The 112500-nt window shown below is 69.9% G+C and carries 106 protein-coding genes (1 of these 106 running past the window's edge); 50 read left to right on the forward strand and 56 right to left on the reverse strand.

The window, feature by feature from the left end; translation table 11 throughout:
* Positions 1–21 precede the first annotated feature (21 nt).
* From AB0B61_RS12210 to AB0B61_RS12225, 4 genes are all read left to right on the forward strand, one after another.
* Positions 22–2121, forward strand: a complete 2100-nt coding sequence (locus AB0B61_RS12210; protein ID WP_358431198.1) for a (Fe-S)-binding protein — start codon at positions 22–24, stop codon at positions 2119–2121.
* A 148-nt stretch (positions 2122–2269) separates the two neighbouring features.
* Entirely contained in the window at positions 2270–3067 is a 798-nt protein-coding gene (locus AB0B61_RS12215; RefSeq protein ID WP_358431200.1) for a hypothetical protein, read from the forward strand.
* Positions 3064–4134, forward strand: coding sequence for a glycosyltransferase (locus tag AB0B61_RS12220; RefSeq protein WP_358431203.1), 1071 nt, complete (start codon positions 3064–3066; stop codon positions 4132–4134). The genes AB0B61_RS12215 and AB0B61_RS12220 overlap by 4 nt, the downstream gene beginning before the upstream one ends.
* 29 nt (positions 4135–4163) lie before the next feature.
* Complete coding sequence (locus tag AB0B61_RS12225; protein ID WP_080044376.1) at positions 4164–4445, forward strand: metal-sensitive transcriptional regulator; 282 nt, start codon at positions 4164–4166, stop codon at positions 4443–4445.
* 108 nt (positions 4446–4553) lie between these two features.
* Here the strand turns inward: AB0B61_RS12225 and AB0B61_RS12230 are convergent, their stop codons facing one another.
* Entirely contained in the window at positions 4554–4715 is a 162-nt protein-coding gene (locus AB0B61_RS12230) for a hypothetical protein (RefSeq protein ID WP_175589978.1), read from the reverse strand.
* 214 nt (positions 4716–4929) lie between these two features.
* Complete coding sequence (locus tag AB0B61_RS12235) at positions 4930–6558, reverse strand: hypothetical protein (RefSeq protein WP_358431206.1); 1629 nt, start codon at positions 6556–6558, stop codon at positions 4930–4932.
* A gap of 62 nt (positions 6559–6620) precedes the next feature.
* Between AB0B61_RS12235 and AB0B61_RS12240 the strand changes: the two genes are divergently transcribed.
* Positions 6621–7523, forward strand: coding sequence for a hypothetical protein (locus tag AB0B61_RS12240; protein WP_358431209.1), 903 nt, complete (start codon positions 6621–6623; stop codon positions 7521–7523).
* Here AB0B61_RS12240 and AB0B61_RS12245 read toward each other — a convergent pair.
* Positions 7495–8016, reverse strand: coding sequence for a gamma carbonic anhydrase family protein (locus AB0B61_RS12245; protein ID WP_357653961.1), 522 nt, complete (start codon positions 8014–8016; stop codon positions 7495–7497). The genes AB0B61_RS12240 and AB0B61_RS12245 overlap by 29 nt on opposite strands.
* Before the next feature lie 147 nt (positions 8017–8163).
* On the opposite strand from AB0B61_RS12245, the gene AB0B61_RS12250 reads away from it, so the two are divergent.
* Entirely contained in the window at positions 8164–9240 is a 1077-nt protein-coding gene (locus AB0B61_RS12250; RefSeq protein WP_358431212.1) for an ATP synthase F0 subunit B, read from the forward strand.
* A 245-nt stretch (positions 9241–9485) separates the two neighbouring features.
* Here the strand turns inward: AB0B61_RS12250 and AB0B61_RS12255 are convergent, their stop codons facing one another.
* From AB0B61_RS12255 to AB0B61_RS12270, 4 genes are all read right to left on the reverse strand, one after another.
* A complete protein-coding gene (locus tag AB0B61_RS12255) occupies positions 9486–9725 on the reverse strand; it encodes a hypothetical protein (protein ID WP_358431213.1) in 240 nt (79 codons plus the stop codon).
* Positions 9726–9843: 118 nt separating this feature from the next.
* Complete coding sequence (locus tag AB0B61_RS12260; protein ID WP_225293238.1) at positions 9844–10596, reverse strand: GntR family transcriptional regulator; 753 nt, start codon at positions 10594–10596, stop codon at positions 9844–9846.
* Positions 10597–10746: 150 nt separating this feature from the next.
* Positions 10747–11211: a VanZ family protein gene (locus AB0B61_RS12265; RefSeq protein WP_358431215.1), complete on the reverse strand. Its 465-nt coding sequence runs from the start codon at positions 11209–11211 to the stop codon at positions 10747–10749.
* Between the two features lie 134 nt (positions 11212–11345).
* The gene (locus AB0B61_RS12270; RefSeq protein ID WP_358431217.1) at positions 11346–12053 is read right to left on the reverse strand and encodes a dienelactone hydrolase family protein; all 708 of its coding nucleotides are present in this window, start codon (positions 12051–12053) and stop codon (positions 11346–11348) included.
* Between the two features lie 144 nt (positions 12054–12197).
* On the opposite strand from AB0B61_RS12270, the gene AB0B61_RS12275 reads away from it, so the two are divergent.
* The 4 genes from AB0B61_RS12275 (at position 12198) to AB0B61_RS12290 (ending at position 16703) form a co-directional block, all read left to right on the forward strand.
* Positions 12198–12995, forward strand: coding sequence for a fumarylacetoacetate hydrolase family protein (locus AB0B61_RS12275; protein WP_358431219.1), 798 nt, complete (start codon positions 12198–12200; stop codon positions 12993–12995).
* Between the two features lie 76 nt (positions 12996–13071).
* Complete coding sequence (locus AB0B61_RS12280; RefSeq protein ID WP_358431221.1) at positions 13072–14181, forward strand: ABC transporter substrate-binding protein; 1110 nt, start codon at positions 13072–13074, stop codon at positions 14179–14181.
* Positions 14135–15382 carry a kynureninase gene (gene kynU / locus AB0B61_RS12285; protein ID WP_358431223.1) on the forward strand — a complete coding sequence of 416 codons (1248 nt, stop codon included), beginning with the start codon at positions 14135–14137 and terminating at the stop codon, positions 15380–15382. Before AB0B61_RS12280 ends, kynU begins: the two co-directional genes overlap by 47 nt.
* A gap of 142 nt (positions 15383–15524) precedes the next feature.
* A complete protein-coding gene (locus AB0B61_RS12290; protein ID WP_358431225.1) occupies positions 15525–16703 on the forward strand; it encodes a serine hydrolase domain-containing protein in 1179 nt (392 codons plus the stop codon).
* Positions 16704–16727: 24 nt separating this feature from the next.
* On the opposite strand, the gene AB0B61_RS12295 is transcribed toward AB0B61_RS12290, so the two are convergent.
* Both AB0B61_RS12295 and AB0B61_RS12300 read right to left on the reverse strand, forming a co-directional pair.
* Entirely contained in the window at positions 16728–17102 is a 375-nt protein-coding gene (locus AB0B61_RS12295; RefSeq protein ID WP_358431227.1) for an MmcQ/YjbR family DNA-binding protein, read from the reverse strand.
* Between the two features lie 11 nt (positions 17103–17113).
* The gene (locus tag AB0B61_RS12300) at positions 17114–18157 is read right to left on the reverse strand and encodes a DUF2293 domain-containing protein (protein WP_358431229.1); all 1044 of its coding nucleotides are present in this window, start codon (positions 18155–18157) and stop codon (positions 17114–17116) included.
* A gap of 90 nt (positions 18158–18247) precedes the next feature.
* On the opposite strand from AB0B61_RS12300, the gene AB0B61_RS12305 reads away from it, so the two are divergent.
* Positions 18248–19051, forward strand: a complete 804-nt coding sequence (locus tag AB0B61_RS12305) for an FKBP-type peptidyl-prolyl cis-trans isomerase (RefSeq protein ID WP_358431231.1) — start codon at positions 18248–18250, stop codon at positions 19049–19051.
* A 69-nt stretch (positions 19052–19120) separates the two neighbouring features.
* On the opposite strand, the gene AB0B61_RS12310 is transcribed toward AB0B61_RS12305, so the two are convergent.
* On the reverse strand, positions 19121–20545 hold the full coding sequence (locus AB0B61_RS12310; RefSeq protein WP_358431233.1) for an N-acetylmuramoyl-L-alanine amidase: 1425 nt from the start codon (positions 20543–20545) through the stop codon (positions 19121–19123).
* A gap of 266 nt (positions 20546–20811) precedes the next feature.
* Between AB0B61_RS12310 and AB0B61_RS12315 the strand changes: the two genes are divergently transcribed.
* Positions 20812–23451, forward strand: a complete 2640-nt coding sequence (locus AB0B61_RS12315; protein ID WP_358431235.1) for a BTAD domain-containing putative transcriptional regulator — start codon at positions 20812–20814, stop codon at positions 23449–23451.
* On the opposite strand, the gene AB0B61_RS12320 is transcribed toward AB0B61_RS12315, so the two are convergent.
* Positions 23448–23966: a GNAT family protein gene (locus tag AB0B61_RS12320; RefSeq protein WP_358431237.1), complete on the reverse strand. Its 519-nt coding sequence runs from the start codon at positions 23964–23966 to the stop codon at positions 23448–23450. The genes AB0B61_RS12315 and AB0B61_RS12320 overlap by 4 nt on opposite strands.
* A complete protein-coding gene (locus AB0B61_RS12325; RefSeq protein WP_358431239.1) occupies positions 23963–25303 on the reverse strand; it encodes an NERD domain-containing protein kinase family protein in 1341 nt (446 codons plus the stop codon). The genes AB0B61_RS12320 and AB0B61_RS12325 overlap by 4 nt, the downstream gene beginning before the upstream one ends.
* 100 nt (positions 25304–25403) lie before the next feature.
* Between AB0B61_RS12325 and AB0B61_RS12330 the strand changes: the two genes are divergently transcribed.
* Positions 25404–25856 carry a MarR family transcriptional regulator gene (locus AB0B61_RS12330; RefSeq protein WP_358431242.1) on the forward strand — a complete coding sequence of 151 codons (453 nt, stop codon included), beginning with the start codon at positions 25404–25406 and terminating at the stop codon, positions 25854–25856.
* Between the two features lie 88 nt (positions 25857–25944).
* On the opposite strand, the gene AB0B61_RS12335 is transcribed toward AB0B61_RS12330, so the two are convergent.
* Genes AB0B61_RS12335 through AB0B61_RS12345 form a run of 3 tightly spaced genes read right to left on the reverse strand, consistent with a single transcriptional unit; the run spans position 25945 to position 26941 of the window.
* Positions 25945–26202, reverse strand: a complete 258-nt coding sequence (locus AB0B61_RS12335; RefSeq protein WP_358431244.1) for a hypothetical protein — start codon at positions 26200–26202, stop codon at positions 25945–25947.
* Entirely contained in the window at positions 26178–26375 is a 198-nt protein-coding gene (locus AB0B61_RS12340) for a hypothetical protein (RefSeq protein WP_358431245.1), read from the reverse strand. The genes AB0B61_RS12335 and AB0B61_RS12340 overlap by 25 nt, the downstream gene beginning before the upstream one ends.
* A 44-nt stretch (positions 26376–26419) precedes the next feature.
* Positions 26420–26941 carry a hypothetical protein gene (locus tag AB0B61_RS12345; protein ID WP_358431247.1) on the reverse strand — a complete coding sequence of 174 codons (522 nt, stop codon included), beginning with the start codon at positions 26939–26941 and terminating at the stop codon, positions 26420–26422.
* A gap of 513 nt (positions 26942–27454) precedes the next feature.
* On the opposite strand from AB0B61_RS12345, the gene AB0B61_RS12350 reads away from it, so the two are divergent.
* Positions 27455–27580 carry a hypothetical protein gene (locus tag AB0B61_RS12350; protein ID WP_358431250.1) on the forward strand — a complete coding sequence of 42 codons (126 nt, stop codon included), beginning with the start codon at positions 27455–27457 and terminating at the stop codon, positions 27578–27580.
* A 219-nt stretch (positions 27581–27799) separates the two neighbouring features.
* On the opposite strand, the gene AB0B61_RS12355 is transcribed toward AB0B61_RS12350, so the two are convergent.
* The gene (locus AB0B61_RS12355) at positions 27800–28660 is read right to left on the reverse strand and encodes an NlpC/P60 family protein (RefSeq protein ID WP_358431252.1); all 861 of its coding nucleotides are present in this window, start codon (positions 28658–28660) and stop codon (positions 27800–27802) included.
* 565 nt (positions 28661–29225) lie between these two features.
* On the opposite strand from AB0B61_RS12355, the gene AB0B61_RS12360 reads away from it, so the two are divergent.
* A complete protein-coding gene (locus tag AB0B61_RS12360; RefSeq protein ID WP_358431255.1) occupies positions 29226–29561 on the forward strand; it encodes an STAS domain-containing protein in 336 nt (111 codons plus the stop codon).
* 8 nt (positions 29562–29569) lie between these two features.
* Here the strand turns inward: AB0B61_RS12360 and AB0B61_RS12365 are convergent, their stop codons facing one another.
* The 5 genes from AB0B61_RS12365 to AB0B61_RS12385 are packed head-to-tail and all read right to left on the reverse strand — an operon-like array spanning position 29570 to position 36619.
* The gene (locus AB0B61_RS12365) at positions 29570–31756 is read right to left on the reverse strand and encodes a terpene synthase family protein (protein WP_358431258.1); all 2187 of its coding nucleotides are present in this window, start codon (positions 31754–31756) and stop codon (positions 29570–29572) included.
* Positions 31756–33138, reverse strand: coding sequence for a family 2B encapsulin nanocompartment shell protein (locus AB0B61_RS12370; RefSeq protein ID WP_358431261.1), 1383 nt, complete (start codon positions 33136–33138; stop codon positions 31756–31758). The genes AB0B61_RS12365 and AB0B61_RS12370 overlap by 1 nt, the downstream gene beginning before the upstream one ends.
* Before the next feature lie 43 nt (positions 33139–33181).
* A complete protein-coding gene (locus AB0B61_RS12375) occupies positions 33182–34588 on the reverse strand; it encodes a family 2B encapsulin nanocompartment shell protein (protein ID WP_358431263.1) in 1407 nt (468 codons plus the stop codon).
* 28 nt (positions 34589–34616) lie between these two features.
* Positions 34617–35558: a 4-hydroxy-3-methylbut-2-enyl diphosphate reductase gene (locus tag AB0B61_RS12380; RefSeq protein WP_358431265.1), complete on the reverse strand. Its 942-nt coding sequence runs from the start codon at positions 35556–35558 to the stop codon at positions 34617–34619.
* 11 nt (positions 35559–35569) lie between these two features.
* A complete protein-coding gene (locus AB0B61_RS12385; protein ID WP_358431268.1) occupies positions 35570–36619 on the reverse strand; it encodes a polyprenyl synthetase family protein in 1050 nt (349 codons plus the stop codon).
* Between the two features lie 341 nt (positions 36620–36960).
* Between AB0B61_RS12385 and AB0B61_RS12390 the strand changes: the two genes are divergently transcribed.
* Positions 36961–37443 (forward strand): ATP-binding protein, encoded by a 483-nt coding sequence (locus AB0B61_RS12390; RefSeq protein ID WP_358431271.1) that lies wholly within the window; start codon positions 36961–36963, stop codon positions 37441–37443.
* A 144-nt stretch (positions 37444–37587) separates the two neighbouring features.
* Positions 37588–38412, forward strand: coding sequence for a hypothetical protein (locus AB0B61_RS12395; protein ID WP_358431274.1), 825 nt, complete (start codon positions 37588–37590; stop codon positions 38410–38412).
* 4 nt (positions 38413–38416) lie between these two features.
* Here AB0B61_RS12395 and AB0B61_RS12400 read toward each other — a convergent pair whose 3' ends face one another.
* Complete coding sequence (locus AB0B61_RS12400; protein ID WP_358431277.1) at positions 38417–38821, reverse strand: STAS domain-containing protein; 405 nt, start codon at positions 38819–38821, stop codon at positions 38417–38419.
* A 305-nt stretch (positions 38822–39126) separates the two neighbouring features.
* On the opposite strand from AB0B61_RS12400, the gene AB0B61_RS12405 reads away from it, so the two are divergent.
* A complete protein-coding gene (locus AB0B61_RS12405) occupies positions 39127–39768 on the forward strand; it encodes a PRC-barrel domain-containing protein (RefSeq protein WP_358431388.1) in 642 nt (213 codons plus the stop codon).
* A 158-nt stretch (positions 39769–39926) separates the two neighbouring features.
* On the opposite strand, the gene AB0B61_RS12410 is transcribed toward AB0B61_RS12405, so the two are convergent.
* A complete protein-coding gene (locus AB0B61_RS12410; protein ID WP_358431279.1) occupies positions 39927–42275 on the reverse strand; it encodes a glycoside hydrolase family 6 protein in 2349 nt (782 codons plus the stop codon).
* Between the two features lie 285 nt (positions 42276–42560).
* On the opposite strand from AB0B61_RS12410, the gene AB0B61_RS12415 reads away from it, so the two are divergent.
* Both AB0B61_RS12415 and AB0B61_RS12420 read left to right on the forward strand, forming a co-directional pair.
* Entirely contained in the window at positions 42561–45476 is a 2916-nt protein-coding gene (locus AB0B61_RS12415) for a glycoside hydrolase family 48 protein (RefSeq protein ID WP_358431389.1), read from the forward strand.
* Positions 45477–45551: 75 nt separating this feature from the next.
* Positions 45552–47147, forward strand: coding sequence for a cellulase family glycosylhydrolase (locus AB0B61_RS12420; protein WP_358431281.1), 1596 nt, complete (start codon positions 45552–45554; stop codon positions 47145–47147).
* Between the two features lie 263 nt (positions 47148–47410).
* Here the strand turns inward: AB0B61_RS12420 and AB0B61_RS12425 are convergent, their stop codons facing one another.
* Complete coding sequence (locus AB0B61_RS12425) at positions 47411–47935, reverse strand: hypothetical protein (RefSeq protein WP_358431282.1); 525 nt, start codon at positions 47933–47935, stop codon at positions 47411–47413.
* Between the two features lie 21 nt (positions 47936–47956).
* On the reverse strand, positions 47957–49018 hold the full coding sequence (locus tag AB0B61_RS12430) for a lytic polysaccharide monooxygenase (protein ID WP_358431283.1): 1062 nt from the start codon (positions 49016–49018) through the stop codon (positions 47957–47959).
* A gap of 259 nt (positions 49019–49277) precedes the next feature.
* On the opposite strand from AB0B61_RS12430, the gene AB0B61_RS12435 reads away from it, so the two are divergent.
* Positions 49278–50663 carry a cellulose binding domain-containing protein gene (locus AB0B61_RS12435; protein WP_358431284.1) on the forward strand — a complete coding sequence of 462 codons (1386 nt, stop codon included), beginning with the start codon at positions 49278–49280 and terminating at the stop codon, positions 50661–50663.
* A gap of 106 nt (positions 50664–50769) precedes the next feature.
* On the opposite strand, the gene solA is transcribed toward AB0B61_RS12435, so the two are convergent.
* From solA to AB0B61_RS12465, 6 genes are read right to left on the reverse strand one after another with little or no spacing between them, the layout of a single operon-like run.
* Positions 50770–51960 carry an N-methyl-L-tryptophan oxidase gene (gene solA / locus AB0B61_RS12440; RefSeq protein ID WP_358431285.1) on the reverse strand — a complete coding sequence of 397 codons (1191 nt, stop codon included), beginning with the start codon at positions 51958–51960 and terminating at the stop codon, positions 50770–50772.
* Positions 51957–53510, reverse strand: coding sequence for an NAD-dependent succinate-semialdehyde dehydrogenase (locus AB0B61_RS12445; RefSeq protein ID WP_358431286.1), 1554 nt, complete (start codon positions 53508–53510; stop codon positions 51957–51959). Before AB0B61_RS12445 ends, solA begins: the two co-directional genes overlap by 4 nt.
* On the reverse strand, positions 53452–54714 hold the full coding sequence (locus AB0B61_RS12450) for an aspartate aminotransferase family protein (protein ID WP_358431287.1): 1263 nt from the start codon (positions 54712–54714) through the stop codon (positions 53452–53454). Before AB0B61_RS12450 ends, AB0B61_RS12445 begins: the two co-directional genes overlap by 59 nt.
* 58 nt (positions 54715–54772) lie before the next feature.
* The gene (locus tag AB0B61_RS12455) at positions 54773–55186 is read right to left on the reverse strand and encodes a hypothetical protein (RefSeq protein WP_358431288.1); all 414 of its coding nucleotides are present in this window, start codon (positions 55184–55186) and stop codon (positions 54773–54775) included.
* Positions 55187–55240: 54 nt separating this feature from the next.
* Positions 55241–55792: a GNAT family N-acetyltransferase gene (locus AB0B61_RS12460; protein WP_358431290.1), complete on the reverse strand. Its 552-nt coding sequence runs from the start codon at positions 55790–55792 to the stop codon at positions 55241–55243.
* Complete coding sequence (locus AB0B61_RS12465; protein ID WP_358431293.1) at positions 55789–57087, reverse strand: cation diffusion facilitator family transporter; 1299 nt, start codon at positions 57085–57087, stop codon at positions 55789–55791. The genes AB0B61_RS12460 and AB0B61_RS12465 overlap by 4 nt, the downstream gene beginning before the upstream one ends.
* A 475-nt stretch (positions 57088–57562) precedes the next feature.
* On the opposite strand from AB0B61_RS12465, the gene AB0B61_RS12470 reads away from it, so the two are divergent.
* The 11 genes from AB0B61_RS12470 (at position 57563) to AB0B61_RS12520 (ending at position 69984) form a co-directional block, all read left to right on the forward strand.
* The gene (locus AB0B61_RS12470; protein ID WP_358431296.1) at positions 57563–58237 is read left to right on the forward strand and encodes a haloacid dehalogenase type II; all 675 of its coding nucleotides are present in this window, start codon (positions 57563–57565) and stop codon (positions 58235–58237) included.
* 71 nt (positions 58238–58308) lie between these two features.
* Positions 58309–59583, forward strand: a complete 1275-nt coding sequence (locus AB0B61_RS12475; RefSeq protein ID WP_358431299.1) for an FAD-binding oxidoreductase — start codon at positions 58309–58311, stop codon at positions 59581–59583.
* 38 nt (positions 59584–59621) lie between these two features.
* A complete protein-coding gene (locus AB0B61_RS12480; protein ID WP_358431301.1) occupies positions 59622–60566 on the forward strand; it encodes an ABC transporter permease in 945 nt (314 codons plus the stop codon).
* Positions 60553–61473: an ABC transporter permease gene (locus AB0B61_RS12485; protein WP_358431303.1), complete on the forward strand. Its 921-nt coding sequence runs from the start codon at positions 60553–60555 to the stop codon at positions 61471–61473. Before AB0B61_RS12480 ends, AB0B61_RS12485 begins: the two co-directional genes overlap by 14 nt.
* A 113-nt stretch (positions 61474–61586) precedes the next feature.
* Positions 61587–62402, forward strand: coding sequence for a GntR family transcriptional regulator (locus AB0B61_RS12490; protein ID WP_358431304.1), 816 nt, complete (start codon positions 61587–61589; stop codon positions 62400–62402).
* Positions 62399–63403 (forward strand): ABC transporter ATP-binding protein, encoded by a 1005-nt coding sequence (locus AB0B61_RS12495; protein ID WP_358431306.1) that lies wholly within the window; start codon positions 62399–62401, stop codon positions 63401–63403. The genes AB0B61_RS12490 and AB0B61_RS12495 overlap by 4 nt, the downstream gene beginning before the upstream one ends.
* Positions 63400–64416 carry an ABC transporter ATP-binding protein gene (locus AB0B61_RS12500; protein ID WP_358431307.1) on the forward strand — a complete coding sequence of 339 codons (1017 nt, stop codon included), beginning with the start codon at positions 63400–63402 and terminating at the stop codon, positions 64414–64416. The genes AB0B61_RS12495 and AB0B61_RS12500 overlap by 4 nt, the downstream gene beginning before the upstream one ends.
* Positions 64413–65900, forward strand: a complete 1488-nt coding sequence (locus AB0B61_RS12505) for an aldehyde dehydrogenase family protein (protein WP_358431308.1) — start codon at positions 64413–64415, stop codon at positions 65898–65900. The genes AB0B61_RS12500 and AB0B61_RS12505 overlap by 4 nt, the downstream gene beginning before the upstream one ends.
* A 130-nt stretch (positions 65901–66030) precedes the next feature.
* Positions 66031–67560 carry an ABC transporter substrate-binding protein gene (locus tag AB0B61_RS12510; RefSeq protein ID WP_358431309.1) on the forward strand — a complete coding sequence of 510 codons (1530 nt, stop codon included), beginning with the start codon at positions 66031–66033 and terminating at the stop codon, positions 67558–67560.
* The gene (locus AB0B61_RS12515; protein WP_358431310.1) at positions 67557–68654 is read left to right on the forward strand and encodes a tartrate dehydrogenase; all 1098 of its coding nucleotides are present in this window, start codon (positions 67557–67559) and stop codon (positions 68652–68654) included. The genes AB0B61_RS12510 and AB0B61_RS12515 overlap by 4 nt, the downstream gene beginning before the upstream one ends.
* 28 nt (positions 68655–68682) lie before the next feature.
* On the forward strand, positions 68683–69984 hold the full coding sequence (locus AB0B61_RS12520; RefSeq protein WP_358431311.1) for an amidohydrolase: 1302 nt from the start codon (positions 68683–68685) through the stop codon (positions 69982–69984).
* A gap of 61 nt (positions 69985–70045) precedes the next feature.
* Here AB0B61_RS12520 and AB0B61_RS12525 read toward each other — a convergent pair whose 3' ends face one another.
* The 4 genes from AB0B61_RS12525 to AB0B61_RS12540 form a co-directional block, all read right to left on the reverse strand.
* Positions 70046–71002, reverse strand: coding sequence for a Dyp-type peroxidase (locus tag AB0B61_RS12525; protein ID WP_358431313.1), 957 nt, complete (start codon positions 71000–71002; stop codon positions 70046–70048).
* Positions 71003–71161: 159 nt separating this feature from the next.
* On the reverse strand, positions 71162–72562 hold the full coding sequence (locus AB0B61_RS12530) for a protein kinase (RefSeq protein ID WP_358431315.1): 1401 nt from the start codon (positions 72560–72562) through the stop codon (positions 71162–71164).
* Positions 72549–73520, reverse strand: a complete 972-nt coding sequence (locus tag AB0B61_RS12535) for a LacI family DNA-binding transcriptional regulator (protein ID WP_358431316.1) — start codon at positions 73518–73520, stop codon at positions 72549–72551. The genes AB0B61_RS12530 and AB0B61_RS12535 overlap by 14 nt, the downstream gene beginning before the upstream one ends.
* A gap of 140 nt (positions 73521–73660) precedes the next feature.
* Positions 73661–75805 (reverse strand): transglycosylase domain-containing protein, encoded by a 2145-nt coding sequence (locus AB0B61_RS12540; protein ID WP_358431317.1) that lies wholly within the window; start codon positions 75803–75805, stop codon positions 73661–73663.
* A 61-nt stretch (positions 75806–75866) separates the two neighbouring features.
* Between AB0B61_RS12540 and AB0B61_RS12545 the strand changes: the two genes are divergently transcribed.
* From AB0B61_RS12545 to AB0B61_RS12565, 5 genes are all read left to right on the forward strand, one after another.
* Positions 75867–76547, forward strand: a complete 681-nt coding sequence (locus AB0B61_RS12545) for a WHG domain-containing protein (protein ID WP_358431319.1) — start codon at positions 75867–75869, stop codon at positions 76545–76547.
* Between the two features lie 278 nt (positions 76548–76825).
* A complete protein-coding gene (gene tnpA, locus AB0B61_RS12550; protein WP_358431320.1) occupies positions 76826–77224 on the forward strand; it encodes an IS200/IS605 family transposase in 399 nt (132 codons plus the stop codon).
* A 6-nt stretch (positions 77225–77230) separates the two neighbouring features.
* Complete coding sequence (locus tag AB0B61_RS12555; protein ID WP_358431322.1) at positions 77231–78520, forward strand: transposase; 1290 nt, start codon at positions 77231–77233, stop codon at positions 78518–78520.
* Positions 78521–78640: 120 nt separating this feature from the next.
* Positions 78641–79522, forward strand: coding sequence for a dihydropteroate synthase (gene folP, locus AB0B61_RS12560; RefSeq protein ID WP_358431323.1), 882 nt, complete (start codon positions 78641–78643; stop codon positions 79520–79522).
* A 15-nt stretch (positions 79523–79537) separates the two neighbouring features.
* Entirely contained in the window at positions 79538–79942 is a 405-nt protein-coding gene (locus AB0B61_RS12565; RefSeq protein WP_358431324.1) for a DUF1992 domain-containing protein, read from the forward strand.
* On the opposite strand, the gene AB0B61_RS12570 is transcribed toward AB0B61_RS12565, so the two are convergent.
* Positions 79939–81111 (reverse strand): glycosyltransferase family 4 protein, encoded by a 1173-nt coding sequence (locus AB0B61_RS12570; protein WP_358431326.1) that lies wholly within the window; start codon positions 81109–81111, stop codon positions 79939–79941. The genes AB0B61_RS12565 and AB0B61_RS12570 overlap by 4 nt on opposite strands.
* A complete protein-coding gene (locus AB0B61_RS12575) occupies positions 81108–81938 on the reverse strand; it encodes a sulfotransferase (RefSeq protein ID WP_358431327.1) in 831 nt (276 codons plus the stop codon). Before AB0B61_RS12575 ends, AB0B61_RS12570 begins: the two co-directional genes overlap by 4 nt.
* Positions 81939–82125: 187 nt before the next feature.
* On the opposite strand from AB0B61_RS12575, the gene AB0B61_RS12580 reads away from it, so the two are divergent.
* A complete protein-coding gene (locus AB0B61_RS12580; RefSeq protein ID WP_358431329.1) occupies positions 82126–83223 on the forward strand; it encodes a sialidase family protein in 1098 nt (365 codons plus the stop codon).
* On the opposite strand, the gene AB0B61_RS12585 is transcribed toward AB0B61_RS12580, so the two are convergent.
* Complete coding sequence (locus AB0B61_RS12585; protein WP_358431331.1) at positions 83216–84073, reverse strand: alpha/beta hydrolase; 858 nt, start codon at positions 84071–84073, stop codon at positions 83216–83218. The two genes, AB0B61_RS12580 and AB0B61_RS12585, sit on opposite strands and share 8 nt — an antisense overlap.
* 142 nt (positions 84074–84215) lie before the next feature.
* Between AB0B61_RS12585 and AB0B61_RS12590 the strand changes: the two genes are divergently transcribed.
* Together AB0B61_RS12590 and AB0B61_RS12595 are read left to right on the forward strand one after the other, a co-directional pair.
* Positions 84216–84974: an IclR family transcriptional regulator gene (locus tag AB0B61_RS12590; protein ID WP_358431332.1), complete on the forward strand. Its 759-nt coding sequence runs from the start codon at positions 84216–84218 to the stop codon at positions 84972–84974.
* 84 nt (positions 84975–85058) lie between these two features.
* Positions 85059–85886 carry an SMP-30/gluconolactonase/LRE family protein gene (locus AB0B61_RS12595; RefSeq protein ID WP_358431333.1) on the forward strand — a complete coding sequence of 276 codons (828 nt, stop codon included), beginning with the start codon at positions 85059–85061 and terminating at the stop codon, positions 85884–85886.
* Between the two features lie 78 nt (positions 85887–85964).
* Here the strand turns inward: AB0B61_RS12595 and AB0B61_RS12600 are convergent, their stop codons facing one another.
* Genes AB0B61_RS12600 through AB0B61_RS12615 form a run of 4 tightly spaced genes read right to left on the reverse strand, consistent with a single transcriptional unit; the run spans position 85965 to position 90347 of the window.
* On the reverse strand, positions 85965–86783 hold the full coding sequence (locus AB0B61_RS12600; RefSeq protein ID WP_358431334.1) for a carbohydrate ABC transporter permease: 819 nt from the start codon (positions 86781–86783) through the stop codon (positions 85965–85967).
* 26 nt (positions 86784–86809) lie between these two features.
* Positions 86810–87742, reverse strand: a complete 933-nt coding sequence (locus tag AB0B61_RS12605) for a sugar ABC transporter permease (RefSeq protein ID WP_358431335.1) — start codon at positions 87740–87742, stop codon at positions 86810–86812.
* On the reverse strand, positions 87739–89025 hold the full coding sequence (locus AB0B61_RS12610) for an ABC transporter substrate-binding protein (protein ID WP_358431336.1): 1287 nt from the start codon (positions 89023–89025) through the stop codon (positions 87739–87741). The genes AB0B61_RS12605 and AB0B61_RS12610 overlap by 4 nt, the downstream gene beginning before the upstream one ends.
* Positions 89026–89057: 32 nt before the next feature.
* Positions 89058–90347 (reverse strand): alpha-glucosidase/alpha-galactosidase, encoded by a 1290-nt coding sequence (locus AB0B61_RS12615; RefSeq protein ID WP_358431337.1) that lies wholly within the window; start codon positions 90345–90347, stop codon positions 89058–89060.
* 246 nt (positions 90348–90593) lie between these two features.
* On the opposite strand from AB0B61_RS12615, the gene AB0B61_RS12620 reads away from it, so the two are divergent.
* The 4 genes from AB0B61_RS12620 to AB0B61_RS12635 all read left to right on the forward strand — a co-directional run bounded on the left by AB0B61_RS12620 (position 90594) and on the right by AB0B61_RS12635 (position 94531).
* Complete coding sequence (locus AB0B61_RS12620; RefSeq protein WP_358431338.1) at positions 90594–91571, forward strand: endo alpha-1,4 polygalactosaminidase; 978 nt, start codon at positions 90594–90596, stop codon at positions 91569–91571.
* Between the two features lie 192 nt (positions 91572–91763).
* Positions 91764–92528 (forward strand): SDR family oxidoreductase, encoded by a 765-nt coding sequence (locus tag AB0B61_RS12625; RefSeq protein WP_358431339.1) that lies wholly within the window; start codon positions 91764–91766, stop codon positions 92526–92528.
* Between the two features lie 109 nt (positions 92529–92637).
* A complete protein-coding gene (locus AB0B61_RS12630) occupies positions 92638–93783 on the forward strand; it encodes an esterase-like activity of phytase family protein (protein ID WP_358431340.1) in 1146 nt (381 codons plus the stop codon).
* A 64-nt stretch (positions 93784–93847) separates the two neighbouring features.
* Positions 93848–94531, forward strand: coding sequence for a hypothetical protein (locus AB0B61_RS12635; RefSeq protein WP_358431341.1), 684 nt, complete (start codon positions 93848–93850; stop codon positions 94529–94531).
* A gap of 23 nt (positions 94532–94554) precedes the next feature.
* Here the strand turns inward: AB0B61_RS12635 and AB0B61_RS12640 are convergent, their stop codons facing one another.
* The 7 genes from AB0B61_RS12640 to AB0B61_RS12670 form a co-directional block, all read right to left on the reverse strand.
* A complete protein-coding gene (locus AB0B61_RS12640; protein ID WP_358431342.1) occupies positions 94555–95373 on the reverse strand; it encodes an ABC transporter permease in 819 nt (272 codons plus the stop codon).
* On the reverse strand, positions 95370–96317 hold the full coding sequence (locus AB0B61_RS12645) for an ABC transporter ATP-binding protein (protein ID WP_358431344.1): 948 nt from the start codon (positions 96315–96317) through the stop codon (positions 95370–95372). Before AB0B61_RS12645 ends, AB0B61_RS12640 begins: the two co-directional genes overlap by 4 nt.
* Positions 96314–96739, reverse strand: coding sequence for a lasso peptide biosynthesis B2 protein (locus tag AB0B61_RS12650; RefSeq protein WP_358431345.1), 426 nt, complete (start codon positions 96737–96739; stop codon positions 96314–96316). Before AB0B61_RS12650 ends, AB0B61_RS12645 begins: the two co-directional genes overlap by 4 nt.
* On the reverse strand, positions 96736–96996 hold the full coding sequence (locus AB0B61_RS12655; protein WP_358431346.1) for a lasso peptide biosynthesis PqqD family chaperone: 261 nt from the start codon (positions 96994–96996) through the stop codon (positions 96736–96738). The genes AB0B61_RS12650 and AB0B61_RS12655 overlap by 4 nt, the downstream gene beginning before the upstream one ends.
* The gene (locus AB0B61_RS12660) at positions 96996–98828 is read right to left on the reverse strand and encodes an asparagine synthase-related protein (protein ID WP_358431347.1); all 1833 of its coding nucleotides are present in this window, start codon (positions 98826–98828) and stop codon (positions 96996–96998) included. Before AB0B61_RS12660 ends, AB0B61_RS12655 begins: the two co-directional genes overlap by 1 nt.
* A 15-nt stretch (positions 98829–98843) precedes the next feature.
* Positions 98844–98975, reverse strand: a complete 132-nt coding sequence (locus AB0B61_RS12665) for a lasso RiPP family leader peptide-containing protein (protein ID WP_358431348.1) — start codon at positions 98973–98975, stop codon at positions 98844–98846.
* A 189-nt stretch (positions 98976–99164) separates the two neighbouring features.
* On the reverse strand, positions 99165–100916 hold the full coding sequence (locus AB0B61_RS12670; protein WP_358431350.1) for an IucA/IucC family protein: 1752 nt from the start codon (positions 100914–100916) through the stop codon (positions 99165–99167).
* Positions 100917–100969: 53 nt separating this feature from the next.
* Here AB0B61_RS12670 and AB0B61_RS12675 point away from each other — a divergent pair, with 53 nt between their 5' ends.
* Positions 100970–102601: an IucA/IucC family protein gene (locus AB0B61_RS12675; protein WP_358431351.1), complete on the forward strand. Its 1632-nt coding sequence runs from the start codon at positions 100970–100972 to the stop codon at positions 102599–102601.
* A gap of 103 nt (positions 102602–102704) precedes the next feature.
* Here AB0B61_RS12675 and AB0B61_RS12680 read toward each other — a convergent pair whose 3' ends face one another.
* Positions 102705–103745 (reverse strand): Gfo/Idh/MocA family oxidoreductase, encoded by a 1041-nt coding sequence (locus tag AB0B61_RS12680; protein WP_358431352.1) that lies wholly within the window; start codon positions 103743–103745, stop codon positions 102705–102707.
* A gap of 7 nt (positions 103746–103752) precedes the next feature.
* On the reverse strand, positions 103753–104478 hold the full coding sequence (locus AB0B61_RS12685) for a ThuA domain-containing protein (RefSeq protein ID WP_358431353.1): 726 nt from the start codon (positions 104476–104478) through the stop codon (positions 103753–103755).
* Positions 104479–104743: 265 nt separating this feature from the next.
* On the opposite strand from AB0B61_RS12685, the gene AB0B61_RS12690 reads away from it, so the two are divergent.
* Positions 104744–105397, forward strand: a complete 654-nt coding sequence (locus tag AB0B61_RS12690; RefSeq protein WP_358431355.1) for a hypothetical protein — start codon at positions 104744–104746, stop codon at positions 105395–105397.
* Between the two features lie 3 nt (positions 105398–105400).
* On the opposite strand, the gene AB0B61_RS12695 is transcribed toward AB0B61_RS12690, so the two are convergent.
* Positions 105401–106363, reverse strand: a complete 963-nt coding sequence (locus AB0B61_RS12695; protein ID WP_358431356.1) for a GlxA family transcriptional regulator — start codon at positions 106361–106363, stop codon at positions 105401–105403.
* A gap of 98 nt (positions 106364–106461) precedes the next feature.
* On the opposite strand from AB0B61_RS12695, the gene AB0B61_RS12700 reads away from it, so the two are divergent.
* Together AB0B61_RS12700 and AB0B61_RS12705 are read left to right on the forward strand one after the other, a co-directional pair.
* On the forward strand, positions 106462–106848 hold the full coding sequence (locus tag AB0B61_RS12700; RefSeq protein WP_358431357.1) for a hypothetical protein: 387 nt from the start codon (positions 106462–106464) through the stop codon (positions 106846–106848).
* A 41-nt stretch (positions 106849–106889) separates the two neighbouring features.
* On the forward strand, positions 106890–107321 hold the full coding sequence (locus tag AB0B61_RS12705; RefSeq protein ID WP_358431358.1) for a nuclear transport factor 2 family protein: 432 nt from the start codon (positions 106890–106892) through the stop codon (positions 107319–107321).
* 1 nt (position 107322) lies between these two features.
* Here the strand turns inward: AB0B61_RS12705 and AB0B61_RS12710 are convergent, their stop codons facing one another.
* Entirely contained in the window at positions 107323–108342 is a 1020-nt protein-coding gene (locus AB0B61_RS12710; RefSeq protein ID WP_358431359.1) for a LacI family DNA-binding transcriptional regulator, read from the reverse strand.
* Positions 108343–108518: 176 nt separating this feature from the next.
* Between AB0B61_RS12710 and AB0B61_RS12715 the strand changes: the two genes are divergently transcribed.
* A complete protein-coding gene (locus tag AB0B61_RS12715) occupies positions 108519–109028 on the forward strand; it encodes a SigE family RNA polymerase sigma factor (protein WP_358431360.1) in 510 nt (169 codons plus the stop codon).
* Positions 109025–110218, forward strand: a complete 1194-nt coding sequence (locus AB0B61_RS12720) for a hypothetical protein (protein WP_358431361.1) — start codon at positions 109025–109027, stop codon at positions 110216–110218. Before AB0B61_RS12715 ends, AB0B61_RS12720 begins: the two co-directional genes overlap by 4 nt.
* 15 nt (positions 110219–110233) lie before the next feature.
* Here AB0B61_RS12720 and AB0B61_RS12725 read toward each other — a convergent pair whose 3' ends face one another.
* The 3 genes in view from AB0B61_RS12725 to AB0B61_RS12735 are tightly spaced (at most 14 nt apart) and all read right to left on the reverse strand, a layout consistent with a single transcriptional unit that may run on beyond the window.
* The gene (locus AB0B61_RS12725) at positions 110234–111187 is read right to left on the reverse strand and encodes a substrate-binding domain-containing protein (RefSeq protein WP_358431362.1); all 954 of its coding nucleotides are present in this window, start codon (positions 111185–111187) and stop codon (positions 110234–110236) included.
* 14 nt (positions 111188–111201) lie between these two features.
* Positions 111202–112152, reverse strand: coding sequence for an ABC transporter permease (locus AB0B61_RS12730; protein WP_358431363.1), 951 nt, complete (start codon positions 112150–112152; stop codon positions 111202–111204).
* On the reverse strand, positions 112142–112500 hold the 3' end of the coding sequence (locus AB0B61_RS12735; protein ID WP_358431364.1) for a sugar ABC transporter ATP-binding protein. 1138 nt of this gene lie beyond the right edge of the window; the window shows 359 of its 1497 coding nt (coding positions 1139–1497); the start codon falls outside the window, past its right edge; it ends in the stop codon at positions 112142–112144. Before AB0B61_RS12735 ends, AB0B61_RS12730 begins: the two co-directional genes overlap by 11 nt.

Here is a 112500-nt window from a genome sequence, read left to right on the forward strand (position 1 = left end):
ACGTCGTCAGTGGGAGGTCCCGTGCTCTGGGTGGCCATCATCGGGCTCGTCATGACCGTCCTGGCGGTCGCCGTGGCGGGCCGCAGGACATTGTTCCTGTACAAACTCGCCACGGTGGGCCCGCCCGCGCCCGAACGGATCGAGTACGCGAAGACGCACGCGGGCGATGAGCTGAAGGCTCAGCTGGTGGAGGTGTTCGGGCAGAAGAAGCTGCTCAAGTGGACGCCGTCCGGTGTGGCGCACTTCTTCGTGATGTGGGCGTTCTTCATCCTGCTGACCGTCTACATCGAGGCGTACGGCGCCATCATCCAGGGCGCGATCACCGGCGAGCCCGACTTCCACATCCCGCTCATCGGCACCTGGGCGGTGCTCGGCTTCCTGCAGGACTTCATCGCGGTGGCCTGCCTGCTCGGCCTGATCACCTTCGCGGCCATCCGGATCAAGAACTCACCCAAGACGCTCGGCCGCAAGTCCCGCTTCTCCGGCTCCCACCTCGGGGGCGCCTGGCTCGTCCTGTTCATGATCTTCAACATCATCTGGACGCTGTTCCTGGCCCGTGGCGCGGCGGCGGCCAACGGCAACTTCCCCTACTCCACGGGCGCCTTCGCGTCGCTGGGCCTGGGCAAGATCCTGCCGGCCAGTTCGGTGCTGGAGGAGATCGCGCTGCTCCTGCACATCGGCTTCATGCTGGTGTTCCTGGTCATCGTGGTGCACAGCAAGCACCTGCACATCTTCACGGCGCCGCTGAACGTGCTGTTCTCCCGCCGCCCCGACGGCCTGGGCGCCGCGCCCGAGTTGCGCGTCGACGGCAAGCCAGTGGACTTCGAGGACGAGGACCTGGACCCCGAGCGGCTCGGCCGGGGCAAGATCGGCGACACCACCTGGAAGGGCTTCCTCGACTTCTACAGCTGCACCGAGTGCGGCCGTTGCCAGTCGCAGTGCCCCGCGTGGAACACCGACAAGCCGCTGTCGCCGAAGATGCTCATCCTCGACCAGCGCGACCACGCCTTCAAGGTGGCCCCCTACCTGATGGCCGCCTCCACCGAGCACGCCGACACCGACGTGCTGGCGCTGCTGAACAAGCCGCTGGTCGGTGAGGAGGGTGTGATTCACCCCGACGTCCTGTGGTCCTGTACGAACTGCGGCGCCTGCGTCGAGCAGTGCCCGGTCGACATCGAGCACATCGACCACATCCTCGACATGCGCCGCTACCAGGTGATGGTGGAGTCGTCGTTCCCGTCGGAGGCGGGGGTGATGGTCAAGAACCTGGAGAACAAGGGCAACCCCTGGGGCATGTCCGAGATGAAGCGGGCCGACTGGATCTCCGAGCTGGACTTCGAGGTCGAGCTGGTCGAGGACAAGATGCCCGAGGACGCCGAATACCTGTTCTGGGTCGGCTGCGCGGGCGCGCTCGAAGACCGGGCCAAGAAGACCACCAAGGCCGTCGCCGAGCTGCTGCACATCGCGGGCGTGAAGTTCGCCGTGCTCGGCCCGATGGAGGCGTGCACCGGTGACCCGGCCCGCCGACTGGGCATGGAATACCTGTTCAACATGCTCGCCCAGCAGAACATCGAGACCCTCAACGAGGCGGGCGTCAAGAAGATCGTCGCCACCTGCCCCCACTGCTTCAACACCCTGGCCAACGAATATCCGCAGCTCGGCGGCACCTACGAGGTCGTACACCACACGCAGTTGCTGGCCAAGCTGGTCGACGAGGGACTGCTCACCCCGATCACGCCGATCGAGGAGAAGATCACCTACCACGACCCGTGCTTCCTCGGCCGCCACAACAAGGTCTACTCCCAGCCCCGCGACATCATGTCGAAGGTGCCCGGCGTACAGACGCAGGAGATGCACCGGCACAAGGACCGCGGTTTCTGCTGCGGCGCCGGCGGCGCCCGGATGTGGATGGAAGAGCGCATCGGCAAGCGCATCAACACCGAGCGGGTCGACGAGGCGCTGACCACCAATCCTGACACCGTCTCCACCGCCTGCCCGTTCTGCATGGTGATGCTCGGCGACGCCATCAACGAGAAGAAGAACACCGGCGAGGCGAAGGAGTCCCTCGAGGTCGTGGACGTGGCCCAGCTCCTGATCAAATCGGTTAAAAGCAGCTCCTGACGGGGGAATGTCGGACTCCTCTACAGCGCTTGTAGAGGAGTTCCGCACGTCAGGGGGCCCAAGTGCGGCAAAACTGCCATCCACATAACGGGAAAATCACGGTAACCTCAACGTCGCATGGCTTCATTCGACGGGGAGGGGGCTCGTGATGCGCGTCGTCGTCACAGACGCGGAAGTCACGCTCGCCGACGTGCTCTCCCTGCGACTCGCGATCGAGGAGCCGCTGAGGGAAGGCACAGAGCTCGTGCTCAGGCACCGGACGACGGGGGTCGAGCGGGACGTGTTGCTCGGCACGCCGGGGGCCAGGACGCGGGAGGCCAGCCTGGCGGTGTCGCTGGCGCCGCTGATGCTCAGCCCCGGCCGCTGGGACGCCTACCTGCGCCGCGAGGGCAAACGCGCGCGGCTGCGCAGCATCGACCCGGGTTTCTCGCTCGACCACCTCGACGCCTACGCCCTGTGCAAGCGGACCCTCGCCTATCGCTCCTATCGCACCCGCAACGGGTTCCTGGCGCTGAAGATAGCCGACGCGGAGCCCGCGGCGGAGGTGCGCTCCATCTGGTTCAGGGAGGGCCGGTTCGAGGTGATGGGCCTGCTCGCCTACACCGGCCTGGAGGACGACGACTCGCGCCACGAGGCCAGACTGGCGCTCCAGCGCGAGCAGGCCGCCGGGACGACCATCCGCACGGTGGCCACGGTGCAGGGGGTGCGCTTCCACGCCGCGTTCTCCCTGGTCGACGTCGTCGAGGCCGATCCGGAGTCCTCGGGCGTCTGGGAACCGTCGCTGGAGGTCGAAGGGGTGCCGACGCCCATGGCCCTGGGCGCCCGGCTCGACGACATCGACGGCAAGCGCCGCCGCCTGCACTACCCGTCCGCCAGGGTCGACGGGGTGGCCGTCCGGCCCGCCTACACCGCCGAGGACGAACTGCGGATCGAGGTGGGCCGGTGAAGGTCAGCATCGTCGTCTCGTCCGCGTACTCCATGCGCGGCGAGGTGCGCTCCACCCTCAACCTCGCCACCGCCCTGGCCGACCGCCGGCACGACGTCGAGGTGATCAGCCTCAGACGGCACAAGGACAAGCCGTTCTTCCCCGTCAGCCCGAAGGTGGCTCTGCGCGCCGTGGTGGACGTCCGGCCCGGCGTCAGGCACCTGTTGCCGAGAGGGCAGGTACGCACCGAGGTGGCGCTGTGGCGGGTGCTACGCGGCCTCAAGACCGACGTCCTCATCACCACCAGGCCGGGGTTGAGCGTCCAGGCGGCCAGGCACGCGCCACGGGAGACGCTCAAGCTGGCCAGGGAGTGGACGAACCCGGCGATACCCGGGCCCGTCAAACGCTTCTATCCGCGCCTCGACGCGGTCGTCACGGCCACGGAGAGCGCGCAGGAGGAGTGGGGCAGCCTGCTGGGCGGCGGGACGCCCGTACACGCCGTGCCGGACGCGCTGCCCGACGGCCCGTGGCCGCGCTCACGGATGGACAACCGCATCGTCGCGGCGGGCGGCAGCTGGGAGCCCGTCAAGGCGTACGACAGGCTTATCCGGGCGTTCGCCACCATCGCCGACAAGCGGCCGGACTGGCAGCTGCGGCTGTACGGCGGCGGCCCCGAGGAGCGGCGGCTGCGCGCTCTCGTCCGGGAGCTCGACCTGCACAACCACGTCTACTTCATGGGCGTCACACCGGACCTGGCGGGCGAGTTCGCCAAGGCGTCGATCGTGGCCAACACCTCGAGCACCGCCGATCTCGGCATGACCGTGCTGGAGGCCATGGGCTGCGGGGTGCCGGTGGTGGCCTTCGACGGCGCCAGGGGTCCGAACGAGTTCGTGGCCACCGGCTACAACGGGGTGCTGGTGCCGGCGGCCGACGGCGGGCTGGAGATGTTCGCGGCCGCGTTGCTCGCGCTGATCGACGACGAGCGCCGGCGCCGCTCGCTCGCGGCGGGCGCGTTGGAGACGGCCATCAGGCACGAGGCGACTGGAGTGGGCGAGCAGTGGGAGAAACTGATCAGCGACCTCCGCTGAGCGATTCCGCTTCCGGGTACCTTAGGAGCATGCATGGGTACAGCGGAGACAAGCAGGCATATCTGACGCGGCTCAGGCGCATCGAGGGGCAGATCAGGGGCCTGCAGCGGATGGTCGACGATGACGCCTACTGCATCGATGTGCTGACCCAGGTGTCCGCGGCGACACGGGCGCTGCAGGCGGTGGCTCTCGGGCTGCTGGAGGAGCACATCTCGCACTGTGTGGCCGACGCCATCAACACCGGCGGGCCCGAGGCGGAGGCGAAGGTCAAAGAGGCGTCAGCGGCGATCGCGCGTCTCGTCCGTTCGTAGGAGACGGCGGGCTCAACTGACTAGTCATGTTGTGCCGTGGCGAACCATCCCGGAAAACGACCGTCCCGGACCCAACAGGATCCGGGACTAGGTCATTAGTGATGGTCTTCAGCGGCTCGCCGAAGTCCGCAATCCGAGCGCGTCGTCGAGCTCGTCCAAGGTCAACCGCCGCTCGCTGATAGCGACGGCGGTGAGCACCTCGGCGTAGAGCGCAATCTCGTCCAACGCGACACGGTCGTGGACCCGAGAGTCCAGGTCGTCGTGCCCCACCGCGTCGTCCTTCCTTCCGCAGCCCACACCCTCTACGAGGTTACGGCGGGGGCCCTTCCGGCGACATGGCCCATCGGAGTCATTCCTTTGAACGCCACCTGGGCCCCACGGGGATCATTTCCCCAATCCGAGATCACAATTCAGCTAATGGTGCGTTGCCTCAAGTCTTAGAACGATATAGGCGGAGATAGGGTGAAATAGCGGTATTAGTGGTTTAGAACGGCAAGTCATCGCGTTCGGGGATCAAGCGGTGGACGAGCGCCGCCGCTCCCGCGAACCCGCGCTCCGGAACCCGCGCACCCGTGACCCGGCCCCACGCCAGCCCGACGGCGTACGCGGCCCCCAGCACGGCCGCCGCGGCCGCCCGATCGGGCGGCTCGACCCCGGATCCTGACGCCCGCGCCTCCCCCCGCACAGGCGCCGACCGCCGCTCCGCCTCAGACGCCCGCGACCCCTCCCGCACGGGCGCCGACGGCCGCTCCACCTCAGACGCCCGCGACACACCGAAGCCCGGCGCGCCCGTTCCGGGAAGAGCGTGCGCCCCTGTCTCGGGCATGGCGTGTGCGCCTGTTCCGGGGAGAGCGTGGGCTCCCGCTTCGGGTATGGCGTGTGCGCCCGTTCCCGGCAGGGCGTGGGCCCCTGTCTCAGGTACGGCCTGCGCGCCCGTCCTCGGTACAGCCGCGTAGGCGCCCGTCTCCGGCGGCCCGGCGCGCCACGGATAGGGCAACGGCGCCTGCGTGGGGAAGCCCTCGGGCTGGGTGGTCTCCGCCGCCGAGGTGCTCGTCAGCCCCGCCTGGGCGAGCTCCTCGTACGCCCGCCGCAACCGATGGTCCAGGAACCCGGGCAGCAGCCCCCGCGAGTCGGAGAGGTCCGCCAGGAAGGCCGCCGCCGCCCGGGACGGCTCGGTGGTGAAGTCCAGCGCCTCCAGCAGGTCGTAGACGGTGTGCCGGAAGTGCGTCTCGGGGTCGGTCTCCACCAGTGCCGCCCGGCCCAGCCGCTCCGGCAGCCGGTCGAGCCACGCCTGGCGTACCGTGTGGTCGTCGCGCAGGGCCGCGCGGTCGTCGAGGTGCGGCTGCCGGAGCGTGGGCTCCACCATCGTGAGCAGCGCCAGCGCGCGCGGCCTGAAGCGGGGGTCGGACAGCAGGATCTGGGCCGTGTCGGCCATCGTGGCGGCCAGCCGGAGCGCGGCGCGGGAGTGACCGGCGCGCAGCCGCTCGGAGACGAGCGTGACGAGGTCGAGCAGCGGCGGCGCGGGCAGCCAGCGCACCCACTCGTCACCGGGCAGCGGCCGCCGCAGGTATTCGCCGAAGGCCGTGATGAGCCGCTCGTTGCCGTCGAAGGCGGGCGCGTACGCGCACCACATGATCGTCCCCCAGATCGCGGCGACCGTGCTCGGCACGTCTCTGGCGAAGATCGCGTCGAAGGCGCTCAACGGATAGTCGCGCTCCGACCGGCGTTCCTCGGCCCGCAGTAGCAGCCGGATCTGGTCGGTGAGCCCGGTGGGCACGTCGGGGCCGACGAATGCCTGGGTGGAACCAGGCTCGGCGGCGAAGTCCGGCCCGCGGGGGATCACCCGGACGGGCAGCACCGCGGCGGGGTGCCGGGCGTCACGCGTACGAGCGTCCCTGGGCGGCGGCGACAGATGCCAGCGGCCGTCGGCGGGGTCGTGCAGATACCAGCGCGCGTGCGCCCCGAACAGCCACCGGTCCCCTTCGGGCGTCACCAGGGCTCTGGCCGCTATCACCTGGGCGCGATCGGGCACGGGAAGTCCCGGCCAGCGCGGGTCCGCGACCATCGCGCGGACCGCCGCCTCGACGGCGGTGAACGCATTCCAGGAGCGCACGGCGGCCATCGTACTGGTCCGATCTGAATCAACAACGGGCTTTACCCGGCAGAATGTCCGCTATGAGGGCAACGCTGGTGGGGGTTCTGTCGGTCATGGGTGTGCTCGCCGGGTGCGGTACGGCCACCTCGGTGCAGCCGTCCCCCACCGGTCCCGGCGTCCTGACCCTGAAGGAGGCCTTACCTCCCAAGCCCGGCGGAGAGGTGGGCTCGGCGTCGGACGAGTTCGACGTCGCCAAGAATCTGGCGGTCTGGAGCAAGCTGAGCGACACCGAAAAGGACCTCGATCGGATCGCCAAACTCGATGTCAGCACGACCGCCAAGGGCTCGCTGTACTTGGAGCCCAAGGTTTCCGCCTGGTTCGACGGCTTCCGTGGCCCGTTCGTCTACCAGGAGCTCGCCGGGAACATCGTCATGCACGCGCGGCTCAAGGTCGAGGGCAAGAAGGGCGCCAAGCCCACGCAGAAGTTCTCGCTCGGCGGCCTGATGGCCAGGGTGCCCAATTCATCCGGTAACGCGAACTGGATGTCGGTGACCACCGGCACGGCCGACACGAGCGGCCAGCTGGAGATGACCTACACCCAGAACGGCAGTTCCGCGCCGAAGGAGGTCAAGGTCAAGGCCGGCTGGGTGGAGTTCGTCCTGGCCAGGATCGGGACCGCCGCGGTGGCCCTGTACAAGGAGGACGGCGGCGCCTGGAAGGTCGGCCAGCGATGGCCGGCGAACCTTCCCGAGGTGCTGCAGTGGGGCATGACCGCCTACACCGACTGGAACAGCTACAACACCCTCAAGAAGGACGCCGCCAAGGGCAACGCCCAGCAGGTCAAGGGCACGCCCGATCTCAAGATGACCGTCGACTTCGTCCGGTTCCTCCGGCCTGAGCTGCCCGACTACGCGGACGCGCTCAACACCGCCTCGGTGCCGGACGACGTCCTGATCAAAGTGGTGACGCCGTCCGGTGCCTGAGCGCCTTGGCCTGGTAGTTGTCCGGTGTGCGGGCGAAGCTCGCCCGGTCGTCGTCGGTGAGCTCGCGCACGATCTTCCCGGGCACCCCGGCGACCAGTACCCCGGCCGGGATCTTCTTGCCCGGACCGACCAGGGCGCCGGCGGCGACCAAGGTGCCCGCGCCGACGCGGGCGCCGCCGAGCACGATCGCGCCGATGCCGATCAGCGCACCGGCTTCGACATGGGCGCCGTGCACCATGGCCTTGTGGCCGAGACTGACCCGGTGCTCCAGGACCGCCGGCTCGCCTGGGTCAGAATGGAGGCAACACAGATCCTGTACGTTGCACTCCTCGCCGATCTCTATCCGCTCGTCGTCACCCCGGAGAACGGAGCCGTACCAGATGCTGGACGCCCGGCCCACCCGAACCCTGCCCACCACGACGGCGCCTGGCGCGATGTACGCCTCGGGATGAATGTCCGGGACTGCTCCGTTGTCCAACGCTGCGATGTACACCCGTCACATCGTAATTCCCACCCCAGGTCTGGTGTTCCGGTTGCGGACGTGGGCAGATGGCAGGAAAGTCGATTCCTGACGTCTCGCCGCCAGACCCTTACAAGCCGCCGGTTTCCCCCGCCTCACGCAAACCCTTAGGTAACCCCCATGACAAACCAGCACGAGAGCATTCCCGATCTGATGCAAGAGGACACCTTCGAAGTCGTGATGCGCGGCTACAACCGCCGTCAGGTGCACGACTACATGATCCGTACCCGTAACCAGGTCCGAGATCTGGAAGAGCGGCTGGCGCGGGCGATCGACCAGGCCGAACAGGGCCGTGTCGAGCTGGCGGAGGCCAGGCGGCGCATGGTGGAGGCGCCGCAGAGCTACGAGGACCTCAGCCCCAGGCTGGCGCAGATCCTCCGGCTGGGCGAGGAGGAGGCCGCCGCCAAGAAGGAGGACGCGGAGGCCGAGGCCGTCAGCGTGCGCGACGCCGCCAAGTCGGAGGCCGACCGGCTGGTCACCTCGGCCCGTGAGACGTCGGACAACATGCTCACCTCCGCCCAGTCGGAGGCCGAGCGGCGCGTGGGCGAGGCGACGGCGGCCGCCGAGCGCATGCTGGCTCAGGCGGGTGCCGACGCCGAGGAGAAGCTGACCAGCGCCCGCACCGAAGCCGAGGACACCCTGCGCGAGGCGCGGGCCGAGGCCGACAACGTGCTCACCTCCGCCAAGCAGGAGGCCGAGCAGCTCGTCGGGTCCGCGAACGCGGAGGCGGAGCGGACGCTCGCCGACGCTCGCGCCGAGGCCGAGTCGACACTGGCGGCTGCGCAGCAGCGGGCCGACTCGCTCGACGAGAACGCGGGGCGTCGCGTCGAATACCTGAGCAACACGCACACGGAGGTCGTACGGAGGCTGACCGAGATCAGCTCCGTGCTCGGCGACCTCATGCAGACCGAGGGCAAGGCGGGGCCGCTCGTCATCGAGCCGGCCACCGCGCCCGAGGCCGCCGCTCTGGAGGCCGCCCCGCAGGAGGACCCTGAGGCGACCCACCAGATCGACCAGGTCGACCAGGTGCGGGAGTTCCAGGAGGTCCAGGAGCCGGAGCACGTGCCGACGCCGCAGGACGACGTGCGGGTCATCGTCGAGGACAACCCGGCCGAGCGGACGGCGGAGGTCGAGCGGCCCGTCTCCGACGACACGGACGTGGACATCATCGGCCGCCTCTCGGACGTCCGCCGCTAACCGACGGGTGCCCCCTAAGGGGGAGCGGAAGAACGGATGCCCGGCGCACTCGAAGGGCCCCGCCATGTGGCGGGGCCCTCTTCACGTCCCACGGGCGGAAGCCTCCGCCCCCGATCGGGTCGGAGGCTTCCGCGATCGTGGCCCCTATGGGGGCCCGGTGCCGGAGCCGCCGAGTCGCTGGACCCGGCACCGGGCTGCTCGCGAGCGTCCGCGGCGCACCGCCGGAGCGGTCCGTCGCGACGCTGTCACGGAGGCGCTTGACCGGCTCGCGGCTCGTGCTCGCCGGCCCTGCTCTCCTGATCCCGGAGTTGCTCGCGCAGGCCCTCCGGGTCGTCGGCGTCGATGGTCATCGCACACCCGGCCTCGCGCTGCGCGGCGCTGAGCGGGTGATGTCGCGTGGCCCACCAACGGCCGGCGTCGCTCCGCCAGATGGTCCACAGTGCGAACTCCCGGGCGATGTCGGCTAGATGCCGATCAAAGGACATCTGATCATCCCTCCGGGACCCGCGCAGGTTCCATCTCCTTGAAGCGTGCGTCACATCTCTAGAGAAGGCAATGATCGCAAGGGACAGGTCAACCTATCGCTTGACATTTCTGCTTGACCTAGGCGTCGAAGTCGTACTGAAGTACGTACGCCGCCGAGTCCAGCACCATCTCGTTGAGCTCGACGGGCTGGCCGTTCGCGGTGTAGGCGGTCCGGGTGATCACGATCACCGGCGTGCCGCCGGGCAGGTCGAGCAGCCCGGTCTCGCGCGGTCCCGGCATCCTGGCGCGCACTTCCTCGGTGAAGTGGGCGGGTGGCAGGCCGAGATCGCGCAGCCGCGCGTACACGCCGCCCGGTCCCGTGTCGGGGGCGGTGATGGCGCTGCCCTCGACCAGGCCGGCGGGGAAGTACGAGGTGGCCAGCTGCACCGGCCGGGCGTCGACCGAGTAGCGGCGCCGCCGTACCCACACCTCGCCGCTTTCGAGGACGCCCGCGACCTCCTCGCGCGCCCGCTCGCGCGCCACCTCCACCTCGTCCACGGTGAAGGGCCGGCCACGGGTGTCGGCGTCCCAGATGGTGCGGCCCTGACCCCATTGCTCACGGGAGAGCCGGCGTGAGCCGTGCCGGCGTATCGGTTTGAACAGTCGCACGTAGACCCCCGAGCCTCGCTTCGGTACCGCCAGCCCCTCGTTGATCAGTACGGCGAGCGCCTGCCTGGCGGTGGCGCGGGCGATCCCGTAGTCGGCCATGAGCGTGTTCTCGCCCGGTAGCCGATCCCCGTCGCGCAGTTCGCCGGACAGGATCCGGGAGCGGAGACCGTCGGCGATGCGTCGATAGATCGGGGGTTCGTGGGATACCGGGACTTCAGACACGTTCGACCACCCTCTGTCACCAACCCGTTTGGCGTCTCCAGAGAACTTGCCCCGTCTTGTCCACGATCGCACAGATAAGGGGGATGGTCGCGAGCTTCTTTTGAGCGAATCATGCCCGTGTGGTGAAGTCGGTGGGGTTTCAGCGGGCCGTTACCTTGGAACGGTCCCGGCCGCTACTCGGCTCGCCCACCAGCGGCGAGTAATCAGCGCGGCGAGCACGGCTCCCGTGGTGTTGACGATCACGTCGTCGATGGAGGAGAGGCGGCCCAGCCGCAGGCCGTACTGGAGGGCCTCCACGGTGATCGAGGCGACGGCCGCGACGGCGGCGACGCGGGCCGTGGAGGCCATCCGCGCGGTGCGTACGGGCAGCAGCGCGCCGAGCGCCGCGAAAACCAGCAGGTTGCCTCCCACCTGCACCAACACGGTCTCCCAAGGGGAGCTGAGCACGTCGGCGAGGTCCATGAACGGCACGAGACTGACTCCGCTCTGACCGCTTGCCGGGGTGAGGATCATCCACACCCAGGGGGCGGTTCCGACGGCGATCCCGATGTCGGCCAGGGCGGTGCGCACGGGTGCCGGGTGGCCCGCCCGGGCGCGGTGACGGGCGAGGAGCAAGATTGCCAGTACGGCCAAGGGGAGCGCAAAGGTACCAGCAATAATGACGGTTCCCCACAAATCCCACGTCTGAGCCATCGGACCATGATGGCGGCCGTCCCGTGGTACGGGAACCTGTCCCTCGGGATAGGTACCTACGAGCGCGCCGGCAGGTGGTCGGCGAGGAAGGCGAGCGCGACCTGCCAGGCCCGCGCGGCGGCCTCCGGCTGGTGGAACATCGGCGACTCGCTGTTGTGGAAGGCGTGCCCCGCCTCCTCCTCGACGTGCGTGAGCACGTTGGCCCGGCCCGCCGCGGCCTGCTCGACCGTGGCCACCTGGTCGCGCGGGATGTACGGATCGCTGCCGCCGAACACCAGCAGCAGGGGCGAGCCGATGCGCTCCATCAGCCCGGCCGCCTCGGGCACGGCCGAGCCGTAGAAGGACAGCACGGCGTCGAGCTCGGTCTGGGTGGCCAGCATGAACGCCAGCGAGCCGCCCAGGCAGAAGCCGAGCGCCCCGCAACCGCCGCTCACCTCCGGCAGCTCGCGCAGGTGGGCGAGGGTGAGCGCGCAGTCGGCCACGGCCTGTGGGACGTCGAAGCGCCCGGCCAGTTCGATCGAGGCGGCCGTGCCCTCGGGGGTGTGCTCGCCGATCCAGTTGGGCTGGAGCCGCCAGAACAGGTCGGGCGCGGCCACCACGTAGCCGAGGCCGGCCAGTTCCTCCGCCACCTTCGCGATGTACGGCCCGACGCCGTAGATCTCCTGGATGAGCAGGATGCCGGGCCCGCTGCCGCCGTCGGGCAGCCAGACATGGACGTCGAAGGAGCCGTCGTGGGCCGTGATGCGTTCTGTGCGCTTCTGCATGGAGTCAAGGATGGCGATCCACGGGTGGTTTGTGCAGCAAGACGGGCCGGTGTGGCACAGATCGGCTATGTACGGCATGGCGCCTGAAGCCGCCGGAGGAGACGATGTTAGAGAGATTCCAGGGCCTACCCAAGGAGCAGCCTGATGCAGGACGAATGGTCAGAGGCGGTAGACGCCCGTGCCCACGCGGCCGACCGGTTGGCCGAGGCCGCGCGCTCGGGCAAGCCGTGCGCTCCCGTCAGGGACATGGTCACCACCGCCGCCGAGGCCTATGCCGTGCAGGAGATCAACACGCGGCGGGCGCTGGAGGCGGGGCGGCGGCTGGTCGGCAGGAAGATCGGCGTCACCAACCCGCTGATGCAGAAGCAGTTCGGCATCGACGAGCCGGACTTCGGCATGCTTTTCGCGGATATGGCCTACCTCGATGGGCTTCCTATCCCGGTGGAGCGGTTCCTGCAGCCGCGGGCCGAGGCGGAGGTCGCGCTGGTGCTCGGCCGCGACCTGGTCGGCGGGCCGTTCACGGCGGCCGAGGTGATCAGGGCGGTGGAGTTCGCGCTGGTGGCCATCGAGATCGCCGACTCCCGCATCGCCGACTGGGACATCACGCTGGCCGACACGGTCGCCGACAACGCCTCCGCGGGCGCGTACGTGCTGGGCAACACACCGGTCTCCCTGATGGGCTTGGACCTGCGGCGGGCCGCGATGACGATGACGCGCGGCGGCCAGGAGGTCTCGACCGGCTCGGGCGCCGCCTGCCTGGGCCATCCGCTCAACGCGGCCATCTGGCTGGCCGGCCGGGTCGGCCGTACCGACCACGCGCTGCGGGCCGGAGACGTGGTGCTGACCGGCTCGCTCGGGCCCATCGTGCCGGTCGGGCCGGGCGACGACTTCGAGGCGCACGTCGAGGGCCTGGGGTCGGTCCGCGCGGTGTTCTCCTCGTGAAGCCGCGCGGTGTTCGCCTCGTGATGCCGAGGGCGCTGCCGAGTCCTTCCCAGCACGGGGCTTGAGGGGAGCGCCGGTGCGCGGGCCACTCCTCGGGCTGGTGGTGCTGATGGCGGCGGGCTGCGGTGTCTCGCCCACGCTGGAGTCGGAGCCGGATCCCACGCTCAAGGTCGGCGCGATCATCTCGCAGACCGGGGTCTACGCCGTGCTCGGCGACGACATGGAGGCGGCCATGCGCCTCTACCTGGAGCAGCACGGCGGCAGGCTGGGCGGCAGACCGGCCGCGCTGGTCGTCGCCGACGACGCGGGCAACCCGGAGAAGGGGCAGCAGCAGGCCAGGTCGCTCATCGCGCGCGATCGGGTGAGCGTGATCACCGGTCTGCTCGCCTCGCCGGTCGCGGTGTCGGTGGTCAAGGAGGCGGCCGGCACGCCGGTGGTGATCGCGAACGCCGGCGCCGACGAGCTGGGCGGGCCCGGCGTCTTCCGAGTGTCGTACACCAACCACGCGCACGGCTACGCGGCGGGCAGGTACGCCGCCGAGCGGTACGGCAAGGCGGGGGTCGTGCTGATGGCCTCCGACTACTCGGGGGGCACCGAGACGCTCGACGGCTTCACCGAGGGCTACGGGGTCAAGCCGCTCAAGCGCATCCTCACGCCGTACGGGAAGTCCGAGGACCTGGCGCCCTATCTCAAGAGCATCCCGCCGGACGCCAAGCTCCTGTACGCCTTCTACGCGGGCGGCGAGGCGGTCACCTTCGCCAAGACCTTCAAGCAGCTCGGTTACGACACCAAGATCGACCTGCTGGCCTGCCAGAACCTCGCCGACGAGGACGTGCTGGAAGCCCTCGGGGCCGACGCCGAGGGGATCACCAGCGTCGGACTCTACTCACCGGCGCTCACCACCCCCGAGAACGCCGCGTTCGTGGCCACCTGGAAGGCCAAGACGGGCCGGAACCCGTCGGCCGTGGCGCTGCAGAGCTGGGACGCCATGCGGCTCATCGACCGGGCGGCCGCGCTGGGCGGCGACCTGTCCACGGCGCTCGGCCGGGTGGGCGACCTGGCGAGCCCGCGTGGCACGTTCCGGCTCGACCCCACGACGCACAATCCGGTGCAGAACTGGTACGTGCGTAAGTACGAAGATGGCATCAACCGGGTCATCGCCACGATCCCCCCAGAAAGGAAGTAATCGCGTGCTGGATCGCGACCGCTGCCTCGCGCTGGACGCCGAGGATCCGCTGCGGGACTTCAGGGATGAGTTCGTGCTGCCCGAGGGCGTCGTCTACCTGGTGGGCAACTCGCTCGGCGCGCTGCCCCGCCGTACCTCCGAACGGGTGCGGCAGGCGGTCGAGGACGAGTGGGGCGGCCACCTCGTCGGCGGGTGGAACCACGCGGGGTGGTATGCCCAGCCGCTCACCACGGGCGACCGGCTGGCCCCGCTCATCGGCGCGGGCCCCGGCCAGGTCGTGGTGGGCAACACCACCTCGATCGCCATCTATCAGGCGGTCGCGGCCGCCACGCGGCTGCGACCCGACCGGCGGGTGATCGTCTCCGACGTTCGGAACTTCCCCACCGACCACTACATGGTCCAAGGGCTGGCCAGGACGCTGGGCGGCTACGAGGTCCGCGACTTCGCCGAGGGACGGTTCGACGACGCGGCCGTGGTGCTGCTGTCCGAGGTCGACTACCGCACCGGCGCCCGCCACGACGTGCCCGCGGTGACCGCGCGGGTGCACGCGGCGGAGGCGCTGATGGTGTGGGACCTGTGCCACAGCGTCGGCGCCATGGAGGTGGACGTCTCGATGGCCGACTTCGCGGTCGGTTGCACCTACAAGTACCTCAACGCGGGTCCCGGCGCGCCCGCGTTCCTCTACGTGAACCCGCGCCACCAGGCCGCCGCCGAGAACGTCCTGTCCGGCTGGAACGGTCACGCGGAGCCGTTCGCGTTCGAGCGGGACTACCGGCCGGCCGAGGGGATCAGGAGGTTCGCGGTCGGCACCCCGCACGTGCTGTCGTTCGCGGCGCTGGAGGCGGCGCTCGACGTGTGGGAGCGGGTGCCGATGCGCCAGGTCCGGGCCAAGAGCGTCGCGCTGACCTCACTCTTCATCGACCTGGTCGGCGACGCTCTGGAGCTGGCCTCGCCGCGCGAGGCCGCCGAGCGGGGCAGCCAGGTCAGCCTCTACCACCCCGACGGCTACCCGGTGATGCGCGCGCTCATCGACCGGGGCGTGCACGGCGACTTCCGCGCGCCGGACATCCTCCGCTTCGGCTTCGCGCCGCTGTACACCCGGTTCGTGGACGTGTACGACGCCGCCGCCGTCCTGGCCGAGGTGCTGGACAAGGAGCTCTGGCGGGAGGAGAAGTACGCCCAGCGGCTCGCGGTCACCTGAGCGGCCGAGCGGGTCACCTGAGTGGCTGAGTGCCTCCCTCTTGGGAGTGAGGCGGAAGATCGCCTGCGTCGGCGATCCGGGCGGAGGGCGTGATCGACAGGATTGAGGCAGTCGAAATACCGCCTCTCACCTGGAGATATCCATGAAGCGCACCTATGCCGCCGCTGTCGTCCTCGCCCTCTCGGTCGCCGCCACCGCCCAGGCCGCCGACGCCTTCACGGGTACGCGGGTCGTGGCTGAGGTGGGCGTGCCGCCGATCAACGCGGCGGCGCTGCAAAAGAGCATCGAGGGCCTGCCCACCGCCGACGCCACCGCGGCGGACGTGCGGGTGAGCGGCTCGGCGGGCTCGTGGCGGGGCGTGTCCGGCGTGACGGACCTGCGGACGAAGCAGCCCGCCAAGGCCGGGGCCCGGTTCCGGGCGGGCAGCGTCACCAAGACCTTCACGGTGTCGGTGGTGCTCCAGCTCGTCGCCGAGGGCAAGCTGTCGCTCGACGGCACGGTCCAGGAGTACCTGCCCGGCCTGCTGCCCGCCGGCTACCCCGCGGTCAAGGTCGGCCAGCTGCTCAACCACACCAGCGGGCTGCCCGCGCCCAAGGTGAGCGATGACTTCGCCGACGTCTACGCCACCCGGTTCGAGAAGTGGACGCCCGAGGAGTACGTCGCCAAGGCGGTGGAGAACCCGATCGAGTTCACGCCCGGCACTCAGCAGCACTACCTGAACACCAACACCTTCGTCGCCGGCCTGCTCATCGAGAAGATCACCGGGCGCTCCTACGAGCACGAGGTGACGACCAGGATCCTGCGGCCCGTCGGCATGACCGACAGCTACCTGCCGGGCACCTCCGTCCGCATCCGGGGCAGGCACAACCAGGGCTACCAGACCGTACCCCAGGGCTTCCCCGACGCGATCAAGTACGGCGCGGGCTACGTGGTGAACATGACCACGACCAGCGTCACCTCGACCTGGGCCTCGGGTGACCTCATCTCCACCACCGCGGACCTGGAGAAGTTCGTCAAGGCGCTGTTCGGCGGCAAGGTCGTGCCCGCCGCGCAGTTGGCGCCGATGTTCACGGTGCCGCCGGTGAAGGCGTACGGCGGCAAGGGCGAGGCCGTCTACACCTCGGGCCTGGCCAGGATGGAGCTGCCCGGCGGTCTCGTGGCGTACGGCAAGACCGGCGCCAGGTGGGGCAGCGCGGCCGGCATCGGCGCCACCCGCGACCTGAGCCGCACGCTCGTCTACTCGGTCAACTCCACCGACGCCAAGAGCTCCGGCCAGAACCAGCGCGCCCTCGCCATCGCCCTGGCCGCCTTCACGAAGTGACCCGAGTGGGGTGAACGCGGGTGATCAGGTCTCGCCGTCGAGCACCTTGATCGCCCGCTTCGGCGCGATCGCCCGATAGCTCTCCTCGACCCAATCGAGCAGCACCTCGGACTCGGGCAGCTCGGCCAGGAACGGCACCGTCACCCACCCGGCCTTGCCCAGCCCGTAGCCGCTGGGGGCGGCGCCCTCGACGGTCAGCGCGTGGCCGCGCGCCTCCGACAGCAGCTTCACGGTGAAGGACGGGTCCCACTTCTCGGTCCGCTCGTCCATGCCGAGGAAGACGAACACCTTCTTGTTCACCTTGATGACCGTTTCGCCCCACGGATGATCCTCGTGCGTCTCCGGCAGCCCGAGCGCGAACACCCGCAGTCGCTCCCGTACGTCCTGCCAGTCATCCATGCCTACGGACGCTACCCAACGCGCCGGAACTCGGCCAGCTTGGCGTCGATCCGGTCCCTGATCTGGTCGCGGGCCTCCATGCGCGGCACGCCCGACATGAGCAGCCGGTCGTAGTCGGTGTCGAGGTGGCGGATCGAGGCCACCAGGGCCAGCGTGATCGCGTTCTCGTCGAGCGCCCGGGCCGCCGCCGTACGCCCGACCCGGCCGCTGCCGCGCTGACCGGCGTGGGCGGCCACCTCCTGGGCCCGCGCGGGCGGGCAGCCGGGGAAGAGCCGGGCGATCTCGGCCGCCATCCGCGCCTGGTATTCGACGTCCTGGTCCGCCCGGCGCTCCCGGTCGCGCTCGCGGCGGCGCAGCCGCACCTCCTCGTCGGCCAGGCACCGCTCCTCCGCCGCCGCCATCGCGTGCTCCTCGACCAGCAGCCCCTGGCGCTGGTAGACCTTGCGCCGCCGGTTGTACTGGACGACCACCGCCGACAGGCCGCTCTCCTGCTTCGCCCGGCGGCTGAGGGCCGCGTTGCCCGACGGCAGGAAGACCAGATGGTCCATGTCAGCGCAGGTCAGACAGTGGGGATCGTCCTCTTCCATGATCAGATAAGGGCCCGTGTCGCCGCAGGTCGCGCACGTCCAGGCGTTGAGCGGGGCCACCACCACCAGGTCGGGTGCCTTGCTCTGCCGCTCGGTGAGTTGCCGCACCCGGGCCTCGCTGAGGTCGGGGGAGAGCCAGTGGACGCGGAACGCCTCCTGCCCGTGGTCGGCGGTGAAGCGCAGCTCGCGGCGGTCGCGGCTGCCGGAGACATAGGGGGTCTCCACCGGCCGCAGCCCCTTGGCGGTCGCCCAGTCCTTCAGCAGCGCGGCGGCCATGACCAGCCGGTCGTCGTCGACGGGCGCGAGCTCGGACAGCGTGGCCGCGCGGCCCTGCCGCCAGGTGTCGACGTGCCGCGAGTGCACCCAGCGCAGGCCGGTCACCACGTCGATGAAGGTCACGTACTTGCGGCCGGCCAGCGCGATCTCGGCGGCGTCCGCGACCCTGCGGGCCAGATTCGGCTTGCTCATCGCTCCAGTCTCCCGCGCCTTTGCCGGGAGATGGCCCGGTCGGACGTATTCCTCGTGCCGGTCCCGGTAAGTAGTCAGGCGGATCAGGATATGGGGGAAATCGTGCGCCTGCTCTGGCTCGCCGTGCTCGTGCTCCTCACCGCCTGCGGGCCGATCGGGCAGGGCCCGCTGCCGGTCGTGACGGGGGCCTTCGGCGCCAGACCGGTCATCACGATCCCCGACGGCGAGCCGGATCCCCTGCCGCGGGTGACGGTGCTGTCGGCGGGCAGTGGGCGGCCGACCATGCCGGGTGACGTGGTGCTGGCGAATGTGGAGGTTCGCCGGTGGTCGGGAAACCTGCCGTACGCGAACACGTACGACGCCCATCAGCCCGTCAGGGTCGTCTTCGACGGGCGGCATGTGCCGGACTCCTGGCGCGAGGCGCTCATCGGCCGGCCGGCGGGCAGCCGGGTCATGCTCGTCGGTCCCGCGGCCCTCTCGTACGGCCCCGGTCCGCCGCTCGGCGGGACCCGTCCGGCCGAGACGCTGGTGCTGGTCTTCGACATCCTGGGCGGCTACCCGCCGGACGCGCGCCTGGTCGGGCGGGCCCTGCCGGACGTGCCCGACGACCGCTCGCCCCGCGTCCTCATCGGCGGCTCCGGCCCTCAGGTGCGGGCGGGCGCGAAGGTCGTCGTCCAGTACGTCGCGGTGGAGTGGCCGGGCCGCCGGGTCGTGGACTCGTCGTACCGGCACGGCGGCCCCAGCGCCGTCACGCTCGGGCCGGAGGCGGCGCCGCCCGGCTGGGTGGCCGGTCTGGCCGGTCAGCGCGTGGGCGCCCGTGTCGCCTTCCCCGCCGAGGCGGGCCGTTCCTTGCTGTACGTCGTCGACATCCTCGACGTGCTCGAAACCAGATAAACGAAAACAAATAAAACGGCCCTGACACCGGAGGGGATGTCAGGGCCGTCGCACTTCAGCCGAGGGGGATCAGCCGCAGTGCTCGGAAGGGCTTTCGTAGGTCGCCGTGCCGACCGAGCCGCCCCACTTCACGCACTTGTCCTCCGCGGCCGCCCTGACGGGACCCGCGTAGTAGGTGAAGCTGCCCGAGTCGCTGACCTTCGCCTTGCCGGTCACCTGAAGGAACGCGCTGGTCGCGCTGGCCTTGCCGAGCGAGGTCTTCTTCAGCGTGGCGACGCAGTTGTTGGCGTTGGTGCTGTTGTAGAGCAGGTAGACCGTGCCCGAGGTGCCGAGGGCCTGCGAGTCGATCACCTTGTAGCCGGTGCCGCAGACCTTCTCCGCCGTGTACGGGTTGGTGCCGCCGCCGGAGCCGCCGCCGACGTAGCTCATGTACTTGTTCCAGTCCCAGTGCGAACCGGGGTCGGTGTGGTCCGAGCCGGGCACCTCGACGTGGCCGATGATGTGGCTGCGGTCCTTCGGAATGCCGTACCGGTCGGCGATGTTCCTGGTCAGCGCGGCCGACGAGCGGTACATCTGGTCGGTGAACCACGAGGCGTCGTTGATGAAGCCCTCGTGCTCGATGCCGACCGACCGGTGGTTGTAGGAGCTGACACCGGCGTGGAAGGCGCGGTTCTTCTCGCGCACCATCTGCGTGATCTGACCGTCGGACGAGCGCACCACGTAGTGGGCCGACACCTTGGCGGCGGAGTTCTGGAACCACGAGATCGTGCCCGCGTACGAGCCCTGGGTCACGTGGATGATGATCCGGTCGATCTTCTCGTCGGTCGGCCGGTTGGACACGGCGTAGTTCGACGAGCTGGCCGCGGCCCAGAGAGCCCCTGGATAGTCGGTGGTGGCCGCGAGCATGCGCGGGTCCGCGTCGTCGTACTTGCCGCGGTCCGGCTCCACGACCTTCGCGGTGGCCTTCACGCCGGCGGTGTTGACGCCGTTGGCCAGCACCTCGTAGACGGCGTCGGCGTAGATCCGGGCGGTGCTCTCATTGGCCGCGCCGCCGTACGCGGCGACCGCCTCGTACCACTTGGCGGGGTCCTTGCGCTCGGCCGCGGTCAGGCCGAGCTTGTCGGCCTTGGCGCGCAGCACGGCGGCGCCGCCGAGCACGTTGGTCGCGTCGTCGGTCTTGAGCTTCGCCGCGGTCTGGGACGTGATCTTGGCCGCGTCCTCCAGCGCCTTCGTGGTGGGGTTGCTGACCAGGTGCATCACGCCGTAGCCGCCGCTGGCGCTGGGCTCGCCGCCATGGCCGTCGAGGTGCGTCTCGGCGTAACCGAGCGCGACCAGCAGGTCACGCGGCACCTCGTAGGTGGCGGCGGCCTTGTCGAAGGCGGCCGAGAGGGTGACGGCGCTCGCCTGGGTGGCGGTCGCCTGGGCGGTGCTCATCAGGGCCGCCTGCGGGGCGCCCACGACGAGCACACCGGCCACCAGAAGCTTCTTCATCATGATCAGGACCCGCAATGCTCGGAGGGACTGTTCTATGCGCTGACGCCGGCTTCGCCGCCCCACGTGACGCGCTCACCGGCCGCCGCGGCGGTCACCGGGCCCGCGTAGGAGGCGAAGTTGCCGGAGTTGTGATCTTTTGAATGGATCTGTGGGACTAGGGTCGGCATTCGCCGCACAAGAATCGTCCAGAACCGATACAAAAGGTGGTCAGGCCTCTAAAGAGGAGCTGATGCACCATGTCGGTCACCTTTCATGTTCTTGGGCCGTTGGAAGTCCGATCGTCGGGACGGTCCGTACGGATCTCCGGCAAGAAGCCGAGGGTCCTGCTAGCCACGTTGTTGCTGGACAGCGGCCGTATCGTCGGCGCCGACCAGCTGGTCGAGGTGCTCTGGCCCGATCGGCCGCCACGCTCCGCACAGGCGAACTTACGCACGTATGTCAGCTCCTTACGGACGGACCTCGGTGCCGAGTACCTGCGCGGCGACGGCTCCGGCTACGCCATCGACGTACCGGACGGCGCGCTGGACCTGCTCGCGTTCGAGGAGCTGGTCGCGCAGGCCCGTTTCGCCGACGCGCTCGCGCTCTGGCGCGGGGCGCCGCTGGCCGACTTACCGGGCAGCCCGCTCTGGGACCGCCGCCTCGAACCGCTCAACGAGGTACGGTTACGCGCCGCCGAAGAGCTGATCGGCCAGCGGATCGAGAGCGGCGACCACGCCGGGGCGATCACCCAGCTGCGCGGGCTGCTGGTGGAGCACCCCTACCGGGAAGACCTGTGGAGCCGTCTCGTCCTGGCGCTGAACCGGGCCGGCCGCAAGGCCGAGGCGCTGCGGGCCTACGCCACGATCCGCGCCCAGCTGGTGGACGAGCTCGGCGTGGAGCCGGGCGCGGACCTGCGGCGCGCCCACGAGTCGATCCTGGCCGACGAGGCCCCGCCGGTCGCGCCCCGGCAGCTGCCGCCGGATCTGCCCGACTTCACCGGCCGGGCCGACGAGCTGGCCCTGCTGGCCAAGCCCTTCTCCGTCGCGGTCGTCTCCGGTTCGCCGGGGGCCGGGAAGTCGGCGCTGGCCGTACACGCCGCCCATGGCCTGCGGGACGCCTACCCCGGCGGGCAGCTCTACCTCGAACTCGACGGCAGGGAGCCGGCCGACCTGCTGGCCGAGGCGCTCCGGGCGCTCGGCGTGGAGACGCCGCCGCCGACGATCCACGAGCGTTCGGCGCTGTTCCGGTCGCTGCTGTCCAAGCGGCCGATGCTCGTACTGCTCGACGACGCGCTCGACGCCGCCCAGGTACGGCCGCTGCTGCCCGGGAACGACTGCGCCGTCATCGTGACCAGTCGGCGCCGGATCACGGAGTTACCCGGCTCGATCCAGGTCGACCTCGGAGAGCTGTCCGCGCACGACGCGCTGACGCTACTCGGCAGGATCATCGGCATGGATAGGGTGTCCCGCGAGCCTGAGGCGGCCCTGGCGATCGTGGAGGCGTGCGGGCGCCTGCCGGTGGCCGTACGCAGCGCTGGATCGCGGCTGGCGGGCCGGCCGGGCTGGTCGCTCTCGGTGCTCAGGCAGCGGCTGGACGACGACCGGCTGAGCGAGCTGAAAGAGGTGCGGGTCTGCCTCGACCGCAGTTACCGCCACCTGCCCGACGACGCCGCCCGTACGCTGGGCACGCTCGGCCTCCTGGGCGCGGTGGCCCAGCCCGGCTGGGTGATCGACGCCGTGCTCGACAGGCACCGCGCCGACGACGTCACCGACCTGCTGGTGGACGTCAACCTGCTGGAGCTGGTCGGCACCGACCCGGTGGGCCAGCCGCGTTACCGGGTGCCCGATCTGATCCGCCGCCACGCGCTCGAACGCGGCTCCGACCGTACCGGCCTGACCAGGGTGCTCGCCGCCTGGACCGCGACCACCGAGCACGCCATGGCCCGGCTGCCCACCACCGTCTTCAGCCTCACCGCCGCCAGGGCGCCGCGCTGGCGGCTGCCCGAGCAGACGCTCGACCGGCTGACCTCCGACCCGCTGGGATGGTTCGAGGCCGAGCACGAGACGCTGGTCGGGGCCGTGAGCGTCGCCGCGGAGGCCGGGCTGGCCGAGTCGGCCTGGGGGCTGGCCGCCGCGATGGTCCCCTACTTGGACCTGCACTGCCATCTCGACACGTGGGAGCGTACCCACACCGTCGCCCTCGGTGCCGCCCGCGCGTCCGGCGACACCTACGGAGAGGCCGCCATGCTGCGCGGCCTGGCCCAGGTCTCCCTCTACCAGGACCGGTACGAGAAGGCCGTCGAGGACTTCACCCGATCCCGCCGGCTCTTCCACGACATCGGCGACCTGCGGGCGGAGGCGACCTCGATCTGCGGGCTCGGGGCGGTGAGCCAGTTCAGGGGCCGGCACACCCAGTCGCTCGGGCACTTCAAGCGCGCCCTGGCCATGTTCCTGGCGGCCGACGACCCGCACGGCGAGGCGTTCGCCAGGCAGGCCATCGGCCGGGTCTGCCTCAAGTCGGGCGACCTGGCCCTGGCGTCGGAATCCCTGGGCCAGGCCATGCGGCTGGCTCAGGAGCTCGGCGACGCCCACCGCGAGGGCTGCGTCTGCCTGCAGATGGGCAACCTGCACAAGGCCATGTCCTTCCACCGGCACGCACTCGACATCTTCGAGTCACTCGGAGACCGGCACTGCGGCGCGTACGCCCTCCAGAGCCTCGCCGGGCTGCAGGCGGCCCGTGGGGAGTGGGCACCGGCCTCCGCGGGGCTTGAGCGGTCACTGGAGATCTTCCAAGCACTCGGAGACCGGAGTGGGGAGGCGTCGAGCACGCAGATGCTGGGCGAGGTGCACCACTCGGCCGGGCGCACCGGGCTGGCACTCGACTATCTGAACCACGCCACCGTGCTGCGCCGCAGCCTGCCCGCCTAGCCCCGCGGGCCGAGGTCCGCGCGGATCACGCTGTACAGCACGCCGTCGTGCCACTCGCCTGCGCGGAAGGCGCATCCGCGCAGGACGCCCTCCCTGGTGAACCCGGCCTTCTCCAGGGAGCGCTGCTCGGCCAGGTTGCTCACCTCGGTCGACGCCTGGACCCGATTGACCGGCGAATGGTCGAACAGGTAGCGCACCAGGAGCCGCTGGGCCCGCGTGCCGTGGCCCTTGCCGCGAAACTCGGGCGCCACGATGAGCCCCATATCCCAGCAGTAGGAGATGCTGGAGGTCACCTGCTTGCTCCAGGACATAAAACCAACGCGGTCCTCGCCCTCGGCGATCAGCAGCGTGCCGCCGTCGGCGTTGAGCATCCCGTTGTCCTCCCAGCGCCGGCGGAGGCGGTGGGGATCCTGCCAGCCGTACCACTGATGGAGGCCGGTGCTCTCCTGGTCGTTGAACAGCCCGTTGAGGAAGGGCAGATCGTCCTCGGTCACGGGACGAAGATCACTCGTCATGATCCAGAGACTATGCGACGGACAAATCGCTTGAGACGGGATCGCTGGGGCATTCCAGCCAGCGCCTCAAGAGACTCGGCCGCGCTCGGGCGCTTGGCGGGAGAGTGGTCCAGCATCCGGCGCACCACGTCGGGAACGTCGGGCCCTTGGGTGTCGGCGCTGGTCGGCAGCTCGCCGGTGAGCAGCTGGTAGGCGATCACCCCGGCGGCGTAGACGTCGGAGGCGGCCGTCATCATCTCGGGCCGCTCGTGGCACTCCGGGGCCACGTAGTGGGCGTCGAGCACGTTGCCCAGCTCATGGGCGACCGTGTAGTTGCGCGCCCCGGGCTTGGCGTAGTCGAACCCCGTCAGCACCGCGTGCCCGTCGGTCACCAGCACGCAGGCCGGGGTCAGCGCCCGGTGGATGACGCCGTGGGCGTGCGCGTGGGCCAGGCCGCGCAGCAGGTCCTGGATCACGCCGAGGCGTACGCCGGTGCCCAGGCGCAGGTGCAGCGCCTCGCCGTGCACGTCGTCGAGCACCAGCACGAACCGGCTCTCGTCGTCGATGGCGAAGAAGTCACGCGAGCGCACCACGCACGGGTGCGGCGGGATGCGGGCCAGCGTCTGGTAGGCGTTGGCGATCCGCTGCCGCTCGGCCGCCCGCGACGCCTGGTCGGCCAGCGGGTCGGCCTGGTAGACCCGGAGCAGCACGGTCTCACTGCCCGGCAGCGTCGCGTTGAAGGCCCGGTATTCGGTCACCTTCGCGTCGCCCCCGAGCTGCTCCTCGACCTCCCAGTTGCCGAACCTGGGCGGCGCGGTGCTGCGGCGTACGGTCTGGTTGAGCGAGTCGAGTATCCCGGCGAGGTACGGCTTGATGCGGTGACTGCACCCGCGCCTGACCCGCGAGACGTCGCTCAGCGTGGCCAGCAGCCCGTCGAGGGTGGTGACGTTGACCGCGTCGCGCCCGGCCGGGTCGACGAGCTCGGCGTCGGGCGAGGTGAGGACCACGAGGCTGTCGACGTAGACGCGCTCCAGCCGCGTGTCCTTGGAGACCAGCAGCCCCTTCAGCGCCTTGGCGATGCCTCGCAGCTTCGTCACGGGAGAGCCGAACGCCTCCCTGCGCGGCGGGAACCAGCGCGTGCCCGACACCTCGATCCGGCCACGGGTGCCCTTGACGTCGACGACGACCAGCGAGTGGCCGGTCAGCACGAGCAGGTCCACCTCGAAGACGTCCTCGCCGCGCGGGAGCTCGACGTTGTGCAGCAACAGCCAGTCGGCGGGCGCGTGGTCGCGCAGGAATGAGATCACCCGACGCTCGGCGTCGTTGACCGGACGTCCCCCTCCGACGATCTCTGCCATGGGCCAATCCTCCCACGTTCCAGCATTGACAGCATGCTGTCGAAATGACAGCATATTGTCATGAATCGCACCGTTCACCACGCCGGATGCTGATGGCGGCATGAGCGAGGCGAGTGAGCTGCTGTCGGCGACCGCGCTGACCGCCTTCCGGCTCAACGGCCAGTTCCTGGAGGTCACCGAGGAGCTGGCCAAGCCCGCGGGGCTGACGGCGGCCTGGTGGCAGGTGCTCGGCGCGATCGTGCCCGACCCGCTGCCCGTCGCCGGCATAGCCCGGGCCATGGGCATGACCCGCCAGGGCGTGCAGCGCATCGCCGACCTGCTGGTCGAGAAGGGCCTCGCCGAGTACCGGCCCAACCCCGCGCACCGCAGGGCGAAGCTGCTGCGGCTGACCCCGGACGGGCGGGCCGCGATCGGCCAGATCGCTCCGGGCCACCAGGACCTCGCCGACCGACTGGTGGCCGAGCTGGGGGTTGCGGCGACGCGCGAAAGCCTGGAGGCACTCCAGCGCCTGTCCGCCGCCCTGGAGCGCCTGAGCGAGCCGCCGCGCGCATAGCCGTTCTGGGGACGGTTCAGCGGACCGCAGTCCGAAGGAACGGTGTCGCTTCCGAGGGCCGCTGCGCGTATAGCCGTGCCGGGAGAGTTCAGCGGGCCGTCGCCAGGATGACGCCGGAGCCGTGCGCCAGCTCGACCGCGACCAGCCGGTCATGGTTCAGCAGGGTCTGTCGCACACCCTCCTGCCTGCGGACGAACTCCTCGTCCCAGGTCACCCCGGGAAGGGGCACCATGTCGTCCACCAGCAGCACGCCACGGGGGTTGAGCGCGGCGATCGTCCGTTCGAGTCCCACCTGCTTGCCCGCACGCGCGTCGGCGAAGGTCAGGTCGAAGGGCTGACCAGCCACCCGACCCCCGCCCCCAGCCCGGTGCCCATCTCCAGGATCCGGCCGCCCTCCGGCACCTGGGCGGCCAGTACGGCGAGCAGCCGCCCGACGTCCGGGTCGCAGGAGTAGTCGAACCCGGCCGCTTCCGCCCGCTCATGGGCCACCCGCACGAGTTCTGGCAGATCAGCATTCATGACCATTTCCTATCGCACCCGCCCCGCCGCTCTTGGGCGCGGACTTATCGCGCCCGCCCCGCGGCTTTGCGCGGGATTTGTCGCACCCGCCCCCGCGGCTTGAGCACGGACAGCGTGGTGGCGGTCAGCAGCATGGCCAGCTGGCCGCCCAGTACCGCGACCTGTCCCCACTGACGGCCCTCGACAGGCCGCGTCGCGCCCGCGGTCGCGGCGGCCATCCCCTCGGGGTCGAACAGGAACATGCCCAGGCAGATGACCGACACCAGCAGCACCAGCTTGGCCAGCACCCAGTAGTGGCGGGCCAGACCCCAGTGGCTGGTCAGGGCGAGCGTGATGCCGGTGGCCAGCGCGGTGAGGCTGAGCGGGATGCCGCCCGCGAACACCAGGCTCGGCATCAGCCGGTACGCCGCGTGGGCGAGCCCGAGGTCGTCCGTCACCGTCGCCACGGTGTTCAGCACGACGAGCCCCCACACCTCGCCGAGCAACGCGACTGAGGCGATGACGTGAACGACGAGCACTCCCTTGCGTACGCGCGGCTGTGTGACCCGATTTGTTATCCCGACCACCGTTCGACCTCCGGACTCGCGGACTCCGGGCCATTCTGATCGGTGGATTCGTCCTTGACGTCCCACCACGGGCGGTGGCCGCGCTACCCCGTTCGGTGTAGTGGTGCCAAGTCCGGGGTGATCCTTGCTAAACCGGCTCGCGCGATAAGCCAATCATTCTCGATGCGCGGATAAATGAAACTCGTTTATCCGTGTACGCCGCAAGCGCATATGCCCTCCACCGGCCAGTGGCTTCGGAAAGTCGAATGCCAAGAAAACGAGGCGCCTCCTTGACCGCGAGCAGGCGTTTTTGGGTTGCGACATCGATCGGCTGCCGCGATTGCTATTGGCGGCACCTTCACAGCCCTGCACAAAACGACTAAGGCGCCGGGAATTCCGCGCCCATCAAACGGAGGAAACAAACATGATCCGTCGCATTCTCGCCGGTGCACCATCGCGGGCGCCGCTCTTGGTTTCTGCGTCTCCGCCGCTTCGGCCGATGTCGGCCCGAACCCCTACAACGGCGCCCCGTCCTTGCTGAGCCAGCTCAGCACCCTGGACGACCTCACCGGGGTGAGCGACGCGGCCAAGTACACCAACATTCCGACGACCGCGAACCTGCAGCACGTCAACCTTCACCTGCTGAACAACAACCACTGACACCCATCGCCGCATAGGCGGGAAGGTCCGCTCCCGGCTCCACGGGCACATGCCGTAGGGCCCCACGGGCACACGCCGTAGAGCTGCCGGCCGCACCTTCCGCCGGATCGACGCTTGTGCGATCCGCCTGAACCATCTCCGTGGATACTCGCGAGGCCACGGAATCCGCTCGGATGCGCACCGAGACGGAACGCCGAGCGGCCCGGGTCACGATCGCGATCACGACCCGGGCCGCGAGGTGCTCCCCTTCCGCCCGCCGCTGGAATGCCCGCCCTTAGCGGAGTGCCCGCCTCTGGCGGAATGTCCGCGCCTACCGCTGATATGCCCGCGGCTAGCGGAATGCCCGTGTCTGGCGGAGCGCCCGCGCCTGTCGCTGGAATGCCCGCGCCTAGCGGAACGCGCGCTCTTGGAAGGGCCGCTGGTGGATCGTGTGCTGGTGGAACGCGCGCTGTCGGATTGCGCGCTGCTGGGGCGTCCACTGCTGGGATGCACGCTGTCGGGACGCGCACTGTCGGAGCGGACGGTCCCGGGACGGATCACCCCCATGAAATGCGGTTTGTTCAGCGGGTCGAGGCGGACGACCTCCCCGGTGAACGGGGCGTCGACGATCTGCGTGCCGTTCACGGCCAGCCCCACGTGCTCTGGTCCCTCGCGTCGCGGTTTGCTGTCGTAGAAGACGAGGTCCCCTGGTGCGACCTGCTTCTTGGGGACCCTGGCCCCTGACCGCCACTGTTCGTGCGTCGTCGTGCCGATCGACACGCCCGCGTTCGCCCAGGCGTACTCCGTGAGGCCCGAGCAGTCGAAGCCCTTGGTCTTCTTGCCGTGCCCGATGCCGTAGCCGGGGCCCTGGGGCCCGCCGCCGCCCCACGAATACGGGACGCCGAGCATCCCCAGCGCGGCCCGCACGGCGACACCACCGGCCGCCGCGCCGCCGGTCAGCGCGCGGTCGGTTCCCGCTGCCTGCGTGCAGCGCCCGGCGCCCTTCTCGCACGTCTGACGGATGTCGGCCGTCGCGGTGCCGGGGTCCGGCGTCGTGAGTGAGCCGCACGTCAGGACCGTCAGCAGCAGGGCTCGGTTCACGTTCACTCCAGGGAGCGTTCCGCATCCCCTTTGGGGATAAAACGCCCTTTAGCCAGGCGGGGCCTACATATGGCTATAAGCTGAAGTTTGTCCACAGGGTGATATGCCGATAAATCCTGACCGATCGGGACATCTGGTCCGAATGGTGATCAGATGCTACAGGATTTGAATGGACGGCTTGCTTCAGAGTTGGTCGCGGAGCGGGGTGGAAATTCGTCGGACGGTTGTTTGTGCGGCGCGTTGATAATGCCTTTCTCTCGGCAATTCTCCGGCTCCGTGAACGGGTTGATTAATTTCCTCGATGGGCGGTCCGATACCGTCGCCGGGTGCTACTAGATCGGCCGCCACGCACCGCGTGACCTTCCGCCCGGAGATCCAGACGGTCGCGCGGTCGCTGGTACGAGTCTCGGGGCAGTGGAAGATCCGGCCGCCGGCTGGTTCATGACTTCGCTGTAATACGTCCATATTTTCGTGCATATCAGGTGGTGAAACATACTTCGTGTAATGTGAGACCGGGTTCGTGTCGACGACAACCCCCATGCGTGAGGTCTGATTGGGGGGTGCGATGACCGTGAACGGCGAGGCGGCCGAAACGTCGGAGCGCCTGCTGTACGAGGACGACCAGCTGCGCATCTCCCAGCGGGCCAGGTGCGAGGTTCCGGCGCTGGCGCTGCGTGGCGAGATCGACATCACCAACAGCTGCGCCCTCGCCCGGACCCTGGCCGCCGCCCGCGAGGGCGAGACGCACATCATCGTCGACACCGGTGAGCTCACCTTCGTCGATCTGTCGGGCCTGCGCGTGCTGGCCATGCCGACGCTCGACCCCGCCGAGCGCTGGATACGCCTGCGTAACCTCACGCCGTTCCAGCGGCACATCCTCAATCTGCTGGGATGGTACTGACAACACAGTCAGATGATCATCGCCGCCGAGGTGCCCAGGCCCGTCGGGCCGCCCAGCCGCCACTCGGGCGGCCGGTGGTGGCGGTGCAGTGACGCCTCGTCATAGCGACGGCAGTCGCGATGCCACCTGAGGATGCCCGCCATCCAGTCGCGCAGCTCCGCCACGTAGCCGTTCACGGCCGCGCGTGCCTCCTCGTCCAGCCGATGGTCGTCGTACATGACCGGGAACTCGTGCGCGAAGACGTGCTCGAACTCCTTCATCCGGGATGTCATCAGGTCGGAGACGATGTCGAGCGCCGCCGGGTAGTCGCAGTCGAAGAAGTTCTGGACGACCAGCACGCCGTTGTGCAGCTCACCCTCGAACTCGATCTCCTTCTGGTACGAGAAGACGTCGTTGAGCAGGGTGGCGTAGTCGGCGGCGGCGTTCTTCAGCGAGATCATCGACCCGGCCCGATGGACCTCCTCCGGGATCTCCTCCCCATGGGCCAGGCGGCACAGGCTCATGGTCAGGTCGGAGCCGAAGGTCGTCCGCCGCATCTCGATGTAGTCGACAGGGTCGGGTACCCGGTTCAGGAGCTGGTTGTCCAGCTCCCACAGCCAGGACAAGCACATGTCATCGATGGCAGCGCGGAACCTGCGCCGCTCGGTCATGCTCATCGGCCCCGCCGTACGGGCCCAGAGATCGGACAGACCACGCTCCAGGGCGGTCGCCGGCGCCGGGGGAGCCGAGCCGTCGAGCGGCATGAAGGCGCCGAACCGGTCGACGGTGGCGCGGGCGGCGGCCAGGTTGCGGGAGCGGCCGAAGACGACGGGAAAGTAGTCGTCGCCGTACGTCCCCCACGCCAGCCAGGCCGAGGCCAGATCCAGCTCCGCCGGCGTCCCGTCGGGATGGATCCCGCAGGCGCACAGCGCCAGGTCGTAGTCGACGAGCTTCTCCTCGTCCCAGACGGCCGAGCCGGTGACGCCCGGCTGCGCTTCGAGTATCCCCATCGCGCGCGCCCAGGCGACCAGGTTCAGGCGGGCGGCCTCCAGGTGGGGCGAGCCGCCGACCTTGAACGGCATGTAGAGGTCGGGGATCCGCGACGGGCCGACGGGCGTGTGCGGGACGTGGGTGAAGCTGCGGATCCGCTTCGCGCCGAGCAGGTCGACGATCGAGGTCGTACCCAGCGGTCTGCGGGTCGCGCGCTCGTTCATGTACCGGCTGGAGGCCATGTGCCATTCGTGGCCGCCCGACTGCCAGTCCTGCAGCCCCTTGACGTAGGCCAGCACGCCCGCGCAGGAGAGCGGGTCGAGACCCTGCTCGACGAAGAGCGGGCCCAGCTCGGTGAACACGGTGTGCTCGAACTGCTGCAGCCGCGAGGTGAGCAGGTCGTTGACCGCGTCGGCGGCCTCCTGCGTGGTGCAGCCGAGGAACTTCTCCAGCACCAGGACGCCGTTGCTCAGCTCGCCCTCGTCCTGGGTCTCCCGCTGGTAGGAGAACAGGTCGTTACGCAGGTGCACCGCGTCGGCGAAGGCGTCGCGCAGCACCCGCATCGGCCGGGAGCCGGCGACGCGCGCCGGGACCTCGGCGCCCACGGCGTGCTCGACCAGCCCGGCCGACCATGGCGCCCCGCCGACCTTGCGCCGCATCTCGATGTACTCGATCGGATTGGGCACCCGGCCCGCGTTGATGTTGGACAGCTCCCAGAGCGACTCGTTCAGCAGGTTGCGGGTGCTCTCGGCGAAGCGCTCCCGCCAGGCGAGCGACCTGGCGGGGACCGTACGGGCCCACAGGTCGGCCAGCCCCGCCTCGACCGGGTTGGTCGGCTCCGGCATCGCGTACGACAGGTCCATCGGCATGAAGGCGGGCAGCCGGTCCAGGTAGCGCTTGCCGCCCTCACGGTCGTGGCCGCGCTTGAAGGCCTCCAGGAAATGGTCGTCGAAGAAGAAGACCCAGACGTACCAGTCGGTGATCAGCGAGAGCTCGGCGCCGTCACAGTCGGGATGGGTGTAGCCGCACAGCAGGGCGTAGTCGTGGGCGTCGAGGTCGGACTGCTCCCAGATGCCCGAACCCTCCAGCATGCCCATGCCGCGCGCCCACTGCCTGGACTGTGTACGCGCCTCCTCGACGTGGGGGTTGAGGCGGGCCGGATACGGAAGGTAGAAGTCCGGCAGCTCGAATGGCTGGGCCGCCTCCCCGTCCACGGAACGCGTCATCAGCCCATCACCTCGACGTTCTCGAGCATGCCCAGCGCGTCGGGCAGCAGGACCGCGGCCGAGTAATAGGCGCTGACCAGGTAGGACATGATCCCCTTCCCGTCGATGCCGGCCAGGCGCACACTGAGCCCCGGCTGGTACTCATCCGGGATGCCGGTCTGGTGCAGGCCGACGACGCCGGAGTCCTCCTCGCCGGTCCTGAACGCGAAGATCGAGGTGGTGCCCTCCCGGCTGATCGGGATCTTGTCGCAGGGCAGGATCGGCACCCCGCGCCAGGCCGTCAGCCTGCTGCCGTCGAGCTGGACGGTGTCGGGGTAGACGCCGCGCGCGTTGCACTGCCGGCCGAAGGCGGCGATGGCACGGGGATGGGCCAGGTAATAACGGGTCTTCTTCCTGCGGCTGAGCAGTTCGTCGAGATCGTCGGGCGTAGGCGGGCCGCCGTACGTGGAGATCCGCTGCCGGGCATCGACGTTGTGCAGCAGCCCGAAGTCCCGGTTGGTGACCAGTTCGTACTCCTGGCGTTCGCGTAGTGCCTCGATGCTCAGCCGGAGTTGCTGGTCGAGCTGGTTCATCGGCTGGTTGTACAGGTCGGAGACTCTGCTGTGCACCCGTAGGACGGTCTGGGCGAGGCTCAGTTCGTACTCGCGGGGGCTGAGTTCGTAGTCGACGAACGTGCCGGGTAGCACGGGCTCGCCGTGGTGGCCGGCGGCCAGCTCGACCGCCGCCTCGCCGTGCTTGTTCTGCGGCCGGTCCCGCCGGGCCCGATGCGCCGCGATCTGCGCTCGCAACGTCGGCCAGACGGGCATCAGCGCGCGGATCACCGCCCAGGGTAGAACCAGCACCGTGCAGGCGGTGGCGGCCCTGAGCGTGTACGCCCACCGGTCCTCCCGCTCGGGGAGGTCGTGGCCCGTGTGATCGCCGTCCGCCAGCGTCTCCCGCAGGACGCTGGTGCCATACGGGCCGGTCTGCAGCTTGTCGGCCTTGCCGTGGGCGAGGAGAAGGAGGGCGTCGGCCGGGCGGCCCTCCTGCACGATCGTCTCGCCCCGCGCGTATTCCCGCTGCTCGAACTCCCCGGCCAGGGTGTCGAGCAGCGGGTCGCCGTCGAACCTGTGCAGCAGCGGCAGCTCGGTCAGGCTGGGCGGGATCACCCGCGTCGTGGCACCCGCGCTGGCGAAGCTGACCCGGCCGCCGCCGACCTGATAGGTGAGCCGGCGGTTCACCCGGTAGGTGCCGGCTGCGGTTTGTACCCACGGAAGCGCCCGCAGCAGCCAGCGTGAAGAGATCTCCCGCATCTGCGGGGCAGTCTTGGTCGTGGTGGCGAGCCGGCGTGCCGCCTCCGTGTCCAGGCTCTGCCTTGAGTCCCGCTGGTCCAATTCCGTCAACCGAAACACCGCCAATCATTGGGCCGGGTGAACCGATCCGCTCTCAGCTGCCGAGTGCGACGTCTTCGAGGATGCCGAGCGCGTCGGGAACGAGGACGGCCGCGGAGAAGTAGGCAGTGACCAGATAGGAGATGACGGCTTTCTCATTGATGTTCATGAAACGCACCGACAAGCTGGGCTGGTATTCGTCGGGGATGCCGGTCTGGTGCAGGCCGACAACGCCCTGGTTCTCGTGCCCGGTACGCATGAGCAGGATGGAGGTCGTCCGGGCGCCGGTGATCGGGACCTTGTTGCACGGGAAGATCGGCACCCCGCGCCAGGCCGGGATGCGGTGCCCGTTGACCTCGCTGGCCTGCGGGTAGATGCCGCGCTTGCTGCACTCCCTGCCGATGGCCGCGATGGCCTGCGGGTGGGCGAGGAAGAAGGCGGGCTCCTTCCAGACCGTGGACAGCAGGTCGTCGAGATCGTCGGGCGTGGGAGCGCCGCCGCGGGTGCGGATGCGCTGGCTGAAATCGGCGTTGTGCAGCAGCCCGAACTCACGGCTGTTGATCAGCTCGTGTTCCTGGCGTTCGCGTAGTGCCTCGACGGTCAGCCGGAGTTGCTGGTCGAGCTGGTTCATCGGCTGGTTGTACAGGTCGGAGACCCTGCTGTGCACCCGTAGGACGGTCTGCGCGACGCTCAGTTCGTACTCGCGCGGGGTGAGCTCGTAGTCGACGAACGTGCCGGGCAGTGCGGGCTCGCCGTGGTGGCCGGCGGCCAGCTCGATCGCCGCCTCGCCGTAGGCGTTCTGGGACCGTCCTTCGGCGTCCCGCGTGCTGCGCAGGTGGGCGCGGAGCGCGGGGGAGCGGTCGAGGACCGCCTGCAGGTTCGGCCGCGAGAGCGTGAGCACGGTGCAGGCGGTCTTGGCCTTCGCCGTGAACGCCCACTGACCCGGCTCGCCCAGCACCTCCTCGCCGAAGTGGTCGCCGTCGGCCAGCACACCGAGGTTCTGCTCGTCGTCGTAGGCGCCGCGGCCGGTCTTGGACACCCGGCCATGGGCGATCAGGACCAACTGGTCGAGGGGCGCGCCCTCACGGACGATCTCCTCGCCCGCCTCGTACTCGCGCTGGCTGAACCCGTCGGCGAGCGACTGCAGGACCTCGGCGTCGCTGAAGCCGCGCAGCTGATGCAGCTCGGTGAGCTCGGCGGGGATGACGCGCACGTCCGCGCCACTGGTGGTGAACGTGATGCGACCGTCGCCCAGGGTGTAGGTCAGCCGGCGGTTGACCCGGAAGACGCCACCGGAGGTCTGCACCCACGGCAACAGCTTGAGCAGCCAGCGGGAGGTGATCTCCTGCATCTGCGGGGCGGTCTTCGTGGTCGTCGCCAGGTTCTTGGCGGCATCGGTGCTGAGGCTGAGCTGCTGGCCGTTGGCCTCGGTCGACTCGGTCGACTCGGTCGTTTCGGTCATCGTGCACCACCAATCTTTAGAGGGTTTGCTAGCCGGGGTCTCGAGAGGTTCGGAGTTCGGGCGGAAGAGAGAAGATCAGGGTCTCTTCGGTCAGCGTCACCGGCTCCACGTCGGCGTAGCCGCGGGCGGCCAGCCAGGCCAGCAACTGGGTGACCAGCTCTTCTGGGACCGAGGCGCCCGAAGTCACGCCGACGGTCCGCACGCCGTCGAGCCAGCGCTCGTCGGCCTCGCCGGCCCGGTCGACCAGGTGGGCCGCCCGCGCGCCGGCGTTCACGGCCACCTCGACGAGGCGCCGCGAGTTGGAGGAGTTGGCGGAGCCGACGACGATGACCAGCTCGCACTGGGCGGCGATCCTGGTGATCGCCTCCTGGCGGTTCTGGCTGGCGTAACAGATGTCGTCGCTCGGCGGGTCGATGAGCTGGGGGAAGCGCTCGCGCAGCCGGGCGACGGCGTCCATGGTCTCCTCGACCGCCAGCGTGGTCTGCGACAGCCAGCTCATCCTGGCCGAGCCGGTGTTCGTCAGCTCGTCGGGCCGGGCCGGGTCGACCACGTGGATGCGGTCGGGCGCCTCGCCGACGGTGCCCTCCACCTCCTCGTGCTCCGCGTGGCCGATGAGCACGATCTCGTAGCCCGACTCGGCCAGGCGTACGGCCTCCCTGTGCACCTTGGTGACCAGGGGGCAGGTCGCGTCGATCGTACGCAGAGCGCGACGGTCGGCCTCGTGCTTGATCGCGGGGGAGACGCCGTGCGCCGAGAAGACGACCAGAGCGCCCTCCGGGACCTCGTCGAGCTCATCGACGAAGATCGCGCCCCGGCCGCTGAGGTCGTCGACCACGTAGGTGTTGTGCACGATCTGTTTGCGCACGTAAACGGGTGGTCCGTAGCGTCTGAGGGTCTCCTCGACGGTGTCGATGGCACGTTCCACACCAGCGCAATAGCCGCGCGGGGCCGCCAGAAGTACTCGTCCCATGATGTTCGCTCCTACCGGTCCCGGTGCGCGAGCTGGCCGGTCAGCACGGTCAGCGCCTCGCGTGCCTCGGAAGTGATGGGCGCCGCCTCCAGCGCCTTGGCGGCCTCGCGCACCCGCTCGTCGATCATGTCCTCGACCTCGGCCAGCGCGCCGGTGTCGAGCAGGATCCCGCGCAGCTCCGCCGCCCGCTCCTCCGTCAGCTCCTGGTTGCCGTGCCAGTTGCGCAGGTAGGTGAGCTGCGCGGGCGTCGCCCGTTTCAGGGCATGCGCGAACAGGACGGTGTTCTTGCCCTCGCGCATGTCGTCGAGTGCCGACTTGCCGGTGTCGGCCGAGGAGCCGAACGTGCCGAGCACGTCGTCGCGCAGCTGGAACGCCTCGCCGATCGGCACGCCGAAGCGCGAGTAGGCGTCGAGCAGGCCGGGACCCGCGCCGGCCAGGGCGCCGCCGATCTGCAGGGGGCGCTCGACGGTGTATTTGGCGGTCTTGTAGCGGATCACCGTCAGCGCCGCCGACACCGTGGCCCCCGCTCGGAGCTGGCCGAGGATGTCCAGGTATTGGCCGCTGATGACCTCGGTGCGCATGGCGTCGAACACGTGGTGGGCGCCGTTCAGCCGGGCCGGCTCCACACCGCAGGACGACAGCAGCGCGTCCGACCAGGCCAGGCTGAGCGCGCCGAGCAGGATCCCGCCCGCCTGGCCGAACGCCTCGGCGCCCGGCCCCTCGTGCAGGTCGGCCAGGCTGCGGTGGACCGTCGAGCGGCCCCGGCGCATGTCGCTGCCGTCCATGATGTCGTCGTGGATGAGCAGCCCGGCGTGGCAGAGCTCCAGCGCGGCCGCCGCGCTGATGATCTCGTCGCAGTCGTCGCCACCGGCTCCGCGCCACCCCCAGTAGCACAGCTGCGGGCGGATCCGCTTGCCGCCGCTGAGGATGAAGCTCGTCAGCAGCTCGTACGCCGCGGCCACGTCAGGATCGGACACCGGCGCGCGCCAGTCGTCCAGGAATCCATTGAGCCGTTTGTCGATGCGAGGTCCCACGGGGTCTTGCCATCCGCCGACCGCCATGCTGCTGGGCTCCTTCTGTAAAGCGTCCGCCACCAATAGTTACTCATCCAATACGGAGAGTGTAAAGTGCCTTTTTGCTGACTCTCGGAGCGACGGGAGGTGCCCGATCCGCTCACTCATCGGGCGAGTTGACCGACCCTGAAAACCGCAGGCGCACGCAGCACGGAGGGAGATCGCCGCCGATGCTCGTCACGGGATGACCAGGGGTTGTTTCCTGGGGGAATGCCGGTTGACGGTGTAATGCCCGGAGCGACGGGCAGGGCGAAGGGTTGTCATGGGTCCCGGAAGCGAGGCCGGAGTGTTGACGTGGTCATACCCCCGGCGGATATGAGGAGCTTGTCATGCGCACCCTGCTGGCCCAGTCCTTCACCCTCGATGAAGTGACCGGGCTACGCCAGTCCGTGGCGGAGCGGGCGGCGGGCTGCGGGCTGAGTGGCGCGCGGCTGGAGGACTACATCCTCGCCGTGCACGAGAGCGTCATCAACGCCGTGGAGCACGGCGGCGGGCACGGGCGCTTCACGCTGTGGACGGGCGACCGGATGCTCCGCTCGGAGACCATCGACGAGGGCTCCGGCATCCCCGACGAGTACGTCGACGAGCACCGGCGGCCGCCCGACATCGCCTACACCGGCCGGGGCATCTACCTCATCCGCACCCTGTGCGACGGTGCCAGCTTCCACACCGGCCCCACGGGCACCACGGTCCGGCTCATGATGTGGCTGCCGCGCCTGGCCCACGTCGCGCTGCAGCGCGCGCCGACCAGACGGATCAGGGTGGCGGCCACGAGCGGCGGCAAGCAGCAGCACCACGGGTTTCGGACGTAACTATTTATCCGATATCAACCAAAATTCAACCATGTCACAGCATGGTCATCCTCTGTGACTACGCAACAGCTCTCTCAAGAGCTAACTGATATCCCTCCTCGCCCTCCGGCGGAGCAGGAGGAAGCGTCCGGCAGCGTCGTGGGGATGCTGGAGCTCATCGGCTCCGTGGTGGTCCCGGTGGGCGTCGGGCTCTACGCGATGCTGTATCTGGGCATTCAGCAGATGTACTGGGTCTTCGACATCAATCCCGAACAGGCGGGGATCGATCAGTCCGTCCTGCTCGGGCGGCTCATGGGCACGCTGATCATGCTCCTGCTCATCCTGCTGCCCGTGATCGGGGTCCTGGTGGCGGTGGGGTGGCTGCTCGACAAGGTGACGCGCGGCGCGGTGAACCGGCTCGTCCAGGCCGTCAGGCGGCGGCCGTGGATCGCGGCGGTCATCGCCGCCGCCTGGTGCGGGGTGACCTATCTCAGTACCTCCTACCTGTTCACGCTGGAGATCTCGCCGTTGCACGTGCTGGGCGCCCTGGTGCTCGGGATCCTGGCGTTCGTGGTGCCGTTCCGGCTGCTGCGCCGCAAGCCGGTCGGGCGGGCCGGGATGAAGGTGCTCGTAGGCGCCCTCACCGGCATCGGGCTGGGCATGCTGCTCCTCGTCGGCCTCGTCATGGGTGCCGGGGACGTGCGTAACACCGGGCAGGCCAATGACCTGCTGAACATGGTGGGGTTCCAGGACCAGTGGGTGGTGGTGAAGGACGGCGACGACAAGCCGCTCTACGACGGGCGCGACCTCATGCTGCTCGGCGAGAGCGACGGCACGTACGTCTTCTACGACTGTGACTACATGACCACGTTCCGGCGACCGGCCGAGTCGACGAACCTGGGGGACATCCGCCTCGATCCCGAGCGGGAGCCGGGCTACACCTGCGGGAGCCTGGTCAAGGACGAGGAGGCCAAGCCCAAGAAGAGCTGACCCGTCAGGCCGCCCCGGATCCGCCGTTGCCCGTGAGGGGACGGCGGTGGGGAGGCTCCGGCGGGGACAGCGCGGCGGTGAGTGCGTCCTGGAGGGTGGTGTGGACCGGCAGGTGCTCGCCTATCCGGGTGACCTCGACGATCCGGGCCGGCATGGGCTGCAGCGCGGCCAGGCGGACGCTGCCACCGTGCTGCCGGGAGAAGGTGTAGGTGCCGAGCAGCAGCCGGAGCCCCGCACTGTCCATGAAGTGCACTTCCGCGAGGTCGAACACGAGGTGGTCGCCGGGCCGCTGGCGGCACTCCCGGATGAAGGCGTCGAGCCTGCTCTCGTTCGTGGCGTCCAGTTCGCCGCCGACGGCGATCACCGTCGCGCCGGGCAGGTGCTGGCAGGCGTAGGTCAGCCAGGACATGGGGCGGTCCATCGGCCACGCATGGCAGCGAGCAGACGCGGCCGCATAGGGGGATAGCTCGCCATGCCTGCACGATAGTCGTTTCGTCGCGGGATATCGCCTTACTGACGACCGAACTCCCCTCTTTCTCCGAACAGTAATTTGCCCCTTGTTTAGCTATTTATCCGTCCAAAGCACTACCCAAGGCGGACCCAAACCTCGCGTAGAAGGTGTGGTTTTGTGGGGTTTGGGGGTATTCGTTCACATTGAGCCCGGTTGGCGTGCCCACCGGGCGACGGACGAGACTCGGGGGGATCGCCGTGGCCATGCAAACAGAGATCCGCAGCCTGCTCGGCAGCCGTGTCATTGGCGCGGACGGCGAGGAGATCGGAAAGGTGGGGCAGGTCTATCTCAGCGACAGCACGGGCGAGCCCGAGTGGGTGACCGTGCGTACGGGGCTTTTCGGGGTGAGGCAGACATTCGTCCCGTTGATGAACGCCCGCCGGTCGGGTGAGGAGATCCGCGTTCCCTTCGACAAGGACACCATCAAGGACGCGCCCAACATCGACATCGACGGCCGCCTCTCACTGGAGGAGGAGGCCAGGCTCTACCGGCACTACGGCATCCGGCCCACGGGCGTGCCGTCGCAGCGTACGGCCGAGCCCGGCACGAGGCCCGGCGGCCACGAGACGCACGACGAGGGCGACGACACGAACGGGACGGCCCGCGTACACATCTACAAGTATGTGGAGGTCGAGGTCGTCCAGGAGTCCGTGCCGCTCGAAGGGGAGGAGACGGCGGCGAGTCCCGTCGACTACCTGCGCAGCCTGCGCGGGAAGAAGCGGCCAGAGGGCGCCGGCCAGGGCCGCGGTGAGCGGTTCGAGGCGGAGCGGCGCGAGCCGGAGCGCATGCCGCTCGACAGCGGCGACTACATGAACGAGCACGACGAGGACGCCCCGCCCCCCTGACATGAGGGTGACGAGGGCGAAAGCGGGTGGTTGAGCGAAGGCCCAGGCCGAAGAATCGGCCTGGGCCTTCGTCATGGCCGCCGGGCGACGGACGGGCAGGCGTACGTCAGGTGACCGGCGGACGAGCGGCCGTCAGGAGACGGACGGGTAGGCGCTCGTCAGGAGACGGGCGGGTAGGCGTTCTGGAGCAGTTGGCGGAACTGGGCGGAGAACCACTGGCCGGACAGCGGCGCGTTGGGCAGCGCGCCCGTCAGGTTGTGGCCGTTGAGGTCGTTGCCGGTGTAGGTGGGGTCGCACATCCGGTCGAACTTCTTGCCCTCGTCGTTCGGGATGTCCGTGCTGGCGCCGTCCGACTCGCCGGGCGGCTTGACCCACACATAGGCGTCCAGCCCGGAGTCGGGGTTGGCGGTCGGCCGCGCGCCAAGGCCCGCGCCGCTCTGGTTGCACCAGTTGCCGGCGTGGATGCGCCGGTCGATGCGTGACTGGTCGACGAAGGTGTTGAGGTCCGTCGAGGTGCTCGGGCCGCTCGGCCGGGCGCTGCCGCCCCAGCCGTTGCGCGAGGTGTCGATCAGCATGCCGAGCCCCGGCTTGAAGCCCTTGCCGATCAGCGCGGTGCGCAGGGCCTGGGCGAAGGACGTCTCGTCCACGTACCAATTCCAGTCGACCCACTTGGACTGCCGGACCGAGGTGCCGTTCACCGTGGAGTTGATGGTGAAGTACAGCTCCTTGGTCGCGGAGGTGTTCGCGGTGTTGACGATGAATCCGTCCACGCTGTCCACTCCGGCGGCGGCACCGGCGGCGGTGGAGTAGAAGAGGTTGACCGACGGGTTGAAGTTCGAGTCCCAGCCGAGCCACGCGTGGTGGGCGGCGTCGATGTAGGTGTAGACGTTGGACATCGCGTGCAGCTTGTTCAGTGCGTACTGGACGCCCTGGACGTAGGCGCCGGTGGAGTTGGCCTCGGCGCACTTGGGGAAGTTCAGGTTGGTGATCAGGTTGGGCAGCGAGTCGGGCTCGATGATCGTGACGATGCGCAGGTTCGCGTACTTCGAGTCGCTCATGATGGCGGCGATCGGGTCGATGTACTCGGTCTTGTAGCGGTTGAGCCCGTTCTCCGCGACGAGCAGTTCGCCGTTGGAGGCCAGCGCCGAGCAGTCGCGGTTGGGCAGGTCGTAGATGACGAACTGGACGGTCAGCGGCGCGGAGCCGTTGGCGGCGTCCTGCGTGACGGCCGCGTCCAGATGCGCCCGCAGGCCCATGACCGACGAGCTGCCGGCGATGGCGGCGATGCGGTCCAGCCACACGGCGGTGGAGGTGTTGGCCACCGCGGCACCGCCCGGCTCGGCCGCGGCCTTGGCCTTCCAGTTGGGGTTGACGTAGCCGGTGGCGCCCGCGTACGGGTTGTCGACGTGCCCGGGGGGCGGCGTCCCGTCGTCATCGGCCTCGGTGGCGGTGACCGTCCGGCTGGTCAGACCGCTGGAGGCGACGGTGAAGGTACGCGTGCCATTGGTGCTGTCGGAGTCCTGGGCCGCGCCCACGGTCACGGTCTGTGCGGTGTTCCAGTTGGCGGAGGTGAAGGTGAGCGAGCCGCCCGAGGTCACGGTGAGGTCGGCGTCGCCGCTGCCGGCCGTGGAGGTGACGGTCAGGTTCGCCGACGGCTGGATGGCCGGCTTGACCGTGTAGGTGGCGCTGCCGCCTTCCGGTACGGTCACCGCGGTCGGGGTCACGACCAGTGACTGCGTCTGCGTGGTGTCGTCGTCGACCTCGGTGGCGTTGACGGTGGCGGCGGTGACGCCGGTTCCGCCGACGCTGAAGGCCGCCGTGCCGTTGGTGGTGTCGGAGTCCTGGGCCGCCGCGAGAGTCACGCTCTGGGCGGTGTTCCAGTTGCTCGGGGTGAAGGTGAGCGAGCCGCCGGAGCTGACCGTCAGGTCCGTGTCGCCGCTGGTCCGGGTGGTGGCGACGGTCACGTTGGCGGTGGGCGCGGCCGACAGCTTGGCGGTGAAGGTCGCCGTGCCGCCCTCGTTGACGGACACCGAGCTCGCGGAGGTGACGACCGAGGGCGTCGTCGGATTGCCGCCGCCACAGGTCACGTTGTTGACGGAGAAGGAGGTGGGGTTCGGGTTGCTGCCGCTCCACGAGCCGTTGAAGCCGATGTTGGTCGAGGCGCCGGTGGCCAGGTTGCCGTTGTACGACAGGCTCTGCCCGGTGACGCGGGTCCCGGTCTGGCTCCAGTTGGCGCCCCAGCCGCTCGGGGTGTACTTCTGCCCGGCGGTGGGGAAGTCGAAGGCCAGCGTCCATGCGGTGAGGGGGTCACCGAGGTTCTTGAGTGTGATGTTCGCGGTGAAGCCGCCCTGCCCCGGACTCGTCGTCCACGTGTTGGGCGTGTAGGCGACGTCACAGGCGACCGCGGCCTGTGCGGCCGTGGTCTGGCCGGCGACGAGCCCTAAGGTCGCCAGGCAGGCGGCGGTCGCGGTCACGGCCCATCTGCGCAGGCCGCGGTGGAGTTTCACGAGCAATCATCTCCAGGAGCTAGAGCTGACGTGTGGGAGCGCTCCCATACTGAGCCGTGCTCACGGGTGTGTACAGGGTGCGGTGAAGAGCGGCTGAGCCGCCGACCCGGCATGCTCGCCGAATGTCGCGGAACGTCCATGAAACTTTCATGCCACGCAGCCAGGTGAGAGGAAATATGCGGGTCACCGGGACGGCATTCCGTTGACATCTCCATACGGCCACCCACAATCCATTTTGGGAGCGCTCCCACCCCCTACTCCCATGGAGACCTCGTGTCGTACACAATGCTCGCGCGCCTGAGAAGGCGGCTCGCACCGGCTTTTGCGCTTGTCCTCATAGCCGGGGCGACCACCGCGCTGACGGCCACGCCCGCCAGCGCGGCCGTCGCCTGCGAGGTGACGTACACCACCAATGACTGGAGCCCCGGCTTCACCGCCAGCGTCACCATCAAGAACACCGGCGACCCGATCAACGGCTGGACGCTCGGCTTCAGCTTCCCCACGACCACGCAGAAGCTCAGCCAGGGCTGGAGCGCCACCTGGGCGCAGAACAACCAGGCCGTCACCGCCAAGAGCCTCGACTGGAACGGCAACCTGGCGACCGGCGCCTCCGCCAACATCGGCTTCAACGGCACCTTCGTCGGCAGCAATCCGAAGCCCACCGCCTTCACCGTCAACGGCGTCACCTGCGGGGGCGCCGGCGTCAACAAGCCGCCGACCGTGGCGCTGACCTCGCCGAGCGCCGGACAGACGTTCGCGGCGCCCGCCACGGTGCCGATCGCCGCGACCGCGGCGGACTCCGACGGCACGATCGCCAAGGTCGACTTCTACCAGGGCGCCACGCTGCTGAACAGCGACACCGCCGCCCCGTACGCCTACAGCTGGCCGAACGTGCCGGCGGGCAGCTACTCGATCACCGCCAGGGCCACCGACAACCTCGGCGCCACCACCACCTCCTCGCCCGTCGGGATCACCGTGACGGCCGACAACACGCCGGCGCTCGTGGTGAGCCCGACGAGCCTGGCCGTGCCGGAGAAGGGCACCGCGACGTTCGGCGTCCGGCTGTCGCGGGCGCCCACCGGCAACGTGACCGTCGCCACCGCGCGGACCAGCGGTGACACCGACCTCACGGTGAGCTCGGGCGCCAGCCTGACCTTCACCACCGCCAACTGGAACACCGCGCAGAACGTCACCCTGGCCGCCGCCGACGACACCGACACGACCGCCGGATCGGCCACCTTCACGGTGAGCGCCAGTGGCTACAGCCCGATCGCGGTCACCGCCACCGAGGCCGACGACGACCTGCCGGGTGGCGACAACGAGTACGTCAGGCGGTTCACCGAGCTCTACAACGAGCTGCACGACCCGGCCAACGGCTACTTCTCGCCCGAGGGCGTGCCGTACCACTCGCTGGAGACCTTCATGGTCGAGGCGCCCGACCAGGGGCACGAGACCACGTCGGAGGCGTTCAGCTATTACCTGTGGCTGGAGGCGGTCTACGGGCAGATCACCGGTGACTGGGCCAAGTTCAACACCGCCTGGGCGACGATGGAGAAGTACATCATCCCGGCCACGGCCGACCAGCCGACCAACTCCTTCTACACCCCGTCGAAGCCGGCCACGTACATCCCCGAGTCCACCTCGATCAACAACTACCCGTCACCGCTGGACACCAGCGTGAGCGTGGGCAGCGACCCGATCGCCAACGAACTGAAGAGCGCGTACGGCACCAGCGACATCTACGGCATGCACTGGCTGCTGGACGTCGACAACACCTACGGCTTCGGCCGCTGCGGCGACGGCACCACCAAGCCCGCCTACATCAACACCTACCAGCGCGGCCCCGAGGAGTCGGTCTTCGAGACGATCCCGCAGCCGTCCTGCGACCAGTTCAAGCACGGTGGGCCCAACGGCTATCTCGACCTGTTCGTCAAGGACAGCTCGTACGCCAAGCAGTGGAAGTACACCAACGCCCCCGACGCCGACGCGCGAGCCGTACAGGCGGCGTACTGGGCGCAGACCTGGGCCAAGGCGCAGGGCAAGGAGTCGCAGATCTCGGCGTCGGTGGGCAAGGCCGCGAAGATGGGCGACTACCTGCGCTACGCGATGTACGACAAGTACTTCAAGAAGCCCGGCTGCACCAGCCCGTCCTGCGCGGCGGGCACCGGCAAGGACGCCTCGAACTACCTGCTGTCCTGGTATTACGCCTGGGGCGGCGCGACCGACGCGAACGCCGGATGGGCCTGGCGGATCGGCTCCAGCCACAACCACTCCGGCTACCAGAACCCGCTGGCCGCCTGGGCCCTGTCGAACGTCGCCGAGCTCAAGCCCAAGAGCTCGACCGCCGCCACCGACTGGAGCACCAGCCTGACCCGGCAGCTGCAGTTCTACACCTGGCTGCAGTCGGCCGAAGGCGCCATCGCCGGTGGCGCGACCAACAGCTGGGAAGGCCACTACGGGACGCCGCCGGCCGGTCTGCCCAAGTTCTTCGGCATGACCTATGACTGGCAGCCCGTCTACCACGACCCGCCGTCCAACCAGTGGTTCGGCTTCCAGGCGTGGACGATGGAGCGAGTGGCCGAGTACTACTACGCCACCGGCAACGCCAGTGCCAAGACGCTGCTCGACAAGTGGGTCACCTGGGCGCTGGCCAACACCACGGTCAACGCGGACGGCAGCTACCAGATCCCGTCCACGCTGCACTGGACCGGCCAGCCCGCGAGCGACTTCAGCTCCGCGAGCGGCATGCCCGCCGCCAACCCGGGCCTGCATGTGTCGATCGTGGACTACACGCAGGACGTCGGCGTCACCGGCGCCTACGCCAAGGCCCTGATGTACTACGCCGCCAAGGCCAACCACACGGCGGCCAGGACCACGGCCAAGGCGCTGCTCGACGGCGTCTGGAAGTACCGCGACGCCAAGGGCGTGTCGGTGCCGGAGACCAAGACGGACTACAAGCGCGTCGGCGACCCGGTCTACGTCCCGCCGGGCTGGAGCGGCACCATGCCGAACGGCGACCCGATCAACTCCAGCTCGACGTTCCTGTCGATCAGGTCCTTCTACAAGAACGACCCCGACTACGCGAGGGTCGACGCCTTCCTCAAGGGCACGGGCCCGGCGCCGGTCTTCACCTATCACCGGTTCTGGGCGCAGGTGGACGTAGCCGTCGCCCTGGCCGAGTACGGGCGGCTCTTCCCGTGATCCGTCCTTCATGATCGCCCCGCCCCGCCGCGTCCTGCCACGTCGGCGGGGCGGGTCTCCATCGAAAGGCCGCCCATGAGAACCCGACTCGCGGCGCTCGCCGCGCTGTTGCTCCCGCTGGTCTTCCTCTCAGCTTTTTCCCGAACGTCGCCCGCGCACGCCGCCACCGGCATTCATGTGAGCGGGACGAAGATCCTCGAAGCGAACGGCCAGGAGTTCGTCATGCGCGGCACCAGCCACGCGCACACCTGGTACCCCACCCAGACCAAGGCGTTCGCCGACATCAAGTCGCTGGGCGCGAACACCGTCCGGGTGGTGCTCAGCGGCGGCCGCTGGACCGCCAACAGCGTCTCCGACGTGGCAGACGTCGTCGCCCGCTGCAAGGCCAACCGGCTGATCTGCGTCCTGGAGAACCACGACACCACCGGCTACGGCGAGCAGAGCGGCGCCTACACCCTCGACCAGGCGGCCGACTACTGGATCAGCGTCAAGAGCGCCCTGGCCGGCCAGGAGAACTACGTCATCGTCAACATCGGCAACGAGCCGGTCGGCAACAACGCCGTCACCCCTGACTGGACCACCGCCACCGCCAACGCGGTCAAGAAGCTGCGCGCCAACGGCTTCGAGCACGCGCTCATGGTGGACGCGCCCAACTGGGGCCAGGACTGGCAGAACGTCATGCGCACCACCGCGCGGACCGTCTTCGACGCCGACCCCGCCAAGAACACGATCTTCTCGGTGCACATGTACGGCGTGTACGACACGGCCGCCGAGATCACCACCTACCTGGACGCGTTCAGGACCGCCGGGCTGCCGCTGGTGATCGGTGAGTTCGGCTTCAACCACTCCGACGGTGACCCGGACGAGGACACGATCATGGCCCAGTCCGTGAGCCGGGGCCTCGGCTACCTGGGCTGGTCGTGGAGCGGCAACGGCGGCGGCGTCGAGTACCTCGACCAGGTCACCAACTTCGACGTCAGCCAGCTCACCTCATGGGGCCAGCGGCTCTTCAACGGCGCCAACGGCATCGCCGCCACCGCGCGCGAGGCGTCGGTGTACGGCGGCGGCACCCCCGACCCGACCCCGCCCAGCGTTCCCGGAACTCCGGTCGCCTCCGGCGTCACCTCGACGGGCGCCACGCTGAGCTGGCCCGCCTCCACCGACAACGTGCGCGTGACCGGGTATGACGTCTACCGGGCGCCGAGCACGCTGCTCGGCCAGTCGGCGACCAACTCGATCACGCTGAGCGGGCTGACCCCCGCGACCGCCTACCAGGTCTACGTGAAGGCCAGGGACGCGGCGGGCAACGTCTCGGGGCAGTCGGGCCAGGTCACCTTCACCACCCTCAGCGGTGGTGCTGGCGGGGGCTGCACGGCCGTCGCGACCGTACAGAGCCAGTGGAGCGGCGGGTACGTGGTGCAGCCCGTGACCGTGACCAACACCAGCGGCGCGGCCAAGACCAGCTGGACGGTGACGTTCACGCTGCCCGCCGGGCACGTGCTGACCGGCTCCTGGAACGCCGCGGTGACGGTGAGCGGGCAGACGGTGACGGCCAGGAATCTGAGCTACAACGGCGCGCTCGGGCCGAACGCGAGCACGGCCTTCGGTTTCCAGGCCGGCCGGCCGAACGGCCAGACCACCGTGCCGTCCGGCTACACCTGCGCGAACTGAACCCCGGGCCGGCCGGTGTGGCGAGCCGCGCCCACACCGGCCGGTCAAACGCCGCGAACCGGCCGGATCGGTCGATCCGGCCGGTCGATGAGCCTGACCGGTCTAGTCGGCTGGTCGATGAGGAGGTGGTGCCGACAACCGTCACTGGTGCAACCGTTCCATGTCACCATCCCGCCCGGATGGCGTGGACGCGGCCGGCCGCGAGACCTCCCCCTCCTGCCGGCCGCGTCCGCATGCCAGGCGGCGGGTGGGACGCCACCAAGTCATCGGGCCGTCACCAGGGCGAACCTCTGGCGGGCCGCCTCGATCGCGTCCTCGTCGGCGAACTCGCCGAACGCCTCCTCCTGATACCGCTGGGGTATCAGCTGCCGGACCCGCTCGGGGTAACCGGCGCCCGGCGTGGGCACCCGTACCAGAGGGGGATCGCCGAGCCGGACGGCGAGCGGGCCCGAGGCGCGCACCGAGACGGCCCACCCGGCGCCCGGACCGGTGATGGCGCACATGTGGCGGGCATAGACCCACTTCACCTGGGCCACCGTGGTCGCGGTCGGCGGGTCGAAACCGAACGGGTCGACCGCGCACACGACCCGGCCGGCCTGCTCGCCGAACTCGTGCCCGTGGTCGTGGTGCTCGGCCGGGGTGGATTTCTCAAGGATGTCCGTGACCTGGGCGGCGAGCTGGTCGCGCAGGTCCGATCGCCCCGCCTGGTGCAGGCCCGCGAACAGCGCCGCACCGGCGACGGGGATCAGGGCCGCGACGGCGATCGCCGCGGCCCTTCTGGTCCTCATCTCGTCAAGAATGCGCATGACCTACGGGCTGGTGCAGGTCAGCGTGGGTGCGGGGCTGGGGGCGGTGCCCGTGGCGTTGAACCCGAACGAGGTGGTCGCGTTCGGTGCGAGCTGCCCGTTGTAGGTGGCGTTCTTGACCGTGACGTTGGGCGGCTGAGCGCTCAGCACGCCGTTCCATGGCGATCCGTCGAAGCCCTGCCCGCCGCTGAAGGTCCACTTGACCGTCCAGCCGTTGAGCGCGGTGGTGCCGTTGTTCTTGACCGTCACGTCGGCCTGGAAGTGTCCGGGCCAGCCGGGGTTGTCGGTCGCGTGCCAGGTGGCGGAGCAGGCGCCGGGCGGCGGAGGAGTCGGGGTGACAGTGGGGTCGGGCGTGCTGCCGCCGTTGGGTCCGACGCCGGTGACCTCGCCGTGGCCGCCGTCGAAGACGACGTCGGAGCAGCTGAAGAAGTTCTCGGCGCTGTCAGAGCGGATCCAGTCGACGTAGATCATGTGCCGGCCGCTCTTGCCGGACGGGAGCTGGACGTTCCAGTAGTAGTAGTTGAGCGCGCCGGGCCCACCGGTGGCCGGCGGGTTCGTGACGCTGCCGAACGACTCGAGGTCGGACCACTTGAGCGGGGCGTTCGGGTTCCAGCCGTTCTTGGTGATGTAGTAGACGAACGTGCCGGGGTGCTGGGCCCAGTTGCTGTGCCACATCTGGATGCTCGCGCCCGAGGTCAGGTGGGTCTGCGGCCAGTCGGAGCGGACGGCGTTGTAGGCGGTGAAGTCGTACGGGCCGCCGGTGCCGCCGCTGCAGAGCTGCCCGTCGGGGATGAAGCCGCTGGTACGGCCCCCGGCGTCGGAACGCAGCACGGCGAACCAGTTGTACAGCGGCGTGGCGCCGCTCTGCGCGACGGCCGCCGCGCAGGCCGGGTTGTAGGGGATGATCTGCCCGTTGTCCCGCAGACCGTCCTTCCAGCACAGGTAGGTACGGGCACCGGGGAACATCGTGACGCCATGCGCCTGCGCCTGGGGAGCCACCAGGGCGGAGGCGAGCAATGTCGCCACCAGCGCGGCGGCGAAGGCCACCGACCGGATGAATCTCATGGGGATTCCCTTGTTCGTGCGACAGAGATCCCGCCCACGACCTGCCCGCCCGGCAGCTAGACGGATTGAACCACGCGCCGACCCGGCCGACAACGCGGCGTGAAACTTTCACCCCGTCCCGGTCAGGGTTTGCCTGGTCGCTCGCCTCGCCGCGGCCGGTGGCACGGGCGGGCGCTTGCCGGGGGACCACGTCGGCCGTGATGCTGCATTGTGGGAGCGCTCCCAAACCTCCTTGTCAGAGAAGCGGGAGCAACATGCCATGAGGCGCGTGCACATCAACCTGATCATCGCGGCGATCGGCTCGATCCTCGCCGCGGGACTGTTCGCCGTTCCGGCCCAGGCCGCCCCGGTGATCTGCGGGAAGATAGATTCCACCAGCATCCAGGGCAACAAGTACATCGTCCAGAACAACATCTGGGGAGCCGACACGGCGCAGTGCATCGACGTCGACCAGGCCGCCGCCGGCTTCACGATCACCCAGGCGGCGCACAACAAGCCGACCAACGGCGCACCCGCCTCCTACCCGTCGGTCTTCGCGGGCTGCCACTACACCCTCTGTACGACCGGGAGCGGCCTGCCCATGCGGGCCGACGCGAGCGGCTTCGGCAACCTGCGCACCAGCGTCAGGATGAGCTACCCGAGCGCGGGTGTCTGGGACGCGGCCTATGACATCTGGTTCGATCCGACCCCGCGCACCGACGGGCAGAACACCGGGGCCGAGATCATGGTCTGGCTCAACAAGCAGGGCTCCATCCAGCCGGTCGGCTCGCCCGTCGGCACGGTGAGCCTGGCGGGCGGCACCTGGCAGGTCTGGTTCGGCAACACCGGCTGGAACGTGATCTCCTACGTCCGCACCTCGGCCACGTCCTCGCTGGACTTCACCATCGACACCTTCCTCTCCGACGCGATCAGCCGCGGGTACGCCCAGCGGTCGTGGTACCTCACCAGCGTGCAGGCCGGGTTCGAGCCCTGGGTCGGCGGGACGGGGCTGGCCGTCAACGCCTTCTCGTACACCACCTCGGGAGGCGGCACCGACACGACGCCGCCGACCACGCCGTCCGGCCTGACGGCCTCGGGCACCACGTCCAGCGGCACGAACCTGTCGTGGACCGCCGCCACCGACTCAGGCGGCAGCGGGCTGGCCGGGTACGACATCCTGCGGGCGACAGGCGCCGGCGCCTTCGCCCAGATCGGCACGAGCACCACCACCTCCTACGCCGACAGCGGCCTGAGCGCCGCCACCACCTACCGCTACCAGGTCCGGGCCCGGGACGGCGCGAACAACCAGTCACCGGTGTCGAACACGGTCAGCGTGACCACCTCGACCGGCGGCGGGGGCGGCGGCTGCTCTGCGGTCGCGACCGTACAGAACGCCTGGAGCAACGGCTACGTCGTGCAGCCCGTGACCGTGACCAACACCGGCACCGCCGCCAAGAACGGCTGGACGGTCACCTTCACGCTGCCCGCCGGTCACACCGTCACGGGCTCCTGGAACGCGACCCTCACGGTCAGCGGGCAGACCGTGACGGCCAGGAACCTGTCGCACAACGGCACCCTGGCGCCCGGCGGGAGCACCACCTTCGGCTTCCAGGCGAGCCGGCCCAACGGGAACACCCAGACGCCGTCGGGGTACGGCTGCGGCTGACCGCGCATCGCGGCTGACCGCGCGTAAGGGCCGCGGCCGCGTGTGAGGCGCGCGGCCGCGTGTGAGGGGTGCGGTCCGGCCGTACCCCTCAGCGGCGGCGATCCGCTCACACCGTCGCGGAGCGGCCAGGCGCGAATTGCCGGATATGGGCCTCGGTGGCACCCTCGGCGAGGAGATCGCCCAGAGCCTCGCCGACCGCCGGCGCGTACTTGAATCCGCCGCCGGAGAATCCGACGGCGACCGCGACGTGCGCGGCGCCCGGGAGCAGCCCGACGACGGGCCGGCCGTCCCCCGTGTACGACTCCACGTGCACCGAGGTCTGCACAGGACGCGGGTTGAGCCGGGGCAGCCAGCGCTCGACGACCTCGCGGACCTCCACCATGTGCTCGGCGGAGAGGTGGGGATCCGGTCGCGCCGGGTCGGCCACCTCCGGGTGTGGGCGGGTCTTCACGCCGATCTTGACCGTGGCGCCGTCCAGGCTGGGGAAGCCGTAGACGGAGGCGCCGTCCGGCAGGCCGGCCCGTTCGAAGACCGGAAAGCGTTCCGCGCTGTACAGCGACGGGTCGTCCGGTACGAACCAGGTCTGCGCCAGCCGGCGGGCGGTCAGCCCGGGCACCCCGATCGCCTCCCGCAGCCCATCCGGCAGCAGCGTGGCCGCCCAGGCGCCGGGGGCCAGGACCACCACGTCGAACGTCTCGCTGCGAGCGCTTCCTCCCGTACCCCGGTAGGTCAGCTCGACCGTGTCGGGCCGTACGTCGATGTCGAGGATCTCGGTGTCATGGTGCACCGTCGCCCCGAGCGTCGTGGCCTGTTCGATCGCGGCGAGGATCGCCGGCTCAGGACGGAGAAAGCCGGTCGCGGAGTCGTGGACGGCGATGTCCTCGTCGTCGACGGCGTGCTGGGGGAAGCGCTGCCGCAGATCCTCTGCGTCGAAAACGCGGTGCGCCAGCCCCCACTTCTCGCAGCTGGCCACGGCCCGCCGGACGGAGGTGCGGTCCGCGGGACCGAGGATCAGTCCTCCGGTCTGCTCGAGCAGCCGTCGTCCGGTCGCTTCCTCCAGCCGGCGCCACAGCCGCTCGGCCCGGAGCACCAGCGGCGGCAGGTCCGGGTCTCCCATGCTGATGACCGCGAACCGGCGGCTCTGCCCGCCGGAGGCCCCGCGGTGGTGCGGGACGCCCCAGCGATCGAAGGCATGCACGTCCAGGCCGCGCTCGGCCAGCTGCCAGGCGGCCATGCTGCCCACCGCTCCGGCCCCGATGACCGCCGCCCTCCTTCGAGCGGTTCCGACCGTCCTCATGAGGCCAGCGCCGGAGCGGCGAGGTACTTGAGGTTCTGGTACTCGGTGAGCCCTTCGGCGCCGCCCTCCCGGCCGAGCCCGGACTCCTTGATCCCGCCGAACGGCGCGGCCACGTGGGACAGCAGCCCCCGGTTGATGCCGACCATGCCGCTGTCCAACCGGCCCGCGACTCGCGCGATCCGGTCGCTGTCACGGGCCACCAGGTATGCCGCGAGCCCGAACGGAGTGTCGTTGGCCAGCGCCACCCCCTCGTCCTCCGTCCGGAACCGGCGGATGCCCGCGACCGGGGCGAAGACCTCCTCCTGTTGCAGGAGAGCGTCGGCGCTGAGATGGTCGAGCACCACCGGGGCGAACCAGCTGCCGGGTCCGCCGGGTGCGCCGGAACGCCCCAGAACAGTCGCCCCCTTCGAGACGGCGTCCTCGACCAGCCGGTCGGCCTTGGCCACCGCACGGTCATCGATGAGCGGACCGAGGTCGACGTCCGAGGTGCCCAGCCCGACCCTGATCGCGGTGAGGGCCTCGGTGAGACGGGCCGCGAACTCGTCGGCCACCGGTTCCTGGACGAGGAACCGGTTGGCCGCCACGCACGACTGACCCCCAAGGCGCATCTTGGCGATGACCGCCTCACGGACCGCGAGGTCGAGGTCGGCGTCGTCGAAGACCAGGAACGGGGCGTTGCCGCCGAGTTCCATCGATGTACGCAGCACGTGCGCGCCGGCCTGCCGCAGCAGCAGCTTCCCGACGGGGGTGGACCCGGTGAAGGACACCTTCCGCAGCCGTGGGTCGGCGATGAGGGCGCCGCAGACCGCCCCCGGATCCGTGGTGGTGACGACGGTGAGGACTCCTGCCGGGACTCCCGCGTCCTGGGCGAGCTGCGCGAAGGCGAGCGAGGTCAGCGGGGTGAGCTCCGCCGGTTTCAGCACGACCGTGCAGCCGGCGGCCAGGGCGGGCGCGACCTTGCGGGTGGCCATCGCCAGCGGCACGTTCCACGGGGTGATGAGCAGGCAGGGGCCGACCGGGCGCGGGACGGTGACGATGTGCCAGCCGCCGTCGGGGGCCGGGGTGCTCCGGCCGGAGCTGCGGACCGCCTCCTCGGCGTACCAGCGGATGTACTCGGCGGCGTAGCGGACCTCGCCGCGGGCCTCGGCGAGGGTCTTGCCGACCTCCAGGGTGATGAGGGCCGCCAGGCGGTCCTCATCGGCGAGCATCGCCTGGTAGAGCCGGTGCAGAATGTCGGCCCGCCGCCGGGTCGGGGTGGCCGCCCAGGCGGGGAACGCCTCGCTCGCGGAGGTGAGCGCGAGCAGGGCGTCAGCCGGTTCGCAGTCGGCGACGACGGCGACAGTCCGGCCGAGCGCGGGATCGGCGACGGCGAAGGTCCGCCCGGAGCGCGGCGCCGTCCACTCGGCGCTCAGGAAGCCGCTGGGCAGCGACGCGGCCGCGGTCTCCGTGAGTTCGCGGTGCCGGGCGAGGTCCGCCGACGCCGGCGTGGACTCAGGCGGATTCGAGGGCACGGGCACGGTCGAGAGCGGACTTGAGGACGTCAGCGGCACGGGAGATCTCCTCGGCGGTGATGACGAACGGGGGACTGACGTGCAGGGAGTTGTCGGCCAGCAGCCGGGTCAGGACGCTCTGCTCCCGCGCGGCGCGCAGCACGGGGCGGGCGTCGATGTCGGGGGCGAGCTGGACGGCCGCGAGCAGACCGACCCCGGCCCGGACGTCGACGACGGCTCCGTGGTCGCGCAGCGGGGCGAGGGCCTGGGCCAGGACGGGTTCGAGGTCCAGGACGCGCTCCAGCAGGCCTTCCTCCTCAAGGATGCTCAGGTTCACCTCGGCGGCGACGCAGGCCGCGGCGTGGCCCGAGTACGTCAGGCCGTGGCGGAAGGTCGGGGCGTCGGAGGTTTCGGCGAAGAAGGGCTCCCAGACGCGCCGGGCCACCAGCACGCCGCCCAGCGGCAGGTAGCCGGAGGTGATGCCCTTGGCCATGGTGAGGAGGTCCGGCTCGATGCCGAAGCGCTGACAGGCGAACCACTGCCCGACCCGGCCGAAGCCGGTGATGACCTCGTCGGCGATGAGCAGGATGTCCAGGCGGCGGCATATCTCGGCCAGCCCGGTGAGGTAGCCGGGCGCGGGCAGCAGCACTCCGCCGGTGCCGATGATCGGTTCGGCGATGAGGGCGGCGATGTTGTCGGGTCCGAGCCGGAGGAGCTCCGCCTCGGTGGCGGCCAGGTCGTCCCATGGCACGCGGGCGGTCTCGGGGATCAGCGAGTCGGTGCCGTACCCGTCGCGGTTGCTCTGGATGCCCGTGATGCTCGTCCCGAACCCGTGCAGGCCGTGGTAAGCGTGCTCGCGGGAGACGATGACGCGCTTGCCGGGCCGCCCGGCCACCTGCCAGTGCCGGCGCGCGAGCTTGCAGGCGGTGTCGACGGAGTCGGAGCCGCCGCTGGTGAGGAAGACCTTCGCGTCGGGGATGGGACTCAGCGCGGCGAGGCGCTCGGCGAGCCGGATGGCGGGGCGGTTGGCCATGCCCTGGAACAGGTGGTAGGTCTCCAGGTCGGTCAGCTGCTGACGCACGGCGTCGGCGATGCGGGCCCGGCCGTGTCCGATGTTGGCGTGCCACAGGCCGGCCGGCAGGTCGAGCAGGTCCTGGCCGTCCTCGGTACGTACCCAGGCGCCCTGCCCCGACGCGATGACCGTGCGGGTTTCCTCGATGGTGGACATCGCGGTCTGCGGATGCCACAGGCTGGTGCTGGTCAAGAAAGGCTCCTCATCACGTCGGGGAGGGTGCTGCCGGTGGTGGCGGGAAGGGCGTGGGTCAGGCGGCGGCCACGACGTCCTCGACGACCTCGGCGTGGATGTGCAGCATCCGGGCCACCAAGCCGTTGCCGCGAGTGAACTTCAGGTCTTCCGGCGCCACGGCGTCGTCCCCGCCGGTGAAGAACGCGGCACCCTGGTCCATCGACTTGTCGGACTTGTCATCGGGGTAGAGCGGGTTGATCGTGTTCTCGATCTTCGGCCACAGGGCCCGGGCGGCCTCGGTGCTCTCGAACTCCAGCGTCATCACCAGCGTGTTCGAGATGAGCTCTCCCGCGCACTCGCGCAGGACCGAGCCCCCGAGGTATCCGGGGTGGCCCTCCAGGCCGCGCAGCCAGTCGATGAGGCTGGTGCGGGCCTGATCGACCTTGGTGGGCTCGGCAACGAAGATGAAGACGTCACGACGCTTGGACATGGTGTTCTCCTGTCTCGCCAGTGCGGTGGGGATGGCGTGGGGACTGCGCGGCAATCACCGCGAGGAGCGCGGCAGGTCGTAGAAGACCGCGCCGGTGGCTCCGTTCGAGTCGTCATGGATGAGCAGGGCGCCGAAGGACTCCCAGAAGGCGACGGCGCCCGGGGAGTGCTGGTAGGTGTGCAGAGCGATGGCCTCGTAGTGCCCCTCCCGGTCCGCACGGTCGAGAACCGCGTGGACCAGGGCTCTGGCGATGCCGCGGCGGCGGGCTTCCTTGCGGACGTAGACGCGTACGAGCTGGCCGTGCCGGCCGTCCTCGTACCGGTCGACGACGTGTTGCGGGGTGAGACCCGGCTTCAGCCGTCCGCTGCGGATCCCGCCCGTGGCCAGGACCTCATCCGTGCTGTCGTCGGTCACCACCAGAAGGAAGGGGCCGGCGCCCGGGGTGTAGTGGGTCAGCGGGTCGTCCACGTCGGCGTGGATCCGCGGGTCGTAGGCGTCGCCGAAGTCCTCGGCGATGCTGCGCCGCATCACCGACTGCGCGCCGAGCAGGGTGCGCTCACTCAGCGGGTGGATCGACCATCCCGTCGAGCCGTTCACGGATGTCATCGCGCGCCCTGTGCGGCGAGCTTGGCCCGGTACGCCTCCCGGGCTTCCTTCGAGGCGTGGTGTTCGGACAGCTCGTGGAGGTCATCGGGCACCACGCCGTCGAAGGTGGGGTGGACGTGGACGGTGACCCGGTCGAGGTTGCCGACCGCGTGCATCAGGGAGTGCTGCACGTCCTCGGCCACGCGGTGGGCCTCGATGACGCTCAGCCGGGCGTCGACGCCGATCTCGGCGTCTCCCTCCATGCGGTGACCGGACCAGCGGGCGCGCACGCCGCCGACGGTCTCGACACCGGTGACGCCGGCGATGGTGGTGCGCATCCGGTCGATCGTCGCCGGCTCCACACCGTCCATGAGGCGGCGGACGATGATGACCAGGGAGTTGATCAGGATGCCGGTGATCGCCAGGGCGATGAGCAGGCCGACGATGGCGTCGGCGCGGTCGAACCCGAGCCACACGCCGATCACGCCGGCGACGACGGCGATCGAGGTGTAGCCATCGGCGCGGGCGTGCTGGCCCTCGGCGATCAGCGCCGCGGATCCGATGCGACGGCCGGCCCGGATGCGGTATACGGCCACCACCTCGTTTCCGAGGAAGCCGACGATCCCGGCGGCGAAGACCCACCACAGGTTGGTCGGCGGGTGCGGGTTGAGCAGCGCGTCGACCGACTCCCAGATGATCAGCCCGATCGAGGCGACGATGACCAGGGAGATGAACAACCCGACCAGGTCCTCGGCGCGCCGGTAACCGTAGGAGTACTTCTTCGTCGCCGCGCGCCGGCCCAGCCGGAAGGCGATGATCAGCGGGATCGTGGTCGCCGCGTGTCCCAGGTTGTGGATGGTGTCGGCCAGCAGGGCGATCGACCCGGACATCGCGACGATGACCATCTGCCCGATCGCGGTGGCCATCATCCCGGCCAGCCCGATCCAGGCCGTGCGGATCCCGTGGTTGGCCGACTCCTCGGCGGTCTGGATCGCTTCGTTGGCGTCGTGGGCGTGGGGGACCACCGTGTGCTTGATCCGCGCCCACAGGCCGTTCCCGTGGTCGTGGCCCTCGTCGTGGCCGTGCCCATGGCCGTGCCCATGGCCGTGCCCGTGCCCGTGCCCGTGACCGGTGGTGGCCGACGCCTCGGCCGCGTGGTGACCGGTCGCGTGGTGACCGGTCGCGTGGTCATCGTGGGCGTGATCGGAGTGGTCGTGCCCGTGGTCGTTCACGGTGGCGGGCGCGTCGTCGTGGGGGTGGCCGTGACCGTGACCATGGCCGTGTCCGTGATCGTCTGGGGTTGTGGAAGCTCGCATCGGGAGTCCGTTCGTGCCGGCGGAGAGGGAGTCGCGGGGGCCGGAAGAGAGTCGCGGGGCCGGAAGGGAGTCGGCCGACTGCCGAGTGGCGCCTGCCGCGTCACCACATCTTGTGCACAACCGCCAGCGGCGGTCAACTGTTGTCAACAATCTTCCGGTGGCCTGAAGGAAAACTCCAGCAGCGAAAGTCAGCGCTACGACCTGGAAATAGTCGTTCAACCGGCTTATGAAGATCAAAGAAAGGCCGGGAAACGTACTCGTTACAAGCAGGCAACTCGAAATTGTTGACAACAGAGAATCGGGTCCTTAGCGTTCCAGACACCACGCTGGCTGCCCGCCTCGGACGGCTCGCACCGGGCGTGATATCTCACCGCTTCGCCGCCTGCCCAGTCGCACCGACGGGCTCCGGCCCTCACCGGACCGACCACCGACGCTCCTGCCCCCACCGGACATACCACCACCGGAGGAACTGCTCGTGGACCTGACCAGTGTGCGCCCCAAATACATCACTTTCGATTGCTACGGGACGCTGACCAGCTTCGACCTCAACCTCACCGTCAAGCCGCTGGTCGCCGACCGGATCTCCGAGGAGGACATGCCGGTCTTCCTCAAGGACTACCGCGCGTACCGGATGGACGAGGTGCTCGGCGCGTTCAAGCTCTACCCCGACGTGCTCAAGGACTCCTTCAAGCGCACCTGCGAACGCTGGGGCATCGGCTACCGCCCCTCCGACGGCGAGGCCATCGTGGCCTGCGTACCGACCTGGGGCCCCCACGCGGACGTTCCCGCGAGCCTGGCCAAGCTCGCCGACACCTACCCTCTGGTGATCCTCTCCAACGCCGTCGACGAGCCGTTGCGGCACAACGTCGACCAACTCGGCGCCCCCTTCCACAAGGTGTTCACCGCCGAGCAGGCCAGGGCGTACAAGCCGCGCTACCAGGCCTTCGAGTACATGCTCGACCAGCTGGGCTGCGAACGCGACGAGATCGTCCACGTCTCCTCGCACATCTGGTACGACCTGATCCCCGCCCACGAGCTGCGGATCCCGCACAAGATCTACGTCAACCGCGGCTACGACCCCTCGACGCCCTTCTACCAGTACGCCGAAACCGCCGACCTGTCCGGCGTCCCTGCCCTGCTGGGTCTGTGAAGGCCGCGAGGTGGATGCCGATGAAGAGGTGGATGCCGTGAAGAGGAGGATGCCGTGAAGAGGAGGATGGCGTGAAGCTGACCAGCTATTGGCTCGACACCGCCGAACCGGCCGGCGACTTCCGCCGCACCGAGCTCCCTGAGAACGTCGATGTCGCGGTCATCGGCGCCGGGTTGACCGGGCTGTCCGCCGCGCTGCATCTCGCTCGCCGCGGCGCCAGTGTCGCCGTGCTGGAGTCCCACACCGTGGGCTGGGGGGCCTCCGGCCGCAACGGCGGCATGGCCACGACCGGCCTGGCCATCTCCCTCCCCGCCGCGGTCAAGCGGTACGGCCCTGAACGTGCGGCGATGATGTTCACCGCCTACGACAACGCGATCGACACCGTCGAGAAGATCGTCGCCGAGGAGCAGATCGACTGCCACTTCGAGCGCTCCGGCAAGCTCACCCTGGCCGCCAAACCGGCGCACTACGCCGCTCTGGAGCGTTCGGCGCAGGTGATCGAGAAACTCGTCGGCCGCACGGTTCAGTTGGTCCCCCGCGGCCGCATGCGGGACGAGCTCGGCAGCGACCGCTACTACGGTGCGCAGGTCGACCCGAACGGGGCGGGCGCCCACGTCGGGAAGCTGGTCATGGGGCTGGCCCGTGCCGCGGTCGGTCACGGGGCCCTGATAGCGGAGAACGCCGCGGTAACCGGCGTCCGCCGCGGCGGCCGGGGGCACCAGGTGCAGACCACGCGTGGCGCCCTGACCGCCTCCGACGTGCTCATCGCCACCAGCGGCTACACGGGGAAACTGACCCCGTGGCTGCGCCGCCGCATCGTGCCGGTGGGCAGTTTCATCGTCGTCACCGAGCCCCTGCCGGACGACCTCGTCGCCGAGCTCATGCCGCACCGGCGGATGGCGTCGGACACCAAGAACCTGCTGTACTACTTCCGTCCCACACCGGACAACCGGTTGCTGTTCGGCGGGCGGGCCCGGTTCGCCCTGTCGGACGCCCAGTCGGACCTCAAAAGCGGCGAGATCCTGCGCAAGGCCGTCGCGGAGGTGTTCCCGCGGTTGCGGGACGTCCGGCTGGACTACTGCTGGGGCGGGCTGGTCGACATGACGATGGATCAGATGGTCCACGCCGGCGTACGCGACGGAATGCACTACTCCGTCGGCTACAGCGGCCACGGGGTCCAGATGGCCACCCACATGGGCAAGGTCATGGCCGAGGTCATCGGCGGCGACTCCATGGCCAACCCGTGGCAGGGTCTGGCGTTCCCGCCGGTTCCCGGCCACTTCGGGCCGCCGTGGTTCCTGCCGGCCGCCGGGGCGTTCTACCGCGCACTCGACGCCGTGCGCTGATCGATCCGAGAACGTGTGACGACCCGGAGGTATCCCGAGTGTTGTACGTGCTGAGGCGGTTCGCCGTCCTCGTGACGACCCTGCTGGTCGCCTCTTTCCTGGTGTTCCTCATCCCCTACGTCACCTCCGGGGATCCGGCCGCGCGGATCCTGCGGGCCCGGGTGGGCGACCTGGTCCAGGACCCGGCGACGCTGGCCCGCCTCCGGCTCGAGTACGGGCTGGACCGGCCGCTGCTCCAGCAGTACCTGTCCTGGCTGGGCTCGGCACTGCAGGGTGATCTCGGCCGGTCGTTCACCAACGGCACGGAGGTTCTTCCTCAGCTGATGCGGGCGTTGTCGGTCACCGCCTCGATCGCCGTTCTCGCGCTCCTGCTCGCCCTGCTGGTCGCGGTTCCGCTGGGAGCCCTCTGCGCGATACGGCGCGGAACCACGCTCGACGGGGCGATCACCGGCATCACGCAGGCATTCGTGGCCGTCCCGGAGTACTGGCTCGCCCCGGTGCTGGTGCTGGTGTTCGCCCTGCAGCTCGGTGTGCTGCCCTCCTCCGGCTGGCAGGGGCCGTCGTCGCTGGTGCTTCCCTGCCTGACCCTGGCGCTGCGGCCGATGAGCTACTTCACCCAGGTCGCCCGCTCGTCGATGGTCGAGGTACTCGAGGCGCCCTACATCACCGCCGCCCGCGGTCGCGGGCTGAGCTTCGCCCAGACCATGCTGCGTCACGGGCTGCGCAATTCCGTCCTGCCGGTCCTGACCCTGTTCGCGGTCTGGCTGGCCGGCCTGCTCGGCGGGTCCGTCGTCGTCGAGGTGATCTTCGCGGTGCCCGGGGTGGGGCGGCAGATGTACGACGCGGTCATCAACAACGACGTCCCGCTCATCCAGGGTGGAGTCGTGGCGGTCGTCGGCCTGGCCGTGATCATCACCACTTTCACCGATGTGCTTTACACCGTCATCAACCCGACTGCGAGGACGAGCCGTGTCCGTGCTTGACGTCTTCGGCGACAACGCCCGTCGCGACAATTCCGGCGCTGAGCATCCGCCGTCACCGGCCGGAACCACCACCGCCCCGGCCCGCCGCAGGCGCGGAAGCTGGCCACCGTCGCTGCTGGCCGGGTCCATCCTGTTCGGTGTGATCGCCCTGCTCCTGCTGCTGGCACCATGGCTGTCGCCCTATCCGCCGGCTCAGCAGAACCTCGCCGCCCGTCTGGAAGGCACCTCGGCGGCCCACCTGCTGGGCACCGACCACCTGGGCCGCGACGTGCTCAGCAGGCTGCTGGACGGGGGCCGGTTCTCTCTTGCCGTCGCCTCGGTCACGCTGGTGATCTGCGCCGTCACCGGCACTCTCGTGGGGTTCCTCGCCGCCCGGCGGGGTGGCCTGCTCGACACCCTCGTCATGCGCGTCACCGACATCCTGCTGGCCTTCCCCGAGATGGTGGTCGCGCTCTTCCTCGTCGCGGTCCTCGGCACCGGTGACCTGACGCTGCTGCTCGCCCTGACCATCGGCGGGTGGACCCCGTTCTGCCGGCTGGCCCGTGGTGTCGCCCTGGAACTCAACGGCCGTGACTTCATCGAAGCGGCTCAGGCCCTGGGGTGCTCGGGGTGGTTCATCATCCGCCGCCACCTGCTTCCCAACGCCATGCCCCCGTTGCTGGCCCACACGGCACTGCGCTTCGGCCACAAGCTCATCACCGTCGGCGCCCTGTCCTTCCTGGGACTCGGCGTCCAGCCGCCATCCTCCGATTGGGGTTCGATGCTGTCCGAGGCCACCCCGTACCTCGACCGCCTGCCGCTGCTGGTCCTGGCGCCCGGTGCCGCGATCTTCTTGGCCGCCCTCAGCGTCACACTCACCGGCCGCGGCCTGGAGATGCGCCGGGCCCGGACAGGCGGGTCCTCATGACGTGCGGTGCGCCGCTGAACCCGCGCGGCGATCAGACTGGAAACGCTCACGCCCTCCTGCGCCTGCGGACTGTGAGTGGCGGAAACGGCACACGAACCCGGAGAAGCACACCCATGAGCGCTCAGACCCCGGCCCCGGCGGCCAAGACCTCGAAGCGCACGCTGACGGAGGTGGTCACCGGGCTGCTGCGTAACCGCATCCTCAATGGGGAGTTCCCGCCCGGAACCCAGATGAACGAAGTCGAGCTCGCGGCCTCCTTCGAGGTCTCCCGCGGCCCGTTGCGCGAGGCGATGCAGCGTCTGGTGCAGGAAGGTCTGCTGGTCAGCTACCCCCGTCACGGGGTCTTCGTCCCCACCTTGACCAGGGAGGACCTGGAGGACATCTTCGTCGCCCGCCAAGCGATCGAGCGGGAGGCACTGCGCCGGGTCACCGCCCGAGGGGTCTCCGCGGGCCTGGTCGCCGACCTCGAAGTGATCGTCGCGCGGATGAAGGACGCCGCCGGCGGCGCGGACCAGAGCGCACTGGCCGCCCTGGACCTCGCTTTTCATCGCCGGCTGGTCAGCGGTGCCGGCAGCACCCGGCTGGATCGGCTGTACGGACTCATCTCCAACGAGATGCAGCTGTGCTTCCGGTTGATCGTCGACAGCTACAGCGATCGTTCCGAGCTGCCGGCCGAGCACGAGCAACTGCTGCACGTCATCGCCAGCGGTGACAAGTTCGCCGCCCTGGCACTTCTGGACCGGCACTTCGCCGAGGTCGGCGAACTTCAGGCGGCGACATCGGGCAAGCCGCACAAGCACCACCTTCGACCTCAACCGCATCACCACCAGGATCCGTTGGGGCACGAACAGATCTTTCACGAACACGCCGACGGCTACCGCCACGGAGACGACCACAAAGCCCCACCGCAACCCCGGGAGCAGCCATGAGCGCACGCCTGGAGGTCCGTGACCTGACCGTTCACGCCGGTCGGCCTGGACAAGCCCCGCCCATCCTCGACCGCGTCAGCCTGACCCTGGACCCCGGCGAGGTGCTGGCCCTGGTCGGTGAATCAGGGTCGGGCAAGAGCATGGCCGCCCACTCGATGCTGCGCATGCTGCCGACCGGATTGCACATGCACGCCGAGGCACTGCGGCTGGGCGACCTGGACCTGCTCGCCGCCACCTCACGGGCGTTGGACGGCGTCCGCGGTCAGCGGATCTCCATGCTCTACCAGCAGCCCAAGCGCATGCTCGACCCGACCGCGACGATCGGCAGCCAGGTCGCCGAGCCACTGCGCCGGCATCTCGGCATGAGCCGGCAGGCCGCCCGCCGCCGGGTTGTGGAGTTGCTCGCCGAGGTCGGGATCCCCGACCCCGAACGCCGCGCCGGTGACCATCCGCACCAGATGTCCGGTGGCATGGCCCAGCGCGTCATGATCGCCATGGCGCTGGCCACCCACCCGGATGTCCTCATCGCCGACGAACCCACCACCGCCCTGGACGTCACCGTCCAAGCGCAGATTCTCCGTCTTATCGCCGCCTTGCAGGCCGAGACCGGAATGTCGGTCCTGTTCATCTCCCACGACGTCACCACCGTCGCCTCCATCGCCGACCGCATCGCCGTCATGTACGCGGGCCGTATCGTCGAGGACGGACCGGCCGACGAGGTCATCACCGCCGCCGAGCACCCCTATACCCAGGCCTTGTTGCGCTGCTCGACTCTGCAGACCGACGACACCGGCCATCTGCACGCCATCCCCGGCAACGCCACCTCGGCACGCGCCGTCAGTAACGGCTGCCGATTCCGTCCACGCTGCACCGTCGCGGACGGCGACGCGGAACTGGGCTCCCACTGTGACAGCGAGGAACCCGACCTCACCTGCTGCGGCACCCATCGCAACGCACGCTGCTGGGTCACCATCGACACCCGACGACAGGTTCCGGCATGAACGACCTCGCCCAGAACTCCGACATCGCCGTCATGGACCATGTCAGCAAGCACTATCCGTTGTCGCGGACCGGTTTCGGCCGCCGGCCGCACGTGCACTCCGTCGACGACGTGTCCCTGCGCATCCGGGAGGGGGAGGTGCTGGGGCTGGTCGGTGAGTCCGGCTCGGGCAAGAGCACGCTGGCCCGGCTCCTGCTCGGCCTCGTACCAGCCGACTGCGGACGGATAGACGTCGATCGGCTGAGGGTCGGCAAGCTGCGCGGCGCCCAACTGCGGCAGCTGCGCCGGTCGGCGCAACTGGTCTTCCAGGACCCGCACTCCGCGCTGGACCCGCGCATGACGCTGCGGGAATCGCTGCTCGCCCCCTTGCAACAACACCGCATCGGTACGGCGCCGGAGCGCCTGCGGCGAGTCGCCACCGCGCTGGCGGAGGTGGGCCTGGACGACAGTTTCCTGGAGCGCCGGCCGGGCGACTGCTCCGGTGGGCAGCTGCAGCGGGTGGTCATCGCCAGAGCCCTCCTGCTGGAACCCAAGCTGCTCGTCTGCGACGAGCCCGTGTCGGCCCTGGACGCCTCGGTGCAGGCGACCATCCTGAACCTGCTGGTCGATCTGCGTCGTTCGCGGGGGCTGAGCATGCTGTTCATCTCCCACGACCTGAAGGTGGTCAAGTTCCTCGCCGACCGGGTGGCGGTTCTGTATCTCGGGCAGGTCGTGGAGACAGCCACGCACGAAGGCATCTTCACCGGCGCCCTGCACCCCTACACCCTGGCGCTGCTGCATTCCGGTCGTGGACACCGCATCGACGCCGGTGCGCCGGATCAGCTGACGGGCGAACCACCCAGCCCCGTCTCCCCGCCTCCCGGCTGCCGCTTCAACACCCGCTGTCCGCTGGCCACCGACCAATGCCGCACCGAGCCACCCGATCTCGTCGACATCGGAGACGGCCACCAGGTCCGCTGTCACCGCTCGGCGGAGACCCGGAGCCGGCTGATCGTTGAGGAGCTCCCCGTATGAGCCTCATGACCGGACGCGCCGCCACAGCGGCCACGTGCTGGACCCCGCCCGGCAAGGCGTACGCCGGCGGACGCTGGCGGGAAACCGAACGGCACACCGCCATCACCGACCCCGAAACCGGCGAGTTCCTCGGCGAGGTCGCCGACAGCACCGCCGCGGAGGTACGCGAGGCCGTCGACGCGCTGGTGGACACCTTTCGGGCCGGCACCGCCGACCGTACCGGCTGGCCGCTGTGGCAACGCCGGGAGGCCCTGCACCGCGCCGCCGAACTGCTGCGGCAGCACGCCGGGCGGTTCACCGCCATCGTGAGCTCGGAGGGATGCAAGACCATCAGGGATGCCCGCCGGGAGGTGGCCCGGGCAGCGGAGACCTTGCAGCTATCCGCCGGTGCGGGACACGCTCTGCAGGGCACCAGCGTGCCGTTCGAGGACACCTCCCGGGGCGCGGACCGGCTCGGGTGGAGCAGCAGGGAACCGCTCGGGGTCGTCGCCGCCATCACCCCGTTCAACGACCCGCTGAACCTCGTGGCGCACAAGGTCGGCCCGGCGCTGCTGGCCGGCAACGTCATCGCGGTCAAGCCGCACGAGGCGACGCCGCTGTCCGCGCTCGCCCTCGCCGAGTTGCTCCTTGAGGCCGGTGTTCCCGGCGACCGGATCGCCGTGCTGCCGGGCGGCCCGGCCGCCGGGCGGGAGCTGGTCTCGCACCCCGGCATCGACGTCGTCTCCTTCACCGGCGGGGTCCGCACCGCCGATGAGGTGGCCCGGCTGGCCGGCGCCCGGACCCTGCTGATGGAGCTGGGCGGATCCAACCCGGTCATCGTCGACCACGGCGTGGACCTGGCGGCGGCCGCGCGGGCCATAGCCGAAGGGGCGTTCGGGTGCGCGGGGCAGAACTGCCTGTCGGTGCAGCGGGTCTACGTGGTCGCCGAGCACTACGACGAACTGCTCAGCCACCTGACCCAGACGACCGCTCACCTGAGCGTCGGTAGCAAGCACGACGAGAGCACCGACGTCGGGCCGCTGATCGACACGGCGGCCGCGCGGCGCGTGGAGCGCCGGGTCGAGGAGGCCGTCGCCCGGGGCGCGGTCGTACGTGCGGGAGCGGTCCGTCTTGAAGCCACCTACCAGCCGACCATCCTCACCGACCTCACCCCCGACGATCCCATCGTCACCGACGAGATCTTCGGCCCCGTGGTCAGCGTGCTGCCCGTGACCGATCTCGACGACGCCGTGAACCAGGCCAACCGCGCGGCCACCGGTCTGCAGGCCGGGGTCTTCACCCGCGACACCACCGCGGCCCTGCGCACGGCCCGCCTGCTACGAGCCGGCGCGGTAATGATCAACGACACGTCCGACTTCCGCATCGACGCCATGCCGTTCGGCGGTTTCCACCGCAGCGGCATCGGCCGGGAAGGCGTCACCAGCGCCGTCGTGGCGATGACCGCACCCAAGGTCATCGCGGCCCGGCTGACCTCCATCAGCTGACTTCTCCTCACCGACGAACAACCCATCGGCTCTGCCAGCCCGACCGGGACGAACAGCCCTCAGCGGGTCATGTCGTGGTGCCCATTTCCCCTTGCTCTCCCCCCCAACGACGTTCCGGAGGAACACCAGCATGGCCCGGACCCTCAACGCCCTCGCCGGCTTGTCGACAGGCCTCGTCCTGCTCGCCGGTTGCTCATTCGACTCAGGAAGCCCCGACGCCACCACGAGCGGCACCTCCAAGCTGGTGATCGCCGACCTGTGGGCGCCCGACTCCGGGTACGCCCTGGAGACCGACGACGCCTTCACCCTCACCCGCGCCGGCTGCCTGGAGACCTTGGTGGCCGTGGACAAGGACAACCAGGCCCAGCCAGCTCTGGCGACGGAATGGAAGCAGGCGGCGCCCACGTCCTGGACGTTCACCATCCGTGAGACCAAGTTCCAGAACGGCACCGCGCTCACCGCCAAGGTCGTCGCCGACGATCTCAACCGGCTGCTGAAGGCCACGGCACCGCCGCGCAGCTTCTCTCCCAGCGTCATCTCCGCGGTCACCGCCGTCGACGACCGGACCGTGCGGATCGACACACCGGAAGAGGACCACTTCCTGCCGCTACGGGTCAGCGTGCCCAATACCGGGGTCCTCGCCCCCGAGGCGTTCTCCGGCACCACCACCAACCCGGTCGGCACCTGCACCGGGCCGTTCAAGATCACCAGCACCGGAACGGGGCAGTCGCTGGCACTGACCGCCAACGCCGACTACTGGGGCGGGGACGTCGCCCTCGGCAGCGCCGAAATCCGCTACGCCGAGAGCGGCGCCACCCGCGCCACGCAGCTGCGTACCGGTGAGGTCTCGGTGGCCGCCAACCTCCCCGTCACTACCCTCACGACTCTGAAGGGCGACAACAAGATCACCCTTCAGCAGACTGCGCTGCCCCGCACCACCGGCCTCTACCTCAACACCCGCAAAGCCCCCTTCGACAACGTCGAGGCCCGCCGCGCGATCCAGAAGGCCATCGGACTCGACGCCATCGTCAAGGGGGTCTACGAGGGCACCGCCACCCCGGCGGCCGGACCGTTCACCCCCGACGAGCCCTGGACACCGGCCGAACTGAAGCCGGTGCAGGGAGACGCCGCGGCGGCCAAGGCGGCCATGGCCGCCGCCGGAATCGACCCCGGCTCCCTCGGCTTCGAGCTCATCGCCTACTCCGACCGGCCCGAGTTCGCCGACCTCGCCCAGGTGATCCAGGCGCAGCTGGCCGAGGCCGGCATCACCGTGAAGATCCGCACCGGGGACTACGCCTCGGTCGAGGACGACCTCATGAGCGGCAAGTTCCAGGCGACCCTGCTGTCCCGCAACCACCTCATCGACATGCCCGAGCCCATCAGCATGCTGCGCTCGGACGAGACCTGCAAGGGCAGTTTCAACCTCGCCGGATACTGCAGCCCGAAGGTCGACGGGCTGGTCAAGGAGGCCGGGAGCACCGGGGACACGACCAAGCGCCACGCCCTCTACGGTCAGATCGCCACCCAGCTGGCCGGCGACGTGGCGTTCATCCCGCTCGTCCACGAGAGCCTGACCATGGGTGTGGCGGCCGCCGTCCAGGGCCTGCCGACCGACCCGATGGAGCGAACCCTGCTGACGAAGGACACGAAGCTGTCGTGACCACGACCACCCCCGAACACACCGGCCCCGGGACGACACGGCGTTACGTCGTCGACGTCATCCCGGGGGACGGCATAGGCACCGAGGTCGTCCCCGCCGCCGTCCGCTGCGTCGACCACCTGGCCGGAACCTTCGGGTTCACCATCGAGTGGCGCGACCGCGCGTGGGGCTGCGACCACCACCGGGCGCACGGGCGCATGATGCCCGTCGACGGCCTTGAACGACTGGCCTCCGCCGACGCCATCCTGCTGGGCGCCGTAGGAGCGCCGGACATCCCCGATGACATCACCCTGTGGGGGCTGCTCATCCCCATCCGCCGGGAGTTCGTGCAGTACGTCAACCTCCGGCCGGTCCGATCGCTGCCCGGAATCCGGACGCCGCTGCGGTCGAACGCGCCGATCGACCTGGTCGTCGTACGCGAGAACGTCGAAGGCGAGTACAGCGAGGTCGGCGGCCGGGTCAACCGCGGCCGTCCGGGCGAGTTCGCCGTCCAGGAGGCGGTGTTCACCCGGGTCGGCGTCGAGCGGATCGCGCGCTTCGCCGCCGACCTGGCCCGGCGACGCTCGGGCCGGCTGATCTCGGCGACGAAGTCGAACGGCATCATCCACACGATGCCGTTCTGGGACGAGGTGGTGGCCGAGGTGGCCGACGGCAGCGGGGTGGAGCTGGAGAAGGTCCTCATCGACGCCCTGGCCGCGCGCCTCGTGCTGCGGCCGGAGGGCATCGACGTCATCGTCGCCTCCAATCTGTTCGGCGACATCCTGTCCGACCTCGCCGGCGCCCTGGCCGGGTCGATCGGGGTCGCGCCCAGCGCCAACCTCGACCCCACCAAGACGTACCCGTCGATGTTCGAGCCGGTGCACGGATCGGCACCCGACATCGCCGGCAGGGGCATCGCCAATCCGGTCGGCACTCTCTGGGCGGCGGCCATGATGCTGGACCATCTGGGCGAAGCCGCGGCCGCGGCCAGGCTCGTGTCCGCCTTTGAGGACGTCCTCCGTGCGGGGACCGCCACACCCGATCTCGGCGGCACGGCGAGCACCGAGCAGTTCACGACCGCCGTCGTCCACGCCCTCGCCGGGGGAACGCCGTGAGCGCATGCCCGCGAGTGGAGGTCCGGTCGTGAGCGCACGCTCGCGAGCTGAGGCCCGGCCGGATCCACTGGACGCGACCGCCGTCCGGCGGCATCTGCACCGGCGGCCCGAGATCGGCTTCCTCGAGATCGAGACCGCGGACCTGGCCTGGGATCTGCTCTCCGAGCTGGGCTGGCAGCTACGCGGCGGCGGCGACCTCGTAGACGTACACGATCACCCTGGTCTGCCGAGCCGCGACGAGCTCGACGCCGCCGTCCGGCGGGCCACCGCGCGGGGCGTGCCGGAGGCATCCGTGCAGCGCTTCCGTGACGGGAACACCGCTTTCGTCGCGGAACTGCGGGGCGATCGCCCGGGTCCGCTGATCGCCCTGCGGGTGGACATGGACGCCCTGCCGATCCAGGAGAGCCGCCACCGCGGCCACCACCCGGCGGCCCAGGGTTTCGACTCGACCATCGACGGCGCGATGCACGCCTGCGGACACGACGGGCACGTGGCCATCGCGTTGCGGGCGGCGGCCCTGCTGTCCGACAGGCGGTTCGCCGGCACCGTACGGCTGCTGTTCCAGCCCGCCGAGGAGGGTGTCCGCGGCGCCGCTCCCATGGTGGCCGCCGGGCTGGTCGACGACGTCGACGTCCTGCTGGCCGTCCACCTCGGTTTCGGCACCCCGGACGGGTGCGTAGCGGCCGCGACCGAGCTGTACGGAACCTCGAAGCTGCGCGCGGAGTTCACCGGGGTCGCCGCCCACGCCAGCGGAGCGCCCGAACAGGGCCGCAGTGCCTTGCTGGCGGCGGCGTCCGCCGTTCTGGGCCTGCACGCTCTGCCCCGCTACGCGACGGCGACCACCCGCGTCAACGTCGGGACGCTGCACGCACCCGGTGCGGCGAACATCGTCAACGCCCATGCCGTCCTCGACGCCGAGGTCCGGGCAGACGCCGCCGCCGAACACGACGACCTGGAGCAGCGTGCCCGCGCCGTCCTCCACGGCGCGGCCGCCATGCACGGTGTCACCGTGGACATCACCAGAACCGGCTGGGCGACCAGCGCGACCACCGACGGCGCGATCCTCGGCAGGGTCGAAACCCTCGCCCCGAGCCGCGGCCTGCGTCTTGTGCCGCCGCGTCCCTTGCGCGCGAGCGACGACGCGACGCTGTTCATGCGGTACGTCCAGGAACACGACGGACTGGCCGGATACCTGCTGATGGGTGCCGGAACATACGGACCGCACCACTCGCCGACCTTCGACCTGGACGAGGCCGTGCTGACCCCAGCCGCCGACCTCCTGGCCACGCTCATCCGATCCCTGGAGGATCTTCAAGAGAAGGATCCTTGAGGGAAGACGCCTGACGTTCGGCGGCCCGGGATGTCAGGCGCGGGGAAGGGGTCCGCGTCGGTCAGGGTTCGCTGTTCGGCGGATCAGGCAGGTCCTGGAGGAAGTCGGCGCTCGGGACGAAGAAGAGCGTGCCGGTCACGGCCGTCGAGAAGTCGAGGATCCGGTCGTGGCCGGCGGGCGGGGCGCCGAGGAACATCCTTTCGAGCATCCGCTCGGTGACCGTGGGAGTGCGGGCGTAGCCGATGAAGTACGTGCCGAACTCGCCGCGGCCCACGGCGCCGAAGGGCATGTTGTCGCGCAGGATCTGCCGCTCGGTACCGTCGGCGTCGACGATCGTGGTCAGGGAGACGTGCGAGTCGGCCGGTTTGCTGTCGTCGTCCAGTTCGATGTCGGTCAGCTTTCTGCGGCCTATCACTTTCTCCTGCGCCTCGACCGTCAGCGCGTTCCACGCTCGCAGGTCGTGCAGGTACTTCTGCACGATGACGTAGCTTCCGCCGGCGAACGCGGGATCCTCGTCGCCGATCAGGACCGCCTTGTGCGCGTCGGCACCGACGGGGTTCTCCGTTCCGTCGACGAAGCCGAGCAGGTCACGTACGTCGAAGTACTTGAACCCGTGGACCTCGTCGCGGACGGTCACCGCGCCATAGAGCCGGTCCATGATCTCCGATGCCAGCGCGAAGCACAGGTCGAGGCGCTGTGCCCGGATGTGGAACAGCAGGTCACCGGATGTGGACACGGCACGATGCCGGCTTCCGGCCAGTTCGCGGAAAGGGTGGAGCTCGGCGGGGCGAGGCCCGGTGAACAGCCGGTCCCAGGCGTGCGAGCCGATGGCGGCGACGCAGCTGAGCGTGCTGTCCGGCGCCCGGAAGCCGATGGCCCGCTGCAGCGCGTCCAGGTCGGAGAGGAGGTCTCGGACCGCCGGTCCGCCACCCTGATCGATCGTCGCCACGATGAAGATCGCCGCTCTGGTCAGCGGGCTCAGCACCTGTTGGGGGAGCGCGTCCGTGGGTTCCGCCATGCCGCTCCTCCTCAAGCGTTCGTACTCATCGTAGCCCTGCGTAGCACCGACGACTGTGACCTGGCCAGGGCTTTCCGACGTCGTGGCGGCGGCCGATCCGCTCGACGGCCAGTGTGGACAGTTCGCCGGCCGCGGCTCATCGCGGTCCGGCCGTACCCCTTACTGGGGGCTCAGCGCGGTGGCGATCTCGTCGAGACGGGCCTGGAGCCGCGTCCGGCAGGCCGGGGTGAGGCGGCCTTCGCGTTCGCGGTCGGCCAGCTTGCGTTTCAGCGCCGCCATGCCGGGCTCGATGGGGCCGGGGGTGTCGAGCACGCCCTGCAGGACCTGCTGGAGGTCCAGCGTGACGTCGTGGTCGGTGGCTCCGCACGCCCCGGCGGCGGCCAGCGTTCCGTGGAACCCGTCCACCGCCTGCCGGGCCGTCCGCGCCTGGCCGGCCGACCGCTGGACGGTGTGGGTGGACGGCCCCTCGGTGATGGCCGGTCCGGTGGTGCGGGCCGGGTCCGCGGTGGCCGAGGGCAACGCGGTGGCGGCGGGGCTCGCGAACGGCCCGGCCGTGATGTCGGACGTCCGCAGTGTGGCGGTGGTGCCAGGCGCCTCGCCGGATGTTCTGGGCGTGGCCATGGTGCCGGCGGGGGGCGATGGCGAGGCGGGGAGGTCGTCGATCGGGCGGTTGAGCCACAGCACCGAGGACAGCACCATCACGCTCGTCCCGGCGACGGCGAGGCCATGCCGTATCCGCCGGCCGAGCGCGGCGCTCCTGAGTGTGGTGGCCAGCGAGTCAGCGATCTCCGCCGCCGTGGGCCGCCGCGCGGGGTCGTGCGCGAGGCAGTTCCGGCACAGTGAGGCGATGCCGTGCGGCACGCCGGTCACCCGTGGTGGCGGCGCGGTGCGGTGGGCGGCCTCGATCTGCTCCCAGGTGGTCTCCGGATAGGGCGTACGGCCGGTGAGCATGGCGAACAGCAGCACCCCGAGCGCGTACACATCGACCGCCGGATGGGTGGGGGCGCCCGCCAGCCGTTCGGGGGCGACATAGGGCGGGGTGCCCCGGTCATCGTCGGGGTCGCCGGAGGCGGCCGCGATCCCGAAGTCGAGCAGCTTCGGGCCGGACGCGGTGAGCAGCACGTTGTCGGCGGTGACGTCCCGATGGACCAGGCCGCGGGCGTGCCCGTCGCGCAGCGCCCGCGCCAGCCGCAGGGCGATCGCCGCGGCCTCGGTCCAGGGCAGCGGCCCCTCGGCGATGCGCTCGCCGAGGGTGCTGCCGTCGAGCAGCGGCATCACCACGTACGCCGCCACCTCGCCGTCTTCCGTCACGGTCTCGCCGTAGTCGTAGATGTCGATCACGTCCGGGTGGAGGAACCGGGCGGCGGCGCGGGCCTCGCTGCGTACGCGGACCCGCTCGCCGAGCCCGGCCTGGAGCGAGGCGGTCAGCACCTTGACCGCGACCAGCCGGTGCAGCGACTGGTCGAAGGCCCGCCAGATCACCGACATGCCGCCGCGGGCGAGGGGATCCAGCAGCAGGTATCTGCGGGCCAGGACGTCACCCGGGTCAAGCCGACTCACGGATGACCAGTTCCGTGGGGAGGATGGGGTCGATGCCGGTCGTACCGGCCAGCAATAATCGGGTGGCGACCATCGCGAGCTCCTCGACCGGCTGCCGGACCGTGGTCAGGGCAGGGACGGTACGCCGGGCGACGGGCGCGTCGTCGAAGCCGATCACCGCGACGTCCGCGGGGACCCGGCGACCGGCGCGGCGCAGGGCCTGGACCGCCCCGGCGGCCATCAGGTCGGAGGCGGCGAAGACCGCGTCGAGCCCGGGGGCGTGCCGTAGCAGCCACTGCATGGCGTGCGTGCCGGAGGCGGCCGTGAAGTCACCGTAGGCGACGGGCACCTCCGTCGCTCCGGCGCTGCGCAGCGTACGCACCAGCCCGTCGAGCCGGTCCCGCGCCCCTGGCAGGGACGGCGGGCCGCCGATGGCGGCGATCGTCCGGCGGCCCGACAGCAACAGGTGCTCGGCGGCCTGCCGGCCGCCGTCGTGGTTGTCCACGTCCACGTACGGCAGTTTGAGGTCGTGCGGGGGGCGGCCGACGTTCCGCACCGGCACGCCCGACGTGCAGAGTTTGATAGCCAGGGGATGGCGTTCCCGGGCGCCGATGAGGAGCACCGCGCCGCCCAACTCGGGAAGCACCGAGGCGGTCGGGGTCACCGTCGTCACCATGAGCTGCGTGCCGTGCTCGGCCAGTACGGCACCGGCGGCCGACAGCAGCCTGGCGTAGTAGGGCTCGGAGAATAATCGGGGCAGGTGATCACAGACCACCGCCGTGACCCCGGCGGCCGGTCCTCTGGTCCCCGATCCCCTGGGGGCGCGATGACGTACGTACCCCATACGGGACACCGCGTCGTAGACCTGCCGACGGGTCGAGGTGCTGACCCGTACGGAGCCGGTGAGGACCCTGGACGCGGTCGCGGGCGATACCCCCGCTTCGGCCGCTACCTGTGCCAGTGTGGGCTGCTCAGACATGGGAGCACCTCGCGGAAAAGATCCTGGGAGCGCTCCCACGTTACCAATGTTTCGCCGCTGTTAACAGGGCGATTTGACAGTGTTGTCAGCACGAGACCCGCGAGCACGGCGTGCTCGCGGGTCTCGGAACGATGGATCGGCTAGTTGGGGAGGGTGTCGTCGATGATGGGCTCGTCGTCGGGGCCCGTGTCGTTCTTCTCGTCGTCGGTCGGCGTCCGTACGGGAGCGCAGCCCTGGCCGCAGCCGCCGAAGCGGGCCGAGTTGATCGGCTGGAACGAGGTGGGCTCGATGTCCTTCAGCGCCGCCAGCATGGTGTCCTTCCAGATCGGCCCCGGCACGCTCGCGCCGAACACCGAGCCGAAGTAGCGGCCGCCGATGGTGATGTTGTTGAGCTTGTGTTCCTGGGCGCCCCGGATGTCACCGATGCTCACCGCGCCGGCCAGGTCGGGCGTGAACCCGGCGAACCAGGCGGTGGCCTGGTTGTCGGTGGTGCCGGTCTTGCCCGCGGCGTCCCGGCCGATGCCGCCGACGCCCCGCATCGTGCCCTTGGTGAACACCCCGCTCAGGACGTTCGCCGTGGCGTCCGCGATCTCGGGGTCGAGCGCCTGGCGGCACTTGGGGTCGTACTTGGTGACCTTGCCGTCGCGGTCGGTGATTTGCGTGATGGCCATCGGCGCGCAGTACTTGCCGCGCGCCCCGATGGCGGCGTAGGCGTTGGCGACCGTGATCGGGTCCATCTCGTTGATGCCGAGCGTGAAGGTCTCGTATTCCTGCAGCTTGCCGCCGTCGGCCCGCTTGATGCCGAGCGACTGGGCGGTCTTGATGGTGTCGCAGAGGCCGACGCGCTGCTCCAGCGTCAGGAAGAAGGTGTTGACCGAGCCCCAGGTGCCGGTCTGCAGCGACTTGAAGCCGCCACCGCCCTCGTCGTTGCTAACGGTGTGTGTCGGGTCACCGATGTTCTCGCCCTTGCAGTTCTTGAAGGAGGAGTAGTAGGGGGCCCGGTAGCCGCTGCCCACGGTGAAGCCATCGTTGATCTTCATGCCCTCCTTGAGGGCGGTGATCAGCGTGAACGTCTTGAAGGTCGAGCCGGGCTGGAAGCCGGTGCCGCCGCCGTGGGCCACGTCGGCCGCCACGTTGAGCGACACTTCGTGCTTCCGCTTGGACGTGCCGTATTTCCTGCTGACCGCCATCGCCTTGATCGCCCCGGTGCCCGGCTGGATCAGGGCCTCGCTGGCGATCGGGTTGTCGCTGGCGAAGACGTGCTTCTTGATGGCCTTGTCGGCCGCCGCCTGCATCTTGGGGTCGATCGTGGTCTTGACCTTCAGGCCGCCTCGGCTGAGCAGCGCGGTGCGGATCTTCTGCGTCTTGCCGAAGAGCGGGTTCTTGGTGATCTCGTTGCGTACGTACACGCAGAAGAACGGGTATTTGCTGGACTCGCAGCCGCCGGGCAGCGGGGTGCCCTTGTAGCCGAGCTTCTTGGCCTTGGCCGCCGTGGCCTCCTCCGGAGTGATCTTGCCGAGTTCGGCCATCCGGTTGAGTACGGTGTTGCGGCGGACCACCAGGCGATCCCGGAACTTCTTGCCGAGGTTGGGGTCGGTCGAGTTGGGGTCCTGCACGGCGCCCGCCAGAGTGGCCGCCTGCGCCAGGCTGAGCTCGGAGGCGTGTACGCCGAAGAACCGCAGGGCCGCGGCCTCCACCCCGTAGGCACTCGCGCCGAAGTAGGCGATGTTCAGGTACTTCTCAAGGATCTGGTCCTTGGTGTACTTCTCCTCGACGGCCATCGCGTAGCGCAGCTCGTTGAGCTTGCGCGCGTAGGTGGCCTCCAGCGCCTTGTTCTTGTCCTCTTCGGTGGTGGCGTTGTTGAGCAGCACCTGCTTGACGTACTGCTGGGTGATGCTGGAGCCGCCCTGCGCCACCCGGCCCGTGCCCAGGTTCTTCGCCAGCGCGCGGACCGTGCCCTCGATGTCGATCGGGCCGTGCTCGTAGAACCGGTAGTCCTCGATCGAGATGATCGACTTCTTCATGAGGTCGCCCATGTCGGCCAACGGGATGACCTTGCGGTACTGCTCGTAGAACTGCGCGATCTGGTTGCCCTTGGCGTCGAGGATCGCGGTCATCTCGGCCGGCGGCTCCTCGGGGAGATCTGTCGCCTTGAGATTCAGCTCGGCGGAAGCGGTCTTGAACAGCGCCCCCGCGCCGCCCACGGCAGGCAGGGCGATAGCGGCCACCAGCACACCCGCAGCCGCTCCCGCTCCGGCAAGACGCGCGATACTCCTGGTGATCACGTCAGTCCCCCCTATTGGTATTAGGATTAATCCTATAGCCGTTAGGGTTGCGGGGCGGACGATGCGTAAGAGACTAACGCGGCAGACGACGATAGATGGGGCGATCGCCTATGCCGATGAGCACGGCATCGACGCCCTGTCCATCAGCGCGCTGGCCCGCCATCTGGGGGTGGCCGCGCCCAGCCTGTACGTCCACCTGCCCGGCGGGCTGCGCGACCTTCGGATCGCCCTGTCCGTCAAGGGGCATCGCGACCTCGCCCAACACTGCCGCCGCGCCGCCACCGGCCGGTCGGGAGCCGACGCCTTGAGAGCGCTGGCCCACGCCCAGCGAGCATACGCGCGCGAGCATCCGGCCCTGTACGCGGCCACACACTTCGCGGTGGACGGCTTCGACGACGAGGAAGTCCGCAGTGCCGCGGACGAGGCGGCGGCCGTCACCGTCGACGTTCTGGCCGTCGGCTCGCTGACCGGAGCCGCCCTGGCGCACGCCGCCCGCGGGATCCGCAGCGCGGTCCAGGGGTTCTGCGCGCTGGAGTCGGCCGGGGTGTTCGCGCTGCGCGTCTCGCTGGACGACAGCTTCGCCTGGCTGGTGGACGCGCTGGTGACCAAGGCCATGGGGGCCACCGCGCTGTCCACAGGAGCCACCGCGCTGTCCACAGGAGCCACCGCGCTGTCCACAGGAGCCGCCGCGCTGTCCACGGGGGCCACCGCCGTTTGGGAGAGTGGGCCTCGGCCAACCTGATGGGAGCGGCGGTGACGCCCCTCGTAGCGCGCCCCCTGCCAGGAGAGTTTGGTGTGATCAGGGGGCCTTTGTCGAGCATTTCGAAGATTCTGAAAGCGCCCGCCACCCCGTGAGCCGGACGCAGGTCGGCGTGTGACAGCCGAGGCTCGATACGGGGGAGGAGGCTCGATCGGTGATCTAGGGCGCGGACCCCTGGCCTTAGCCATGGGGGTAAGCCAGATAAGCCCCTCTGTCGAATCTTTGAGCGGTAGATAGGTCGCTGCTGTATATTGATCCAGGTGGCCGTGACCTTTCGCACGAACAGCGACATCGCCTTCCAGTGCGCCTTCCACGTGGTGTGGTGTCCCAAGTACCGCAGGCGGGTGCTGGGCGGCGGGATCGAGGAACGACTCAAGCAACTCATCGGCGAGGTGGTCGAGGAGAAAGGGGCGTGGCTGTTGGAAGTGAACGTCATGCCCGATCACGTGCAGCTGCTGGTCGAGGTGGATCCCCAGCTCGGGATCCACAAGCTGGTCAAGGCCATCAAGGGCCATTCGTCGCGCGTCCTGCGCCAGGAGTTCCCGAGCCTGAAGTCGAAGCTGCCGACGCTGTGGACCAACTCCTACTTCGTGGCCACCGTCGGCACGGCGCCCCCGGAGGTCGTCAAGCGGTACGTCGAGAACCAGAAGAACCGGTGATCGCGGATGCTGACCGGACGTAAGTACCGCCTGGATCTGACTCCCGGCCAGGCGGAGTTCGCCGAGCGGATCGGCGGGGTCTGCCGCAGCGTGTGGAACACCGCGCTGGAGCAGCGCCGCACCTACCGGCGACGCGGCGCGTTCATCGGCTACCACGGCCAGGCCCGCCAGCTCGCCGAGGCCAAGCGGGAGTTCGAGTGGCTGGGCGAGGTGCCCGGCCACTGCCTTCAGCAGACGTTGATCGATCTGGATCAGGCGTGTTCCCGGCACGGCACGTGGGGGGTCCGCTGGAAGTCCAAGGCCGGAAATCCGCCGTCGTTCCGGTTTCCTGAAGGCGCCAAGATCGCAGTCGAGCGGTTGAACCGGCGCTGGGCGCGGGCGAAGCTGCCCAAGTTCGGCTGGGTCCGCTTCCGTATCACCCGCCCGCTGGGCGGGACGGTCAAGAACGCCACCGTCAGCCGGGACGGCAAGCACTGGTACGTCAGTTTTCTCGTCGAGGACGGGCTCACCACCCCGGCCACACACGCCCGCCCCGCGAGCGGGGTGGGTATCGACCGGGGCGTGGTCAAGGTCGTCACCCGCTCGGACGGGCGCTTCCATCACCAGGTGTTCGCGCGGGATCGGGAGGTCGAGCACGCCAAGAAGCTCCAGCGGGACTTCGCCCGGACCGCCAAGGGATCGGCCCGGCGCAGGAGAGCCGCCGCACGGGCCGCGGACCTGGCGCGCAAGATCCGCCGACGCCGGGAGGACTTCGCCGCCAAGACCGCCTGCGTCCTGGCCACGAGCTTTGAGCTGGTGGTGTTCGAGGCGCTGGCGACCAGAAACATGACCGCCAGCGTCGCACCCCGGCCCGACCCCGAACGGCCGGGCGTTTTCCTGCCGAACGGGGCCGCGAGCAAGTCCGGCCTGAACCGCAGCATCCTGGACAAGGGCTGGCATCGGATCGAGCTGGCCACCCGGAGCAAGGCCCGGTACACGGGCACCTGCGTGATCACTGTCCATCCGGCGTATACGAGTCAGACGTGCAACGTGTGCACGGTGGTGGATCGGAACTCCCGCGAGAGTCAAGCGGTCTTTCGGTGCACCTTGTGCGGACACACCGAGCACGCCGACGTGAACGCCGCCAAGAACATCCTCACCGCCGGGAGGGCGGAGCACGCACAGCCCCGACCGGGTGCGCGTGCTGGGGCGCGCAAACCACGCAACCGCGTGGGCCGGAAGGCCAACCGCCAAGCAACAGCAGCCCAGGCCACCGCGCAGACGGAGCCCGAGCCGGCTGAAATCCCCCGACCTTAGTCGTGGGGAGCGCTTCAAACTGGGGAGATGGTGATGGATGGACGTGGACGTGGCGCTCGTGGCCCGGCTGTTCGACGGGTCCATCGATCGGTGGGCGAATCTCCTGGAGAGTGCATCAACGTGAGCGACATCCTCTTCCCCGTCCGGCGCATCGGCCGCCGCGAGTTCGACTTCGCGCGCCAGGTGGCCATCATGGCGATCGTCAACAGGACGCCCAACTCCTTCCATGACCAGGGCCGGACGTTCGAGCTCCACCGGGCCGTCGAGGCGGCCCAGGCCGCCGTCGCGGCGGGCGCCGACTGGGTGGACGTCGGCGGACTCGCGTTCAGCGCCGACCAGGACGGCATCAGCGTCGGCGAGGAGGTCGACCGGGTGGTCCCCGTCATCGCCGGGATCCGCAACGTGACGGACGCCGTCATCTCGGTCGACACCCACCGCGCCGACGTGGCGAAGGCGGCCCTGGCGGCCGGCGCCGACGTCATCAACGACACCAACGGCCTGCGCGAGCCCGGCATGGCCGCGGTCGCGGCGGAGAGCGGCGCGACCGTGATCGTGACCCACAGCCTCGGCGGCCCGGGAAAGGCGGTCGTCCGGCCGGCGTACGGCGACGTCGTGAAGGAGGTCGCCGACTTCCTGCGCGAGCGGGTCCGGTTTGTGCTCGACTCCGGCATCCCCGCCGAGCGGATCATCATCGACCCCGGCCACGACCTGAACAAGAACACCTTCCATTCGCTGGAGCTCATGCGCAGGCTCGACGAGATCACCTCGATCGGCTACCCGACCCTGGTCGCCCTGTCGAACAAGGACTTCATCGGCGAGACCCTCGATCGCCCGCAGCGCGAGCGGATGGAGGGCACGATCGCCGCGAACGTGACCGCCGTCCTGAAGGGCGCCCGGATCCTCCGCGTGCACGACGTGCCCACCACGGTCGCGGCCGTGCGGATGACCGAAGCCATACTCGGCTGGAGAGCGCCGATCGCGCCCCGGCATAATCTTGGGTGAGGAGAGGGGCCGCGGATGACAGAGCGCAAACCGGGTGGGATGAGCTTCGAGTCATGGATCGACCGGCAGATCCGTGAGGCGACGGAGCGCGGCGAGTTCGACAACCTTCCCGGCTCCGGCAAACCTCTTCCCGATCTCGACAAGCCGTACGACGAGATGTGGTGGATCAAGCAGAAGGTGCGCAGCGAGGGCCTGTCGATGCCGCTGCCGCCGACGCTCGCCCTGCGCAAGGACGCGCAGGAGGCGCGCGCCGAGGCCGTGGGGGCCAGGTCGGAGACCGAGGCGCGGCGGATCATCGAGGAGATCAACGCACGGATCCGCGAGGCGATCAGGACCGGGCTGCAGGGCCCGCCGCTCAACCTGATGCCCTACGACGTCGAGCGCGTCATCTCCGAGTGGCGCGACCACCAGGGCCGCTAGCGGGTCCAATAGCTGTCGATGATCGGCTCGCGGCTCAGCAACTCCGCGAACAGGTCCTCCCACAGCGGCATCACCGAGTCGGGGTGGTAGTTCGCGGCCGTCCGCTTGGCCGCCGCCCCCATCCGTGTCCGCAGCGCCTTGTCGGACATCAGCTTGTCGAGCGCGTCCGCCAGCCCGGCGACGTCCCCGGCCGGCACCAGCAGCCCGTCCTTGCCCGGGGTGAGCACGTCCGCCGGGCCGGTGGGGCAGTCGAACGCGGCGATCGGCAGCCCTTGCCCCATCGCCTCGATCATCACCATCGGCAGCCCCTCGAAGCGGGATGAGAGCGCATAGATCGACGCTCCGGCCAGCTTCTCCTCCAGCCGGTCCGTACGGCCCATCAACTGCACCCGGTCCTCCACGCCGAGCTCGGTGATGAGCGCGTTGAGCTCGGCCTTCCGGGGGCCGCCGCCGTACACGCGCAGCCGCCAGTCCGGATGCCGCCGCGCCGCCTGCTGGAAGGCCGGGATGAGCAGGTCGAAGCCCTTCTGCTTGACCAGCCGTCCGGCCGCCACCACGACCGGGTTCACCTGCTTGGAGACCGGCCCCGACCCGTGCAGCGCGTTGGGGATGCGCACGATGGGCGTGTCAGGCAGCAGGATGCGGTATTCGATCTGGTTCTTCGTGGTCAGCACGACGACCGCGTCGAAGCGGCCGTAGTAGCGGGCGATGTCCCGGGTGATCGTCTCGGGGTAGGCGCTCACGTTCATGTGGTCCTGGGCGACGCAGACGACGCTCTTGGGAGTACGGCGGGCGGCGATCAGGTTGAGCGCGGGCCGGGTCGTGACCAGGATGCCGCCTTCGAGGCGCGAGACATAGTCGATGACCGCCTTCTCCACCCGCTCGGTGAAGTAGTCGGCGGCGAACTCCCCGAAGGGCACGATCTTGCCGCGCATCCTCCGCCACAGCTTGCGGCCCAGCGAATCGACCGGCACACCGGCGCGCTGGTCGGCCAGCGGAACCAGCGTCACGCGGGGATCGATGGGGAACTGGGGCTTGTCGCGCCGTCGTACGGCACTGGCGATCTCCACCTCGTGACCGAGCGCGACCATCGCGTTGGCCTGGTTGATGACGGTGCGGATCGTCCCGCCCTGCCCATAGGCATGCAGCAGCAGATATCGGATCTTCATGAGTATCCCCAGCTCCGGCACATGGCCCGGAGCGTCTCGGGCACCTCCTCAGGTGTGGGACATTCGCGGCCCGGCTGCACGCTGCCGGAGCGGATCTTGTCTCGCCAGTCGCCGAGCCCCTTCGTGAGCACGTCAGGCCGGCCGTACGCGAGCATTTCCCGCTCCCAGGGGACGCCCAGGAACTCGCAGACGGCTCTCGTCTCCCGCTCGGGGTCGGTGGTCAGGTCCTCGTAGCGCACGGTCAGGCCGGTGTGCGCCTTCCTGGCCCGCTGGACCGCCTTCATGTAGCGCAACGCGTCGGCCGCCGCCGCTTCGCGGTCGCGTTTGTCCGGGGCGGCCTCGTGCCAGGAGGCGGCGATGGAGGCCGGGTGGCGCAGCAGGAAGACGAAGCGCGCGTCGGGCCAGCAGGTGGCGATGCGCCGGTGGGCGAAGGCGTTGGCCGGGGTCTTGTCCACGATGTGCCGCTTGCCGCTGCGGACCAGCTCGCGGTGGAGCACCCGGTCCCAGAGCAGGTGTTCCAGATCGGCCCGGTTGTGGCCGAGCGCCGCCATCGACCGTTCCGCCAGTGACGTCCCGAACTCGACCCCGAGCCTGCGTACGTGCAGCTCGTGCGGGGCGTGGACCAGGGAGTGGGCGTCGAGCATCGCGCGCAGCAGGGTGGAGCCCGATCTGACGGGCGACAGGATGAACACCGGCTCGCTCAACAGCCTGTCGGCGGGGTCGGCAGGCGGCCTTGCCGGGCTCTCCGGAGCCGCCTTGCTGACCCGCGAGAACTGGACGCCGGCATATTTGCCGAGCGCCTTGTTGATCTTGTGCTGCCAGGTCATGCGCTTGGAGGTTACCCAGCGTTCCTGGCAATTGGCTGGCAGCGGGCACTCGGCGCGAGTCAGGTGAAGAGGGAGTTAACGCCGGTGCAGCAGTGGATGATCGCCTGCGGGCGGGCAAGTGAGCGGGCCCGGCGACCGTGCGTACCCGCCATAGGGTCGCATCCGCAGGCGGACGAGGAGGAACCCGATGGCGCACGGCTACCCCACATCGCTGCCCTACCGGGCGGGCACCGACGGTTACCACACCTTCCGCATCCCGGCGGCGGTGGTGACCAAGGCCGGCACGGTCCTGGCCTTCGCCGAGGGGCGGCACGGCTCGGCCAGTGACTCGGGCCATATCGACATCGTGCTCAAGAGGTCGACCGACGGCGGTGCCACATGGGTCGGGCCGCGCGTGGTCGCCTCCGAACCGCACAAGGGCACCGCGGGCAACCCGGCCCCCATCGTGACCCGCGACGGCCGGATCGTCCTGGTGTACGTGCGCAACGGCCTCGCCGCCACCGAGGACAAGATCAGGCGCGGCCAGGTCGCCGCCGCCGACGGCCGCCGCGTGTACGTGCAGGCGAGCGACGACGACGGCGTCACCTGGACGGCGCCCCGCGAGATCACCGCTAGCGTGAAGCGGCCCGAGTGGCGCTGGTACGCCACCGGCCCCGGCCACGCGGTCGAGCTGCGGCAGGGGCCGCACGCGGGCCGCCTCGTCGTCCCCGCCAACCACTCGGTTCCTCCGACCGGTCGCGACAACGGCACGGAGGGCAAGTACAACGGCGGCCACTGCCTGCTGAGCGACGACGGCGGCACCTCATGGCGCATCGGATACGTCGACGGCAACAATGACGGTTACCTCAACATCAACGAGTCCACGGCCACCGAGCTGCCGGACGGCCGCCTCTACGTCAACTCCCGCACCGACTCCACCGCCCCCGGCAACCGGGCCGACGCCTACTCGGCCGACGGCGGGCAGACGCTCGAAGCGCCGTTCCGCCCGCAGGCCGATCTGGTCTGCCCGGTCGTGGAGGGCAGCGTGCTGCAGTGCGAGGCGCCGGACGTCCTGCTGTTCTCCGCCCCCGGAACGCCCGACGCCAGGGCGGTGATGACGGTACGGGCCAGCGCGGACGGCGGCGTCACGTGGCGGCCCGTGCACACGGTGTCGGGCCTGCCCGCGGCCTACTCGGACCTGGTCAGGGTGGACGCGGACACGGTCGGGCTGCTGTACGAGACGGGTGACACCAGCGCCTACTCCACCATCGCCTTCCGCCGCGTCCCCATCGCCGAGCTCACCTGATCCGGCTCTCGAGCCAGGGCCGCAGGATCGGCAGGACGTTGGCGACCTGCATCGCCCGGATGTGGTCGAGGCCGTCGAGCACGCGCACGTCCCAGCCGAACGATTCGAGCTCGGCCCGCCGGTTGACCATCGGCCCGGCGATGTCCACGTCCACGCCGCCCCACCGCTCGCCGTACTCGATCTTGTCGGCCGAGCCCGCGAAGCACAGGCGCGGGCAGCTCAGGCTCGCCTGCGCCGCCCGGTCGTCGAAATCTTGCAGACCCTCGTAGAGGGTGACGAACTGCCTGGTCTGGGCCTCCGTCATGGTGACCTCCGCGGAGTCCCAGTCGTACTCGTCGGCCTTGGTGCCCTCGGCCTTGGGCTGCGTCTTCTGCGGGGCGGGGTCCTGGCCGGACATCTCGTAGGTGGCCATGGTCACGCTGAGCATCTCCGCGTACGGTCCGCCGAGCGGCGGGTAGCCGCCCATGACGAGCGCCGACAGCCGGTCGGTCCTGATCGCCAGCTGCAACCCGCTGAGCGCGAGCCACGAGTAGCCGTAATAGGCGAACCGGTCGGCGTCCACGGCGTCGGCGACGGCGAGCAGGTCGGCGGCGATGTTGGCCGGGGTCAGCGTGTCCGGCTTGGGAGTGGCCAGGACGTGGCCCTCGTAGTCGAAGGCGACGACCCTGAACGCGTCCGACAGCCCGTCGATGAGGTTGCGGCCGAGCGCCGGGTCGACGCCCCATTTGCGCATGTCGTCGGCCTTGGCGCCTTCGATCGGCACCGGGTTGACCGGCAGCAGCACTGTCGGGCCCTGGCCGTGCACCTCCAGGTGGATCGTGCTTCCGTCGTGCAGTTTGGCCTCGGTCATCAAGGATCTCCTTCTAACTCCATACGCTGTAAACCAATCATCCACACAATAGCTTATGCCGTAAAGAGTTGAAGGTGGCGACTAGCCAAGTTTCCGCAGTGCGCGATAGCATTCCATTATTCGGAATACGCTAGGAGAATCCATGGCCGAGGCCCAGTCGCCGGTGGGCAGCGTCGACCGCGCCCTGCTGATCCTTCAGGAGATCGGCAAGCACAGCCGAGGGGTGACGCTCGACGAGCTGGCCACCCGGCTCGGCCTGCCCAAGAGCTCGCTCCACCGGCTGCTCGGTGCCCTCAAGCATCGCGGTTTCGCCGCGCAGCCGGAACCCAGCGGGCCGTACTTTCTCGGCACCGAGATGCTCGCCACGGCCTTCAGGTTCTACGAGACCATGGACCTGCGCACGCTGGTGCGCCCGTTGCTGCTGCGGCTGAGCGAGGAGTTCGCCGAGACCGTGCACATGGCCATGCTGGACGGCGGCGAGGTCGTCTACCTGGACAAGGTCGAGGCGGTGCGGTCCATCACGATGACCTCCGTGGTCGGCGGGCGCAACGCGGCCCACTGCACGGGCGTGGGCAAGGCGCTGCTGGCGTGGACCTACCCGACCGACGAGGCGATCAAGGCCTGGGCGGAGCGCTACGGCCCGCTCGCGACCAGGACCCGCAACACGATCACGAACCCGGCCAAGCTGGCCACCCACCTGGACCAGGTCCGGCAGCGCGGCTACGCGCTCGACATGGAGGAGAACGAACCCGGCGTGCGCTGCGTGTCCGCCCCGGTCTTCCTGGGACGGACGGCTCCCGTCGCCGCGGTGAGCGTGACCGCGATCAAGGACAGGATGTCACCGGCCCGGATGGAAGAGGTGGGCCACAACCTGCGGCGGGCGGTCGCGGAGCAGGGCTGATCGGTTGACAGCGCGATCTTTCGGGTGATCTCCTGACATTCATACCGGAATGCCGTTCTGACATACGGAACAAGGAGAGTGGCGATGGAGGTCGTACCCGTACCGCACGCGCGGCTGGGTGAGGGGCCGTGCTGGGACGAGCGGACGGGGACGCTGCTCTGGGTGGACATCCCCGCGGGCCTGGTGCACCGGCTCGACCCCGCCGACGGCTCGCACGAGTCGATCGACGTGGGGCAGCCGGTGGGCGTGGCGGTTCCGCGTGGCTCCGGCGGGCTGGCGCTCGCCGTCAGGGACGGTTTCGCCGTACACGATGGAGAGCTGACGGTCGTTGGACCCGTGACGGCGGCCGAACCGCCCGGGAACCGGATGAACGACGGCGCGTGCGATCGCGCGGGCCGATTCTTCGCCGGGACCATGGCGCAGGACGACACCCCCGGCGCGGGCTCGCTCTACCGCCTCGACCCTGACCGCCGCGTCGAGCGGATTTTCGACGGCGTCTCGATCTCCAACGGCATCGGGTGGAGCCCCGACGAGCGGCTGCTCTACTACGTGGACACGCTCACGGACCGGGTCGACGTCTTCGACTACGACCCGGCGACCGGCCAGGTCGCGGACCGCCGGCTGTTCGCGGTGCTCCCGAGCCCCGACGGCCTCACGGTCGACGCGTCGGGGCACGTGTGGGTGGCGCTGTGGGGCGGCGGGAAGGTGGTCCGGCTACGGCCGGACGGGCAGCTCGACCTGACGGTGGAGGTGCCCGCCACCAACGTGACGAGCTGCGCCTTCGGCGGTCACGACCTCGACATCCTGTACGTCACCACCGCCTGGGACGGCCGGACCGGCGGGGAGCTGTGGCAGCGCCGCACCCGGTTCACCGGCCTGCCCGCCAACCCTTACCGCGACCTGAACCCGTGACCGCGACCTCAGCCCCCGCGTTGGTCGGCCCGTGACCGCCCCGATCAGCCCCGCGCTGGTCAGCCGTGACCGCCCCGATCAGCCCTTGACCGCGCCGGTCAGCGCCTGGACGAACCGGCGCTGGCCGAACAGGAACACGCCCAGCACCGGCAGCGTCGTCAGCACCGTGCCCGCCATGATCGCCGGCCAGTCGGCCCGATGCTGCCCCTGGAACGACGTCAACCCCACCTGCACGGTGTAGTTGGCGTCCGAGTTGATCGCCACCACCGGCCAGAACAGATCATTCCAGGCGGTGATGAACGTGATGACCGCCAGCGCGGCCAGCGCGGGCCGCGCCACCGGCAGCACCACCTTGAAGAACACCCCGTACCGCGAGCAGCCGTCGATCCGCGCGGCCTCCTCCAGTTCCCTCGGGAAGGACTGGAAGAACGAGGTCATCAGGAAGATGCCGACCGCCGAGCTGAGCTGCGGCACGATGAGCGCGCCGAGCGTGTCGGTCAGCCCGACCTTGTTGAAGATCAGGAAGGTGGGGATCACCGTGAGCTGGAAGGGGATCAGCGCGGTGGCGATGACCAGGACCAGCGTGATCCTGGAGCCGGTGAACCTGATCCTGGCGAACGCGTAGCCCGCCAGGCTGCAGAGCGCCAGCTGGGCCAGCACGATGGCGCCGGACACGATCACGCTGTTGAGGAACCAGCGCGGGAAGTTCGAGCCGTTGAGCACCGTACGGTAGCCGCCCAGGTCGATGCCCTCCGGCCAGAACGGCGGCGGGAACCGGTTGAGCTCGCCCTGGGTCATCACCGAGCTGAGGATCATCCAGACGAACGGCAGCACGGTCACCACGGACATCGGCAGGAGCACCAGATGCCACTTGCTGGGCAGACGCAGCCTCTTCACGCCATGCCCCTTCAGGCCATGCCTCTTCACGCCATGGCTCCCTTCCTGCGCGCGATCAAGAAGCCGCCGATGATCAGCACGAGGGTGCCGACGAACAGGACGTACGCCACGGCCGCGCCGTAGCCGGCGGTGAAGTAGGTGAAGGCGAGCTGCCAGATGTAGTAGACGATCGTCACGGTCGCGTTCGCCGGGCCGCCCTTGGTCGTGGTCATGACCAGGTCGAAGAACTGCAGCGCGTCGATCACGCCCCAGACCGTGAGGAAGAGCGTCATCGGCCGTACGGACGGCACGATGATGTGCCGGAACGTGGTCCACCTGCTCGCCCCGTCGATCGAGGCGGCCTCCAGGATCTCCTTGCTGATCTCCTGGATCGCGGCCAGATAGATCACCACCGCGAAGCCGAACCGGGTCCAGAAGAAGATCAGGGTGAGCACGAACATGGCCTGCGAAGGGCTGCTCAGCAACCCCTGCATCGGCAGTCCGAGCTTGACGAACAGCCCGTTCATCAGCCCGAAGTCCCGGTCGAAGATGTAGCCCATGAGCAGCCCGGCCGAGGTCGCCGAGGCGATGTAGGGCACCAGGAAGCAGGTCCGGTAGAAGCCGATCCCGCGTACCTTCCTGTTCAGCAGCACCGCCACGAGCAGGCCGGCGATCAGCGACGCCGGGATGTAGAGCACGACGAGCAGCCCGGTGTTGCGCAACGCCTGGAAGAAGACGGGGTCCTCCAGCAGCGCCCGGTAGTTGGCCAGCCCCACGTTCCGCCCCGGCGTCTGCAGGTCGGAGTCGGTGAAGGACAGCGCGAGCGCCCACACCATCGGGACCAGGGAGAAGCCGAGGATGATCAGCGAGGCGGGGCCGGCGAAGGTCCAGCCGGCGACGTTGTCGGCGAGTCTGCGGCGGTCGCGCCGCTGCCGGTGGCCGACGGCGGCCCGGCCCAGGGCCGGCGCGGTGCTGTTCACGATCCCGGTACGGCGAGCGCCGCGTCGGCCTTGGCGGCGGCCTCGTCCAGGGCCGTCTTGGGATCGGACTTGCCGAGCAGGGTCTGCGCGATGGCCTCGGCCACGAACGCCGACACCCGCGGATATCTGGTCGTCGGCGGTCTGACCCGCTTGGCGTTGGCCAGATTGGTGGAGATCACCTCGATGCCCGGATATTTCGTGAGGTAGTCCTGGTAGCCGGGCAGCTTGGTGATCGACTCACGGATGGGCAGCGAGCCGGTGTCCTTCATCCACTCCAACTGCTGCTCGGCCGCGGTCAGCCAGGTCAGGAACGTGGCGGCGGCCTTGACTCGCCGGTCGTCGTGCTTGAACACCACCCAGTTGTCGGGCCCCGAGACCGTCTCGTGGTTGCCGTTCGTACCGGGGAGCTGGGCGACTCCGTAGTCGACCTTGGCGGCCTGCAGGTCGGGCAGCACCCACGGACCGGCCAGGAACATGCCGAGCCGGCCGGATTCGAAGAGCTTCTGGCCCTTCTCGGCCGGGCTGGAGTCCAGGTAGAGGGACTTGTCGTCGATGGCCATGCCGCGCAGCAGGCCGAGCGCCTGCTGTCCGGCGGCGGAGTTGAAGACGGCCTTCTTGCGGTCGGGGGAGAGCACGTCGCCGCCCGCCTGCCAGACCAGCGGCCACAGGCCCCAGACGGCCTCCTCGCCGCCGCTGATCGCCCAGGTGGTGCCGAAGGTGCCCGTCCCGGCGTCGGTGGTCTTCTTGGCGATCGCCCGGAAGTCGTCCCAGGTCCAGTCGGGCTTCGGCGCCTCGACCCCGGCCTTGGCCAGCAGCTTCTTGTTGTACAGGACCACCATGTTGTCGACCACCGCCGGGAAGCCGATGACCTTGCCCTCGACGGTGGCCGCCTCCCGCTCGCTGGCCCAGAAGTCCGCCCAGCCGACGGCCGGATCCTTGGCGTACTGCGTGAGGTCGGCCGTCTTCGGGTTCCTGGCCAGGTTGGGCGCCCAGGAGCCGTAGAGGTAGGCGATGTCGGGATAGGCGTCGGAGGTGAGCGCGGCGGTGAGCTTGGGCAGCATGCCGTCGGCGGTCGCGGCCCCGGACTCGAGGCTCACCTTGATGTCCGGATGGGCCTGGTTGAACTGGGCCACCAGCTTCGCGATCGACTTGGCGGCGGCGTCCGACTGGCCGTCCCAGACGGTGATCCGTACCGGGCCGCCCGCCTGCTCGCTCCCGGCCGCCGAACCGCAGCCGGTCGCGAGCAGGGCGAGGCCCGTGACGGTGGCCAGAACGCGCCTCATCGGACGGCCTTGGGAAACAGTCAGGGCGCGCCTCATCGCACGCCCTCGGGAAGGAGGTCGCCGTGGGCGGCGATCATCTCGTCCACGAGGTCGTGGATCTGCTGGAGGGTGAGCGTGGCGGCGGCGTTCGGGTCGAGCATGGCCGCGTGGTAGACGTGCTCGCGGCGGCCTTCGAGCGCCGCCCGCACCGTCAGGTCGCCCACGTTCAGGAACGTCTGGTTGAGCGCGGCGAGCTGGGGCGGCAGGTCGCCGATTCGGGTCGGGCGCATCCCCGACCGGTCGACCAGGCAGGGCACCTCGACGCAGGCGTCCGGCGGCAGGTTACCGATCAGCCCGTCGTTGCGCACGTTGCCGTGGACCACCCTGCGGGTGCCGGTCTCGATCGAGTGGATGACCTCGGAGGCCAGCTCCATCGCGGGCTCGATCTCCACGCCCTCGCCGGCCGCCAGGCGCCGCTTGGTCTCCTCGTAGGTGTCGAGGTTCTCCTCCGACCAGCGCAGGTAGATGTCCACCGGTATGCGGAAGTGCGCCACCTGGTCGTCATGATGGAGGAACCAGGGCAGGTACTCCGAGCCGTGCTCGCTCGACTCGGTGGGAAAGTAACCGAAGCGGCGGTACATCTCCACCCGCACGGTCCTGCGCAGGTCGGGATCCCGGGCGATCACGTCGTCGAGCGCCGGGTACAGGTCCCGGCCCTGGTGCTCGAACCGCAGCACGAACGCCTGGTGGTTGGCCCCGGCCGTGACGAAAGAGACCTCGTCCTCGGGTACGCCCACGAGCGAGGCGAGGCGGGCCTGGGTGTCGCGCACGGAGTGGCAGAGCCCGACGACCCGCTTGAAGGCGGTGCCCTGGTAGACGGCCCGGGGGATCATCGCCATCGGGTTGGTGTAGTTGAGCAGCAGGGAGTCCGGTGCCAGCTCGGCCAGGTCGTTCCCGAGCCCGACCATGACCGGGATCGTACGGAGCGCGCGGAAGATGCCGCCGATCCCGAGGGTGTCGGCGATCGTCTGGCGCAGGCCGTAGCGGCGCGGGATCTCGAAGTCCACGCGGGTCGCGGCGTGCCCGCCGACCGCGATCTCGTTGATGACGTAGTCGGCGCCGTCCACGGCGGCGCGGCGGTCGAGGTGGGCCTCCACCTTGGCGCCGAGGCCGAGCGCGGCGACCATCCACTCGGCCATGGCCGCGGCGGTGGCGAGCCGCTCGGGGTTGATGTCATGGAGGACCAAGGTCGAGTCCCCCAGTTCGGGGAACGTGAGGATGTCGGAGAGGACGTTTTTGGTGAATTCGACGCTGCCGGCGCCGATGAAGACGATGCGTGCCATCGGGCTCTTTCCCTCCACAGACCACGGCGGGCGGGGCGGCCCGCGGCGTGCGGTGAGTATAGCCACGCATCCACGATACAGACTAGCGTTCCGCTAGACGGAAAGTGCTGAGGGAACGGCCTGGTCGGCGTTACACGCCTTTTGTGAGGAATTCTCGACGTCGAGACAAGATTGACAACGTGTGATCATGCCCGATTTCCTTGGGATCGGAATAACATTCCACTCCTCGGAATAGAAGGTGAGTTTATGATCAACTTCCGATCGTTCTTCACCCGGTCCGCCGTGGCCGCGGCGCTGGTCATCGCGCCGGTGGCGGTCCTCGGCGCCGCCGGCTCGGCCGCCGCCGCCACGACCGCTCCCAAGGCCGCCGCCCGTGCGGCGATCTGGAAGCCCCCGCTGCGGAGCCGCTGGCAGTACCAGCTCCAGGGCAACTCCGCCTACCCCGCCACCGGCGGCGTCAACGTCGACATCTGCCAGGTCCCGCAGACCGGGGGCGCCTGCGTGAAGCCGACGGTGTTCGACATCGACCTCTACGCGGACGCCGATGTGGTGGGCAACAACACCACGCTCAACACCGCCGCCGTCTCCGCCATCCACGCCAAGGGCGCCAAGGCGATCTGCTACGTCGACGCCGGCTCGATCGAGGAGTACCGGCCCGACTACCAGACGTTCGTCGCCTGGGACAACAGCCACGGCAATTCCCTGCTGGGCAAGCCGTTCAGCGAGGAGTTCCCGAACGAGCGCTGGGCCAACATCAACAATGACAAGGGCCAGCGGGACTTCCTGCTGACGATGATGGCGGCCCGGGTCGACAAGTGCGCCCAGGCCGGGTTCGACGGTGTCGAGTTCGATGTGGTGAACGCGCACGAGGAGGGCAAGTCGGTCACCGGCTGGACGGTCACCCCGGCCACCCAGCTCATCTTCAACCGGGCCCTGGCCGCCCTGGGCCATGCCAAGGGCCTGTCGGTGGCGCTGAAGAACGACCTCTCCCAGGTGTCCGACCTGGTGGGGGACTTCGACTACGCGGTCAACGAGCAGTGCTTCGAGTTCGACGAGTGCGGGGAACTGACGCCGTTCATCCAGGCGGGCAAGCCGGTGTTCCAGGTGGAGTACCTGACCTCGCCGTCCGGCTTCTGTAGCAAGGCGGCCACGCTCAACGTCAACGCCATCAAGAAGGCGACCGACTACTCCCTCAAGGATCTGCCCTACAAGCCCTGTAGGTAGGCGGGCGAGGTGGCCCCACTGGGGCGGGGCCATCTTTCCGTGAAACAGAACGCTGTTCCGGGCTATCTACGGTTATGAGCAGGCGCCAAGGGGCTCGTGGAACTCGCTGGGCTTTCCGAATGGCAGAACGCTCATGCGCATAGCGGAACCAGGTGCTACGTTCGGAGCCGAGTCGCGACAGTGGAGGGCATCATGCGGGGACTGGCCGGAAAGCGGGTGCTGATCAGTGGTGGCAGCAGCGGCATCGGCGCCGCCACCGCGCGCCGGTTCCTGGAGGAGGGCGCCCGGGTCGTCCTCGGTGGCCTCGACGAAGCCGAGGTGGGCCAGGCGGTGATCGAGCTGGGCCCCCTGGGCGAGGTGCACGGGCTGGCGGGTGACATCAGCTCGGAGGACGACGTCGCCCGTCTGGTGAACGGCGCGATCGCGGCGCTGGGCGGGATCGACGTCCTGATCAACAACGCGGGCATCGCCTGGCGCGAGCCGTTCCTGGAGATCACGCCCGACCACTGGGACCGGATCATGTCGGTGAACCTGCGGGGGATGTTCCTGGTCGCCCAGGCCGTGGCCAGGCATCTGGTGGCGCGCGGCGCCGGCGGGGTGATCCTCAACATGTCGTCCACGAACGGGCTCGGCGGCGAGGCTGACTACGCGCATTACAACGCCTCGAAGGGCGGCGTGCTGCTGCTCTCCAGGACCATGGCCGTGGAGCTCGGGAAACACGGAATTCGCGTCAATTCCCTTTGTCCCGGATATATCAAGACTCCATTGAATTCCACCATTTCGGCCGGGCTGGCGGACGGTTTCGTGTCGGCGTACGAGCGCGATCACATCCCGCTCGGCAGGGCCGGGCTGGCCGAGGAGGTCGCGGCCGGATACGCCTTCCTGGCCTCGGACGACGCGGCCTTCATCCACGGCACCGAGCTGGTCATCGACGGTGGGCAACTCGCCATCATGTGAGCGCTTTTCTCGCTGATCGCGGCTGAATCGCCGTCATTAATACGCGTGGACTTTCCGATGAAACCGCGATCTCATATCCCCGCCGGTGTCGCCGAGTGGGGAGAGCTGAATGCGGAGAATAGTGGGCATTACCGCGGCCTTCGCGGTCACGATCGGCCTCGCCGCCGTGCCCGCAGCCACGGCGGCGAGTGCCTCGCCGCAGCCCGTCGAGATCACCCGGTTCCTCGGCGAGCAGCGGCTGCCGTACAAGATGTCCTACGCCGGCAGCACGGTCGGCGGCCTGTCCGGGCTCGATCGCGACCCGCTCACCGGCACCTGGTACCTCGTCTCCGACGACCGCGGCCGCTACGGCCCGGCCCGCTTCTACACCGGGCGCCTCGCCATCGACCGGACGACCGGCGCGTTCACCGGCGTGCGGCTCACCGGGGTCAATTCCTTCCTGCGCCCCGACGGGAGCACCTATCCGCCGTACGGCGAGCCCGATGCCGCCGACCCGGAGAGCATCCGCTACGACCCGTGGACCGACCGGCTGCTGTGGGGTGACGAAGGCGACCGGCCGGACGAGGGACACCCGGACATCACGCCGTCCGGCCTGTACGTCCACCGGGCCGACGCCCAGGGCCGGCAGGTCGGCGAGCTGCCGATGCCCGCCAACCTGCGCATGACCAGCACGGACAATGGGCCCAGGCGCAACTTCGGCGTCGAGGGCCTGGCCCTCACCCCGCGCACGATCACGACCGTCACCGAGGGCCCGCGTTTCGAGGACGGGGAGCCGCCGACCGTCGAGCACGGCGCACCGGCCCGCCTCACCGTATGGAGCCGCTTCGGGAGCAAGCCGAGCGCCCAGTACGTCTACCCGATCGACCCCCTGCCCACCGCCCCCGTCCCGCCGACCGGGCACTCCGACAGCGGGGTCTCGGAGATCCTGGCGATCGACCAGCACCGCTTCCTGGCCCTGGAGCGCTCCTGGCTCGAAGGCGTGGGTTACCGGGTGAAGCTGTACGAGATCGACCTGCGTGGGGCCACGAACGTGCTGGACAGGAACAGCCTGACGACCGGCGGGCCCTACCGTGCGGTCTCCAAGCGCCTGGTCACCGACCTCGACGAGGTCCGGACGCCGGTACAGAACCTGGAGAGCCTGGCCTGGGGGCCGCGGCTGCGCACGGGCGAGTGCACGCTGGTGATCGGGTCCGACGACAACTTCTCCGCCGAGGAGACGACGCAGTTCCTGGCGTTCGCCACCCGGAGCTGCTGAACTCGCTTCGCAAAAAAGTGAAGCGTCCCGGGGCGCCTGGTCACCCGAACTAACCTGACTTTTCATGACGTACCGGCCGCCGCAACAGCCACCGTATCCACCCCATCACCAGCAGCAGTACAACGCCCCGTATCCCCCGCAGCAGCCCCCCGCCTTCGTCCCGCCTCCCGTGGTGATCGACGTCGGCGGGGACGCCAAGGTGAAGGCGCTGATCGGCGGCTCCGTGGCCGGGGCCATCGGGCTCATCACGATCGTGTCGTCGCTCACCGGCCAGGTCAGAGGCGGTGCCGGGACCACTGTGGTCGCCGGGCTGCTCGGGCTGCTCTTCCTGGCCATCGGGGCTCTCCCGATCATCACGTGGCGCAAGCTCAGCCGCCCCCGCAAGCTGATCTTCGACGGCTACGGCGTGCGCTGGGACGATCCCCAGGGCAAACCGTGGGCCGCGCCGTGGGCCGAGCTGTCGGGAGTGGGCATCTCGCGCACCCAGCAGCGCCGCGTCAAGCTCGCCGACTACATCATGCGCAAGGTGATGGTGCGCCTCGATCTCTTCCCCGCCGACCCCGGCTTCCGCGCCCGCCACCCGGAGCTGGAGCACCTGTGGGAGTTCCACACGGTCAAGAACGGTTACCGGCTGCCCCTCGGCTCCAACCCCAAGTACATTCCGGTCATCGAGCGGGCGATGCGGCAATACCATCCCGCGGCCTACCTGGGGATCCGCGACGAGGGGTTCATGGTCGGCCTGGTGTAGTGGCGTTCCCCTCTGGGGCGGCCTCAGTGGGGGCGGGAGAGGCGGCGGGCGGCCAGCAGGAGGGAGAGCAGGCCGACTCCGGCGGTGACCGCGAGCTCCATGAGGACGGGCGAGTGGACGGCGGCGGGCTCCGGCCGTACGAGGTAGGGGGCGATGGTCCGCCGGAGCAGGTCGATCACGTAGGTGAGCGGGTTGGCCACCATGAGCGCGGTCAGCCAGCCCGGCAGGCCCGCGATCGGGAACAGCGCACCCGACAGGAACACCAGCGGCGTCAGCGCGCACCCCAGCGCCGCGTGGAAGGTCGGCGTCGGGGAGATGACCACGGCCAGCAGGGCGACGAACGCGGTCATGGCGAACGCGATCAGCGCCATCTCGGCGACCAGGGCGAGCATCAGCTCAGGCGCGTACGGGATGCGCGCCAGGCCCGCCAGACCCAGGACGAGTGTGCCCTGACAGGTGGCCACCGTGGAGGCGCCCGCGCACCGGCCCGCCAGCAGGCTCACCCGATGGACGGGCGCGACCAGCATCTCCCTGAGGAAGCCCGCTTCGCGGTCGACCGCGACGGAGGCGCCGATGGCGATCGCGGGCGCCTGTACGGTCATCAGCAGTACGCCGGGAAACAGGTAGGTGAGATAGCCGTCACCGCCCGGGAGCATGGCGCCGAGGCCGGTCCCGAGGACCAGCAGGTACACGACCGGCTGGGCCAGGGTCATGATCAGGCGGGCCGGGTTGCGGACATAGTGGAGCAGCTCGCGCTGCCACACCACATGGGCGGCCCGCGTCTCCCACCAGAGCCGGCGCAGGAGACGTGACCAGAGCGAGGGACGGACGTCCACGGTCACGGCCACACCCCCGGACGCGCCACGCCGTCCAAGGTACGGCCGGTGTAACGCAGGAACACCTCGTCGAGGCTGGGACGGCGTACCTCGATCGAGTGGACGGGCACCCGCAGCACGGTGCACACCCAGGGGATGGCGGTGGCCGCGTCGGTCACCTGGACGTACAGGCCGTCAGGCCCCCACGCGCTCGCCAGGCCCAGGTAGTCGGACAGCGTGGCGGCCGCGGCCTGGTCGTCGCCGGTGCGCAGATGGATGCGGTCGGTGCCGATCAGCCGCTTCAGCGCGGCCGGAGAGTCGTCGGCGACCACCCGGCCCCGGTCGACCATGGCGATGTGGTCGCAGTATTCGGCCTCCTCCAGGTGATGGGTGTTCAGGAACACGGTGATGGCCCGGCGATGGCGCAGCTCGCGCAGGTGCTCCCAGATCTCCGCGCGGGCCTGCGGGTCCAGGCCCACCGTGGGCTCGTCGAGGAACAGCACCCCCGGCTCGTGCAGCAGCCCGCGGGCGATCTCCAGCAGGCGTCTCATGCTGTCGGACAGGGTGCGTACCAGCGTGTCGCCGCGGCCGGTCAGGCCCACGAGGTCGGCGGCCTCGGCCACGCGGCGGCGCGCGTCGTGCTTGCCCAGGCCGTAGAGCGTGGCGTGGAAGGCGAGGTTCTCGCGGACGGTCAGGTCGGCGTCGACGGTCGGCTCCTGGAAGACCAGCCCGATGCGCCGGCGTACCTCCTTCGGGTCGTCGCGCACGTCGATGCCCGCGACGAGCGCCCGGCCGCCGCTGGGCCGTAGCAGCGTGGACAGCATCGAGATCATGGTGGACTTGCCGGCCCCGTTGGGCCCGAGGAAGCCGAACATCTCCCCGGCCTCGACGTTCAGGCTGATCCCGCACACAGCGCGCATGCCCTGGTAGGACTTGCGCAGCGAGCGGGTGTGGATCGCCCCCGGCCTCATGGGGCGGTCGAGGGGGCCGCGACGGTCATGATCGGCCGGTAGTAGCCGGCCGGGTAGGGCTCGCCGACGGGCTGCCCGTTCACCTGTACCCAGGCGTGCGCGCGGAACGGCTCGACGCGCACCCCCGCGCACCAGGTGGGCCAGGTGCCCCGCAGCCGGCACAGGATGGCCGTCGCCAGTGAGCGTTGCAGGCAGGAGGGCCCGGCGCAGCGCGCGCTCACGGCGACCACGTCGTCCCTGGCGGCCAGGGCCTGCGCGGCCGTCGCGGCGACGGCGCCGCGCCGGATCACTCGCAGGACACGCCGGATGCGATACGGCCTGAGCCCGGCCAGCGGCCGGGCCGCGGCGACGGCCAGGAGCGCCGCCGATGTCCTGGCGAGTGAGGTCCGAGCGCGTGACTCGGAGGTCATCGGGTGGCTCACGGCATCACCAGTCCGGCTCGGCGCAGGGCCGTCAGCAGGTCGGCGACATCGCGGTCCGCCTGCTCGACGGACAGCCCCGGGTGGTCGCCGGTCAGCCTCCTGGCCACCTCGCCCGGCGAGGCGCCGCAGAGCAGGGCCCGCAGGACCAGCGTGGCGGTGGCGTTGAGCTGCCAGTAGCGGCCGGCGCGCTCGTCGAGCAGCACCAAGCCGTCGGTGGAGTGCGCGGCGGACACGTCGCCGCGCAGGCTGAAGGGCATCAGGAGTCTCCCGTGGTCATGGCCGGCATCCGGTGTGGGGTCAGTGAGCGCAGCCATATCTCGCAGGCGAGCGTCTGCGACAGGGGTTCCATGATGTGCGGCCGCGGGTGCACGCCGAGCAGGGCGGCACGCAGGGCGCCGGTGTCGATCAGCCCGAGCCGGCCGAGCTCCGACGCCTCGAACAGCTCCAGCACGCTGTCACGATGACGCCGCCAGCCGGCGTAGAAGTCGGCGCCGTACTCGCCCTTGGTCGAGCGTTCCAGCAGCTCGGCCGGCACGACGCCGTCCATCGAGGCCGCCAGCAGCGGTTTGTAACGGCCGAGGCCGGCGCGCTGGTCGGGGCGTACGGACAGGGCGGCCTCGATCACGGCGTCGTCCAGGTAGGGCGCGGCGTACGGGAGACCCAGGCGGGAGGTGGCCTGGTCGATCTGGCGCAGCCCGGCCCCGCCGGTGCGGGCGTAGAGCAGGGCCTGGTGCTGGGCGCGCCGCGGCGACAGCGGCGCCGGACGGGCGGCGGCGATCCCGGCCAGCACGTCGCGGGCCGCGTGCACGGCGCAGGCGGTGGCCCAGGGCGGCATGCGCAGCGGTGGTCCCCAGGCCATCGAGTAGGGGTCCGCGGCCGTGGGTGTGGTGCTCAGATCGGCGACGCAGCGCTCCAGCCAGCCCGGGTGGTCGGTGCGGTCGGCCACCGCCCGCAGTATCCGCCACCAGGAGCCGCGCCAGCGGGCCCGGCGGGCGCGCAGGTGCGCGGGCGCCGTGAACGGGCGCTCTCTGACCAGGTCGTGGAGGTAGGGCGGCAGGGCCGAGAACAGCTCGTCGCCGCCGACCCCCATCAGGTGCAGCCGGGAACCGGCGGTGCTCAGCCGCCAGGCCAGGTCGGCCAGCCGCGCCGCGTCGCGTACCCAGCCGGACGGCTCCTCCATCGACGGCTGGGGCTCGGTCAGACCGGCGAACCACAGCGGGAGCTCGTCGTGGCCGATGACGTGGTGCGTCGCCGCCGGCAGCTCGGTGGCCGCGCGGAAGGCCCAGGCCGGGTCGTCGTTGCCGGGGTCCATGCCCTCGCAGTGCACGGTGATCAGGCTTGCCCGGCCACGGGCGGCCAGGAAGCAGAGGCTGGTGGAGTCGATGCCGCCGGACAGGTCGGCGCTGATCGTGCCGCCGTCGGCGGTGCACGCGTCCACGGCGCCGGTCAGCGCCTCGCGGAGCGCCGTCGCCCCCTCAGCCAGGGGCAGGGCCGGTTCGGGTGGGTGCCACCAGGCGCGGATGCCGGTCATGCCGGTGGGCTCGATCAGCAGCGTACGGTCGGGAGGCAGGCAGCTGACGTCGCGCCACACACCGAGGTCCTGCAACGGGCCGACCACCCCGCTCGGCAGCAGCCGCGTGGCCAGCACCCGCTCGTCGATCCGCCCGCCGGTCGCCCACGCGAGCACGTCGGAACGGCTGGCGGCCACGGTCACACCGCGTACGCGGGCATGGAAGACGCGGCGGACGGCCGAGGCGGTGCCGCGCACCGCCACCCTGCCGTCGATCGAGGCGACCAGGTGGAAGCTGCCCGCCAGCCCCGCGACCACCTGCTCGATCCGCTCCACGTCGGGTGTCCGAGCCAGCCGCTGGGCCAGGTCAGTGGCGGTGACCGGGCAGCGCCCGATCACCGCCACCCGTGCCGCTCCCGCCGCCGCCAGACGGATCTGGTGGCCGGGCCAGTCCCCGATCAACCACGGCCGCCCGGAGGCGTGGTCGATCACCTGACTGGCTCCCGGAAGCAGCACACCTGCCGCGGCAAGACCCGCTTCACCGTCGGGGAGGACGGCGAACCACATCTCACCTAGCACCGATGCTCCCGCCCGTCAGCCGGAGAACCACTGGAATGGCTGAGGGGCCCAATCGAGGACGAAGCCCGACGGGAAACCACGCGTCAGGTCGGCGAAATCGCCGACTTCGGCCAGGGCCGGCGGCTCGTACGCGGCAGGTGTGTGCATGACCTTCTCCTTTCAGAGATGATGTCGGTCACGCCCATGTCTATCTACCTGACCTTGTCACTGACAGTAGCTATTCGGTTACTAATAGCGATGACCATGGTCACGGTTTCTGTGCCGACCGGCTACTGGCCGCTGGCCGCTGATCGCTGATCGCTGGTCGCAGAGGATTGGGGACGGGCACGCACGGGGTTAGGTACGGGCACGCAGCGGATTGGGTACGGGCACGCAGCGCATCTCGCCGCCGTCGGCGCCGAGCCAGCGCAGCAGCAGGTTGGCCTTGGCGGGCACGTGGTCGGCGGCCAGCAGGGCGCGGACCTCTAGGTGGTCCGCCGCGTACCCGGCGAGCAGGTCCCTGACCCGCGCCCACAGCTCGCCGCCGAGGCCCGGGTGGCGCTCCTCGATCGCGCCGGCGATCTCCCAAAGATTGTTGGTCACCAGGCAGTACACCAGCCGCTCCCAGCCATAGGCCGCGCTGACGCGCGGTGCCGTGTCGGGGTGCCGGTCGGCGACCAGCTTGACGCCCTCGTGGTCACGGAAGATCACCTGCGCCGGTGCGCCGGTGGCGTCCACGCCGACCAGTACGTTCTGCAGGTGGCACTCCAGGACCACCCCGTGACGCAGGTACGCGTGCAGGACCGGCGGTACGACGTGCTCGAGGTAGCCCTGCCACCAGGCGAGCGCCCGGTCCTCGTCGAGGCCGTCGAGCGGGTTGCCGGGAAAGCCCTCGCTGATCCCCGCCGCCAGCAGCGCCGTCAGGCCGGGACGCAGGTGCGCCCCCAGGCCGTCACGCACGACCACCGCCAGCGCCTCGCCGCCGTCGCCATCGCCGAGGTCCACGGTGCGGTAGCCCCGGTCGGAGAGTGCGGAGGGTCTCGGCAGGTGCGCGGGCAGATCGTCGAAGACCTCCCGCAGCCGGCTGTCTATGGTGGTTAGCCGACGCAGGTCGCGGGCCCAGAGGCGGCGGACGTCGTTCGTGATCCGGACGTCGAGACTGAACTTGCAGAACAGGTCCACATCGGGCAGGTACACCGTGCGCAGCGAAGAGGTCGGCACGGCCATGGCGGCGGTCTCGCCCAGGTAGCGCAGCCGCCCGTCCCGTATGGCGGTGGTCTCGCCCAGATTCCGCAGGCGCCCGTCCCGTAGGGCGGCCGGGACGCCCAGCAGCTCCAACTGCCAGGGGTGGGCGGGCAGCAGGAGTCCGCCATCGGGCGGTGGCGGTCCGAGGGCGTCCAGCGCGGTGGCGTCGCCCTCCTCCAGCACGATCTCGGGCGCTAGCCCGAGCAGGACCAGCGGGAAGCGGGCGCGGGCCTCGGGCGCGTAGGGGAGCCAGGCGTCCGGACCGAGCCCGCCACGGGCCTTGGGCGCCGGGTGGTAGCGGTGCCCGGCGACCAGGGCCTGCTCGGAGCGCAGGAACAGCTCGGTGGGTTCGATGAACGGTTGGCTGCTGGGGGTGAGGGTGCGCCGGGTGGACAGCAGGGTGGCGACGACGTCCCTGCTGTGGCGGATCTCGCCCGCGAGGGTGTCGTTGGACACGCCGGTGCACGCGGTCAACTCCTCGGCGGTCAGCGCCACCAGGAGATCCAGGGACAGGGGGAGCCAGCCGCCGGGCGTGTAGAGGGCGGGGTGGTGGGGGTAGCGCCCGGCGCGTACCCGCAGCAGGTGGCCGGTCGTGGGCAGACGGTAGGTCCGGTGGCCGTCGTACCGGTCGCTGTCGGGGCTGACCACTTCACGGACCAGGCAGTTGAGGAGAGCCGTCATCGTGAGAGCGTCGGCGTGGTCGCGGTCGTGGTCCGAGCGCGGGTCTCGGTCCCGGTCTCGGTGCGGGTGCGGGTTCCGGTCGCCGTCCCGCTCGTGGTCGTGGTCGTGGTCCCAGGCTCGGTTGTGGTCCTGGGCGGGCCGTATGGTCGCTGCCGCGTCCGGCCCCTCGGGGTGGTGCGCCATTGCGGACCCCTCACCACTCGTATTGGTGGTCATACACGGGGTAACTACCCGATATGAGTATTGAACTGGAGGATCCCCCTCAAGGTCGGGCAGAAGCGGAATTTGCCGCAAAGCTGGCACAGGTCCGTCCCGGCCTGGCCGCCGCTTACGCCGAGGCGCTGCCGGGGGCGCGGGCCACCATCCTGGGCCTGCTCTGGCGAGGGCTGCTGTACGAGCCAGTGCCCGGGTTGGCCGGGCGCGAGAGCGCGGACGGGCGGGTTCGGTTGGCCGATGGGCGTCTGCTCACCGGGCCCGGTCGCCTGGCGTACGACCTGGGGGCCGGGGAGGACCCGACGGTGCTGCTGGACGGGCGGGCGTACACGCGGCCTGGCGATCTGCTGGCCGCGCTCGGATTGCCGGGGTCGGAGCGCTTCGGTGCCGATCTGGACCGCAGCGTCGCCTCGCTGGCGCTCGCGCGCGCCGGCGCGAGGCTGGGGTTGGGGACGGGGGCGGAGGTGGGGTCGCTGGAGTGGTTCGAGCAGAGTGTGGTGGACGGGCATCCCTACCATCCGTCCTGTCGTAACCGGCCCGGGGTGTCGGTGGCGGAGCAGCTCGCGTACATGCCCGAGCATCGGCCCGTGGTCGATCTGGATCTGGTGGCGGTGCCGGCGTCGCGGTGCGTGGTCGTCGGGGCCTGGCCCGACTGGCTGCGCGACGGTGATCGGCTGCTGCTGCCCGTCCATCCGTGGCAGAGCAGGCATGTGCTGCCGGAGCTGGGGTTCCGGCCGTTCGTGGCCGGCGGGATAGCGGCCCGGCCGCTGATCTGCGTACGCACGCTCGCGCCCGTCGGCGGCGGGCCGCATCTCAAGACGGCGTTCTCGACGCGGCTGACGTCCAACGTGCGGGACATCTCGCCGGGGTCGATCCGTGACAGCGCGCCGCTCTCGGCCATGCTGGTGCATCTGGCCCGGCGGCTGGGCGGGCGACTGCGGATCACCCGCAACCTGGCCGCCGCCTGCGCGGTGGTGGACGGCGAGCCCAGTGCCGACCTTGCGGTCCTGGTGCGCGAGTCGCCGACGGAGTACGCGGGCGCGGGCGAGACCGTGCTTCCGGTGGCGGCCCTCATCGTCCGGCCTCCGTCCGGCGGGTCACCCTTCGTGCCCAGCCTGGGTGAGGCCATGGAGTGGCTGGGGGAGTTCGCGAGGCAGGCGTTGGAGGCAACGCTGGGGCTGCTGGCGTACGGCGTGACGCTGGAGGCGCACGGGCAGAACCTTCTAGTCGTCCTGGACCGTCACGGCCGTCCGGTCCGCCTGGTCTACCGGGACCTGGCCGACATCCGCGTCAGCCCCACCCGCATGCGCCGCAACGGTCTGACGCCGCCGCCGCTCAGCGCTCGTCTCATCACCGACGATCCGGATGAGCTGCACGCCAAGCTGTACGGCTCGCTCGTCGGCACCACCTTCAGCAGTCTCGTCTCGGCTCTCGGGCAGGGCGACCGGGAGGCGGAGGCGCGGCTGTGGGCGGTGGTGGCGGCGGTGGCCGGCCAGGTGTTCGACGACCTGCCCGTCACCGCCGACACCCGCGCCGACCGGGCGGCATTGTTCGGCGCGGAGCTCCCCGTCAAGGCGCACACCGTGATGCAGTTCGAGGGCGGCCCCACCGGAGACCGCTGGGCCCGGCTGCCCAACCCGCTGTCACGGACCTGACCCACACGCCGGTCCCAAAGACGCGGCCCCTGGCCCACGCACCTCCCAAGGCGCGGACCTGGCCCACGCACCTCCCAAGACGCGGACCTGACCCACACGCCCCTCAGACGTCGAAGGCCACCGGCACCCGGGTCCCCGTGCGGGCCGACTCCAGGGCGGCCGTCACCATGGCCAGGCTGCGGATGTTGTCGTGGCACTCACCCTGCGGCGGCCGCCCAGTACGCAGCCCGGTCAGGAACTCCTCCAGCCCCTCCGCCAGCCCGCTGAACCGGGCCCGTCCCGGGTACCGGTCCGGTTCGGGGGGATGTCTGCGTACCTTATGCCCGTTTGCCCCCTCCACCGTCGGCCGCCGCTCGCCGTCCCAGCGGGCCGTGCCGTGCGTGCCGGCGGCTCGCCAGCTGCCGGTCCAGGACGTCGCCTGGCCGGGCGCGGACCAGCTTCCCGTGAACGTGTAGCGGAGGCCGCCGGTCATCTCGAAGATCGCCGTGGCGGAGCAGGCGCCGGGATACCAGGTCCACGGCGGCCGGAACGACTCGCAGTAGACGCTGACCGGATCGGCCCCCGACACCGCGCGGGCCGCGTCGAACAGGTGGATGGCCATGTCCTGTAACAGGGGGTGCTCCAGCGTGTCCAGGAACGGCGGCCCCTTGTACGGCATGAAGAACTCCGAGGTCAGCAGCCCGAGCGGCCCGAGCTCGGCCACCGTTCTGCGGAAGGCCACCAGGTTCGGCAGGAAGCGGCGGTTCTGGTTGACCGCGAACAGCCGCCGCGCCCGGTCCGCCGCGCCCACCATGCTCCGCGCCTCCTCGAGCGTGATCGACATGGGCTTCTCGCTGAGCACCGACACCCCGCGTTCCAGGGCGGTGACGGTCACGTCGCGATGAGCGTCGGGGACGGTGCAGTTGACGATGAAGTCGGGCTCCTCGCCGTCGAGCACGGCGGTGAGTGAGGCGCTGATGGGCAGCCCGTCCAGGCCCAGGGCGGAGGCCGAGGCGTGGGCGCGCTCCTCGGCCACGTCCACCCAGCCGACCAGCTCGGTGCCGGGATGGGCGAGCAGTTCGGGCGCCCACTGGCTGCCGAGGTTCCCGGCGCCGACGACCACGGCCCGCAGCGGACGGTTCTCGTCGAGGGTGATGAAGGTCATGCGGCTCCTACCAGGTGATGGGGGTGTGGGCGTTCCGCAGGGGGTCGCCGACGCCGGAGGCGGGGGCGGCCCACAGCACCGCGTTGGCCAGCACGCGCCGTACGTCGGGGTGGTGGTAGACGGGGTGCCCCTGGTCGCCGGGGCTGAAGTAGAAGACCCGGCCCAGGCCCCGGCGGTAGCAGCAGCCGCTGCGGAAGACCTCGCCGCCGCTGAAGTTGCTGATGAAGACCAGCTCGTCGGGTTCCGGGATGCCGAACGGCTCGCCGTACGTCTCCTGCTCGCCGATGACCAGCGGCTGCGGCACGCCCTCGGCGATGGGGTGGCCGGGGGCGGCCGTCCAGACCAGCTCGCGCTCGGCCGCGTCGCGCCAGGTGAGCGTGCAGGTGGTGCCCATCAGCCTGCGGAAGATCTTCGAGTAGTGGCCCGAGTGCAGCACCAGCAGGCCCATCCCGCCGAGCACGCGCTGGTGCACCCGCTCCACGACCTCGTCGGACACCTCCTCGTGGGCCATGTGCCCCCACCAGGTGAGTACGTCGGTCTCGGCGAGGTCCTTCTCCGACAGCCCGTGCTCGGGGTCCTCCAGGATCGCGGTGCGCACCTGTACGCGGTCGCCGAGCCGCTCGGTCAGGCCCGCGGCGATCGCGCCGTGAATGCCCTCCGGGTAGCGCAGGCGTACGTCCTCCTCGCGTGGCTCGTGGTAGTTCTCGCTCCAGACGGTGACCTTGATCGGCATCCGTGTGCCTCCCCGAGGGGCCCTGCGGCCCTCTGAACGTCGTCAGCCCTTTGTTGGATGGTTCTCGCCGCTATCGGGGGCGTTGAAGCCGGTTTTGGGGGAGAGGATGGCCCCGATGTGCCTTTCGTGGCGATTCAACGGCCAGGTGGCTCCGCTGGCCGTAAAGCACGGCCACATCCGGCCGGTGGCGGCGTCATCTGCGCTGATCCTCTTTCGCCGATGATGAGCTGAAGGTCGCAAAGCCGCATGTTGCCCAGGAGCGCCCATGTCCACGATTGAGACGCCGGAATCCCAGCAACACCTCGCCGAGCCGCCGGTCATCGAAGAGCAGGGCCGCCGCAGGTGGGTGATCGCGGGGATCGGCTCGGCCGTCGCGCTGGTCGCCCTGGCCGCGGCCGGGTACGGCATCTTCCAGACCGTCTCGGCCAAGCCCGCCCAGCCGTACGGCGGGACGCCGCCCTGGTCCGTCCCGGACGACCCGGCCCCGGGGATGAAGGCCGCCGGTCTCACCGCCGGGCCGATGGGCACCGCCGAGCACTACCACGCCCATCTGAGCCTCTTCGTGGACGGCAAGGCGGTGGAGGTCCCGGCCAACATCGGGATCGAGGGGGAGGAGATGACCCCCGTACACACCCATGACGCCCGCGGCGTGATCCACGTCGAATCCCGCGCCAAGGGCGAGGTCTACACCCTCGGCCAGATCTTCAAGCAGTGGGGCGTCACCCTCTCGGCGAACCAGATCGGCGCGCTGCGGACCGGCAACGGCAAGGTCCTCACGACCCAGGTCGACGGCAAGCCGTTCACCGGCGATCCGGCGACCATCGCGATCAAGGCGCACGAGCAGATCTCGCTCGTGTACGGCGTGCCGGACCCGTCCTTCACCCCGCCGACCAGCTTCCAGTTCAAGGCGGACGAGTAGCCGTCACGCCGATCGCTGCGTCAGCCGGTAGCGCGACGGCGGGATCCCGTAGCGGTCGACGAACGCCTGCCGCAGCGTCTCGGCCGTGCCGAAGCCGCAGCGGGCCGCCACACCGGCCATGGGCAGGGTGGTCGAGGCCAGCAGGTGGGCGGCCGCCTCCGTACGGGCCTGCCGGACGAACCGGCCGGGGGCCTGGCCCAGGTCCTTGATGAACAGCCGGGTCAGGTGCCGCTCACTCACCCCGGCGTCGGCCGCCAGCGTGGCGGTGGTCAGGTCGGCGGCCAGGTGGCTGGTGATGTACTCGGTCACCTGCCTGACCAGCTTGTCCTCGCCCGCCGGCGCGCCGGTGAAGATGCTCATCTGCGCCTGGTTGCCGGGCCGTTGCAGGTAGGTCACCAGGGTGCGGGCGACCTTCCTGGCCAGGTCCGCGCCGTGGTCGTCCTCGATGAAGGCGAGTGTGAGGTCGAGAGCGCTGGTGACGCCGGCCGCCGTGATGACGTTGCCGTCGCGGATGAAGATGGGGTCGGGGTCGAAGGTCACCGAGGGGTGCCGGACGGCGAGGTCGCGCGCCCACTCCCAGTGCGTGGTCACCCGCCGGCCGTCCAGCAGGCCCGTCGCGGCCAGGATGCCGGCTCCCGTGCAGACCGACGCGACGCGGCGGCTCTCGCGGGCGAGGCGGCGCAGGTGCGCCAGGATCGGCCGGTTCTCCGCCGCCTTTTGGTGGCCGATGCCGCCGACGACGACGACCGTGTCGAGGGGGCCGGTGACGCGTTCGAGGACTTCCTGGGCTTGCAGCGTCAGTCCGGTGCCGCAGGTGATGGGGTTGCCGCCGAGGGTGGCCAGCCGCACTTCGTAGAGGGGGCGGCGGGCGTGGTGGTTGGCCGTCACCAGGGAGGTGGTGATGCAGGCGATGTCGAGCAGCTCCGCCGCCGCGTATCCGATGACGATGATCCGCCGTACGGTCATGGCCAGACCCTATGCCGGAAGGACCTGGACCCCAAGTTTCCGGACCTGTCGATTTGCCCGCCTTTTGGCGGGGAGACGCGGGGTGGGACAGTCGGCGCATGACACAGAGATCATGGGGCCGATTCGCCTGGCACTACGTGGAGATGGTCATCGCGATGTTCGTCGGGATGCTCGTGCTGGGCTTCCTGTTCGACGCCGTCGGGCTCGGGCTGACGTACGAGCGGGATCCCGAGCCGGCCTACCTGCTCATGGCGTTCGACATGTCCGTCGGCATGGCCGCCTGGATGCGCTTCCGGGGTCACGGGTGGGCCGGCACGCTGGAGATGTGCGCCGCCATGTTCGTGCCGGTCGTGCCGTTGTTCCCGCTGCTGTGGCTGGGGGTCATCGACGGGATGGGGCTGATGATGGCCGCGCACGTGGCGATGTTCCCGCTCATGCTGCTGGTGATGCTGCGCCGGCGCGACGAGTACGCCCACGCGCACTGAACCCGCTGGCGTTCGTAGCAAGCGTTTGGTTGGATCACCGTATGGACGACCGAGAGACCGCCGACCGCCTCCAGATCGCCGAGGTGCTGGCCCGCTACGCCTACGCCATCGACTCGGGGGACTGGGACCTGCTCGACGAGGTGTTCACCCCTGACGCGATGATCGACTACCAGACGGCGGGCGGCATCCGCGGCACGCGGGCCGAGGCCAAGATCTGGCTCGCCGACGTCCTGGCCAACTGGCCCGGACGGCTGCACCTGATCGGCGCCACGAGGATCGCCTTCGAGGCCGGCGAGGCCCGCGTGAGCGCGTCGTTCGCCGACACCCTCGCTCCCTCGCGCGAACTGGTCTCCGCCGACAGCAAGGGGCTGATCCAGGGCGGGGGCTGGTATCACCACCGGATGCTGCGCACCGCCGACGGCTGGCGGAGCCGCGAACTCGTCGAGGAGCAGTCCTGGCGCACCATCCAATGAGTCAACGCGGGTCGATCAGCACGGCGCCGGTGCTGCCGCGCGGAGTCAGCCTGGCCGCCTGGTCCTCGAACGGGGGGACGGTCTCGCCCGCGATCAGGGCCAGCAGTCGCTGGGCGGCGTGCGCTCCGTACGCCGGGATGTCCCGGGTCAGCGCGGTGAGCGGCGGGCGGACCACCTGCGAGAGCGGGGAGTCGTCCCAGGCGACGATCGACAGGTCACGCGGCACGTCGAGCCGCATCTCCTGGGCGACCGACAGGCCCGCCACCGCCATGATGTCGTTGTCGTAGACGATCGCGGTGGGCCGCGCCGCCGAGCTGAGCAGCCGCCTGGTCGCCCTGGCGCCCTCCTCGCCCGTGTAGTCGGTGTGCACGGTCACATGCTCGGCCGCGCCCGCGCACGACTCCGCGAACGCCTGATCGCGCACTGCCGTGTGGACCAGCTCGGACAGCCCGGCGACACGGGCGATGCGGCGGTGCCCGAGCGCGACGAGATAGGCGATGGTCTCGCGGATCGCCTCGCCGTCGTCGGACCAGACCGCGGGCAGCGGGCCCGACTCGGCGGGATGGCCGATCACCACGACCGGCATGCCCAGCTGCTCCATGGCGGGCACCCTGGCGTCGGAGTAACGCAGGTCGACGAGGAAGGCGCCGTCCGTACGGCTCTCGCCCCACCAGCGCCGGTAGACCTCTATCTCCTGCTCATGGTCGGCGACCACCTGGAGCATCAGGGCGTACGAGTGGTCCGCGAGCTCGCCCTCGATGCCGCTGATGAGCTCCATGAAGAACGGCTCGACGCCCAGGAAGCGCGCGGGACGGCACAGCGCGAGCCCCACGGTGTTGGCCCTGGCGCCGTTCAGCGCGCGGGCGGCGCTGTTGGGCCGCCAGCCGATCTCCTCGGCGATGGCGACGATCCTCGCCCGGGTGGCCTCCGACACCCCCGGCTGACCGTTGAGCGCGTAGGAGACCGCCACCTTGGAGACTCCCGCCCGGCTGGCGATGTCGGCGATCGTCGGTCGCTTCACGAGACCCTCCTGTGAACCGGTTATCTGCCCACAACCCTAGGTCACTCTCTCCATCTGGTCAGTGGCCACGGTCGAAAACGCTTATCCGGTTCAGTCAGAAATAATTACCCGGCAGAGGCATAGCGAGGCAGGCTCCCCGGCGTCTGAGGGCTGATATCAACCCTTTGGAGGTGGTCGTGGACGCTGCGGACGAGCAAGGCTTCCGCGAGTTCGTCTCTGCGCGCTCTCCCGCCCTGATGCGGCTCGGCTTCCTGCTCACCGGTGGTGACCAGCACGGCGCCGAGGACTTGGTCCAGACCGCACTGACGAAGCTGGCGGCGAAATGGCAGCGGGTCGAGGCGCCCGAGGCGTACGCCAGGCAGATCATGTACCGCCAGCAGGTGAGCTGGTGGCGCGCGGCCGTCCGGCGCGGCGAGGTCGTCCAGGCGGCCCCGCCCGACCTGCCGGGAGCGGACCGCACGCACCAGAGCGAGCTGCGCATGGTGCTGCGCGGCGCGCTGGCCAAGCTCACCCCGAAGCAGCGCACGGTAGTCGTGCTCCGCTACTTCGAGGACCTGCCCGACCACCAGGTCGCCCGCGTGCTCGGGTGCTCGGTCGGCACGGTCAGAAGCACCACGCACCGATCACTTGCCCGGCTCCGGCTGATCGCCCCCGAGCTGGCCATGGAACTGGAGGCCGCGACATGAGCCGACTGCTTCGCGACACCCTGGAGGAGTGGGCCTCGGAGGCGCGGGTCCCGCACGACCTGGCGGACCGGGCGCTACGGAGGCGCGCCTGGCTGCCCATCGGCGCGACGGTGCTGGCGGTCGGGCTGGCGGTGGCCGTCGCCGTGTTCGCCTTCGGCCTGCGGGGCGACAACACGACCGTGCGCCCGGCGACCGACGGCGTGAGTGTCCCGGTCAGGCCGACGGTGACCTCGACCGACGTACGCGGCGACGAGGAGAACGCGCCGCCGCGGAAGCTGGTCGCGGCCGGGAACGTGGCCTTGTCCGCGTACTCCGTCACCAAGACCGAGAAGCTGGAGGGCAACTGGGTACGGGACCAACGCGTCTGGTCGCTCTACGATCCGCGCGATGACACCTATGAGCAGACCCCCTGGGTCTGGGTGGACGTGGCGCCGGGACTCCAGCTCGCCGCGGTGGTCGAGGGCGACCTGATCGGCAAGAAGGTCGGCATCCTCGACATGAACACCCGGCAGATCAAGACTTGGATCGGGCTGGAGCACGCCGTCGGGTCCGTGGTCTGGTCGCCCGACGGCACCAAGGTCCTGGCCACGGCCTACTCCGAGTACCCGGACCGGTGGCAGGTCTGGGGGAAGGATGCCAGGACGATGACGATGCCCGAGTCCACGCGGATCGGCTATTACATCATCGACGTCGCCACGGGTGAGGCCGCCTACCACGAGCTCGGGCCGATGAGCGGGGACGGGTCTCCAGGCAACTCGAACGCGCGCCAGGATCTCGGCTGGAGTCTGGACGGATCGCTGCTCTGGCAGCCCAGCAACATCAAGCCGGACAAGGTCTTCCTCGATCTCGACGGCAGGCAGCGGGCGGCGCCGGTCGGTGATCAGTACGTCTACTACACCGGCAGGTCGAGGGTCTCGCCCGACGGCAAGCTGGTCCTCGGCCGTGACGGCCCGCCGACCAGCATCACCGACCGGTCCGGAGCGGTCGTCGGCAAACAGAGCGCGCTCCAACTGCTCGCCTGGGCCGACAACGACAACGCGCTCGCGCTCGGTTGCACGGGCAAATGTGGGAACGGGTTCGACAGCGGTCTGGTGCTGGTCAGCGTCGACGGCTCCCGGGTGACCCAGCTCACCGGTAGCCATGACAGGAACAACGACCGCTGGGACTGGGTCCTCACGCCCAGAAACTAGGCATCTGGACGCCGGTCAGTAGATCTTGAACTCGTCGACGTTCTCCGTGGTCGCGACCTTCACCGGCACGGCCACGGTCTTTTCGATCTTCTCGCCCTTGGCGGCCTTGACCGCGGCCGCCACCGCCTGCTGGCCGAGCAGCGTGGGCTGCTGGGCGACGCTGGCGTTCATCGTGCCCGCCTTGACCGCCTTCAGGCCGTCGGGGGTGCCGTCGAAGCCGACGACCTTGACCTCCTTGCCCGCCTTGGCGCCCAGGGCCTTGATCGCGCCCAGCGCCATCTCGTCGTTCTCGGCGAACACGCCGTTGATGCCGGGGTTCGACTGGAGCAGGTTCGTCATGACGTCGAGGCCCTTGGTCCGGTCGAAGTCGGCCGGCTGCTGGGCGACGACCTTGATGTTCGGGAACGCCTTGATCCCGTCGGTGAAGCCCTGCCCGCGGTCGCGCGCGGCCGAGGTGCCGGCCACGCCCTGCAGCACGACGACCTGGCCCTTGTGGCCGAGCAGCTCGGCCAGCTCCTGGGCGGCCAGCTTGCCGCCGGTCACGTTGTCGGAGGCCACGGTCTGCGCCACCTCGGCGCCGTTGACGCCGCGGTCGGCCGCGATGACCGGGATGTTGGCGCGTTCCGCCGCCTTGGCCGCGGGCGCCGCCGCGTCGGAGTCGACCGGGTTCAGGATGATCGCCTTCATGGCCTGGCTGGCGAAGTTCTGGACCTGGTTCACCTGCTGGGAGGCGTCGTTCTGGGCGTCGGTGACGGTGAGCGTGGCGCCCGCCTTCTGTGCCTCGGCCTGCGCGCCGTCGCGGAGCTGGACGAAGTACGGGTTGTTCAGCGTCGACACGGTCATGCCGATCTTGATGTTGCCGCCTGGTGAGCCGGAGGCGTTGTTCGAGCCTGATGGGCCGGCGGAGCCACAGGCGGTGAGGCCGAGCGCGAGAGCGGCGCCGGCTATGACGAGCGCGGGAATCCGCATGATCTATCCCTTTCCTATGACATCCCCCTGCGCCGCAGCGTGTCGACGAGGACCGCGAGCGCGATGACCACGCCGATCACGACCTGCTGCCAGAAGGCCGAGACGGAGAGCAGGTTCAGGCCGTTGCGCAGGACGGCCAGGATGAGCGCGCCGACGAAGGTGCCGAGCGCCCGGCCCTTGCCGCCGGACAGGCTGGCGCCGCCGATGACCACGGCCGCGATGGCGTCGAGTTCGTAGCCGGCGGCGGCCTGCGGCTGGGCCGAGGCCAGGCGGCTGGCCAGGACGATCCCGGCGACCGCGGCGAACCCGCCGGACAGCGCGTACGTGATGAGCTTCTGCCGGGACACCTTGATGCCCGACAGCCTGGCGGCCTCCTCGTTGCCGCCGATGGCGTACATCGCGCGGCCCACATAGGTCCGGTTGAGGATCACGGCCGCGAGGGCGCCCATGACCAGCATCACGATGACGGGGACCGGCAGGTAGCCGCCGATGGTGTCGCCCAGGTGGGAGACCGCGTCCGGCATCGGGATGGGGCTGCCCTGGGAGATGACGAGGGCCAGGCCGCGGGCGATGCCGAGCATGGCCAGCGTGGCGATGAACGGCGGCAGCTTGCCGTACGCGATGAGGGCGGCGCTGACCAGGCCGCACGCGACGCCGACCACCAGGGAGAGCACGGTGGCCAGCGGCCAGGGCAGGCCGGCGACGGCGGCCGTCCACGCCAGGACGATCGCCGAGAGCGCGGCGACGGAGCCCACCGACAGGTCGATGCCGCCGGTGACGATGACGAACGTCCCGCCGAAGGCGAGGATCGCGGTGACGGCCGCCTGGACGCCCACGTTGAGCAGGTTCGTCACGCTGAGGAAGTCGGAGGACAGCAGCGACAGCGCCACGATCAGCACGACGAGCGCCGCGAGCGCGCCGTTCTCGGCCAGCCAGGACCGCCTGAGGAAGACGTTAGCGGCCACGGGGACCCGCCACCTCGGCGACCGCCAGCGCCATCACGCCGTCCTGCGTGGCCTCGGCCGCGGACAGCTCGCCGACCAGCCGCCCGCGCGCCATCACCAGGATCCGGTCGCTCATCCCGAGCACCTCGGGCAGGTCACTGGAGATCATGAGCACCGCGTGCCCCGACGCGGTGAGCTGGTTGATCAGCTGGTAGATCTCCACCTTCGCGCCCACGTCGATGCCGCGGGTCGGCTCGTCGAGGATCAGCACTCCCGCGTCGGCCTCCAGCCACTTGCCGATGACGACCTTCTGCTGGTTGCCGCCGGAGAGCGTGCGTACCTCCTGGGCCAGTCCGGTCATCCGGATGC

The organism is Nonomuraea sp. NPDC049158, assembly GCF_040648335.1.
Taxonomy (GTDB): domain Bacteria; phylum Actinomycetota; class Actinomycetes; order Streptosporangiales; family Streptosporangiaceae; genus Nonomuraea.

What these genes read in the sequence shown, in the direction of transcription:
- AB0B61_RS12215 (WP_358431200.1), top strand. Translation starts at nt 2,270, where the DNA reads ATGCGCGTCGTCGTCACAGACGCGGAAGTCACGCTCGCCGACGTGCTC.
- AB0B61_RS12225 (WP_080044376.1), top strand. Translation starts at nt 4,164, where the DNA reads ATGCATGGGTACAGCGGAGACAAGCAGGCATATCTGACGCGGCTCAGG.
- AB0B61_RS12240 (WP_358431209.1), top strand. Translation starts at nt 6,621, where the DNA reads ATGAGGGCAACGCTGGTGGGGGTTCTGTCGGTCATGGGTGTGCTCGCC.
- AB0B61_RS12250 (WP_358431212.1), top strand. Translation starts at nt 8,164, where the DNA reads ATGACAAACCAGCACGAGAGCATTCCCGATCTGATGCAAGAGGACACC.
- AB0B61_RS12255 (WP_358431213.1), bottom strand. Translation starts at nt 9,725, where the DNA reads ATGTCCTTTGATCGGCATCTAGCCGACATCGCCCGGGAGTTCGCACTG.
- AB0B61_RS12270 (WP_358431217.1), bottom strand. Translation starts at nt 12,053, where the DNA reads ATGCAGAAGCGCACAGAACGCATCACGGCCCACGACGGCTCCTTCGAC.
- AB0B61_RS12275 (WP_358431219.1), top strand. Translation starts at nt 12,198, where the DNA reads ATGCAGGACGAATGGTCAGAGGCGGTAGACGCCCGTGCCCACGCGGCC.
- kynU (WP_358431223.1), top strand. Translation starts at nt 14,135, where the DNA reads ATGGCATCAACCGGGTCATCGCCACGATCCCCCCAGAAAGGAAGTAAT.
- AB0B61_RS12290 (WP_358431225.1), top strand. Translation starts at nt 15,525, where the DNA reads ATGAAGCGCACCTATGCCGCCGCTGTCGTCCTCGCCCTCTCGGTCGCC.
- AB0B61_RS12295 (WP_358431227.1), bottom strand. Translation starts at nt 17,102, where the DNA reads ATGGATGACTGGCAGGACGTACGGGAGCGACTGCGGGTGTTCGCGCTC.
- AB0B61_RS12300 (WP_358431229.1), bottom strand. Translation starts at nt 18,157, where the DNA reads ATGAGCAAGCCGAATCTGGCCCGCAGGGTCGCGGACGCCGCCGAGATC.
- AB0B61_RS12305 (WP_358431231.1), top strand. Translation starts at nt 18,248, where the DNA reads ATGGGGGAAATCGTGCGCCTGCTCTGGCTCGCCGTGCTCGTGCTCCTC.
- AB0B61_RS12310 (WP_358431233.1), bottom strand. Translation starts at nt 20,545, where the DNA reads ATGATGAAGAAGCTTCTGGTGGCCGGTGTGCTCGTCGTGGGCGCCCCG.
- AB0B61_RS12320 (WP_358431237.1), bottom strand. Translation starts at nt 23,966, where the DNA reads ATGACGAGTGATCTTCGTCCCGTGACCGAGGACGATCTGCCCTTCCTC.
- AB0B61_RS12325 (WP_358431239.1), bottom strand. Translation starts at nt 25,303, where the DNA reads ATGGCAGAGATCGTCGGAGGGGGACGTCCGGTCAACGACGCCGAGCGT.
- AB0B61_RS12330 (WP_358431242.1), top strand. Translation starts at nt 25,404, where the DNA reads ATGAGCGAGGCGAGTGAGCTGCTGTCGGCGACCGCGCTGACCGCCTTC.
- AB0B61_RS12340 (WP_358431245.1), bottom strand. Translation starts at nt 26,375, where the DNA reads ATGAATGCTGATCTGCCAGAACTCGTGCGGGTGGCCCATGAGCGGGCG.
- AB0B61_RS12360 (WP_358431255.1), top strand. Translation starts at nt 29,226, where the DNA reads ATGACCGTGAACGGCGAGGCGGCCGAAACGTCGGAGCGCCTGCTGTAC.
- AB0B61_RS12365 (WP_358431258.1), bottom strand. Translation starts at nt 31,756, where the DNA reads ATGACGCGTTCCGTGGACGGGGAGGCGGCCCAGCCATTCGAGCTGCCG.
- AB0B61_RS12375 (WP_358431263.1), bottom strand. Translation starts at nt 34,588, where the DNA reads ATGACCGAAACGACCGAGTCGACCGAGTCGACCGAGGCCAACGGCCAG.
- AB0B61_RS12380 (WP_358431265.1), bottom strand. Translation starts at nt 35,558, where the DNA reads ATGGGACGAGTACTTCTGGCGGCCCCGCGCGGCTATTGCGCTGGTGTG.
- AB0B61_RS12385 (WP_358431268.1), bottom strand. Translation starts at nt 36,619, where the DNA reads ATGGCGGTCGGCGGATGGCAAGACCCCGTGGGACCTCGCATCGACAAA.
- AB0B61_RS12390 (WP_358431271.1), top strand. Translation starts at nt 36,961, where the DNA reads ATGCGCACCCTGCTGGCCCAGTCCTTCACCCTCGATGAAGTGACCGGG.
- AB0B61_RS12395 (WP_358431274.1), top strand. Translation starts at nt 37,588, where the DNA reads ATGCTGGAGCTCATCGGCTCCGTGGTGGTCCCGGTGGGCGTCGGGCTC.
- AB0B61_RS12400 (WP_358431277.1), bottom strand. Translation starts at nt 38,821, where the DNA reads ATGTCCTGGCTGACCTACGCCTGCCAGCACCTGCCCGGCGCGACGGTG.
- AB0B61_RS12405 (WP_358431388.1), top strand. Translation starts at nt 39,127, where the DNA reads ATGCAAACAGAGATCCGCAGCCTGCTCGGCAGCCGTGTCATTGGCGCG.
- AB0B61_RS12415 (WP_358431389.1), top strand. Translation starts at nt 42,561, where the DNA reads ATGCTCGCGCGCCTGAGAAGGCGGCTCGCACCGGCTTTTGCGCTTGTC.
- AB0B61_RS12420 (WP_358431281.1), top strand. Translation starts at nt 45,552, where the DNA reads ATGAGAACCCGACTCGCGGCGCTCGCCGCGCTGTTGCTCCCGCTGGTC.
- AB0B61_RS12425 (WP_358431282.1), bottom strand. Translation starts at nt 47,935, where the DNA reads ATGAGGACCAGAAGGGCCGCGGCGATCGCCGTCGCGGCCCTGATCCCC.
- AB0B61_RS12430 (WP_358431283.1), bottom strand. Translation starts at nt 49,018, where the DNA reads ATGAGATTCATCCGGTCGGTGGCCTTCGCCGCCGCGCTGGTGGCGACA.
- AB0B61_RS12435 (WP_358431284.1), top strand. Translation starts at nt 49,278, where the DNA reads ATGAGGCGCGTGCACATCAACCTGATCATCGCGGCGATCGGCTCGATC.
- solA (WP_358431285.1), bottom strand. Translation starts at nt 51,960, where the DNA reads ATGAGGACGGTCGGAACCGCTCGAAGGAGGGCGGCGGTCATCGGGGCC.
- AB0B61_RS12455 (WP_358431288.1), bottom strand. Translation starts at nt 55,186, where the DNA reads ATGTCCAAGCGTCGTGACGTCTTCATCTTCGTTGCCGAGCCCACCAAG.
- AB0B61_RS12460 (WP_358431290.1), bottom strand. Translation starts at nt 55,792, where the DNA reads ATGACATCCGTGAACGGCTCGACGGGATGGTCGATCCACCCGCTGAGT.
- AB0B61_RS12465 (WP_358431293.1), bottom strand. Translation starts at nt 57,087, where the DNA reads ATGCGAGCTTCCACAACCCCAGACGATCACGGACACGGCCATGGTCAC.
- AB0B61_RS12490 (WP_358431304.1), top strand. Translation starts at nt 61,587, where the DNA reads ATGAGCGCTCAGACCCCGGCCCCGGCGGCCAAGACCTCGAAGCGCACG.
- AB0B61_RS12495 (WP_358431306.1), top strand. Translation starts at nt 62,399, where the DNA reads ATGAGCGCACGCCTGGAGGTCCGTGACCTGACCGTTCACGCCGGTCGG.
- AB0B61_RS12500 (WP_358431307.1), top strand. Translation starts at nt 63,400, where the DNA reads ATGAACGACCTCGCCCAGAACTCCGACATCGCCGTCATGGACCATGTC.
- AB0B61_RS12505 (WP_358431308.1), top strand. Translation starts at nt 64,413, where the DNA reads ATGAGCCTCATGACCGGACGCGCCGCCACAGCGGCCACGTGCTGGACC.
- AB0B61_RS12510 (WP_358431309.1), top strand. Translation starts at nt 66,031, where the DNA reads ATGGCCCGGACCCTCAACGCCCTCGCCGGCTTGTCGACAGGCCTCGTC.
- AB0B61_RS12525 (WP_358431313.1), bottom strand. Translation starts at nt 71,002, where the DNA reads ATGGCGGAACCCACGGACGCGCTCCCCCAACAGGTGCTGAGCCCGCTG.
- AB0B61_RS12535 (WP_358431316.1), bottom strand. Translation starts at nt 73,520, where the DNA reads ATGTCTGAGCAGCCCACACTGGCACAGGTAGCGGCCGAAGCGGGGGTA.
- AB0B61_RS12545 (WP_358431319.1), top strand. Translation starts at nt 75,867, where the DNA reads ATGCGTAAGAGACTAACGCGGCAGACGACGATAGATGGGGCGATCGCC.
- AB0B61_RS12555 (WP_358431322.1), top strand. Translation starts at nt 77,231, where the DNA reads ATGCTGACCGGACGTAAGTACCGCCTGGATCTGACTCCCGGCCAGGCG.
- AB0B61_RS12565 (WP_358431324.1), top strand. Translation starts at nt 79,538, where the DNA reads ATGACAGAGCGCAAACCGGGTGGGATGAGCTTCGAGTCATGGATCGAC.
- AB0B61_RS12570 (WP_358431326.1), bottom strand. Translation starts at nt 81,111, where the DNA reads ATGAAGATCCGATATCTGCTGCTGCATGCCTATGGGCAGGGCGGGACG.
- AB0B61_RS12575 (WP_358431327.1), bottom strand. Translation starts at nt 81,938, where the DNA reads ATGACCTGGCAGCACAAGATCAACAAGGCGCTCGGCAAATATGCCGGC.
- AB0B61_RS12580 (WP_358431329.1), top strand. Translation starts at nt 82,126, where the DNA reads ATGGCGCACGGCTACCCCACATCGCTGCCCTACCGGGCGGGCACCGAC.
- AB0B61_RS12585 (WP_358431331.1), bottom strand. Translation starts at nt 84,073, where the DNA reads ATGACCGAGGCCAAACTGCACGACGGAAGCACGATCCACCTGGAGGTG.
- AB0B61_RS12590 (WP_358431332.1), top strand. Translation starts at nt 84,216, where the DNA reads ATGGCCGAGGCCCAGTCGCCGGTGGGCAGCGTCGACCGCGCCCTGCTG.
- AB0B61_RS12595 (WP_358431333.1), top strand. Translation starts at nt 85,059, where the DNA reads ATGGAGGTCGTACCCGTACCGCACGCGCGGCTGGGTGAGGGGCCGTGC.
- AB0B61_RS12610 (WP_358431336.1), bottom strand. Translation starts at nt 89,025, where the DNA reads ATGAGGCGCGTTCTGGCCACCGTCACGGGCCTCGCCCTGCTCGCGACC.
- AB0B61_RS12615 (WP_358431337.1), bottom strand. Translation starts at nt 90,347, where the DNA reads ATGGCACGCATCGTCTTCATCGGCGCCGGCAGCGTCGAATTCACCAAA.
- AB0B61_RS12620 (WP_358431338.1), top strand. Translation starts at nt 90,594, where the DNA reads ATGATCAACTTCCGATCGTTCTTCACCCGGTCCGCCGTGGCCGCGGCG.
- AB0B61_RS12625 (WP_358431339.1), top strand. Translation starts at nt 91,764, where the DNA reads ATGCGGGGACTGGCCGGAAAGCGGGTGCTGATCAGTGGTGGCAGCAGC.
- AB0B61_RS12630 (WP_358431340.1), top strand. Translation starts at nt 92,638, where the DNA reads ATGCGGAGAATAGTGGGCATTACCGCGGCCTTCGCGGTCACGATCGGC.
- AB0B61_RS12635 (WP_358431341.1), top strand. Translation starts at nt 93,848, where the DNA reads ATGACGTACCGGCCGCCGCAACAGCCACCGTATCCACCCCATCACCAG.
- AB0B61_RS12645 (WP_358431344.1), bottom strand. Translation starts at nt 96,317, where the DNA reads ATGAGGCCGGGGGCGATCCACACCCGCTCGCTGCGCAAGTCCTACCAG.
- AB0B61_RS12655 (WP_358431346.1), bottom strand. Translation starts at nt 96,996, where the DNA reads ATGCCCTTCAGCCTGCGCGGCGACGTGTCCGCCGCGCACTCCACCGAC.
- AB0B61_RS12665 (WP_358431348.1), bottom strand. Translation starts at nt 98,975, where the DNA reads ATGCACACACCTGCCGCGTACGAGCCGCCGGCCCTGGCCGAAGTCGGC.
- AB0B61_RS12670 (WP_358431350.1), bottom strand. Translation starts at nt 100,916, where the DNA reads ATGGCGCACCACCCCGAGGGGCCGGACGCGGCAGCGACCATACGGCCC.
- AB0B61_RS12675 (WP_358431351.1), top strand. Translation starts at nt 100,970, where the DNA reads ATGAGTATTGAACTGGAGGATCCCCCTCAAGGTCGGGCAGAAGCGGAA.
- AB0B61_RS12680 (WP_358431352.1), bottom strand. Translation starts at nt 103,745, where the DNA reads ATGACCTTCATCACCCTCGACGAGAACCGTCCGCTGCGGGCCGTGGTC.
- AB0B61_RS12685 (WP_358431353.1), bottom strand. Translation starts at nt 104,478, where the DNA reads ATGCCGATCAAGGTCACCGTCTGGAGCGAGAACTACCACGAGCCACGC.
- AB0B61_RS12690 (WP_358431355.1), top strand. Translation starts at nt 104,744, where the DNA reads ATGTCCACGATTGAGACGCCGGAATCCCAGCAACACCTCGCCGAGCCG.
- AB0B61_RS12695 (WP_358431356.1), bottom strand. Translation starts at nt 106,363, where the DNA reads ATGACCGTACGGCGGATCATCGTCATCGGATACGCGGCGGCGGAGCTG.
- AB0B61_RS12700 (WP_358431357.1), top strand. Translation starts at nt 106,462, where the DNA reads ATGACACAGAGATCATGGGGCCGATTCGCCTGGCACTACGTGGAGATG.
- AB0B61_RS12705 (WP_358431358.1), top strand. Translation starts at nt 106,890, where the DNA reads ATGGACGACCGAGAGACCGCCGACCGCCTCCAGATCGCCGAGGTGCTG.
- AB0B61_RS12720 (WP_358431361.1), top strand. Translation starts at nt 109,025, where the DNA reads ATGAGCCGACTGCTTCGCGACACCCTGGAGGAGTGGGCCTCGGAGGCG.
- AB0B61_RS12725 (WP_358431362.1), bottom strand. Translation starts at nt 111,187, where the DNA reads ATGCGGATTCCCGCGCTCGTCATAGCCGGCGCCGCTCTCGCGCTCGGC.